At 64.4% G+C, this 113,049-nt stretch carries 108 protein-coding genes, 1 other RNA gene and 1 pseudogene (2 of these 110 only partly in view); 39 read left to right on the forward strand and 71 right to left on the reverse strand.

Going from position 1 to position 113,049, the window contains the following annotated elements; all coding sequences use genetic code 11:
* The 5 genes from fabG to HOP51_RS08085 form a co-directional block, all read right to left on the reverse strand.
* A protein-coding gene (gene fabG, locus HOP51_RS08065) for a 3-oxoacyl-ACP reductase FabG (RefSeq protein WP_234273430.1) crosses the window boundary here: on the reverse strand, nt 1-353 show its 5' portion. 391 nt of this gene lie to the left of the window's left edge; the window shows 353 of its 744 coding nt (coding positions 1-353); the start codon lies at nt 351-353; the stop codon falls past the left edge of the window.
* 81 nt (nt 354-434) lie between these two features.
* Nucleotides 435-1,385 (reverse strand): ACP S-malonyltransferase, encoded by a 951-nt coding sequence (gene fabD / locus HOP51_RS08070; RefSeq protein WP_234273431.1) that lies wholly within the window; start codon nt 1,383-1,385, stop codon nt 435-437.
* 11 nt (nt 1,386-1,396) lie between these two features.
* Nucleotides 1,397-2,428, reverse strand: a complete 1,032-nt coding sequence (gene plsX, locus HOP51_RS08075) for a phosphate acyltransferase PlsX (RefSeq protein ID WP_234273564.1) — start codon at nt 2,426-2,428, stop codon at nt 1,397-1,399.
* Nucleotides 2,429-2,463: 35 nt separating this feature from the next.
* Complete coding sequence (rpmF, locus tag HOP51_RS08080; protein WP_021820795.1) at nt 2,464-2,634, reverse strand: 50S ribosomal protein L32; 171 nt, start codon at nt 2,632-2,634, stop codon at nt 2,464-2,466.
* A gap of 31 nt (nt 2,635-2,665) precedes the next feature.
* Nucleotides 2,666-3,193, reverse strand: a complete 528-nt coding sequence (locus HOP51_RS08085) for a YceD family protein (RefSeq protein WP_159551149.1) — start codon at nt 3,191-3,193, stop codon at nt 2,666-2,668.
* 118 nt (nt 3,194-3,311) lie between these two features.
* Here HOP51_RS08085 and HOP51_RS08090 point away from each other — a divergent pair, with 118 nt between their 5' ends.
* Complete coding sequence (locus HOP51_RS08090; protein WP_234273432.1) at nt 3,312-3,905, forward strand: Maf family protein; 594 nt, start codon at nt 3,312-3,314, stop codon at nt 3,903-3,905.
* On the opposite strand, the gene sppA is transcribed toward HOP51_RS08090, so the two are convergent.
* The 3 genes from sppA to HOP51_RS08105 are packed head-to-tail and all read right to left on the reverse strand — an operon-like array spanning nt 3,893 to nt 6,678.
* On the reverse strand, nt 3,893-4,969 hold the full coding sequence (gene sppA / locus HOP51_RS08095; protein ID WP_234273433.1) for a signal peptide peptidase SppA: 1,077 nt from the start codon (nt 4,967-4,969) through the stop codon (nt 3,893-3,895). The genes HOP51_RS08090 and sppA overlap by 13 nt on opposite strands.
* A 58-nt stretch (nt 4,970-5,027) precedes the next feature.
* Complete coding sequence (locus HOP51_RS08100; protein WP_234273434.1) at nt 5,028-5,678, reverse strand: HAD family hydrolase; 651 nt, start codon at nt 5,676-5,678, stop codon at nt 5,028-5,030.
* Nucleotides 5,679-5,730: 52 nt separating this feature from the next.
* Entirely contained in the window at nt 5,731-6,678 is a 948-nt protein-coding gene (locus HOP51_RS08105; RefSeq protein ID WP_234273435.1) for an RluA family pseudouridine synthase, read from the reverse strand.
* 569 nt (nt 6,679-7,247) lie between these two features.
* On the opposite strand from HOP51_RS08105, the gene rne reads away from it, so the two are divergent.
* A complete protein-coding gene (rne, locus tag HOP51_RS08110; protein ID WP_234273436.1) occupies nt 7,248-10,235 on the forward strand; it encodes a ribonuclease E in 2,988 nt (995 codons plus the stop codon).
* 94 nt (nt 10,236-10,329) lie between these two features.
* On the opposite strand, the gene murB is transcribed toward rne, so the two are convergent.
* The 9 genes from murB to HOP51_RS08155 are packed head-to-tail and all read right to left on the reverse strand — an operon-like array spanning nt 10,330 to nt 19,004.
* Nucleotides 10,330-11,337, reverse strand: coding sequence for a UDP-N-acetylmuramate dehydrogenase (murB, locus tag HOP51_RS08115; RefSeq protein WP_234273437.1), 1,008 nt, complete (start codon nt 11,335-11,337; stop codon nt 10,330-10,332).
* Nucleotides 11,334-11,813 carry a low molecular weight protein-tyrosine-phosphatase gene (locus HOP51_RS08120; protein WP_234273438.1) on the reverse strand — a complete coding sequence of 160 codons (480 nt, stop codon included), beginning with the start codon at nt 11,811-11,813 and terminating at the stop codon, nt 11,334-11,336. Before HOP51_RS08120 ends, murB begins: the two co-directional genes overlap by 4 nt.
* 12 nt (nt 11,814-11,825) lie before the next feature.
* On the reverse strand, nt 11,826-12,602 hold the full coding sequence (gene kdsB / locus HOP51_RS08125) for a 3-deoxy-manno-octulosonate cytidylyltransferase (RefSeq protein ID WP_234273439.1): 777 nt from the start codon (nt 12,600-12,602) through the stop codon (nt 11,826-11,828).
* On the reverse strand, nt 12,599-12,808 hold the full coding sequence (locus HOP51_RS08130; protein WP_234273440.1) for a Trm112 family protein: 210 nt from the start codon (nt 12,806-12,808) through the stop codon (nt 12,599-12,601). Before HOP51_RS08130 ends, kdsB begins: the two co-directional genes overlap by 4 nt.
* Nucleotides 12,809-12,836: 28 nt before the next feature.
* Nucleotides 12,837-13,847 (reverse strand): tetraacyldisaccharide 4'-kinase, encoded by a 1,011-nt coding sequence (gene lpxK / locus HOP51_RS08135; protein WP_234273441.1) that lies wholly within the window; start codon nt 13,845-13,847, stop codon nt 12,837-12,839.
* Nucleotides 13,844-15,601: a lipid A export permease/ATP-binding protein MsbA gene (msbA, locus tag HOP51_RS08140; protein ID WP_234273442.1), complete on the reverse strand. Its 1,758-nt coding sequence runs from the start codon at nt 15,599-15,601 to the stop codon at nt 13,844-13,846. Before msbA ends, lpxK begins: the two co-directional genes overlap by 4 nt.
* The gene (locus tag HOP51_RS08145) at nt 15,598-16,026 is read right to left on the reverse strand and encodes an ExbD/TolR family protein (RefSeq protein WP_234273443.1); all 429 of its coding nucleotides are present in this window, start codon (nt 16,024-16,026) and stop codon (nt 15,598-15,600) included. The genes msbA and HOP51_RS08145 overlap by 4 nt, the downstream gene beginning before the upstream one ends.
* Nucleotides 16,023-16,691 carry a MotA/TolQ/ExbB proton channel family protein gene (locus tag HOP51_RS08150; protein ID WP_234273444.1) on the reverse strand — a complete coding sequence of 223 codons (669 nt, stop codon included), beginning with the start codon at nt 16,689-16,691 and terminating at the stop codon, nt 16,023-16,025. The genes HOP51_RS08145 and HOP51_RS08150 overlap by 4 nt, the downstream gene beginning before the upstream one ends.
* A gap of 33 nt (nt 16,692-16,724) precedes the next feature.
* The gene (locus HOP51_RS08155) at nt 16,725-19,004 is read right to left on the reverse strand and encodes a DNA internalization-related competence protein ComEC/Rec2 (RefSeq protein WP_234273445.1); all 2,280 of its coding nucleotides are present in this window, start codon (nt 19,002-19,004) and stop codon (nt 16,725-16,727) included.
* A 168-nt stretch (nt 19,005-19,172) separates the two neighbouring features.
* Here HOP51_RS08155 and HOP51_RS08160 point away from each other — a divergent pair, with 168 nt between their 5' ends.
* On the forward strand, nt 19,173-19,712 hold the full coding sequence (locus tag HOP51_RS08160; protein WP_234273446.1) for a DUF2062 domain-containing protein: 540 nt from the start codon (nt 19,173-19,175) through the stop codon (nt 19,710-19,712).
* A gap of 49 nt (nt 19,713-19,761) precedes the next feature.
* Here the strand turns inward: HOP51_RS08160 and HOP51_RS08165 are convergent, their stop codons facing one another.
* Together HOP51_RS08165 and HOP51_RS08170 are read right to left on the reverse strand one after the other, a co-directional pair.
* A complete protein-coding gene (locus HOP51_RS08165; RefSeq protein ID WP_234273447.1) occupies nt 19,762-20,496 on the reverse strand; it encodes an ABC transporter ATP-binding protein in 735 nt (244 codons plus the stop codon).
* The gene (locus HOP51_RS08170) at nt 20,489-21,730 is read right to left on the reverse strand and encodes a lipoprotein-releasing ABC transporter permease subunit (protein ID WP_234273565.1); all 1,242 of its coding nucleotides are present in this window, start codon (nt 21,728-21,730) and stop codon (nt 20,489-20,491) included. The genes HOP51_RS08165 and HOP51_RS08170 overlap by 8 nt, the downstream gene beginning before the upstream one ends.
* A gap of 163 nt (nt 21,731-21,893) precedes the next feature.
* On the opposite strand from HOP51_RS08170, the gene HOP51_RS08175 reads away from it, so the two are divergent.
* Together HOP51_RS08175 and HOP51_RS08180 are read left to right on the forward strand one after the other, a co-directional pair.
* A complete protein-coding gene (locus tag HOP51_RS08175; protein WP_234273448.1) occupies nt 21,894-22,955 on the forward strand; it encodes an agmatine deiminase family protein in 1,062 nt (353 codons plus the stop codon).
* Nucleotides 22,952-23,854: a carbon-nitrogen hydrolase gene (locus HOP51_RS08180; protein ID WP_234273449.1), complete on the forward strand. Its 903-nt coding sequence runs from the start codon at nt 22,952-22,954 to the stop codon at nt 23,852-23,854. The genes HOP51_RS08175 and HOP51_RS08180 overlap by 4 nt, the downstream gene beginning before the upstream one ends.
* A gap of 104 nt (nt 23,855-23,958) precedes the next feature.
* Here HOP51_RS08180 and HOP51_RS08185 read toward each other — a convergent pair whose 3' ends face one another.
* The 4 genes from HOP51_RS08185 to HOP51_RS08200 all read right to left on the reverse strand — a co-directional run bounded on the left by HOP51_RS08185 (nt 23,959) and on the right by HOP51_RS08200 (nt 29,540).
* On the reverse strand, nt 23,959-24,918 hold the full coding sequence (locus HOP51_RS08185; protein WP_234273450.1) for a Nudix family hydrolase: 960 nt from the start codon (nt 24,916-24,918) through the stop codon (nt 23,959-23,961).
* A gap of 93 nt (nt 24,919-25,011) precedes the next feature.
* On the reverse strand, nt 25,012-26,241 hold the full coding sequence (gene argJ, locus HOP51_RS08190) for a bifunctional glutamate N-acetyltransferase/amino-acid acetyltransferase ArgJ (RefSeq protein WP_234273451.1): 1,230 nt from the start codon (nt 26,239-26,241) through the stop codon (nt 25,012-25,014).
* 109 nt (nt 26,242-26,350) lie between these two features.
* A complete protein-coding gene (secA, locus tag HOP51_RS08195; protein ID WP_234273452.1) occupies nt 26,351-29,083 on the reverse strand; it encodes a preprotein translocase subunit SecA in 2,733 nt (910 codons plus the stop codon).
* A 64-nt stretch (nt 29,084-29,147) separates the two neighbouring features.
* Nucleotides 29,148-29,540, reverse strand: a complete 393-nt coding sequence (locus tag HOP51_RS08200; RefSeq protein ID WP_234273453.1) for a hypothetical protein — start codon at nt 29,538-29,540, stop codon at nt 29,148-29,150.
* A gap of 99 nt (nt 29,541-29,639) precedes the next feature.
* On the opposite strand from HOP51_RS08200, the gene HOP51_RS08205 reads away from it, so the two are divergent.
* On the forward strand, nt 29,640-30,071 hold the full coding sequence (locus HOP51_RS08205; RefSeq protein WP_234273454.1) for a DUF721 domain-containing protein: 432 nt from the start codon (nt 29,640-29,642) through the stop codon (nt 30,069-30,071).
* 15 nt (nt 30,072-30,086) lie between these two features.
* Here the strand turns inward: HOP51_RS08205 and HOP51_RS08210 are convergent, their stop codons facing one another.
* Nucleotides 30,087-30,347: a hypothetical protein gene (locus tag HOP51_RS08210; protein ID WP_234273455.1), complete on the reverse strand. Its 261-nt coding sequence runs from the start codon at nt 30,345-30,347 to the stop codon at nt 30,087-30,089.
* A 192-nt stretch (nt 30,348-30,539) separates the two neighbouring features.
* Here HOP51_RS08210 and HOP51_RS08215 point away from each other — a divergent pair, with 192 nt between their 5' ends.
* Both HOP51_RS08215 and HOP51_RS08220 read left to right on the forward strand, forming a co-directional pair.
* Nucleotides 30,540-30,842, forward strand: a complete 303-nt coding sequence (locus HOP51_RS08215; protein ID WP_234273456.1) for a winged helix-turn-helix domain-containing protein — start codon at nt 30,540-30,542, stop codon at nt 30,840-30,842.
* Nucleotides 30,839-31,840, forward strand: a complete 1,002-nt coding sequence (locus HOP51_RS08220) for an alpha/beta fold hydrolase (RefSeq protein ID WP_234273457.1) — start codon at nt 30,839-30,841, stop codon at nt 31,838-31,840. The genes HOP51_RS08215 and HOP51_RS08220 overlap by 4 nt, the downstream gene beginning before the upstream one ends.
* A gap of 112 nt (nt 31,841-31,952) precedes the next feature.
* Here HOP51_RS08220 and HOP51_RS08225 read toward each other — a convergent pair whose 3' ends face one another.
* From HOP51_RS08225 to HOP51_RS08245, 5 genes are all read right to left on the reverse strand, one after another.
* Nucleotides 31,953-33,764, reverse strand: a complete 1,812-nt coding sequence (locus HOP51_RS08225; protein ID WP_234273458.1) for an acyl-CoA dehydrogenase C-terminal domain-containing protein — start codon at nt 33,762-33,764, stop codon at nt 31,953-31,955.
* Between the two features lie 329 nt (nt 33,765-34,093).
* Nucleotides 34,094-34,546: a MarR family winged helix-turn-helix transcriptional regulator gene (locus tag HOP51_RS08230; RefSeq protein ID WP_234273459.1), complete on the reverse strand. Its 453-nt coding sequence runs from the start codon at nt 34,544-34,546 to the stop codon at nt 34,094-34,096.
* Between the two features lie 78 nt (nt 34,547-34,624).
* Nucleotides 34,625-35,392 carry an SDR family NAD(P)-dependent oxidoreductase gene (locus tag HOP51_RS08235; RefSeq protein WP_234273460.1) on the reverse strand — a complete coding sequence of 256 codons (768 nt, stop codon included), beginning with the start codon at nt 35,390-35,392 and terminating at the stop codon, nt 34,625-34,627.
* Between the two features lie 16 nt (nt 35,393-35,408).
* Nucleotides 35,409-37,073 carry an AMP-binding protein gene (locus HOP51_RS08240; protein ID WP_234273461.1) on the reverse strand — a complete coding sequence of 555 codons (1,665 nt, stop codon included), beginning with the start codon at nt 37,071-37,073 and terminating at the stop codon, nt 35,409-35,411.
* A 177-nt stretch (nt 37,074-37,250) separates the two neighbouring features.
* Complete coding sequence (locus tag HOP51_RS08245; protein WP_159551097.1) at nt 37,251-37,835, reverse strand: TetR/AcrR family transcriptional regulator; 585 nt, start codon at nt 37,833-37,835, stop codon at nt 37,251-37,253.
* 167 nt (nt 37,836-38,002) lie between these two features.
* On the opposite strand from HOP51_RS08245, the gene HOP51_RS08250 reads away from it, so the two are divergent.
* Nucleotides 38,003-39,190 (forward strand): acetyl-CoA C-acyltransferase, encoded by a 1,188-nt coding sequence (locus HOP51_RS08250; protein ID WP_234273462.1) that lies wholly within the window; start codon nt 38,003-38,005, stop codon nt 39,188-39,190.
* A gap of 48 nt (nt 39,191-39,238) precedes the next feature.
* On the opposite strand, the gene HOP51_RS08255 is transcribed toward HOP51_RS08250, so the two are convergent.
* Nucleotides 39,239-40,042 carry an ABC transporter permease gene (locus HOP51_RS08255; protein WP_234273463.1) on the reverse strand — a complete coding sequence of 268 codons (804 nt, stop codon included), beginning with the start codon at nt 40,040-40,042 and terminating at the stop codon, nt 39,239-39,241.
* The gene (locus tag HOP51_RS08260; RefSeq protein WP_234273464.1) at nt 40,033-40,653 is read right to left on the reverse strand and encodes an ABC transporter ATP-binding protein; all 621 of its coding nucleotides are present in this window, start codon (nt 40,651-40,653) and stop codon (nt 40,033-40,035) included. The genes HOP51_RS08255 and HOP51_RS08260 overlap by 10 nt, the downstream gene beginning before the upstream one ends.
* A gap of 131 nt (nt 40,654-40,784) precedes the next feature.
* Between HOP51_RS08260 and HOP51_RS21040 the strand changes: the two are divergent.
* The 3 genes and pseudogenes from HOP51_RS21040 to HOP51_RS08270 all read left to right on the forward strand — a co-directional run.
* Nucleotides 40,785-41,078, forward strand: a pseudogene (locus HOP51_RS21040) (arsenic resistance protein); the annotation flags it as partial.
* 19 nt (nt 41,079-41,097) lie between these two features.
* Nucleotides 41,098-41,250 carry a hypothetical protein gene (locus tag HOP51_RS21045; protein WP_407061787.1) on the forward strand — a complete coding sequence of 51 codons (153 nt, stop codon included), beginning with the start codon at nt 41,098-41,100 and terminating at the stop codon, nt 41,248-41,250.
* A gap of 40 nt (nt 41,251-41,290) precedes the next feature.
* A complete protein-coding gene (locus HOP51_RS08270) occupies nt 41,291-42,538 on the forward strand; it encodes an MFS transporter (RefSeq protein WP_234273465.1) in 1,248 nt (415 codons plus the stop codon).
* Here the strand turns inward: HOP51_RS08270 and HOP51_RS08275 are convergent.
* Complete coding sequence (locus HOP51_RS08275) at nt 42,489-42,863, reverse strand: rhodanese-like domain-containing protein (protein ID WP_234273466.1); 375 nt, start codon at nt 42,861-42,863, stop codon at nt 42,489-42,491. The genes HOP51_RS08270 and HOP51_RS08275 overlap by 50 nt on opposite strands.
* Before the next feature lie 115 nt (nt 42,864-42,978).
* Here HOP51_RS08275 and HOP51_RS08280 point away from each other — a divergent pair, with 115 nt between their 5' ends.
* Together HOP51_RS08280 and chrA are read left to right on the forward strand one after the other, a co-directional pair.
* Complete coding sequence (locus HOP51_RS08280; RefSeq protein WP_234273467.1) at nt 42,979-43,338, forward strand: PadR family transcriptional regulator; 360 nt, start codon at nt 42,979-42,981, stop codon at nt 43,336-43,338.
* A complete protein-coding gene (chrA, locus tag HOP51_RS08285; protein ID WP_234273468.1) occupies nt 43,335-44,531 on the forward strand; it encodes a chromate efflux transporter in 1,197 nt (398 codons plus the stop codon). Before HOP51_RS08280 ends, chrA begins: the two co-directional genes overlap by 4 nt.
* Before the next feature lie 66 nt (nt 44,532-44,597).
* Here chrA and HOP51_RS08290 read toward each other — a convergent pair whose 3' ends face one another.
* The 11 genes from HOP51_RS08290 to HOP51_RS08340 form a co-directional block, all read right to left on the reverse strand.
* Nucleotides 44,598-45,017: a hypothetical protein gene (locus HOP51_RS08290; protein WP_234273469.1), complete on the reverse strand. Its 420-nt coding sequence runs from the start codon at nt 45,015-45,017 to the stop codon at nt 44,598-44,600.
* 106 nt (nt 45,018-45,123) lie between these two features.
* Nucleotides 45,124-45,444: a cytochrome-c peroxidase gene (locus HOP51_RS08295; RefSeq protein WP_234273470.1), complete on the reverse strand. Its 321-nt coding sequence runs from the start codon at nt 45,442-45,444 to the stop codon at nt 45,124-45,126.
* Nucleotides 45,422-45,607 carry a hypothetical protein gene (locus HOP51_RS08300; protein WP_234273471.1) on the reverse strand — a complete coding sequence of 62 codons (186 nt, stop codon included), beginning with the start codon at nt 45,605-45,607 and terminating at the stop codon, nt 45,422-45,424. Before HOP51_RS08300 ends, HOP51_RS08295 begins: the two co-directional genes overlap by 23 nt.
* 268 nt (nt 45,608-45,875) lie before the next feature.
* On the reverse strand, nt 45,876-46,229 hold the full coding sequence (locus HOP51_RS08305) for a metalloregulator ArsR/SmtB family transcription factor (protein WP_407061788.1): 354 nt from the start codon (nt 46,227-46,229) through the stop codon (nt 45,876-45,878).
* 67 nt (nt 46,230-46,296) lie between these two features.
* A complete protein-coding gene (locus HOP51_RS08310; RefSeq protein ID WP_267957652.1) occupies nt 46,297-46,734 on the reverse strand; it encodes an arsenate reductase ArsC in 438 nt (145 codons plus the stop codon).
* A 2-nt stretch (nt 46,735-46,736) separates the two neighbouring features.
* Nucleotides 46,737-47,555, reverse strand: a complete 819-nt coding sequence (gene pstB / locus HOP51_RS08315) for a phosphate ABC transporter ATP-binding protein PstB (protein ID WP_234273472.1) — start codon at nt 47,553-47,555, stop codon at nt 46,737-46,739.
* Nucleotides 47,556-47,557: 2 nt separating this feature from the next.
* Nucleotides 47,558-48,928, reverse strand: a complete 1,371-nt coding sequence (gene pstA / locus HOP51_RS08320) for a phosphate ABC transporter permease PstA (protein ID WP_234273473.1) — start codon at nt 48,926-48,928, stop codon at nt 47,558-47,560.
* A gap of 6 nt (nt 48,929-48,934) precedes the next feature.
* Nucleotides 48,935-50,305, reverse strand: a complete 1,371-nt coding sequence (pstC, locus tag HOP51_RS08325; RefSeq protein WP_234273474.1) for a phosphate ABC transporter permease subunit PstC — start codon at nt 50,303-50,305, stop codon at nt 48,935-48,937.
* 72 nt (nt 50,306-50,377) lie between these two features.
* The gene (locus HOP51_RS08330; protein WP_234273475.1) at nt 50,378-51,394 is read right to left on the reverse strand and encodes a substrate-binding domain-containing protein; all 1,017 of its coding nucleotides are present in this window, start codon (nt 51,392-51,394) and stop codon (nt 50,378-50,380) included.
* A gap of 137 nt (nt 51,395-51,531) precedes the next feature.
* Nucleotides 51,532-52,266, reverse strand: a complete 735-nt coding sequence (locus HOP51_RS08335; protein WP_234273476.1) for a sulfite exporter TauE/SafE family protein — start codon at nt 52,264-52,266, stop codon at nt 51,532-51,534.
* Nucleotides 52,259-53,443, reverse strand: a complete 1,185-nt coding sequence (locus HOP51_RS08340; RefSeq protein ID WP_234273477.1) for a multidrug effflux MFS transporter — start codon at nt 53,441-53,443, stop codon at nt 52,259-52,261. The genes HOP51_RS08335 and HOP51_RS08340 overlap by 8 nt, the downstream gene beginning before the upstream one ends.
* A 136-nt stretch (nt 53,444-53,579) precedes the next feature.
* On the opposite strand from HOP51_RS08340, the gene HOP51_RS08345 reads away from it, so the two are divergent.
* Complete coding sequence (locus HOP51_RS08345) at nt 53,580-55,277, forward strand: methyl-accepting chemotaxis protein (protein WP_234273478.1); 1,698 nt, start codon at nt 53,580-53,582, stop codon at nt 55,275-55,277.
* Nucleotides 55,278-55,308: 31 nt separating this feature from the next.
* Nucleotides 55,309-56,247 carry a transaldolase gene (gene tal / locus HOP51_RS08350; protein ID WP_234273479.1) on the forward strand — a complete coding sequence of 313 codons (939 nt, stop codon included), beginning with the start codon at nt 55,309-55,311 and terminating at the stop codon, nt 56,245-56,247.
* A 93-nt stretch (nt 56,248-56,340) separates the two neighbouring features.
* Here the strand turns inward: tal and HOP51_RS08355 are convergent, their stop codons facing one another.
* The 9 genes from HOP51_RS08355 to HOP51_RS08395 form a co-directional block, all read right to left on the reverse strand.
* Nucleotides 56,341-56,853, reverse strand: a complete 513-nt coding sequence (locus HOP51_RS08355; protein ID WP_234273480.1) for an STAS domain-containing protein — start codon at nt 56,851-56,853, stop codon at nt 56,341-56,343.
* Nucleotides 56,840-58,045 (reverse strand): PP2C family protein-serine/threonine phosphatase, encoded by a 1,206-nt coding sequence (locus HOP51_RS08360; protein ID WP_234273481.1) that lies wholly within the window; start codon nt 58,043-58,045, stop codon nt 56,840-56,842. The genes HOP51_RS08355 and HOP51_RS08360 overlap by 14 nt, the downstream gene beginning before the upstream one ends.
* Nucleotides 58,046-58,056: 11 nt before the next feature.
* Entirely contained in the window at nt 58,057-58,848 is a 792-nt protein-coding gene (locus tag HOP51_RS08365; RefSeq protein ID WP_234273482.1) for an MlaA family lipoprotein, read from the reverse strand.
* Between the two features lie 38 nt (nt 58,849-58,886).
* Nucleotides 58,887-60,008 carry a beta-ketoacyl-ACP synthase III gene (locus HOP51_RS08370; protein ID WP_234273483.1) on the reverse strand — a complete coding sequence of 374 codons (1,122 nt, stop codon included), beginning with the start codon at nt 60,006-60,008 and terminating at the stop codon, nt 58,887-58,889.
* A gap of 84 nt (nt 60,009-60,092) precedes the next feature.
* Nucleotides 60,093-64,052 carry an ATP-dependent RNA helicase HrpA gene (gene hrpA / locus HOP51_RS08375; RefSeq protein ID WP_234273568.1) on the reverse strand — a complete coding sequence of 1,320 codons (3,960 nt, stop codon included), beginning with the start codon at nt 64,050-64,052 and terminating at the stop codon, nt 60,093-60,095.
* A 217-nt stretch (nt 64,053-64,269) separates the two neighbouring features.
* Nucleotides 64,270-65,937, reverse strand: a complete 1,668-nt coding sequence (locus HOP51_RS08380) for an AMP-binding protein (RefSeq protein ID WP_234273484.1) — start codon at nt 65,935-65,937, stop codon at nt 64,270-64,272.
* Between the two features lie 219 nt (nt 65,938-66,156).
* Complete coding sequence (locus tag HOP51_RS08385) at nt 66,157-66,987, reverse strand: class II glutamine amidotransferase (RefSeq protein WP_234273485.1); 831 nt, start codon at nt 66,985-66,987, stop codon at nt 66,157-66,159.
* A complete protein-coding gene (locus tag HOP51_RS08390) occupies nt 66,980-68,833 on the reverse strand; it encodes a vWA domain-containing protein (protein ID WP_234273486.1) in 1,854 nt (617 codons plus the stop codon). The genes HOP51_RS08385 and HOP51_RS08390 overlap by 8 nt, the downstream gene beginning before the upstream one ends.
* Before the next feature lie 9 nt (nt 68,834-68,842).
* A complete protein-coding gene (locus HOP51_RS08395) occupies nt 68,843-69,334 on the reverse strand; it encodes a hypothetical protein (protein WP_234273487.1) in 492 nt (163 codons plus the stop codon).
* A gap of 83 nt (nt 69,335-69,417) precedes the next feature.
* Here HOP51_RS08395 and HOP51_RS08400 point away from each other — a divergent pair, with 83 nt between their 5' ends.
* On the forward strand, nt 69,418-71,508 hold the full coding sequence (locus HOP51_RS08400; protein ID WP_234273488.1) for a S9 family peptidase: 2,091 nt from the start codon (nt 69,418-69,420) through the stop codon (nt 71,506-71,508).
* Between the two features lie 115 nt (nt 71,509-71,623).
* Here HOP51_RS08400 and HOP51_RS08405 read toward each other — a convergent pair whose 3' ends face one another.
* The 6 genes from HOP51_RS08405 to dnaX are packed head-to-tail and all read right to left on the reverse strand — an operon-like array spanning nt 71,624 to nt 76,636.
* A complete protein-coding gene (locus HOP51_RS08405) occupies nt 71,624-72,073 on the reverse strand; it encodes a YcgN family cysteine cluster protein (RefSeq protein ID WP_234273489.1) in 450 nt (149 codons plus the stop codon).
* 1 nt (nt 72,074) lies between these two features.
* Complete coding sequence (locus HOP51_RS08410) at nt 72,075-72,371, reverse strand: YcgL domain-containing protein (RefSeq protein WP_234273569.1); 297 nt, start codon at nt 72,369-72,371, stop codon at nt 72,075-72,077.
* Nucleotides 72,372-72,382: 11 nt separating this feature from the next.
* Nucleotides 72,383-73,513, reverse strand: coding sequence for a ribonuclease D (gene rnd / locus HOP51_RS08415; RefSeq protein ID WP_234273490.1), 1,131 nt, complete (start codon nt 73,511-73,513; stop codon nt 72,383-72,385).
* 33 nt (nt 73,514-73,546) lie between these two features.
* Entirely contained in the window at nt 73,547-74,152 is a 606-nt protein-coding gene (gene recR, locus HOP51_RS08420) for a recombination mediator RecR (protein WP_234273491.1), read from the reverse strand.
* Nucleotides 74,153-74,210: 58 nt separating this feature from the next.
* Nucleotides 74,211-74,537 (reverse strand): YbaB/EbfC family nucleoid-associated protein, encoded by a 327-nt coding sequence (locus tag HOP51_RS08425; RefSeq protein ID WP_234273492.1) that lies wholly within the window; start codon nt 74,535-74,537, stop codon nt 74,211-74,213.
* A 38-nt stretch (nt 74,538-74,575) separates the two neighbouring features.
* On the reverse strand, nt 74,576-76,636 hold the full coding sequence (gene dnaX, locus HOP51_RS08430) for a DNA polymerase III subunit gamma/tau (protein ID WP_234273493.1): 2,061 nt from the start codon (nt 76,634-76,636) through the stop codon (nt 74,576-74,578).
* Between the two features lie 276 nt (nt 76,637-76,912).
* Between dnaX and HOP51_RS08435 the strand changes: the two genes are divergently transcribed.
* Nucleotides 76,913-77,059, forward strand: a complete 147-nt coding sequence (locus tag HOP51_RS08435; protein ID WP_234273494.1) for a hypothetical protein — start codon at nt 76,913-76,915, stop codon at nt 77,057-77,059.
* A gap of 278 nt (nt 77,060-77,337) precedes the next feature.
* Here HOP51_RS08435 and HOP51_RS08440 read toward each other — a convergent pair whose 3' ends face one another.
* Nucleotides 77,338-78,276 carry a LysR family transcriptional regulator gene (locus HOP51_RS08440; RefSeq protein WP_234273495.1) on the reverse strand — a complete coding sequence of 313 codons (939 nt, stop codon included), beginning with the start codon at nt 78,274-78,276 and terminating at the stop codon, nt 77,338-77,340.
* Nucleotides 78,277-78,387: 111 nt separating this feature from the next.
* Between HOP51_RS08440 and HOP51_RS08445 the strand changes: the two genes are divergently transcribed.
* The 8 genes from HOP51_RS08445 (at nt 78,388) to HOP51_RS08480 (ending at nt 85,869) form a co-directional block, all read left to right on the forward strand.
* Entirely contained in the window at nt 78,388-79,740 is a 1,353-nt protein-coding gene (locus tag HOP51_RS08445; RefSeq protein WP_234273496.1) for an aminotransferase family protein, read from the forward strand.
* A gap of 24 nt (nt 79,741-79,764) precedes the next feature.
* The gene (locus HOP51_RS08450) at nt 79,765-80,466 is read left to right on the forward strand and encodes a CoA transferase subunit A (protein WP_234273497.1); all 702 of its coding nucleotides are present in this window, start codon (nt 79,765-79,767) and stop codon (nt 80,464-80,466) included.
* Nucleotides 80,456-81,109 (forward strand): 3-oxoacid CoA-transferase subunit B, encoded by a 654-nt coding sequence (locus tag HOP51_RS08455; RefSeq protein ID WP_234273498.1) that lies wholly within the window; start codon nt 80,456-80,458, stop codon nt 81,107-81,109. Before HOP51_RS08450 ends, HOP51_RS08455 begins: the two co-directional genes overlap by 11 nt.
* Nucleotides 81,109-82,392: an ArgE/DapE family deacylase gene (locus tag HOP51_RS08460; RefSeq protein WP_234273499.1), complete on the forward strand. Its 1,284-nt coding sequence runs from the start codon at nt 81,109-81,111 to the stop codon at nt 82,390-82,392. Before HOP51_RS08455 ends, HOP51_RS08460 begins: the two co-directional genes overlap by 1 nt.
* A complete protein-coding gene (locus tag HOP51_RS08465; protein WP_234273500.1) occupies nt 82,389-83,582 on the forward strand; it encodes an acetyl-CoA C-acyltransferase in 1,194 nt (397 codons plus the stop codon). Before HOP51_RS08460 ends, HOP51_RS08465 begins: the two co-directional genes overlap by 4 nt.
* Before the next feature lie 37 nt (nt 83,583-83,619).
* A complete protein-coding gene (locus HOP51_RS08470) occupies nt 83,620-84,273 on the forward strand; it encodes an amino acid ABC transporter permease (RefSeq protein ID WP_234273501.1) in 654 nt (217 codons plus the stop codon).
* Nucleotides 84,270-84,992, forward strand: coding sequence for an amino acid ABC transporter ATP-binding protein (locus HOP51_RS08475; protein ID WP_234273502.1), 723 nt, complete (start codon nt 84,270-84,272; stop codon nt 84,990-84,992). Before HOP51_RS08470 ends, HOP51_RS08475 begins: the two co-directional genes overlap by 4 nt.
* 82 nt (nt 84,993-85,074) lie before the next feature.
* A complete protein-coding gene (locus tag HOP51_RS08480) occupies nt 85,075-85,869 on the forward strand; it encodes a transporter substrate-binding domain-containing protein (protein WP_234273503.1) in 795 nt (264 codons plus the stop codon).
* A gap of 93 nt (nt 85,870-85,962) precedes the next feature.
* Here the strand turns inward: HOP51_RS08480 and HOP51_RS08485 are convergent, their stop codons facing one another.
* Both HOP51_RS08485 and ffs read right to left on the reverse strand, forming a co-directional pair.
* Entirely contained in the window at nt 85,963-86,268 is a 306-nt protein-coding gene (locus tag HOP51_RS08485; protein WP_234273504.1) for a hypothetical protein, read from the reverse strand.
* 258 nt (nt 86,269-86,526) lie between these two features.
* An RNA gene (ffs, locus tag HOP51_RS08490) (signal recognition particle sRNA small type) lies at nt 86,527-86,623 on the reverse strand.
* 190 nt (nt 86,624-86,813) lie between these two features.
* Between ffs and HOP51_RS20880 the strand changes: the two genes are divergently transcribed.
* Together HOP51_RS20880 and HOP51_RS08495 are read left to right on the forward strand one after the other, a co-directional pair.
* The gene (locus HOP51_RS20880) at nt 86,814-86,939 is read left to right on the forward strand and encodes a hypothetical protein (RefSeq protein WP_267957674.1); all 126 of its coding nucleotides are present in this window, start codon (nt 86,814-86,816) and stop codon (nt 86,937-86,939) included.
* 77 nt (nt 86,940-87,016) lie between these two features.
* Nucleotides 87,017-87,364 carry a P-II family nitrogen regulator gene (locus tag HOP51_RS08495; RefSeq protein WP_234273505.1) on the forward strand — a complete coding sequence of 116 codons (348 nt, stop codon included), beginning with the start codon at nt 87,017-87,019 and terminating at the stop codon, nt 87,362-87,364.
* 3 nt (nt 87,365-87,367) lie between these two features.
* On the opposite strand, the gene HOP51_RS08500 is transcribed toward HOP51_RS08495, so the two are convergent.
* Nucleotides 87,368-89,359, reverse strand: a complete 1,992-nt coding sequence (locus tag HOP51_RS08500; protein WP_234273506.1) for a monovalent cation:proton antiporter family protein — start codon at nt 89,357-89,359, stop codon at nt 87,368-87,370.
* Between the two features lie 74 nt (nt 89,360-89,433).
* Complete coding sequence (locus tag HOP51_RS08505) at nt 89,434-90,456, reverse strand: AbrB family transcriptional regulator (protein WP_234273507.1); 1,023 nt, start codon at nt 90,454-90,456, stop codon at nt 89,434-89,436.
* A gap of 77 nt (nt 90,457-90,533) precedes the next feature.
* Here HOP51_RS08505 and HOP51_RS08510 point away from each other — a divergent pair, with 77 nt between their 5' ends.
* On the forward strand, nt 90,534-91,295 hold the full coding sequence (locus HOP51_RS08510) for a TlyA family RNA methyltransferase (protein ID WP_234273508.1): 762 nt from the start codon (nt 90,534-90,536) through the stop codon (nt 91,293-91,295).
* A gap of 4 nt (nt 91,296-91,299) precedes the next feature.
* Here the strand turns inward: HOP51_RS08510 and mscK are convergent, their stop codons facing one another.
* Nucleotides 91,300-94,707 carry a mechanosensitive channel MscK gene (gene mscK, locus HOP51_RS08515; protein ID WP_234273509.1) on the reverse strand — a complete coding sequence of 1,136 codons (3,408 nt, stop codon included), beginning with the start codon at nt 94,705-94,707 and terminating at the stop codon, nt 91,300-91,302.
* 105 nt (nt 94,708-94,812) lie between these two features.
* Between mscK and HOP51_RS08520 the strand changes: the two genes are divergently transcribed.
* From HOP51_RS08520 to HOP51_RS08535, 4 genes are all read left to right on the forward strand, one after another.
* Nucleotides 94,813-95,859, forward strand: a complete 1,047-nt coding sequence (locus HOP51_RS08520; protein WP_234273510.1) for a phospholipase A — start codon at nt 94,813-94,815, stop codon at nt 95,857-95,859.
* Between the two features lie 99 nt (nt 95,860-95,958).
* Complete coding sequence (locus HOP51_RS08525; protein ID WP_234273511.1) at nt 95,959-96,291, forward strand: DUF883 family protein; 333 nt, start codon at nt 95,959-95,961, stop codon at nt 96,289-96,291.
* Entirely contained in the window at nt 96,291-96,692 is a 402-nt protein-coding gene (locus HOP51_RS08530) for a phage holin family protein (RefSeq protein ID WP_234273512.1), read from the forward strand. Before HOP51_RS08525 ends, HOP51_RS08530 begins: the two co-directional genes overlap by 1 nt.
* On the forward strand, nt 96,673-96,990 hold the full coding sequence (locus HOP51_RS08535; RefSeq protein WP_234273513.1) for a YqjK family protein: 318 nt from the start codon (nt 96,673-96,675) through the stop codon (nt 96,988-96,990). Before HOP51_RS08530 ends, HOP51_RS08535 begins: the two co-directional genes overlap by 20 nt.
* Nucleotides 96,991-97,007: 17 nt before the next feature.
* Here the strand turns inward: HOP51_RS08535 and HOP51_RS08540 are convergent, their stop codons facing one another.
* Together HOP51_RS08540 and HOP51_RS08545 are read right to left on the reverse strand one after the other, a co-directional pair.
* The gene (locus tag HOP51_RS08540; RefSeq protein WP_234273514.1) at nt 97,008-97,664 is read right to left on the reverse strand and encodes a TetR/AcrR family transcriptional regulator; all 657 of its coding nucleotides are present in this window, start codon (nt 97,662-97,664) and stop codon (nt 97,008-97,010) included.
* 112 nt (nt 97,665-97,776) lie between these two features.
* On the reverse strand, nt 97,777-98,982 hold the full coding sequence (locus HOP51_RS08545) for a BaiN/RdsA family NAD(P)/FAD-dependent oxidoreductase (protein ID WP_234273570.1): 1,206 nt from the start codon (nt 98,980-98,982) through the stop codon (nt 97,777-97,779).
* A 391-nt stretch (nt 98,983-99,373) separates the two neighbouring features.
* Between HOP51_RS08545 and HOP51_RS08550 the strand changes: the two genes are divergently transcribed.
* Nucleotides 99,374-100,513: an efflux RND transporter periplasmic adaptor subunit gene (locus tag HOP51_RS08550; RefSeq protein WP_234273515.1), complete on the forward strand. Its 1,140-nt coding sequence runs from the start codon at nt 99,374-99,376 to the stop codon at nt 100,511-100,513.
* Nucleotides 100,513-103,629, forward strand: a complete 3,117-nt coding sequence (locus tag HOP51_RS08555) for an efflux RND transporter permease subunit (protein ID WP_234273516.1) — start codon at nt 100,513-100,515, stop codon at nt 103,627-103,629. Before HOP51_RS08550 ends, HOP51_RS08555 begins: the two co-directional genes overlap by 1 nt.
* An 80-nt stretch (nt 103,630-103,709) precedes the next feature.
* Here HOP51_RS08555 and HOP51_RS08560 read toward each other — a convergent pair whose 3' ends face one another.
* The 3 genes from HOP51_RS08560 to HOP51_RS08570 form a co-directional block, all read right to left on the reverse strand.
* Nucleotides 103,710-104,135 (reverse strand): DUF3617 domain-containing protein, encoded by a 426-nt coding sequence (locus HOP51_RS08560; protein WP_234273517.1) that lies wholly within the window; start codon nt 104,133-104,135, stop codon nt 103,710-103,712.
* 713 nt (nt 104,136-104,848) lie between these two features.
* Nucleotides 104,849-105,901, reverse strand: coding sequence for a patatin-like phospholipase family protein (locus HOP51_RS08565; protein ID WP_267957669.1), 1,053 nt, complete (start codon nt 105,899-105,901; stop codon nt 104,849-104,851).
* A gap of 5 nt (nt 105,902-105,906) precedes the next feature.
* Complete coding sequence (locus HOP51_RS08570) at nt 105,907-106,719, reverse strand: NAD-dependent epimerase/dehydratase family protein (RefSeq protein WP_234273519.1); 813 nt, start codon at nt 106,717-106,719, stop codon at nt 105,907-105,909.
* Nucleotides 106,720-106,858: 139 nt separating this feature from the next.
* On the opposite strand from HOP51_RS08570, the gene HOP51_RS20985 reads away from it, so the two are divergent.
* Nucleotides 106,859-107,851, forward strand: a complete 993-nt coding sequence (locus tag HOP51_RS20985; protein ID WP_234273520.1) for an AraC family transcriptional regulator — start codon at nt 106,859-106,861, stop codon at nt 107,849-107,851.
* Nucleotides 107,852-108,074: 223 nt separating this feature from the next.
* On the opposite strand, the gene HOP51_RS08580 is transcribed toward HOP51_RS20985, so the two are convergent.
* Together HOP51_RS08580 and HOP51_RS08585 are read right to left on the reverse strand one after the other, a co-directional pair.
* Nucleotides 108,075-110,066 carry a DUF4139 domain-containing protein gene (locus tag HOP51_RS08580; protein WP_234273521.1) on the reverse strand — a complete coding sequence of 664 codons (1,992 nt, stop codon included), beginning with the start codon at nt 110,064-110,066 and terminating at the stop codon, nt 108,075-108,077.
* A gap of 74 nt (nt 110,067-110,140) precedes the next feature.
* On the reverse strand, nt 110,141-110,782 hold the full coding sequence (locus HOP51_RS08585) for a COG3650 family protein (RefSeq protein ID WP_234273522.1): 642 nt from the start codon (nt 110,780-110,782) through the stop codon (nt 110,141-110,143).
* A gap of 389 nt (nt 110,783-111,171) precedes the next feature.
* Between HOP51_RS08585 and HOP51_RS08590 the strand changes: the two genes are divergently transcribed.
* The 3 genes from HOP51_RS08590 to HOP51_RS08600 all read left to right on the forward strand — a co-directional run.
* The gene (locus HOP51_RS08590) at nt 111,172-111,351 is read left to right on the forward strand and encodes a hypothetical protein (RefSeq protein WP_234273523.1); all 180 of its coding nucleotides are present in this window, start codon (nt 111,172-111,174) and stop codon (nt 111,349-111,351) included.
* Nucleotides 111,352-111,470: 119 nt separating this feature from the next.
* The gene (locus HOP51_RS08595) at nt 111,471-112,715 is read left to right on the forward strand and encodes a tyrosine-type recombinase/integrase (RefSeq protein ID WP_234273524.1); all 1,245 of its coding nucleotides are present in this window, start codon (nt 111,471-111,473) and stop codon (nt 112,713-112,715) included.
* A 109-nt stretch (nt 112,716-112,824) separates the two neighbouring features.
* Nucleotides 112,825-113,049, forward strand: partial view of a hypothetical protein gene (locus tag HOP51_RS08600; RefSeq protein ID WP_234273525.1) — the beginning only. It continues 369 nt past the right edge of the window; only the first 225 of its 594 coding nucleotides appear in the window; the start codon lies at nt 112,825-112,827; the stop codon falls past the right edge of the window.

A 113,049-nucleotide genomic window follows, 5' to 3' on the forward strand; every position in this document is an offset into this window, starting at 1 on the left:
TACACCGACTTGAGGTTGGTGTCGAGTACCGAATCCCACTCGTCCTCCTTCATGCGCATCAGCAGGTTGTCACGCGTGATGCCGGCATTGTTGATCAGGATGGTGGGGGCACCGAACTCTTCGGTAACGGCCTTGACGAGCGACTCCACACTGGCCAGGTCGGTCACGTCGAGCGCCTTGCCGGCCCCCTCGATGCCGTTGGCACGCAGGTCTTCGTCGATCTTGGCCGCGCCCGACTCAGTGGTGGCCGTTCCGATCACCACGCGCCCCTGGCGGCCGAGTTCGTGGGCAATGGCCCGGCCGATGCCACGGCTGGCACCGGTCACCAGGGCAATTCTGCGTTCGCTGGACATAGCCTGTTCCCGCTCCGAATGCTGTTTGGTTCTGGGGCTCGAGCCCCTGCTTGTTGGTTATTCTGGCCGCGCCCCGCTCGGCTACTGGCCAGCCTCGTGCGCCAACGCGAGCGCCGCTTCGAGACTGTCGGGGTCGTTGACTGCCAATCCCTTGCTCCCCTTGGCGATACGCTTGCCAAGACCGGTGAGCACCTTGCCCGGCCCACACTCGATGAAGACCGACGCACCCGCCGCTTCCATCGCCTCGACACAGGCGGTCCAGCGTACCGGCTGGTAGAGTTGCTCGACCAGACGCGTACGCAGCGTCTCGACGTCGGCATGCGCCTGGGCGTCGACATTTTGATACACGGTGTAGCGCGGCGGGCGCATGTCGAGATTAGCCATGGCCGCTTTGAGCCGCTCGGCGGCCGGCCGCATCAGCGCACAGTGCGAAGGCACGGAAACCGGCAACGGCATGGCGCGCTTGGCACCCGCCTCCTGACACAGAACATTGGCCCGCTCCACGGCAGCCTTGTCGCCGGCGATCACTACCTGGCCAGGGGCGTTGTAGTTCACCGCCGCCACGACCTCATTCTGCGCCGCCTCGGCACAGGCCGTTTCAACGGTGGCATCGTCGAGACCCAGAATGGCTGCCATGGCGCCACGACCGACCGGCACCGCCTCCTGCATCGCCTCGCCGCGCATACGCACCAAGCGCACACCATCGGCAAAGCCCATGACGCCGGCACACACCATGGCGCTGTACTCGCCCAGGCTATGCCCCGCCATGGCCCCGGGGCGCGGACCTTCCAGCTCTTGCCATACCCGCCAGATGGCCACGCTGGCCGTCAGCAGCGCCGGCTGGGTACAGGCGGTGACATTAAGAGCCTCGTCGGGCCCCTCCTGGACCACCTTCCACAGGTCGTAGCCCAAGGCGTCGGCGGCTTCCTCGAAGGTCGTCCGCACGACGCTGTAGCGTTCCGCCAGCTCCCGCAGCATGCCCACCTGCTGGGAGCCTTGCCCGGGGAATACGAGGGCAAGGGGTTGAGTCATGTCGTTCACCATTACTCCTGTTGAGTGCTGTCACGCCCGACGCCCAGCTCCATGGCGAGCCGCTCCGGCAAGCCACGCCTGACCTCCTGCACGGCCCGCAACACAGCATAGGAAAAGCCAGTGGCATCGGCACTGCCGTGGCTCTTGATCACGATGCCGTCGAGTCCCAGCAGGCTGGCGCCATTGTAGCGCACCGGATCGAGCTCGCTCTTCAACCGACGCAGCGCCGGCCTCGCCAGCATGCCTACCAAGCGGCTGCTCCAGTGCGACTCGAAGGTCACCTGCACCCGCTCGATCAACATGCGCGCCAATCCCTCGCTGGCCTTGAGCACCGCGTTGCCAACGAAACCATCGCACACCACCACATCGGCGGAGCCGGCGAAGATACCATCTCCTTCGATGAAGCCGATATAGTTCAGCGAGCCCGTCTCGCCCAGCAGCGAGTCCGCCTGCCGCACCGCCTCGCTGCCCTTGGTACCTTCGCTGCCCACGTTGAGCAATGCCACCCTGGGAGCCGAAAGGCCGTCCACGTGGCGTGCCATGACCTCCCCCATGCGAGCAAAATCCACCAGCCGCCTCGCGGAGACGTCAACGTTGGCCCCCAGATCCAGCAGGTAGCAGCGGCCATCGTTGCGGGTAGGGATGGCAGTACAGATCGCCGGACGCGGAATATCCGCCACGGTACCAAGAGCGCGTCGAGCCAGGGCCATCAGCGCACCGGTATTGCCCGCACTGACACCAGCCACGGCATGGCGCTCGGCCACATGGGAAAGCATCAGCGCCATGCTGGTGTCGCCGCCACGTCTGAGCGCGTCGGACGGGCGCTGATTCTGCCGAATCAGACCCGGCGCATGATGGATGGACAGATGCGAACCCGCCGCGGCGAGATGCCGCGGCAGGTTCTCGAGCTCGGTCGCCAGTCGATCGCCGGGGCCGAACAGATCGACCTCCAACCCCGGACAGGCCTGCACCGCAGCTGCCGCGCCATGGATGGCAGCGGCAGGACCGACATCTCCACCCATCGCATCGATGGCAATCCGCACGCTCAAGTGCCGACGGTCATCGACAGCGGGTCGACTCAGGCGTCGACCACCTTGCGACCACGGTAGAAACCGTCAGGAGAGACGTGATGACGCAGGTGAGTGGTACCGGTTTCCTTGTCCTGGGACAGGGTCGGTGCGCTCAGGGCGTCGTGGCTACGACGCATGCCGCGCTTGGAACGGGTCTTACGATTCTGTTGAACTGCCATGGGTGTCACTCCGAAGTGAGACGATAAACAATCAGGATTTGCCCTTGAGGTGACGCAGCACCTCGAAAGGACTTGCGGGAGTCGGCTCGCTCGATTCGGCCTCCTCGCCGCTGCTCAGCTGGTCGCGCGAGACACGGCAATGCGCCTCGTCGTGGTAAACCACCTGGGGCAGGCTGAGGATCAACTCATCCTCGACCACCTCCAGCAGGTTCAGCTGTTCGTTTTCCACCAGCACCGGCTCGTGGGTGCTTGGCAGCTCTGCTGCCAGTGCATCGCTCGAGACCATGCCCAGCAGGAATTCGCTCTCGACATGCTGCGCCATAGGCTCGAGGCAGCGCCGGCAAGGCAGCTGCAGCTCGGCCTCGAGACGACCGCGAATTTCGCGGCGGCCCTGAGCATCGATACCGAAATCGAGCCACACCTGGCAATCGCCCGACTGTGCCCCGACCTGCGCGGCGAGGCGCTCGAACCGGTCAAGCGCCATCAGGCCGGAAAGGCTTTCGGCACGTGCAGCGAGCCGATAAGGCTCAACCCTTATGGGAAGTCGTGAGGTCAACATAGGCGCGCAATGATAGGCACTCCCCCTGCCCCTGTCAAAGACGCTATCTCAGCGAGTTACAATACCCGCTCGCTCGATCCCCCAGTAACCTCTCACCGCATGACGCAGGAGCGCATCCATGCCCCGACTCGTTCTCGCTTCCGGCTCCCGCTGGCGCCGCCAACTCCTCGATCGACTGGGGCTACCCTACGCCTGGACAAGCCCCGACATCGACGAGACACCGCGACCCGGCGAAGCTCCCGAGAGCCTGGTGCATCGTCTGGCACTGGCCAAGGCCAACCGGGTGGCAGCAGAGTATCCCGACCATCTGGTGATCGGCTCCGACCAGGTCGCCGTGTTCGATGGCGAGATACTGGGCAAGCCGGGAGACGCCGCCACGGCACGCGCCCAGCTCACACGCTTCTCAGGCCGCCAGGTGACCTTTCTCACCGGACTGGCACTGATCGACACCCGCGCCACACGTCACTGGGTCTGCCACGAACGATATGACGTTCACTTTCGCCGCCTCACACACGAAGAAATCGCCCACTACGTGGAACGCGAGCAACCGCTAGACAGCGCCGGCAGCTTTCGCATGGAAGGGCTGGGCATTGCCCTGTTCGAACGGCTCGAGGGAGACGACCCCAACACGCTGATCGGCCTGCCACTGATCCGGCTGTGCGCGCTGTTGCGCGAAGCAGGCCTCGATCCACTGGGAGATCAGGGCAACTGATAGCGCACCGGAGAGCGGCTGGCAGGCACCCCCACCCACTCCGCGGCGACCCGGCCGAACTGGCGGCTTAGCCGCTCGAACGGGTCCAGCCGCGGCGTGTAGTCGTGCAGCCGCACCTCCCCGAACAGCTCACGACTCAAGGCATCGAGACTGCTGATTCCATCGATCAGACCCAGCTCCAGCGCCTGCTGCCCGCTCCAGATCAAGCCGCTGAAGAGCCGCTCGTCCTCGACCAGACGCTCACCGCGCCCCTGACGCACCGCCTCGATGAACTGGCCATGGGTGGTATCCATGACCGTTTGCCAGAACTCACGCTCGTCGGGCGCTACCGGCGAGAAGGGGTCGAGGAACCCCTTGTTCTCGCCACTGACATAGATCCGCCGTTCGATACCGATACGGTCGATGGCCTCCTCGAAGCCAAAGCTGGCGAAGATGACGCCAATCGACCCCACCAGGCTGGCCGGAGCCGCCACGATCTCATCGGCTGCCGCCGCCATGTAGTAGGCGCCGCTGGCCCCGACATCCTCGATCACCGCGATGATGGGCTTGCCGCCTTCTTCACGCAGACGCATGATTTCATCATAGACACGCTGCGACTGCACCGGACTGCCTCCAGGGCTATCGATGTGCAGCACCACGACAGCGGCATTGGCTGCCTCCCAGGCGCGATTGAGCCCCTCGATGATACGCTCGGCACTGGCCGGCGATTCACTGTCGATTACCCCGTGCACTTCGACCACGCCCAGGTGGTGTCGCTCCGGCTCGCGGGCGGGATCACCGAACAGGCTATAAAAGGTAGCTGCCAGGGAGGCAAGGATCAGCACGGCGAAAAAGAAGCGGAAGAACAACTTCCAGCGCCGCGAGCGACGCTGCTCGACCAACACCCCGTCGATCCAGCGATCGAGCATCTCCTGCTGCGCCAGACGCTGACGCTCGCGCAGCGTCTCGGCGCTCTCCGGTGGCGGCACCGGCTTTTCCTGCTTTGCCTGTTGCGCTTCACGCGCCTGCTCGGGGGTCAGCTCCGGTCCTTCGGTCCAGCGGTCTTCACGCTTGTCGTCGCTCATGGACTCATCTTCCCTTGTATCGCCTGCCAACTTTCTCGTCCGCCAACTTGCTCGTCTGCTAGCTTGCCAACCAGTCGAATAGCGCCTCGACCGCCCCGGCAGTATAGACGGGGCGACTGGCCGCCAAGCGCTCCGGGGCATGCACGCCCCAGGTCACCGCGACCCGATCCATGCCCAGGGCCCGCGCCATCTCCAGATCGTACTCGGTATCGCCTACCATCACCGCCTCCTCGACCGGCACGTCGAGTTCGACCAGCAACTCTTCGAGCATCTGCGGGTGCGGCTTGGAACGGGTTTCGTCGGCAGTGCGACTGGCATGGAACCAGGCGCCACTACCACTCTCGCGAAAGACCCTGTCGAGGCCTCGCCGGCTCTTGCCGGTCGCCACGGCAAGGCGTCGTGCCGGGAATTCACGCAGCCTTGCGATGCCCGCCTCGACGCCGGCAAAGAATGGCATCGGCGTACGGCTACCCTCGACGAAATAATAGGCATAACGGCTGCGCAAGAGTTCGAAGCGCTCGGCATCGATACCCGGACACAGCCGATCGATGGCCTCGGGCAGCCCTAGACCGATGATATCACGCACCGCGGCCTCCTCGAGGCGCCCCCAGCCAGCATCGTGGGCCGCCGCCTGCATGCAGGTCACGATACGGGCGACGGAATCCATCAGGGTGCCGTCCCAGTCGAAGATGATCAGTCGATAGCGCATGCTGGCTCCGGTCGTCGATAGTGTCGATAGGCAGGCCCGGCGGGGCCGAAACTCAACGTGCGTTGCGCGCCTGGGCGAGCGCCGCCTCCAACTCGTCGGGCAGCGGTGCACGGATCTGTACCGGCCGCCCGCTACTGGGCTCGGGAAAGGTCAGCGACTCAGCGTGCAGGAACAGGCGCGACAGACCGAGATGCCGCGCTAGCGACTCGCCTTCGCGGGAACCATACTTGTCGTCTCCGAGCAACGGGTAGCCGGCATGAGCGGCATGCACGCGGATCTGGTGGGTGCGCCCGGTCACTGGCTCGGCTTCGATCAGCGTTGCCTTGGGCAGGGCTTCACGCACGGCGAAGCGGGTGCGCGCCACCTTGCCGGCAGCATCCACGCGTACCCGGCGCTCACCGTTGCCGGCGTCATAGCGATCGAGGCGGGCGCTGACGAATTCACGTCGCGCCGGCCAGCGGCCAGCCACCAGCGCCAAGTAGCGCTTGTCCATCCGATGCTGCTTGAGCGCCTCGTTGAGCGCCAGCAGCGCGGGACGCGACTTGGCCAGCAGCAGACAACCCGAGGTATCGCGATCGAGGCGGTGGACCAGCTCGAGAAACTCGAGGTCCTCGCGCACCTGTCGCAGTGCTTCGATCAGGCCGATCTTGACCCCGCTGCCACCGTGCACGGGAAGCCCGGCCGGTTTGTTGAGCACCAGCCAGCCCGGCCCTTCTACCAGCACACTGCCGGCGAGTAGGTTGCGCAGGCCTTCACTGACCTGCTTGACCGCCTCGCGCGGAGCGAGCTTGAGCGGCGGGATACGCACCAAGTCTCCCTCCTGAAGGCGATAGTCCGCCTTCACCCGCTTCTTGTTCACCCGCACCTCGCCCTTGCGCACGATGCGGTAGACCAGCGTTCGCGGCACGCCTTTCAGGCGCGTTATCAGGAAGTTGTCGACCCGCTGGCCCGACTGGCCCTCGCCCACTTCCACCCACTGTACGTTGCGCCCCTCGGCCATGACATTCCTGCAGAAAAACTGTTGTGAGCCAGCATTCTAACGCACTCGGCGGCGCACTGCGCCAATTGCTGTGCCTTGCCAATACTGCTATATTGCCAGCTCGCTCGGATGGATCCCTTCGGTCCCATGGCGCCTGCACGACAGACACGCAGGCCGGAGCGACGAAATCGGGCCGCGACGATCCCTGACAGAGATCCCGCCGCCGACGAGTGAATAGACGCAAGAATTGACAAGTAATGTAGTGACGCCACGCCCGGATCCCGGCTCGCCCTGTGACAGGCGAGCGGTGGCCACGGGAATCGTTCAACATCGTGCCGGTGGCCGGCGTTGGCGAATCGATGAATGCCAGGTGTCTGGCGGTGACCGCAGGGCCGGATGGGAGAAGCCCCACCGAGACATGTCCTGCCTCCGCCGCGTACTCAACATGATCATGTCGTGCTGGGCCCCTCTCGGGTGCCGGTACGATCGGGCGCCACTGCGCATCCGCGACATGCGCTGAGCACAAGCACGCAGCACCCAGAGGTTCGCCTTCTTCGATGCCCCCCGGCGCGTCCAGATTGCGAGACAACATGAAACGGATGCTCATCAATGCGACCCAGCCGGAAGAGCTGCGCGTCGCGCTGGTCGATGGACAACGCCTGTACGACCTGGACATCGAATCCGGTGCCAGGGAGCAAAAGAAAGCCAACATCTACCGTGGCAAGATCACCCGAGTCGAACCTTCCCTCGAAGCCGCCTTCGTCGACTTCGGCGCCGATCGCCACGGTTTTCTCCCCCTCAAGGAAATTTCCCGCGAGTACTTCCTGAAGGAATCTTCGGGCCGTCCCAGCATCAAGGAGGTGCTCAAGGAGGGTCAGGAAGTCATCGTTCAGGTCGACAAGGAGGAGCGCGGCAACAAGGGTGCGGCGCTGACCACCTTCATCAGTCTGGCTGGCCGCTTCCTCGTGCTGATGCCCAACAACCCCCGTGCCGGGGGCATCTCGCGGCGCATCGAGGGCGACGAGCGCACCCAGCTCAAGGAGGCCATGGGCCAGCTCACCGTGCCGGAGAAGATGGGCGTGATCGTTCGCACCGCCGGCATTGGTCGTAGCCCGGAGGAGCTGCAGTGGGACCTTGACTACCTGGTCCAGGTGTGGGAATCGATCACCGAGGAGGCCGGCAAGCGCCCCGCCCCGTTCCTGATCTATCGCGAATCGAACGTCATCATCCGCGCCATGCGCGACTACCTGCGCCAGGACATCGGCGAGGTGCTGATCGACAGCCCCGAGGTACACCAGGAAGCGCTGACGTTCATTCGTCAGGTCATGCCTTCATACCAGCAGAAGATCAAACTCTACGCCGACGAGGTTCCGCTGTTCTCGCGTTTCCAGATCGAATCGCAGATCGAGACCGCCTACGAACGCGAAGTGAAGCTGCCCTCCGGTGGCTCCATCGTCATCGACCATACCGAAGCCCTGGTTTCCATCGACATCAACTCGGCGCGCGCCACCCGTGGTAGCGACATTGAGGAGACCGCGCTGCAAACTAACCTCGAGGCGGCCGACGAGGTCGCCCGCCAGCTACGCCTGCGCGATATCGGCGGTCTGGTGGTGATCGACTTCATCGACATGAGTCCCGCGCGCAACCAGCGTGAGGTCGAGAACCGCATGCGCGATGCGCTCAAGCTCGATCGCGCCCGGGTGCAGATTGGCCGTATCTCCCGCTTCGGCCTGATGGAGATGTCGCGTCAGCGCCTGCGCCCGTCACTGGGCGAAACCAGCGGCGTGGTATGCCCGCGCTGCAACGGCCAAGGCACCATCCGCGACGTGCGCTCGCTGTCGCTTTCGATCATGCGCCTGATCGAAGAGGAGGCGATGAAGGAACGCAGCGCGCAGATTCGCGCCATCCTCCCGGTGCCGGTGGCCACCTACCTGCTCAACGAGAAGCGTGCGGTGCTTGCCGACATCGAGCAACGCCAGGGCGTGAAGGTGCTGGTCCTGCCCAAGCCCGACATGGACACGCCGCACTACGACGTGCAACGCCTGCGTGACGACCATATCGAGGAGGAAGGCGATCAGGACAAGTCCAGCTTCGAGCTGTCGGTCGAGACCGACATCGGCAAGGAGCCGGACATGAGCATCGCCAAACCGATGGCCCGTACCGAGGCTGCGGTCAAGACGGTGATCCACAACGAACCGGCTCCGGCCTCCTTGCAGCAGGAGCCGCCCCGTCAGGCACCTTCTCCTACTCCCGCCACTGCCGCAGCCCCCGCTGCCGGCGTGCTCGGCCGTCTGCTCAAGGGCGTCACCAAGTTGCTCGGCGGAACCGAGAGCGATACGACCACTGCGGTGGAGTCGCGCAAGCCGACCCCGCCACAGGCACCGCCCCGCGGCGAGGACGAACGCGGCGAGCGCAACGGTCGCGGACGGCGGCGTGCGCGTGGCGAATCCCAGGACGATGGCCGTAGCCAGCGCGGCCAGGCCCGCTCCCAGGAAAGTGCCCGTACCGAAGCACGTCAGGACTCTCGCCAGGAAGCGCGCCAGGACAGCGGCGGCGGCCGTGGCGGTCGCGGGCGCAATCACGCACGCGCCGACAAGCCCCAGGCCACCGAGGAGGCACGTCAGGCCAAGCCTCGTGGGCGTGACGAGACGCCGCGCCGCCAGAAAGCCGAGCCACAGGAAAAGCCTGTCGAACAGGTAACCGAGCCGGCCAAGAGCGACGACGGCAAGCCCAAGCGTACGCGCAACAATCCGCGCAACCGCTCGCGCCAGCACGCCATCAATCCGCAGGCCGAGGCTGAGCAGAAGCGCCTCCAGGCGGAAGCACCCGAGCAGAAGGGTGAAGCTGGTTCGGAGCAGGCCAAGGCCGAGGCGCCCAAGCCGACCGAGAAGCCCACCGAGGCGACCAAGGCCGAGCAGCCGAAACCGGAAGAAGCCAAGCCCGAGCAAGCCAAGGTCGAGGCGCCCAAGCCGACCGAGAAGCCCGCCGAGGCGGCCAAGGCCGAGCAGCCGAAACCGGAAGAAACCAAGCCCGAGCAGGCCAAGGTCGAGGCGCCCAAACCGGCCGAGCAGCCGAAACCGGAAGAAACCAAGCCCGAAGCCAAGCCGGAGCTAGCCAAGGTCGAGGCGCCCAAGCCGGCCGAGAAGCCCGCCGAGGCGGCCAAGACCGAGCAGCCGAAATCGGAAGAAGCCAAGCCCGAAGCCCAGCCGGAGCTAGCCAAGGTCGAGGCGCCCAAGTCGGCCGAGAAGCCCGCCGAGGCGACCAAGGCCGAGCAGCCGAAGTCGGAAGAAGCCAAGCCCGAGCAGGCCAAGGTCGAGGCGCCCAAGCCCGCCGAGGCGACCAAGGCCGAGCAGCCGAAGTCGGAAGAAGCCAAGCCCGAGCAGGCCAAGGTCGGGGCGCCCAAGCCCGCCGAGGCACCCAAGGCTGAGCAGCCGAAGTCGGAAGAAACCAAGCCCGAAGCCAAGGCTGAGCCATCCGAAGCCGAGCAGACCGCTGCCCGCCGCCGGCGTCGCGCGCACAATGACCCGCGCGAAATCCGTCGCCGTGAGCAGGAGGCTCAGAAAGGCAGCCAGGGCTGATACACCCTACTGCCTAATAGAGAACGGCCCGCGCTCAGCGCGGGCCGTTTTCATTCATGCTCGTTTGCCGTCTCGCCAGTGCCCTACGCAGCTTTCAGGCCAGCCTGGGTTCGCGTTCCAGCACGACACCGAAGCGAGCCTCCACCTCTGTCGCTACCTGCCGGGAAAACGCCAGCAGCTCTTCGGCACTGCCACCACCGAAATGCACCAGCACCAGCGCCTGACGCTCATGAATGCCGAAATGGCCCGATCGCCACCCCTTGAGCCCACAGCGGTCGATCAGCCAGCCGGCCGCCAGCTTGACGCGCCCATCGGCCAGCTCGAAATACGGCATGTCAGGCCATGACAGCAGCATTTCCTCCGCCTGCCGCCGTTCTACGATAGGGTTCTTGAAGAAGCTGCCGGCATTGCCCAGCTCGGCCGGATCGGGCAGCTTCTCGCGGCGAATGGTGCATACCGCCTCGGCCACATCGAGCGGGCCCGGCCGAGGGCCCAACCGCTGGGCCAGATCACCATAACCCAGCCGAGGATGCGGATCGCGAGTGAGCCGTAGGGCCAGCCCGGTGACGATCACCTTGTCCTCGAGTTCGCCCTTGAAGATGCTGTCGCGGTAGCCGAAGGCGCACTCTCCCACCGTCAGGCGCGCGCAACGACCATCCTCGATGAACATCACGTGAACCGCTTCGAGCACTTCGCACAGCTCGACACCGTAGGCCCCGATGTTCTGGATCGGTGCGGCACCGCAGGAGCCCGGGATCAACGCCAGATTCTCCGTTCCCCACAGGCCACGGCCGGCCAATGCCATGACCAGCGGGTGCCACTCGACTCCTGCCCCGACATGCACCAGTACGCTGCCCTCCCGGGGTTCCAGCCACCAATAACGCAGCGCCGGGCGCAGCACCAACCCGGGCAGTCGTTCGGGCAGGATCAAATTGCTGCCCCCACCCAACACGGTAAGAGGCCAGTTGAGGTCATCCGCCAAACGCAGCAGCCTACGCAGCGGCTCGATGGCTGCCGGTGAAGCGAAGCGCTCGGCACGACAGGGAAGCCCCAGGGTATTGGCTGCCGTCAGCTCCCGGTCGGCCAGCAGGGTATCGCTCAATGCCGCTGCCCCTCGAGCCGCAGGGCTATCTCCTCGACCAGGCCGCGGGAAGCGGCTTCGATCAGGTCGAGCACCTTCTCAAAGCCCTGCTCGCCACCGTAGTAGGGGTCGGGTACCGACCGGTCGACATGGCCGGCGAAGTCGAGAAAGAGACCGATGTGGGCGCCGCACCCCTCGGGGCACTGCGCACGTATCGCCGCCAGGTTGTCGTGGTCCATGGCCAGCAGGTAGTCGAAGCGCGAGAAGTCCTCGGCCGCGAGCTGGCGCGCGCGCAACTCGCTCAAGTCAACGCCACGTCGGCGTGCGGCGGCAGCGGAACGCGGATCGGGCGCTTTGCCTACGTGCCAGTCACCGATGCCGCAGGAATCGACTTCCACACGACGGGCCAGCCCTGCCGCCTCGAGCTCGCGACGGAACACGCCTTCGGCGGTGGGCGAGCGGCAGATGTTACCGAGACAGACGAACAGAACACGCATGGTTGTCCCTCCTTATGGGTTCCCGCTCAGCAGAGCCCTGACGCGCTCCAGGTCTGCCAAGGTATCGACCCCGGCCGGGTTGGGCTCGGCGGCCAGCGCCACCTGAATGGCATGACCGTAGTGCAGCGCTCGCAACTGCTCTAACTGCTCCAGCCGCTCCAGCGCCGATGGGCTCCAGTCGCGATACTCCGCCAGGAAGGCAGCACGGTAGGCATACAGTCCGATATGGCGCAGCCAGGCATCGGTCTCGAGCCACTCCGGACGCGCAGCGAACGACTCGCGGTCCCATGGGATAGGGGCACGGGAAAAATAGAGCGCACGCCCCGAGAGAGCGCGTACCACTTTGACCACATTGGGATTGAACAGCGTTTCCACATCACCGATCGGTTCCGCCAAGGTCGCAATGGAGGCCCCCGGGTCGTCATAAAGCCGAATCGCGACCTGGTCGATCAGCCGCGGTGGAATCAGCGGTTCGTCACCTTGGACGTTCACCAGCACGGCGTCGGCGGTGAGCCCCAACGTCTCGGCGACCTCGGCCAGCCGGTCGGTGCCGGAAGGATGGTCGGCGCGAGTCATCACCACCTCGGCGCCTAACGGCAACATGGCGTCGCGTATCCGCGCATCGTCGGTGGCGACCACCACACGGCTGGCAGCACTCGCGCAGGCCTGGCGCCAGACATGCGCCACCATGGGCTCACCGGCAATGTCGAGCAGTGGCTTGCCCGGCAGTCGCGAGGAGCCGTAGCGTGCCGGTATCACCGCAATGAAGGCGTTATCCTGCGCCATCATCCCTCTCCGTTGCGGCCAGGGGAAGGCGGCAGCTTCTCGTCGATCTCAAGCTGACGCGCTTCTTCGGGCAGCATGACCGGAATGCCGTCGCGCACCGGATAGGCGAGGCCATCGTAGTGGCACAGCAGTTCCTGGGCCTCGCGGTCGTACTTGAGCTTGCCCTTGCACAGCGGGCAGACCAGCATGGCCAGCAGTTCCTTGTCCATTGTTACACCTCTATCGTTCGAACTAAGGTTATCGCAACCCTGACAGTCGCGTGTCCAGCCAGGCCGCAAAGTCTGCCGACGGCTCGGCTTCGACCTCCAGCACCCAGCCCCGCTCGAGGGTCACGGCATCCAGCTTCTCGGCATCCTTGGCCGTCATCACTACCGGCAGGTCGTCGCCGAAGGTCAACTCCTGCCCCGTGAATCGATGATGATCGGGAAAGGCATGCGGCCTGGCTTCGACTCCCATCTCGGCCAGGGTCGTGAAGAAACGCTGGGGATTCCCGATCCCCGCGACGGCATGTACCGGGCCGTGGAACGGCAACGGCGCCAGAGTATGGGACGTCCCATCCTCCAGCGAACGCCAGCGGACCGGTACCAGGCGAAAGGTCCAGGCGCCCGCTGGCGGCACGAAGGCCGGTTCTCCATTGATCAGTACCGCACTCACCTCGTCCAGGCGTGACAGAGGCTCACGCAGGGGGCCCGCAGGCAGGCAACGTCCGTTGCCGAACCCGCGGCGGCCATCCACCACCACCAGTTCCAGATCGCGCCCCAGCGCCAGGTGTTGCAGACCGTCGTCGCTAAGCAGGATGTCGCACCCCCTCTCGAGCAGCGCCCTGGCACCGCGCGGGCGGTCGGGGTCGACCACCACCGGCAGGCCGGTCTGACGCGCCAGCATGCGTGGCTCGTCGCCGCTGTGGGCACTGGGCGTGTCCAGGGTGACATGCAACGGGTAGCCTGCACCCTGCTCCGCCTTGCCGCCATAGCCGCGCGAGACGATACCCGGCCGCCACCCCTGCTCGGACAGGTGGCGAGCCAACCAGGCCACCAGAGGGGACTTGCCGGTTCCTCCCAGGGTCACGTTGCCCACCACGATCACCGGCACGGTAGCTCGCCATACCCGACGACGACCGTCCCGATAGCGCGCAGTACGACGCTCGACGACCCAGCGATACAGGGCTTCTAGCGGCCTCAGCGCCCTGAGCCAGGCGGCGTCGCCGTAGGCTGCTTGGAGCCAGCGTTCGCCCAGGCCACGGCTCATGACACCGAAGCTTCCTGGAACTGCAACCGGTGCAGCGCCGCATAGGCACCGTCGCGCGCCAACAGCTCGGCATGGGCGCCCTGCTCGACGATCTGCCCCTGCTCCATTACTAGGATGCGATCGGCTCGCTCGATGGTGGAAAGCCGGTGGGCGATGACCAGCGTCGTACGACCGCGGCAAACCACCTCGAGCGCCTGCTGGATGTAACGCTCCGACTCGGTGTCCAGCGCCGAGGTCGCCTCGTCGAGAATCAGCAGTGGGGAGTCCTTGAAGATCGCCCGGGCAATGGCGAGGCGCTGACGCTGACCACCGGAGAGCATCACGCCATTGTCGCCGACGATGGTATCGTAGCCGTCGGGCAGCCGCTCGATGAACTCATGAGCATAGGCCGCCTGTGCGGCCGCCTCGATGGTGTCGCGATCCGCTTGGGGCACACCGTAGGCAATGTTGTCGGCAATGCTGGCGTTGAACAGCGTCACCTGCTGCGACACCAGGGCGAGCTGACGACGCAAGGGCGCCAGACGATACTCGTCGATGGGCACGCCGTCGATCAGCACCTGACCGGCGGTGGGGCGGTAGAAGCGCGGCAACAGTCCCGCCAGGGTCGACTTGCCGCTCCCCGAGCGTCCCACGATAGCGACCATCTCCCCAGGCTCGATGACGATATCAATGCCCTTGAGCACTTCGGGCTGATCCTCGCCGTAGCGGAAATGCACCCCACGCAGTTCCACCTTGCCTTCGAGGCGCTCGGGCTCACGGGTGCCCTCGTCGGGCTCGAGCGGCACCTGCATCAGACCGAACAGCTCGGCGGCGGCGGCGATCCCTTTCTGGATCTCGCTGTTGATCTCGGTGAGCTGGCGCACTGGCTTGGCCATCAGCGATGCGGCGGTAATGAAGGCAACGAATTCACCGGGGGTCATGTCGGCCAGCAGCGCCGGCGACATGGCCAGCCACACCAGTACCGCCAGCGATACGGCGATCAACAACTGGATGACCGGCGTACTGATGGCCTTGGTCAGCGCCTCCTTCATTTTCTGCTGGCGGTTGTAGTCGCTGGCCCGGGCGAAACGCTCCTTCTCGTAGGCTTCGGCACCGTGAGTTCGCACCACGCGGTATCCGGTCAAGGCCTCGGAGGCCACATGGGTCACGTCGCCCATGGAATCCTGAATGCGCAGGGAGATGCGCCGGAAGCGCTTGCTGGCATAGCTCACCACACCACCGATCAGCGGCGTCACGGCCAGGAACAGCAGGGTCAGCATCCAGTTGGTCCACAGCAGGTAGCCCAACAGACCAATCACGAACAGCCCCTCGCGCAGCAGGATGGTGATGGCATTGGTCGCCGCCCCGGTGACCTGCTCCACATGGTAGGTAACCCGTGAGATCAGATGACCGCTGGAATGCGAATCGAAGAAGCGACCGGGCAGGTGCAGCATGTGATTGAACACGTTGCAGCGCAGCGCATGCACCACGTTGCGCGCCACGTTGCTCATGAAATAAGTGCCGAGGAAGGTGCCCAGCCCCCTGGCGGCGAACATGAACACCACGAACAGCGGCAAGAACAGGCGGAAGGCGGCGTCTGGGTCCTGGATACCATCGATCAAGCGCTTCATCATCTCGGCCAGGGCCGTACTGGAGGCCGCATAAAGCGCATAGCCGACGATCGCCAGGGCGAATGAGATCCAGTGCGGCTTGACGTAGGCCAGCAATTGCTTGTAGAGGGTCCAGCCCGAATGTTGGGTCCGGTCTTGAGTCACGGTATCTCCGCTTGCGTGGATGTAGCCTGAGTTTCGCTCGTGGCGATGCGAACTTGACGTATGCCGTGCACACTCGCCTGGTCCAGTGCCCGCACCACGTCGGCATGCATCGCGCGGGCATCGGCCTCGACGACCAGACCATGAACCCTGGCCCGGTCGGCCTCGGCAGACAGCGCCTGGCCCAGCTCGGCGGCGGCGAACTCACGCCCGCCCAGCCGGTAACGCCCCTGCGCGGTCACCGCCAGCGTGGTCGGCGAGGCGTCGAGTCCGGCCCCGGATACACTCTCGGGAAGCGTGAGTTCGAGCGCCTGACGAGTCTCGAAGGTGGTCGATACCATGAAGAAGATCAGCAGCAGAAAGACCACGTCGATCAGCGGCGTGAGATTGACCTCCACCGGATCGCGACGACGGCGCACGAACCTCACGAGCCCCTCGCCTCCGAGGCGGAGAAATCGCCCTCATGCTGATCGCTGAAGCCCAACTCGCCCTGGTAATGGGCGAGAAATTCAACCACCTGGCCAGCCTGCTCCTCCATGCGCACGGTGATGTCCTCGACCCGGCGCAGGAAGTAACGATGGAACATCAGCGCCGGAATCGCCACGGTGAGGCCCGCCGCGGTCGTCACCAGGGCGCGCGAGATACCGCCGGCAAGCTCGGCGGTACGCCCGACGCCATCGGCGGAGACGATCACCGCGAAAACTTCGATCATGCCTACCACGGTACCCAGTAGACCGATCAATGGCGTGATGGCCGCGATGGTGCCCAGCGGGCTGAGGAAGCGCTCCATGTCATGGATCACCGCGGTGGCAGCCTCCTGCAGCCGGGCGCGGACCTGCTCGTGGCCCAAGCGGGCATTGCGCAGCCCGGCCGCCAGCACGCCGCCCAGCGGCGAATGGCTCTCGAGCCAGTAGAGATCGACCTGGCCACGTGCCACCAGCGAGCAGACCTCCTGCCCCAGGCCATAGGGGGCGATACGCTTGGCACGCAGGGTCCAGAGGCGCTCGATGATGATCACCGTCGCCAACAGCGAGCATCCCAGCAAGGGGATCATCAGCCAGCCGCCGGCGATGAGCGCATCCATCATGTCCATCGTCTTCCCCTCTTCACGCAACGACCGTCGCGATCAATGGCGCGATTCTACCGCATGGCATCTACCTTCGACACCGCCACGGCGCCAGGGCATGTCCCGCGCGGCGTACAACGCAAGTCCCTCGGCACGGCCCAACCATAAGGTCACGGCACCGTCCAGCGCGGTACTCCACTGACAGCTGCCGGCACGACGAAAACGTCGTACCACCTCGTCATGGGGATGGCCGAAGGCGCTGTGCCGGGCAGTACTGTAGACTACGGTTTGTGGGGCCAGCACCTGCACCAGCTGCGGCCCCGAACTGCTGCGGCTGCCGTGATGCCCCGCCACCAGCAGGGTGACCGGCAACTCCACGTCGAGCAGGAACAAACGCTCGATCTCGCGCCCGACGTCCCCGGTGAGCAGCAGCCGGTCATCGCCAGCTGTCACCTCCAGAACACAGGAGCGGTCGTTGCTCGAGAGCTCCGCCGTCTCCTCGGGCGGCCACAACACACGATAGGAGACGCCGTCCCGCTGCCATGCCTGCCCGCGCAGGCAGTTGTCGAAAGGTACGCCTATCGACTCACCGGGTGGCGCCAAGAACCGCCCCACCGAATGCCGCTCGTCCAGCACGGCGACGCCGCCGGCATGGTCGAGATCGTCATGACTGACCATGACATCGTCGAAATACTGGCCTGCCGGCCACAGCGAACTCAGCGGAGCGAAGCCGGATGCAAAGCGCGGCCCGGTATCATAGAGCAGCCGATAGCTGGCACTGCGCAATTCGATCAGCTGCCCCTGGCCGACGTCCTGAATCCTGATCCGCAGCGTACCGGGCTCGGGCACAGGCGTGGACAGACCCAACATGGCAGGTATCAGCAGCAACGTAGCTCCCACCCGCAGCGTCCTGACCAGGCCAGGTAGCGACCACAGCAGCGCCACGAGACCGAGCATCAGCGCCAGCGGCACGACCTGCTCCGGCGAAGGCCACCACAGCGGCAAATTGTCGACGGCCAATTCGAGCAACCCCACCAGCAACTGCGTGCTACGCTCGAACAGCCACCAGCACAACGTACCGAGCAGCGGCACGGGAGCCAGTAGCCAGCCAAGCAATCCCAAGGGCACCAGCACCGTGCTGACCAGCGGCACCGCCACCAGATTGACCAGCGGCGCCGCCGGGGCCAGCCGAGCGAACGCCAGCAGCACGGCAGCGGCCATCAAGGGTGCGAGCAATACTTGGGTACGCAGCAGCCCCCATCCCCAGCCGAGCATGCCGCGTGGCCGAACCCGCCCCTGCCAGATGAGGATCAGCAGCGCCACGGCCAGGAACGACAGCCACAACCCGGGGCGCCACGCCGACAGCGGATCGACCAGCACCACCACCCCCAAGGCCAGCCACCATGCCTGCCACGGGCCGGGGGCATGCCGCCCGCTGGCCACCCACAGACCTACCAGGGTCATGATCATGGCACGCATGGCCGGAGGCTGCAGGCCCGCCAGCCAGGCATAGCCAATGGCAGCGGCACCGGCCAGCCACCACGGCCATACCGTCATGCGCCATCGGCGCGGCATGACCAGCCGAGCCAGCCCACGCCCCATCAACAGCGCAAAGGCCGCCACCAGCCCCACGTGCAACCCTGAAATCACCACCAGATGAGTCGTACCGCTGGCATTGAGCAGATCCCAGTCATCGCGCGCAAGCCGGTCCCCCGCTCCCAGGGTCAAGGCAGCCAGCCAGCGTCGGGTCCGCGGGGAAAGTTCCTGTTCGTCGAGATAGCCAAGTGCACGTTGGCGCAGTGATATCGGCGCCCTCTCCAGCCGCTCGGCAGCGGGCTCGCTGCGCACATAGCCGGTCGCCTGGATCCCCTCGCGCCATAGCCAGGCGCCGTAGTCGAAGGTGCCGGGGTTGGCGAAACCCGCCGGTGGCCGCAATCGTACGGTCATGGCCCAGCGCTCGCCCGCGCGTATCTCGGGGGCCTGGTAGAAGCTGAGCCGTACCCGGCGCAGTGCATCGCACGGCAGCCTTGCGAGATCCAACGGCCTGCACGACTCCACGCGCACCATCAACCGGCTGAGCCGCTCCTCATCCTCGACCGACTCGATACGCCCGGTCAGGGAAAGATCGGCCCTGAGCAGCCCATCGGGCAACACGGCTCCCTTGGCCAGCAGCACCTGGCTTGAGGTAAAGAAGATCGCCACGACCAGGCCAGCGGCGCGCCATTGCCCGCGACCAAGCAGAAACAGCAGGCACAGGGCCCACCCCTCGAATAGCGCGGCAGGAGCCCAGTGGCCCAACCCCACACCAACCAGCGCCGCCAGCGCCAGCGGCATCGCCATGCCCAGTCGCACTCCCTTGCCCCCTTATCCACCCCGCCCTGGCCCCTGGCAGCCGGTCGCCCAAATCCGGCAGGCTGCTAGCGTTGGCCCGTATCCTGCGCCCAGCATGGCGGGCCAGCTCCCATCCATGGATAATACCCGGGTCACGAAGCAGCGAGCCAATCCGACATGCCGCGCAGATTCCTGCAGCGCTACATGCCCAACCCCGAGACGCTCAGGCGCCAGCGCTCGCTGCGCTTCATGAGCCATTTGATTGGCGATCCCGGACTTTGGGTACTTTCTCGACGCACCGTGGCGAATGCCTTCTCGGTGGGGCTGTTCAGCGCCATGCTGCCGATTCCCTTCCAGATGGTGATCGCGGCTTTCGGCGCCTGGGTGCTGCGCTGCAACCTACCGCTGTCCGTGGGCCTGGTGTGGATCACCAATCCCCTGACCATGCCGCTGATCTTCTATGGCAACTACCGTATCGGCGCCTGGTTGATGGACACCCCGGCTCGCGAGGCTCCCACCCGCGTCTCCACCCGCTGGGTCGCCGAGCGCATGGCCGACATCCTGCCCGCCCTGGCACTGGGCTCGGTGGTTTCAGCCATCGTCTTTGCCGTGCTGGGCAACCTGCTGGTACGCCTGCTATGGCGTTGGCACATTTCGCGCAGCTGGAAGCAGCGGGCCATGAGGCGCCGCTTGCGACGCCTCGACATGGACGACTAAGCCTCCGGAGCGGGGGCTTGGAGAAATGTCGAACGCCTCGTGACGAGCCTCAGGGTTGCTCGGTGAGGCGCCCCCCATCCAACCTCATTACCCGGTCTTGATGCGCGGCAAGCGAAGCATCGTGAGTCACCACCACGAAGGCGCAGTCAGTGGTGCGGGCCAGTTCGTCCATCAACGCGAGGATGCTGGCCGCAGTAGCCTGATCCAGGTTACCGGTCGGCTCGTCCATCAGCACCAGACTGGGGTCGGTGACCAGCGCCCGGGCGATGGCCACGCGCTGACGTTCACCCCCGGAGAGTTCGCCCGGCTTGTGGTCGGCCCGGTGCTCGATGCCCACCTTGACCAGCAGCTCGCGTGCCCTGGCCTCGGCGGCTTTCTTGCGCTGGCCACGCACGACCAGCGGCAGCGCAGCGTTCTCCAATGCGGTGAACTCCGCCAGTAAATGGTGGAACTGATAGACGAAGCCGATGTGGCGATTGCGGAATTTCCCCAGCGCCGCCTCGCCCAGATCCAACAACGATTCACCAGCGATGCTCACCTCGCCATGCGTGGGACGATCGAGCCCTCCCAGCAGGTTGAGCAGCGTGGTCTTGCCCGAACCCGAACTGCCCACCACGGCGACACGCTCTCCCGCCCGTACCTCGAGCGACAGACCATCTAGCACGGTGACGTCCTGCGGCCCCTCGCGATAGACGCGGGTCAGGTCGCGGCAGGCCAGCATCACCTTGCCGCTGGCGGTACGCTGTACGGGGCTTTGCTGGTTTTCGATAGCCGAATCACTCATAGCGCAGAACCTCCGCGGGTTGTACGCGCGAAGCGCGCCAGGCCGGATAAAGCGTGGACAGGAAGGTCAAGCCGAAGGCGGCGGCCACGATATTGCGTACGTCATCCCAATGCAGGCGTGACGGCAAGTCGCTGATGAAATAGACCCCGGCATCGAGGAACTGGATGCCCAGCGCCGACTCCACCCAACCGATCAGGTCGGAGACGGTCAGCGCCAGCAGGATGCCCAGCCCCACGCCGATGGCAATGCCGATCACCCCGATCGCCAGGCCCTGTACCACGAAGATCCCCATGATCGAACGCGGCGTGGCACCGATGGTGCGCAGGATGGCGATGTCGGCATGCTTGTCGGTGACCACCATCACCAGGGTCGAAACAATGTTGAAAGCGGCCACGGCAATGATCACCGTCAGCAGCAGCGCGATCATGCGCTTCTCCATCTGGATGGCCTGGAACAGGTTGCCATGGGAGAAGGTCCAGTCGATACCGCGGTAGCCGGTGCCCAGTTCGTTGATGATGGCGCGGGTTTCCGAGCCGGCGACGAACAGATCGTTCAGCTCGAGACGCAACCCACCCACGGCATCGCCGAGGCGCGCGAGGGTCTGCATGTCCTCGATGTTGGCATAGGCCAGATTGGCATCGAGATCGGCGCCGACGCTGAAGATGCCGCTCACCGTGAAGCGCTTCAACCGCGGGAAGACCCCGGCCGGGGTAATCGAGGCCTCGGGCACCAGCAGCGTGACCCGGTCACCCACCCCCACGCCGAGGTGGCGCGCCAGCAGCGAGCCCAGCACGATGTTCCACTCGCCTGGCTGCAAGTCGTCTAGGCTGCCGCGCTGCATGTGACGGCCGATGATCGAGACGCGATCCTCCCATTCAGGGTGGATACCGTTGACCATGGCCCCCTCGTTATGCCCAGCCACGGAGAACATGCCCTGCTGCTGCACGTAGGGCGCGGCACCGATCACCCGCTCGCGCTGCATCAACCGCTCGGCAAGCGCCTCCCATTCGACCAAGCCACTGCGCGACTCGATCTTGGTATGCGGCACCATACCGAGAATGCGCGTGCGCAGCTCGTGATCGAAGCCGTTCATCACCGAGAGCACCAGGATCAGTACCGCCACGCCCAGCATCAGGCCCAGCATGGAGGTCAGAGATATGAAGGAAATGAAGTGGTTGCGGCGCTTGGCGCGCACATAGCGCAACCCGATCAACAGTGGCAGGCGGTCGAGCATCATCGCGTTCCTTGTCAGAGGGGGCCATGGTACGGTTTTTTGCGCCGCGCTGCATCGGGTGCGCAATCATTCCACGAAGCTTGCATCATCAGTTGCACCGTCCTACATTGCGCCGACTCGCTACCCGGCACCGTCTTAAGACGCGACTCAAGAGGCTTCGTTCATGGCCAACCGCCTGCTTCCCGAATGGCACCTTCAGGATGCCGTCCAGCTCACCTGGCCCAGCCCCACCAGCGACTGGGCACCTTTGCTCGAGCGCATCGAGGCCACCATGGAAGCGATGGTGGTCGCCATCGCACGCTATCAGAGCGTACTGGTGGCGGTGCCCAACAGCGCCACCCGGACCCACCTCAAGCAGCGCTTCGCCAACTTGGGGGTCGATGCTACGCGTCTGCACCTCATGGTGGCCGAGGCCGACGATACCTGGGCCCGGGACCACGGCCCCATCGCCATCGAGCGCGACGGCAGCCCCGTGCTGCTCGACTACGTCTTCACCGGCTGGGGCGGCAAGTTCGAGGCCGGGCGCGACAACCGGCTGACCGGGAAGCTCACCGAGGCCGGCGCTTACGCCTGCCCGGTGGAGAACCGCGATATCGTGCTCGAAGGCGGCGCCATCGATACTGACGGCGAGGGCACCCTGCTCACCACCGAGGCCTGCCTGCTCAACCCCAACCGCAACCCTCAGCTCGACCGCGAGGCGGTGGAAGCCTTGCTCAAGGCCGATTTCGGCGTCGAGCGGGTGCTGTGGTTGGCCAACGGCCACCTGGAAGGCGACGATACCGACAGCCACGTGGACACCCTGGCACGCTTCTGCGACCCGGCCACCATCGCCTACGTGCGCTGCGACGACGAAGCCGACCCACACTACCCGGCCCTGGCCGCCATGGAGGCCGAGCTCAAGGCGTTTCGCCGCGCCGATGGCGAGCCCTATCGCCTGGTGCCGCTGCCGTGGCCGCGTCCCTGCTTCGATCCGGTGGACGGCCACCGGCTGCCGGCCACCTACGCCAATTTCCTGATCGTGAACTCCGCGGTGCTGGTGCCTGTCTATGGTGACGCCGCCGACAGCCAGGCGCTCGCCGCCCTGGCCACCGCCTTCCCCGACCGCGACATCGTGCCGATCGATTGCCTGAGCGTGATCCGCCAGCACGGCAGCCTGCATTGCCTCACCATGCAGCTCCCTCGAGGCAGCCTGAACGCCGCAACACAGCAAGGAGAAACCTCATGACCCGCACTCTCAAGGTTGGCCTGGTCCAGCAACAAGCCTGGCCCGACAAGAGCAAGAGCCTGGCCGAGAGCGAGGCCGGCGTACGCGAGCTGGCTGCCGCGGGCGCCGAGCTGGTGCTGCTTCAGGAGCTGCATGCCACGCACTATTTCTGCCAGTATGAGGCCACCGAGCTGTTCGACCTGGCCGAGCCGCTGGACGGCCCCACCGGCCAGCGCCTGGCAGCGCTCGCGGCCGAACTCGGCATCGTCCTGGTGGGCTCGCTGTTCGAACGCCGCGCCCCGGGTCTCTACCACAATACCGCCGTGGTCTACGACCGCGACCGCGGCCAGGTAGGCGTTTATCGCAAGATGCACATCCCCGACGATCCGGGCTTCTACGAGAAGTTCTACTTCGCCCCGGGTGATCATGACGACAGCCGCAAGCAGGGCTTCCAGCCCATCGACACCTCGGTGGGCCGGCTGGGGCTTTTGGTGTGCTGGGACCAGTGGTATCCGGAAGCGGCGCGCCTGATGGCACTGGCCGGTGCGGAAGTGCTGCTCTACCCCACCGCCATCGGCTGGAGCCCCGCCGACGACGACGGCGAGAAGTCACGCCAGAAGGAGGCCTGGACACTGATCCAGCGCAGCCATGCGGTGGCCAACGGGCTGCCGGTGATCGTCGCCAACCGCGTCGGCCACGAACCGGATCACTCCGGCGTCGGCGGCGGTATCGACTTCTGGGGCGGCAGCTTCGTTGCTGGCCCTCAGGGCGAGCTGCTGGCCCACGCCGGCACCGAGGCCCAGCGCCTGCTGGTCACCCTGGACATGAGCCGCGGCGAGGACGTACGGCGCATCTGGCCCTACCTGCGCGACCGCCGTATCGACGCCTATGACGATCTGACCCGGCGCTACCGGGATTGAAGTGAGCCGTGAGCCACGTACCAGCATAAGCGGCTCTGGGGTAAGCCCATAAAAAACCCACCGCTGCTAAAGCATGCGGTGGGTTTTTTCGTTTACCGCCGGGTTCAGGCGTCCGGCGCTTTCCAGAAATCGCGGATCGAGGCGATCCCCTGGGCGCCTACGGCGCGGGCGTGGTTGGCGTCGTAGCGGGTCATGCCCCCCAGCGCGAACACCGGCATGGCAGCACGCTCCACCAACTGCTGGAAGTCGTGCCAGCCCATCGGCGCCACTTCGGGATGCGACGGCGTGGTGCGCAGCGGCGACAAAGTGACGAAGTCGCAGCCGATACGAGCAGCCTGACCGAGCTGCTTGTGATCGTGGGTCGAGGCTGCCAGCCATTTGCTCTCGGCAATGGGCCGCCGCTCCAGGCTCATCAGCCGCTCACTGGTCAGGTGGATGCCATCGGCATCCACCCCGTTCAACAGTTCCGGCTCGGCGTTTAGCAACAGGCGCGCCCCATGCCGGCGACACAGCGCCAGGGCGCGCTCGGCACGCGCCAGGTAAGCGGCTTCATCCAGGGTCTTGGCCCGCAACTGGACCAGACGCACACCATCCTCCACCAGCGCCCGCTCGAGACAGGCATCGAACACCGACTCGTCGGACTCTTCAGCAGTGATCAGGTATTCGGTCGGCAGCATCACCGCCTGCAGGATCGGCAGGTTGGCCGCCGGGAACGGGTAGTTGACCAGTTCATCGAGTGGCACCCAGCGCACCGCCTGCCCCTCTCGCCCGAACGGCTCGCCGCTGAACTCATGTACCTGCCAGACATCGAGCAGGATGTGCTTGTCCGGGTACTCGTGGTGCACGCGGATCAGCGGCTGCGCGCGCCGGATCTCCACCCCAAGCTCCTCGTGGAGTTCACGCTTGAGACCTTCCAGGCCAGTCTCGTAGGGCGCCAGCTTGCCGCCGGGAAACTCCCACAAGCCGCCATGATCGACATTGGAGGGGCGGCGGGCGATGAGCGCCTTCTGGCCATCGCTGCTGATGATGGCGGCAGCCGCCACGTGCACCCTTCTCTTCACCATTACGTTCATTGACTCCTACCCACTGGTCCCGCATCGGCATACGCGCTGCGGGGCTGATATTCTTGCGTTACGGCCCTGTCCAGTAGCGCTGGTCTAGCTGCGATAGTCCGCGTTGATGCTCACGTAGTCGTGGGAAAGGTCGGTGGTCCACACCGTGGCGCTTTCTGCGCCCCGTCCCAGCGCAATTCGAATGACGATCTCCGCTTCACGCATCACTCGGCTACCCTGCTCCTCGGTATAGCCGGCGGCCCTGCCGCCATTTTCCACCAGCCTCACGTCGCCCAGGTCGATGGTCACCTGCTCGACGTCGAAGTCGCGCACCGGAGCACGTCCAACCGCCGCCAGGATGCGCCCCCAGTTGGCATCGGAAGCGAACAGCGCCGTCTTGACCAGCGGCGAATGCGCCACGGTGAAGGCCACCTCCCGCGCCTCCTCGCGGCTTGCCGCCTCCTGGACCTGCAGGGTGACGAACTTGGTGGCCCCCTCGCCGTCACGCACGATCGCCTGGGCCAGTTCGGTCATTACCCGCTGCAGCCCATTGCGGAACACGGCAACCTCTTCGTCGCTGGCGACCGTGGCACCACGGCCGGTGGCGATCAACATGCAGGCATCGTTGGTCGAGGTGTCGCCATCGACGGTGATGCAGTTGAACGAGCGATCCACCGTCTCGCGCAGCAGCGAATCGAGCAGCTTCTGCTCGATGGCGGCATCGGTGGCGACGAAAGCCAGCATGGTCGCCATGTTGGGCTTGATCATGCCCGAGCCCTTGCTGATACCGTTGATGGTGACCGTGCGCCCATCCAGTTCCAGGGTAACGCTGGCTCCCTTGGGCCGCGTATCGGTGGTAAGGATACCCTCGCCAGCCTGCCGCCACGCTTCGTCGCCGGCGCCAAGCGCATCCAATGCCGGCGACAGGCCACCCAGCAGCCTCTCCATGGGCAGCGGCTCGCCGATTACCCCGGTAGAGAACGGCAGTACGCTATCCTCGGGCACACCGGCGAGCCTGGCCAGCTCGGCGCAGGTCGCCCGGGCATCGCGGAGTCCGATCTGGCCGGTGCCGGCGTTGGCGTTGCCAGTGTTGATCACCAGCAGACGAGCCCCCTCGCCACGCGCCTGACAGGCTGCCAAGTGCTCCTTGGCTACGGTGACGGGAGCGGCGCAGAAGGCATTGAGGGTAAAGCTGCCCGCCACCCGCGCTCCCTCGGCAATCTCGATCACCACCAGGTCGCGCCGGCCAGGCTTCTTGATGCCGGCCATGGCAGTACCCAGGCGCAGTCCTTCGATGACCGGCATGGCCGGAAAACGTGTCTCACCCACCGCCATGGAAAGTTCACTCCTCAGTTAACAGGTCGGCCTAAGCACCACGTACAAGTGCCGTACGCACCCGACGCCTCAGATGAGTCGTCAGGCACACGGTGCGGAGGCATTCGGCTCAGCTCAGTTGGCCGCAGCACTGCTTGTATTTCTTCCCCGACCCACAGGGGCAGGGATCGTTGCGTCCCACCTTGGGCCCTTCACGGCGCACGGGGCGCCCATCGGCTGCCGCCGGAGCGGTCTGCGCTTCGCCCTCGGCGAGCTCCGGGGCATCGTGGCGACTCGCAGCCGCAGCCTTCTCGCGCTCCAACGCTTCACGTCGCTGGCGCTCCAGCTCGTCGACCTCCTCCGGCCGACGCACCTGCACATGGCTGGTGATCCGCGTGATATCGGCCTTGATATTGGTCAGCAGCGTCTGGAACAGCTCGAAGGACTCGCGCTTGTACTCCTGCTTGGGATTCTTCTGAGCATAGCCACGCAGATGGATCCCGCGGCGCAGGTGGTCCATCGACTGCAGATGCTCCTTCCAGCGCGTATCGAGCACCTGCAGCATGATCTGCTTCTCGAAGCGGCGCATCAGCTCGGCACCCGCCGTATCGATTTTCTCCTGATAGATCCCGCGATGCATCTCATGCAGGCGCTCGCGCAGCTGCTCTTCGTGGAAGCGCTCGTCCTGTTCGGACCACTCCACTACCGGTGCCTCGAGGTTGAACTCGGTCTTGAGGTGCTCCTGCAGACCAGCCAGGTCCCACTGCTCAGGCAGGCTCTGCGGCGGCACGAACTCACTGATGGCGAGATCGAGCACTTCGTCGCGTATGCCCAGCACGTTTTCGGAGACATCCTCAGCGGCCAGGATCTCGTTACGCTGCTCGTAGATCACACGACGCTGGTCATTGGCCACGTCGTCGTACTCGAGCAGCTGCTTGCGGATGTCGAAGTTGCGACTCTCGACTTTCTTCTGCGCCCGCTCCACGGCGTTGGTGACCATCTTGTGTTCGATGGCCTCGCCGCGCTCTAGGCCCAGCGCTTTCATCATGCGCTGCACGCGATCGGAGCCGAACAGCCGCATCAGGCTGTCTTCCATGGAGAGGAAGAAGCGCGTCGAGCCCGGGTCCCCCTGACGCCCGGCACGTCCGCGCAGTTGGTTGTCGATACGCCGCGACTCGTGGCGCTCGGAGCCGATCACGTGCAGGCCGCCAGCCTCCAGCACCGCCTCGTGACGAATCCGCCATTCCTCGCGCAGCTTTTCGACCTGCTCCTCGGTGGGGTTCTCGAGCTTGGCTGCCTCGGCCTCCCAGTTGCCGCCCAGCACGATGTCGGTACCGCGACCGGCCATGTTGGTGGCAATGGTGATGGCACCGGGGCGCCCCGCCTGGGCGATGATCTCGGCCTCGCTCTGGTGCTGCTTGGCGTTGAGCACGTTGAAGCTCAGCCCTTCCTGCTTCATCAGCCCGGCCAGGTATTCGGAGGTTTCGATCGATGCGGTACCCACCAGCACCGGCCGCCCGGCCTCGGTTTCGGCCTTGACGTCCTTGATGATCGCTTCGAACTTCTCCTCTGCCGAGAGGTAGACCAGGTCGTTGAGATCGCGACGAACCAGCGGCCGGTTGGTAGGAATCACCACTACGTCCAGGCCGTAGATCTGGCGGAATTCGAAGGCCTCGGTATCGGCGGTGCCGGTCATACCGGCCAGCTTGTCGTAGAGGCGGAAGTAGTTCTGGAAGGTGGTCGAAGCCAGCGTCTGGCTTTCGCGCTGTACCGGTACCCCCTCCTTGGCCTCGACCGCCTGGTGCAAGCCCTCGGACCAGCGCCGACCCGGCATGGTGCGACCGGTATGCTCGTCGACGATCACCACCTGGTTATTGGCAACGATATAGTCGACGTCTCGATGGTAGAGATGGCGGGCACGCAGCGCGGAATGCATGTGGTGCAGCAGGTTGAGGTTCTGGGCGGCGTAGAGCGAGTCCTCTTCCCCCAGCAGCCCCTCGGCACGCATCAGCTCCTCGACCTTGCTGTGGCCGGCCTCGGTGATCTCGACCTGCTTGTGCTTCTCCTCGAGCATGAAGTCGCCACTGACGGGAGCATCGGCGTCTTCGGAGACCTCGCCCTTCTCCAGTTGGGCAGCCAGGCGGTCGACCACCTTGTAGAGTTCGGTGTTCTCGTCCACCGCGCCGGAGATGATCAACGGCGTGCGCGCCTCGTCGATCAGGATCGAGTCCACCTCGTCGACGATGGCGAAGCTCAGGCCACGCTGGACCTTGTCCTCCAGCGAAAAGGCCATGTTGTCGCGCAGATAGTCGAAGCCGTACTCGTTGTTGGTGCCATAGGTGATGTCGCTGGCATAGGCGGCGCGCTTCTCCTCGGCGGTCTGGCCGGCATAGATGACACCGACGGAAAGGCCGAGGAATTCGTACAGCGGCCGCATCCACTCGGCATCACGCCGGGCTAGGTAGTCGTTCACGGTTACCACGTGGACGCCGTTGCCCGGCAGCGCGTTGAGATAGACCGCCAGGGTGGCCACGAGCGTCTTGCCCTCACCGGTCTTCATTTCGGCGATGCGCCCGCGGTGCAACGTCATGCCGCCGATCATCTGCACGTCGAAGTGGCGCATGTTCATGACGCGCTTACTGGCCTCGCGTACCGTGGCGAACGCTTCGGGCAACAGCGTATCGAGGTTCTCGCCTGCGGTCAGGCGCTGGCGGAACTCCTCGGTGCGCGCCTGGAGCGCGGCGTCATCGAGCGCTTCGAACTGCGGTTCCAGCGTATTGATCTGCGCTACCTGGCGTTGCATGCGCTTGACTTCGCGGTCGTTCTTGGAGCCGACGACCTTACGTAACAATGTATTGATCATGAAATGTCCATGTCTGCGTGTCGCGGTCAGCCGGCACCATGCAAGGCTGGCAGGAAGCCAGCCGCTACCGGCCGCATTCGATGGGAACTGGAACGCGATGCACGCGTGGCGGACCACGACGCGTCAGGACGTCATGGGCGGCTGCCCAGCGGCACGGTAGCGGGGCCGTGCGCGGCGGCACGATACGCCTTGTCGGAGCCCTCCGGCGACGCGGCCAGTGGGGCAAGGCCCGTCGGCGCGCCACGTAGCGGCAACGCGCACGCATCAACGTCGGGGCGAGAATACAGGTCTGCACCACCCGCTCGGCCAGACGCAGCGTTTCCGCCTGGGTCAGGCCGGCGGGCAGCAGGCAGCTCACCAGCAGGCCCGCCAGCCACCAGCGCGACCGCTGGCGATAGCGCGACGTCACAGCCGGCGGGCTGGCGACGCTACGATCCTGTGGCTGGGCGGCGGTCATGCTGTCGCTGATCTCCGAGCGTGCTAGGCTTGGCGTGTGTTGAAATGGCCGAGAAACAAGCCCATGAGTATAAAGGTTAAGCGCTCACGAGCACAGCCCATGTCTCGCCTGCTGGGCGGCAATGGCGAGCTGGCACCGCTGATGCGCACGGCAAGGCTGATCGGCCAGGCGCAACAGCACCTGCGCGAGCACCTTCCGGCAGAGGTGCGCGAGCACCTGTTCGTGGGGGGGTACCGTGACGGCAAGCTGACCCTGCTCACCGACCGCGCCGTATGGCTGACCTGGCTGCGCTACGAACAGCCGAGACTGCTCGAGCTGCTGCACCAGTTGCCGGAATTCAGCGCTGTCAGCGGCTTTGCCCTCAAGGTGCGCCCCGTGCGGCCGCTCAAGGTACCGCCACGCCAGGTGCGCTCACTGCCGGTGCCGGCTGCCGACGAGATTTCCGCCTGCGCGGCGGACGTCGAGGACCCTCGGCTCAAGGGCGCCCTCGAACGGCTCGCCTCCCATGCCGAGCGCAACGACCAACGCTAGCTGCCGGTGGCAGACTCACGCCAGGCGATAGGTGATGCCATCCACTTCCACTTCGCGAATGTCACCATAAGAGACGGTGACACCGTTGAGATCGCCGGGCTCTCCCTCGTGCTCCATTAGCGTCGTTTCAGGCACGACCTTCACCCCGGTGGCTCCCACATGCTGGATACGTGCCGAGAAGCGCTTACCTTCGCGTTCGATCACGACTCGCTCGCCGAACATGCAGCGCCCCACCTGAGCCAGCAGCTCTGCCTCGTCTACCTGTTTGACCGCCATGCGTCCTCCTTGAATGGCGCCGGCCGGCTACCGGCGCGGTCTTGAGTCAATGCCCTTCTCCCTCACTTTAGGAGATGACCGCTCACCACGACACCCGCTCTGTGCCGGGCTGGAGCAGAGCCTTCCTCCAACGCTATGCTGAGAACGCTGCGGATCGATGGCAGCCACTTCTCACCCGCCCGCGGAGACTTCATGGCGCTCAGTAAAACCCAGTCCAGCTTCTACCGTCGCCTTTACCTTGCCCATCTGATCGAATGTGGGGTTGCCAGCGTGCCGGCGATCATCGCAGCCACCGGCATGCCCCGGCGCACCGCCCAAGATACGCTCAAGGCACTCGAGGAACTGGACATTCGCTGCGAGTTCAAGCCGACCCCGGGGGAACGCCATAACAGCGGGCAGTACGAGATCGCCGACTGGGGGCCCATCGATCGCGCCTGGGTGGCACAGCACGCCGAACGGCTCCGTCACGCCCTGGGCTATCCTGCGCTGGCATGAATCGGATCGGTCTCATTGCCCTGGCGTTTCTCCCCCTGCTGGCCGGCTGTGCCGGTCCGGTGTTGCAAACTCCGGGCCCTGTTCAGAGTACACCTCAACTGACGCCCTACCAGGTCATTGCCGACGACGGCTATCGCCTGCGGCTGCGTCATTGGCCCGCAGCGGGCGAGACACGAGCGATGGTGTTGGCGGTACACGGCTTCAATGACCATGCCGGAAGCTTCGAGCTCCTGGCCAGCGCCCTTACCCCGCATGGCATCGAGGTCTTTGCTCACGACCAGCGCGGCTTCGGCACCACGCATCAGCGCCGCCTGTGGGCCGGCCACGAACGCTTGAGCGATGACGTGGTCATGCTCGCCAGGCTACTGAGTGAGCACCACCCTGATACCCCGCTCTACCTCGTCGGCAAGAGCATGGGTGCGGCCGTGGCGCTACTTGCCATGGCCGCCGACGAGGCGCCTCCAGTCGACGGCAGCGTGTTGATTTCCCCCGCGGTGTGGGGCAAGCAGACCATGCCCTGGTACCAGCGGCTTGGATTATGGCTGGGCGTGCGTCTGATGCCCCAGGCTACCTTCTCGGTACGCACCACCCAGCGCCTGGGCATCGAGCCGACCGACGACGAAGAGATCAAACGGCTGCTGGCCAGCGACCCGCTGATTCTGCGCAGCGCCCGCATCGATACTCTCGATGGCCTGACCCTCACCATGAGCCTGGCCCTCGAAGCATCCGAACGGCTTCCCTCGCCCGCGCTGGTGCTCTATGGCAACGAGGATCAGGTCATCCCCGCCGAAGCCTACTGCGCCCTGCTGGCACGCCTGCCGAACGACGAAGCGATACGCCTGGCGTTCTATCCCGACGGCTATCACATGCTCACACGCTACAGCCAGCGTGAACGCACCGAGCAGGACCTCGCGGCCTGGCTGCTCGACCCGACTGCCGAGCTGCCCTCGGGTTTCGAGGTGGCAAGCGAGATTGTGCTGGCCATGTGGTGTGACTGAGCCCCGCCCTCGGCAAGGCACGCGGCGTCACGAGGACGAAAAAAAGCGGCGGGCACAACCCGCCGCGAAACACCGATCAGTCGCACTGACCAAGAGAGATGCCCGGTATCGCTCAGATCTCGAAGCCGAGACCGAACTCCTCCGCCGACAGCGCCATCAGCGGCTCGGCACCAGCCTGAATACACTGGACGTGGGCGCGGGTGCGCGGCAGCAAACGCTGGAAGTAGAAGCGCGCCGTCTTGACTTTGGCCTCGTAGAAGGCCGCTTCGCCGCTGCCCGCCGCCAGTGCTTCCCGGGCCTGCTTGGCAGCACGAGCGAAAAGGTAGGCTAGCGTCACGTAGCCGGAGTACATCAGGTAGTCGACGCTGGCCGCTCCGACTTCCTCGCGGTCGCTCATGGCCTTCATGCCGATGCCCATGGTCAACTCGCCCCACTCGGCGTTGAGCTTGGCCAGCGGCGCGACGAATTCGGCCAGCTCGGCATTGCCCTCTTCGGCCTTGCAGAACTTGTGGATCTCCTTGGTGAAGACCTTGAGGCTCTCGCCCTGGCTCATCAGCACCTTGCGGCCCAGCAGGTCGAGGGCCTGGATGCCGGTGGTGCCTTCATAAAGGCGCGTGATACGCGAATCGCGCACCAGTTGCTCCATGCCCCACTCCTGGATGAAGCCGTGGCCACCGAAGACCTGCACGCCCTCGTTGGTGGCCTCGAAACCCACCTCGGTGAGAAACGCCTTGACGATCGGCGTCAGCAGCCCCAGTAGGGTTTCGGCGCGCTCGCGCTCGGCGGCATCCTGGCCATGCTCGACGATATCGAGCAATTGGGCGGTATACAGCACCAGCATCCGGCCACCCTCGGCAAAGGCCTTCTGGGTCAGCAGCATGCGCCGCACGTCAGGGTGCACGATGATCGGGTCGGCGGGCTTCTCGGGTGCCTGCGGGCCGGAGAGAGCACGCATCTGCAGGCGATCGCGGGCATAGGCCAGCGCGTTCTGGAAGCTCGCCTCTGTCAGGCCCAGCCCCTGGATGCCCACGCCCAGGCGCGCGGCATTCATCATGGTGAACATGCAGGCCAGTCCCTTGTTGGGCGGACCAACGAGGAAACCGCGCGCGGCATCGAAGTTCATCACGCAGGTGGCATTGCCGTGGATGCCCATCTTGTGCTCCAGCGAGCCACAGCTCACCCCGTTACGCTCGCCGGGGTTACCCTCAGCGTCGGGCAGAAACTTGGGCACCACGAACAGCGAGATGCCCTTGGAACCCTCGGGCGCATCGGGAAGCTTGGCCAGCACCAAGTGGACGATGTTCTCGGCCAGGTCGTGCTCACCGGCGGAGATGAAGATCTTGGTGCCGCTGATTTCGTAGGCGCCATCGGCGGTGGGCACGGCACGGGTCTTGATCAATCCCAGATCGGTGCCGCAATGCGGCTCGGTGAGACACATGGTGCCGGTCCACACGCCTTCCACCAGCTTGGTGAGGTAGGTGGCTTGCTGCTCTTCGGTGCCATGATGGCGCAGCGCGTCGGCAGCGCCATGGGACAGACCGGGATACATGCCCCAGGCCAGGTTGGTGGAACACACCATCTCGTTCAGCACCATGGCCAGCGAGTGCGGCAGCCCCTGGCCACCGTGAGCGGGCTCCGCCGCCAGGCTCGGCCAACCGCCTTCGACGTACTGCTGGTAGGCCTCCTTGAAGCCCTTGGGCGCCTTTACCTCGCCTCCTTCCAGCAAGCAACCTTCCTGATCGCCACTCTGGTTCAGCGGCAGCAGCACCTCGCGGGCAAAGCGAGCGCCCTCCTCGAGAATGGCGGCTACCACGTCTGGTGTCGCCTCTTCACCGCCCGGCAGGCGGGCGTAATGAGCCGGATAGTCCAGCATTTCGTCCATCACGAAACGAAGATCGCGCAGGGGGGCCTGATAATCGGGCATCTCTACTCTCCAGAAAGGTCGCCGAAAAGGTCGCCTGAAGCCGGGCGTGGGAAAGCAGCAGCCGCCGCTTTCAAACATGTGTTTGAAACTAGCTCGCAAGAGGCGCTGAGTCAAGCGCTCGTTTTAATCTTTTCCCTTACCCTGTCAGCCCAGCGACTTCGCCACGACAATCCTGAAGACTTTTATATAGTGGCGCATGAAATACATGTGCAAAATAATCTTGCACACATAGCAATTGGCATAATAGTGCATGGGTGTGGGCAGGGAGAATTTCCCTTACGGGATGGAGCCAGCCTGGCTTCAGCCTCCCCTGAAGAAGACGACGCAGGTCAGGGCATGGACTCCAGTAACCGCTCACGCAGCGCTTCCAGTCGCGCCTTGAGCTCGGCAATCTCTTCGGGCGGTTGGCCGCTGGCCATGATCACGCAGTCAGGGATCTCCTGGGCACGTGTTTGCAATGCCCGCCCCTGCTCGGTGAGGAACAGCTCGACGACCCGTTCGTCGCGGCGGCTGCGCACCCGCCGGAGCAGACCATCGGCCTCGAGACGCTTGAACACGGGGGTGAGCGAGCCGGTATCGGTCATCAGGCAGCGGCTGATGGCACCGGCACTCTGACCGTCCTGCTGCCACAGGGCGAGCAATACCAGATACTGCGGATAGGTGAGGCCAAGCCCCTGCAGCAGGGGCTTGTAGAACTTGGTCATCAGCAGCGACGTCGTGTACAGCGTGAAACAGAGCTGATTGTCGAGCCGAAGATCGGAGCCGGACTCCTGGCTGGCCATGTGGCGCTCCCCTGTAATATTTCATGCGCCCTACGCTAGCGCGCCAGCCAGTACCTGCCAAGGCGCCCCTACCAACGCTCACTGCATGCGAATACCGCCATCGAGACGAATCACTTCACCGTTGAGCATGGTGTTGGTGATGATCTGTTCGGCCAGGCGAGCGAATTCGTCGGGCTCCCCCAAGCGCTTGGGAAACGGCACCGAGGCGGCCAGGGCCTTGGCGGCCTCGTCGGGAATCTCGCTCATCATTGGCGTCTGGAACACGCCGGGGGCGATTGCCATCACCCGGATACCATGGCGCGACAGCTCCCGTGCCGCCGGCAAGCTCATGCCCACCACCCCGGCCTTGGAGGCGCTGTAGGCACATTGGCCCACCTGACCGTCGAAGGCGGCGATGGAGGCGGTATTGACGATGATGCCGCGCTCGCCGTCGTCGCTCGGCACATTCTTCGCCATGGCTGCGGCAGCCAGCCGCATCACGTTGAAGGTGCCCACCAAGTTGATCTGCACGGTACGCGCGTAGGCATCGAGATCGGCAGGATTACCTTCCCGATCGACCAGCTTGGCCACGCTGACCACCCCGGCGCAGTGCACCACGCCGGCCAGCCCCCCTTCCCCACCCAAGGCGACGGCGGCGTCCACTGCCGCCTGCATGTCGGCCGCCGAGGTGACATCGCCACGTACCGCGCGGGCGGCCTCTCCGAGTTTTTCGGCGTAGACCTCGGCGGCCTCGCTCAGGTCGCAGAGCACCACCCGGCCACCGCCGGCAACGAGCCGCTCGGCCGTGGCCGCTCCCAACCCGGAGGCGGCGCCGGTGATCAGAAAGGTACGGTCCTTCACTTGCATGGGGTTGTCTCCCGGTTCATTTGGCTGCCTCAGCCTTCTCGGCGGCATCGGCGCGCAGCTTGAAGCGCTGTATCTTGCCGCTGGGTGTCTTGGGCAGGGCGTCGACGAACTCGATCACCCGAGGAAAGGCGTGAGTGGAGAGCCGTTCGCGTACCCGCTGTCGAATCTCCTCGGCCAGCTCGTCGCTCGCCTCGAAGCCCTCGCGCAGCACCACATAGGACTTGATGATCTCGCCACGGATCTCGTCGGGCTGACCTACCGCGGCGGACTCCGCCACAGCCGGATGGGTCAGCACGGTGTTCTCCACGTCGGTGGGCCCCACGCGGTAACCGGCGGTGGTAATGATGTCGTCGTCGCGGCCGGCAAATTGGAAGGTGCCGTCCTCGTTGCGAATCACCACGTCGCCGGTCAGGTAGTAACCCTTGGCGAAGGGATGCTTCTCCTGCCAGGTATAGCCTTGGAAGAAGTGCGCCGGTGAGCGCTCGATGTCCACCGCCAGCACGCCGGGCTCGCCCGGGGGCAACTCGTTGTACTCGGCGTCAAGAATGGCCAGGCGGTAGCCGGGCATCGGCACGCCCATGGCGCCAACGTGCTTGGGATGCTCCAGGGCATGATGGTTGCAGCAGGTCATGCCGGTCTCGGTCTGGCCGTAGTGATCCATCACCGGACAGCCCAGCGAGCGTTCGACCCAGGTCACCACTTCAGTGTTGAGCGGCTCGCCGGCGGAGCTGGCCACGCGTAGCTCGAGGCTCTCGTGGGCGCTATCGAACAGGCCCGAGGCCTTCATCAGGCGGTAAGCGGTGGGTGCGGCGGCGAAGTTGGTGATACGGTGACGCTGCATGAACGCAAGCGCGCCCTCGGCGCTGAAGCCCGCCTCGCAGAAATGCGTGGTCACACCCAGCAGCAGCGGTCCGGCAATGGCGTAGTAGAGCCCGTAGGCCCAACCGGGGTCGGCCATGTTCCAGAAGCGGTCGCTCTCGCGCAGATCAATGGCGAGCTCCATGTAGAGCGCGAAGGCCGGCATGCCGGAGAGCGGCACCGCCACGCCCTTGGGCTTGCCCACGGTGCCCGAGGTGAACATCTGCAGGAACGGTGCCTCCGGCGAGAGCCGCGGCGGAGTGGCCTGAATCGGCGCGTGTGCCAGCGCCTCGCTCCAGTCGAGGTCAGCGGCGTGCCCTTCACTCGGGCCGCCCACGGCCAGCACCGGTGGGCACTGCGACAGTCCGTCGAACTTGAAGCGGTTGGCATGGTCGGTGATCACCAGTTTGGTGTCGGCGCGGCCCAGTCGGTAGTCGACGGCATCGGGGCCAAAGGCGGTGAACAAGGGCTGATAGACCGCCCCAATACGCCAGGTAGCCAGCACCGCAACCAGCAACTCGGGCGAGCGTGGCAGCATGCAGGCGATGCGGTCACCGACGCCGAGGCCACGCTCGGCGAACCAGCCGGCCAGCCGAGCGCTCTTCACCTCGAGCTCGGCGTAGGTGAGCCGGCTCACGTTGCCTTGGGCATCCTCGTGGACCAACGCTGATACTTCACCCCGGCCTGCACGCAGATGGCGGCCGCAGCAGGACTCGTAGGCATTGAACTTGCCGTCGCCGTGATCATCGAGGCGACCAATGACCTCATCGATGGAGAAACGCTCGTAGTATGTGGAATACGCAGGAAGGATTGGCGTGCTCATTGACTGCCCTCGTGTGCCGGATTGTGCTTGTTGTTGGACTCTTACTGCTTAGATGCCGTTGACGTAAGCGTCAACCTAGCAAACGCTAGGTACAAACTAGAAGCAAAGCCAGGGCGGGGCAACCCCCGCGGTAGCGGTCGTGAGCTAGACCTTGGTCGAGGGTCAGGAAACCAAGGGTTAGGAAGCGCGAGAGGATGAGGTGATCATGGCCACCAGCTCATGGGCCAGGTCGTCCGGCTTGCGCGCGCCTTCGGGGTCGTACCAGCGCACCGTCCAATTCAACGCCCCCATGACGAAGCGCGACACCAGGAAGCGATCGCCATGAATGAGCCCGGCGGCCAGGGCTTCGTCGATGACCCGCTCCCAGAGTTCCTCATAGGCGTCACGCAAATGGCTAAGGTGCGCTCGCGCCGCCGCATCCAGCCGTCGCCACTCGTAGAGCGCGACGACATGCGCGTTACGGTCGGTCAGCAGCGTCTGCAGGTGAGCCCGGGCCATGGCGTGGAGACGCTCGTCAGCGGAATCGCCGCACTCCTCCAGGGCCTGATGCGCCAGCGTCAGGGCATTCTGGGTGCCCTCCTCGATGACGGCCGCGAGGATCTCCTGCTTATCGCGAAAATGGTGGAACAGGCTACCGGACTTGATGCCCATCTCCTGGGCGAGCATGCGTACCGTGGTGCGATCGAAGCCCTCCTGGACGAACAACTGGGCGGCCAGGCGGGTCAGTTCCTTGCGGCGTGGGGACTCGTTAACGACATTCATCGGGTTTACACTAGCGCTTGCTTGGTTGATCTTGAGAAAAGCACAGCGGCGCTGGCAGGTCAACGCGACATGCTGCAGAGCACGCCCAACGATACGCTCGAGAGCCCTGTCGAGGACGGCTCTCGAGGACGACAATCATAACGGATGATTCGACAGGAGACCGCACCATGAGCAGCCCCAGCGACATCGTATTCCTTTCCGCCGCCCGCACACCAATGGGCGGAATGTTGGGCAGCCTGGCAAGCCTCACCGCCCCAGAGCTCGCCGCCACGGCCATTCGCGCCGCCATCGAGCGCGCCGGCATCGAGTCCAGTGCCATCGACGAGGGCATCATGGGCTGCGTTCTGCCCGCCGGGGTCAAGCAGGGGCCGGCCCGCCAGGCCATGCGCCAGGCCGGCATTCCCGATGGTATCGGCGCCACCACCATCAACAAGCTATGCGGCTCGGGTATGAAGGCCACCATGCTGGCCCATGACCTGATCCGCGCCGGCAGCGGCGAGGTGATGCTCGCCGGCGGCATGGAGTCGATGTCCAACGCCCCCCATGTATTGACCAAGGCACGCACCGGCTACCGCCTGGGCCATGGCGAGCTCAAGGACCACATGTTCCTTGACGGCCTCGAAGACGCCGAAACCGGCAAGCTGATGGGCGTGTTCGCCCAGGAAGTCGCCGATTCGCGCAGCTACTCCCGCGAGCGCCTGGACGACTTCGCCATTGCCTCGCTCGAGCGTGCCATGGAGGCCACCAATGCCGGACACCTGAAGGCCGAGATGGCCCCGGTGACCGTCACCTGCCGCAAGGGCGAGAGCGTGGTCGAGCATGACGAGCAGCCGTTCCAGGCCAAGCTCGACAAGATTCGCGAGCTGCGCCCCGCCTTCGCCAAAGACGGAACCATCACCGCCGCCAACTCCAGCTCGATCTCCGATGGTGCCTCGGCGCTGATCCTGGCCAGCCAGGCCGCTGCCGACCGGCTCGGCGCCAAGCCGATCGCTCGCATGCTGGGCCACAGCACTCACTCCCAGCACCCCAGCGAGTTCACCATCGCCCCGGTAGGCGCCATCGACAAGCTGCTGAAGAAGCTGGGCTGGGGTGTGGCCGACGTCGACCTGTTCGAGATCAACGAGGCCTTCGCCGTGGTCACTCTGCTGGCCATGGATGGACTCGACATCCCCCACGCCAAGGTCAACGTCTACGGCGGTGCCTGCGCCCAGGGCCACCCCATTGGCTCCACCGGCTCGCGCATCATTGCCACGCTGATCCACGCCCTGCGCACCAAGGGTGGCAAACGCGGCATCGCCAGCCTATGCATCGGCGGCGGTGAGGCCACGGCGGTGGCGGTAGAGCTGATCGATTGAGCGCAGCGTCATGACGACCCTGCCCGTTTCCGGTGGCAGCGGGCAGGGTCATGCGCGGGGTCTGGCGAGTCGATCGAGGCGTAGCCGCTCGCGTCCATCGAACAAGCGGCGGCTGCCCGCTGCCACCGCGGCCAGCGTACCGAATCCCGTGCCCAGGGTGATCGCGAACATGACCAGGATCTGATACTTCACCGCCAGCCCCGGCGCCGTGCCGGCGAGTATCTGGCCGGTCATCATGCCCGGCAGGCTGACCACTCCCGCAGCAGCCATGGCATTGATCATCGGCATCAGCCCGCTGCGTATCGCTTCCCCGCGTATGTCGCCGATCGCCACCTGCCAAGGCTGACCCAGCATCAACCGATTCTCGATCACACCACGCTGACGCCAGGCGGTATCGGTCAGGCGATCCAGCGCCAAGGCCACGCCGGTCATGGTATTGCCGAGCATCATGCCCAGCAGTGGGATGGCATACTGGGGCCGGTACCACGGTTCGGGGCCAATGATGACCGTCAGCGTCAGCACGGCCAAGGTGAAGGAGGAGAGAAACATCGACAGCGTGCCGATGCCGAACCCCCAGCCACCCAGCAGGCGCCGCTTCTGGCGCGCCATCACTTCGCGCCCGGCGATCAGCAGCATGACCAGCGCCATCAGTGCCACCCAAACCAGCCGTTCGGCGGCAAACAGCGCCTCCAGCACCAGGCCCACCAATGCCAGTTGAATGACGGTTCGCAGCGCAGCGATCAACAGACTGCGACTCATGCCCAACCGCATCGCAGCGGTACAGCCGGCAAGAACCACCACCATCAGGGCTGCCAGCGCCAGCTGCCACCAAGCAAGTGCGATCACTTCCATGCGTGAGCCACCTCCGCCAGGCGCCCATCCGCGATTCGCCAGTGACGGCGCCCCACCCGGGCGATCTGCCCCTGATCGTGAGCCACCCACAGGGTGGGCCAGCCACGCGTACGAATACACTCCGTGAGCCAGGCTTCCACGCGCTGGCTGCTGGCATCATCCAGGTTGGCGGTCGGTTCATCGAGCAGCAGCGCTCTGGGCTCACGGCTCACGGCCCGCAGCAATCCCAAGCGCTGCTTCTCACCGGTCGAGAGGCGTCCTATCTGCCAGGTCAGTGCCTCGGGTTCCAGCCCCAGCGCGGCCAGCGCCCCGTCTTCGGGCTGTACCTCGAAGTGCTCGCCTACCGTCTCCGCCCACCAGTGGCTCTCGGCGGGCACCAGCATTACCTGACGCCGCCAGGCATGGCCGGGCGTTTGCGATTGGGCTTGGCTGCCCAGCCAGACCTCGCCGGCATGCGGTTCGAGGTCGGCCACGGCGCGCAGCAACCGGCTCTTGCCTGAGCCGCTGGCCCCGGAGAGACAAACGATCTCGCCGGGCGAGACCTCGAGATCGATGCCGTTCAGCGCGCCGATACCGACGCCGGCGAGCCGCAGAGGTTCAGTTGAGCCCAAGTCGCTTCCCTATCATCAGTGTTGGCTGAATCATAGCAGCGCAGGCTCTGGATTCGACACGCCTGGTGGCGTTGCTCATATATGGAAAACCATATATCTTTCGCCAAGCCCTTCTCGCGCAGGAGCCACATATGTCCAACGACACTCTCACCCAGGCGCCCTCCACTGCCGGAGGCATGGGACGCTTCGAGCGCTTTCTCTCCGTGTGGGTGGCACTGGCCATCGTCGCGGGCGTACTGCTTGGCCAGTTCGCCCCGGCCGTACCCGAGACGTTGGCGCAATTCGAGGTCGCCCAGGTATCGATTCCTGTGGCCATTCTGATCTGGGCCATGATCTTTCCGATGATGGCCCAGATCGATTTCGCGGCGGTGCTCGGCGTTCGCCGCCAGCCCAAGGGGCTGGTCATCACCACCACGGTGAATTGGTAACTTCTTCGAGCTGGCGGTGGCCGTGGCCATTGCGCTGTTCGGCCTGCAATCCGGCGCCGCACTGGCCACCGTGGTGGGCGTGCTGGTGGAGGTTCCGCTAATGCTCGCCCTGGTGCGCATCGCCAACAGAACCCGACACCGTTTCTCCCGGCCTGAAGCCGACGAATGACGGCTTGCCTCACTGCGTGAGCGCGGTGAGGATGAGGGGCATGAACATAACTTTCTGGCAGCGCCACCCGTTGGCCGTCATCGTTCTCGCCCAGTTGTGCGGCACCTCGCTGTGGTTCTCCGTCAATGGTGTGGGACTCTCGCTCTCGCGCGATCTCGGTTTCTCCGAGGTCGATCTCGGCCGCCTAACATTGGCGGTGCAGGCGGGCTTCATCTGCGGCACCCTGTTCATCGCCACTACGGGCCTGGCCGACCGTTTCCGCGCCAGCCGCATCTTCGCGCTATCGTGCCTGGCGGGAGCGCTGGTCAATGCCGGTTTCGTGCTGGCAGCCCAGCACATGCCACTGGCCATGCTGCTGCGCTTCTGCACCGGGTTGTGCCTGGCGGGCATCTATCCGCTGGGAATGAAGCTGGTGATCGGCTGGACGCCCCGGCATACCGGTGCCGCACTCGCCTGGCTGGTAGGCATGCTGACCCTGGGCACCGCCCTGCCCCACCTGCTGCGTGGCAGCACGCTGGGCATGCCGTGGGAGTGGCCGCTGCTGGGCGCTTCGCTGCTTGCCCTGCTGGGCGGAGCGGCCATCCATCGACTTGGCGACGGACCGCAGCTGCCGCCGCCTAGCGGCAAGGCCCGCCTCACCGACGGCCTGGCGGCCTTGGGCGAAGGACGTTTCCGCGCCGTGGCCGGCGGCTACTTCGGTCACTGCTGGGAACTCTACGCCTTCTGGATGCTGACGCCCTTCCTGGTGTATCGCGAGATCGAGCGGCTGGCGGCCTCCACCGACCTGGTGGCCTGGCTCTCGTTCGGGGTCATTGCTCTGGGTCTGGCGGGCTGCGTGGGAGGCGGCCTGGTCAGCCGCCACTTGGGCAGCCTGTGGGTGTCACGCTGGGCGCTCGCTGCCTCCGGCACGATCTGCCTGGCCTACCCCCTGCTCGCCTGGGCGCCCCCGGGCCTGCTGCTGGTGCTACTGTTCCTGTGGGGACTCACGGTGATTGCCGACTCGCCCCAGTTCTCCGCCCTGGCTGCCGCCACGGCTCCACGAGAGCGCATCGGCTCGACCCTGGCGGTGATGAACGCGGTCGGCTTCGCGCTGACCATTCCCGCCATTGCGCTGACCACGACGCTATGGGCGCTGCAGGATGTCTGGGTGTTGTGGTGGCTGCTGCCGGGACCGATTCTCGGCCTGTGGGCGTTGAGGCGAGCGTCGGCCCAAGAGCTTGTGTACCACCCGTGCCTCGTTAGGAGTCACTACCAGAAACAGGATCGTCATCCGCCTGATAGGCTTTGAGACCACCTTCGATGCTGACTACCTGAGTGTAGCCCATCTTCTGCAAGGCATCGGCCGCCAAGGCTCCTCGATTGCCATCGCCACAGTGGCAAACAATGGGGGCCTGCTTGTCGGGTGCTATCTCGCCGATGCGCATCTCCAGGGTGCCACGGCTGATATTCATCGCCCCCTCGATGTGGCCTGCTTCGAACTCCTCCTTGTCCCGAACATCCAGCAAGACTGCGCCTTCGGCAACGCGCTTACAGGCCTCGGCGGGTGAGACTTCGGTAATGCGCTGCCTGGCGTCATTGGCCAGTCGTAAAAATTCGTCAGAATGTTTAGCCATTGCAGAAACTCCTTGTGCATGTGCGGAAAATGACGACTTGTCTTGGGGAGAGTGGCTTAATAAAAACGAATTTCGATATCGGTTTCCGTTTTATGGTAATGCAGGTGTCTTTTCCATGAAGCATCATGACCTTCTCGCCGGCTTGGTAAGGCTACATGTTCTGCACCACGCCATTGAGCATGAGATATACGGTCAGTGGATGATCGACGAGCTGGCACACCACGGCTATCGACTGAGCCCCGGGACTCTCTACCCCATGCTGCATTCAATGGAGCGTAAGGGGTATCTGATCTCCCGTGAAGAGTCCCAGGGAAGCACACGGCGCAGGTTCTACCGCGCAACCGACCTCGGTCGTGAAGGACTGGCGGTAGCCAAACGACAGTTGAGGGAGCTTGCCGGAGAAGCCATGAAGAACGAGATCGGCACTTCAAGTATTTGTATTTCAAGCAAAGGTGACAAGGAATCCGAGCAATGAGCGATACACCACGTCCTGTCGGGCGCACCAGAGAAGTGTTTGGTGCCTTTCTGCTGCTGGGACTGACCTCCTTCGGTGGCCCCATCGCTCACCTCGGCTACTTCCGCACCGAATTCGTGGGACGCCGCCGCTGGCTCACGGAACAGGCCTATGCCGACCTAGTGGCGTTGTGCCAGTTCTTGCCCGGCCCCGCCAGTAGCCAGGTGGGCTTCGCTCTGGGACTGATGCGCGGCGGCCCTTGGGGAGCGGCAGCAGCCTGGGCAGCCTTCACCCTTCCCTCGGCTATCGTGCTTGTGCTCTTTGCGCTGGGAGCCGCAGTGCTAGATGGTCCGATCAGCCAGGGCATCATCCACGGACTCAAGGTCACCGCCGTAGCCATCGTCGCACACGCCGTGTGGGGCATGGCCCGCAGCCTCTGTCCCGATTCTCAGCGCGCCGGTATTGCACTGGCTGCCGTGTTCACCGTGGTGTTGGTTAGCGGCCCGCTGGGTCAGGTGAGCGCCATCGTGGTTGGTGCCCTGGCTGGCATGGCACTGTGTCGGGCCCACGCCGAGGCCGACGTTCACGACCTTCCGTTGCCTATCTCGACACGTGCCGGCCATCTGGCGGGGCTGGTCTTCGTTATGCTGCTGCTCGGCCTGCCGCCACTTGCTTGGGCCACTCCCAACGCCACCTTGGCAGTCATGGACGCCTTCTACCGCGCCGGAGCTTTGGTATTCGGCGGCGGGCATGTCGTGCTGCCGCTGCTGGAAGCCGAAGTGGTGCAGTCCGGCTGGGTCAGTGCGGACGAGTTCCTGACGGGCTATGGTGCCACCCAGGCCGTCCCAGGACCGCTGTTCACCTTTACCGCCTATTTGGGTGCAGTGATGGCACCGCTCGGCGGCAGCTTATTCGGTGCTGCTCTAGCGCTGGTGATGATCTTCCTGCCCGGGATGCTGCTGCTGGTGGCTGTACTGCCCCATTGGAACCGGTTCCGTCGCTGGGATAGCGCTCAAGCACTGATGCGTGGTGCCAATGCGGCAGTCGTGGGTATTCTGGGCGCTGCTCTTTACCAGCCGGTATGGACCAGCGCTATTCTTGGCCCTTATGAGTTTGCGCTTGCGTTGACCGGCTTCCTCCTGCTCAGCGTTTGGAAACTGCCCGCCTGGTCGGTGGTGCTCATCCTGGCTGGTGGCGGGATACTCATCACCTGAATGCTTGTCCAAACACAGCGGGGTCGACCTCTGACAACCGACCCCGCTTGTGTCCAGGCTCAATATCTAAATCGGCTTTAACACTTCCGGAAGCTCGAAGGGAACACCTTCCGGGGCATGGAAGTTGACCGGGATTTCACCTGTCAGTGCCTCCTGGAAAGCCACCAGTTCATCCAACGCTTCACTATCCAGGTCCTGACCGAGCTGCACCCTCGCCATGATTGCAGTGGCGCGACGCAGGTTATCGACGGAACCATCATGGAAATAGGGGCCGGCCTTAGCCACGTTACGCAGCAGCGGAACGCGGAAGAAGAAGCGGTCGCGCTCCTCACCGGTCACCATCATCAGGCCTGACATGATCTCCGGTGAACCGGTGTGCTCCCAGTAGTTCTCCATCACGCCAAAGAGCTGCAGCATGGTACCACCCACCAAATTGCCGCTGTGACAGCCCACGCAACCGACGTTCATGAAGCGGAGCCCCCTCACTTCAAGCTCATTCAAGGCATCATCGTCGCCTTCTAGCCAGGCATCGAAGGGTGCCCCGGCGTGCGTCGTGTGGTTTGGTAGAACTCCAACGCTTGCCCATAGTTTTCTATCGAGACAGGCTCGGGGTCATTCGGGAAAGCTCTTGGAAGAGTCCCTCGTAACCGTGCTCCTTGAGCACCGGCAGGATGTTGCTACGCTGATCGAAGCCCATCGACCCGGTAATCGAACCAATGGCCTGTGCCGCTCCGCTTTCACGGTCTGCCAGCCAGCGCAGCCCTGGTGTCTCCATGGAGTGGAAGACAGTCTGGGATTGCATGGTGCGCCCGCCACGTGGTGCATTGATCGAACGCTCGCGGCTATCAGATCCCCAGTTCTCCTGGAAGTGGCAGTTCGCACAGGCAACTTCACCGCTCGAAGAGAGACGCATGTCCGAGCTTGGCGACCGGGTTCTCGATGTCCTCTTCGGGAGTAGACTGAACGCTGCCCATGACGCGATTGGCCCGAGCACGTAGCTCGTCGTAATCCAACGCCCAGGCACTGCTAGCCAACGAGGCGGCAGTCACGGCTGCCACCAGAGCGCTCATTTTCATTTTTTATCCCCTCTCATTTCCAGCCAGATACCGCTAAGAAAACTCTTCCCAAGGCATCCAGCCGGCAGGGGCACAACAATCGAAACACCCGTTATCGAGGCATTTCTTGACCACAGTCAAACCTAGGGCTATCAGTCTTGACACGCGCCCAGCCAGGTCTGGAGAACTTCGAGGGTGACGGGAATACTGATCTACAGGCCCTGAACTCAAAGGAGCTGGACTACCAGCCGATCCGCTGGTGGGGTCGAAGTGATAGCCTTGAAGTGGTCTAGCACATAATCATTCGCCGCTCGGGCCGATTGCCCATGCCCTGCAGGCGCCGCTGCAGCTCAACCAGGCTCGGCGCCTCTCCTTTCTCCGCCGCAGCCAGCACCTGGGCTACCCAGCCCGGCAGCTCATCGGACATGCGGTAGTAGACCCACTGGCCTTCACGGCGATCGCTGAGCAGCCCGCAGGTACGCAACTGCGCCAGGTGCCGCGAAACCTTGGGCTGAGACTCTTGCAGAGCATGGGTCATTTCGCAGACGCACAGCTCCCCTTCTTCCCGAATTAAGAGGGTCAGCGTCAAACGGGTCTCGTCGGCGAGGCATTTGAAGAGGCGAATGGGATCCAGCTCGGGCACCGGCAGTCTCCAGCGGCAAGGACGGATCCCCATTCTAACCAAGTGAAGCCCCTTCCGTGCAGGCGAATCAATCCAACTTGCGCAGCTTGGCATCCACCCATAACTGAAGCCGGCCACGGATCTCGCGCAGTGCCTTGCGGTAGGCATTTGGGTCTTCACTCAAGCGTGGATCGGGAATGTCCCAGTAGACCACTTCTCCGGCCGCACCCTCCCAGTCGCGACAATGCTGCTTCGCCTTGTCGCACAGGATGATGACCGCATCGAAATACTGTCCGGCATAATGCTCCAGCGGCTCGCTCGCCAGGCCTTCGGTATCGATACCCAAGTGGTGCAGGGCTTCGAGAGTTCGCTCATGGGGCCGGTCAGGCTCGACACCGGCACTGAAGGCAGCGATGCGATTGCCCTCGATATGGTTGAGCAACGCTTCGGCCATCAGCGACCGGGCGGAATTGGCATTACAGAGAAAGAGAACCCGATACTGGTTCACCTGGCTCACCTCACTCATGATTAGCCGAAACGTCCGGTAATGTAATCGTGGGTGCGCTGCTCTTGCGGGTTGGTGAAGATGTCGTCGGTATCTCCCATCTCGACCAGTTCCCCCAGGTGGAAGAAAGCCGTCTTGTGGGCCACCCGAGCCGCCTGCTGCATGTTGTGGGTCACCATGACGATGGTATAGCTCTCGCTCAACTCGTCGATGAGCTGCTCGATCTTGCCCGTCGCAATCGGATCGAGAGCCGAACACGGCTCGTCCATCAAGATCACCTCAGGACTCACCGCAATGGTGCGGGCGATGCACAGGCGCTGCTGCTGTCCGCCCGACAGCCCCGTGCCGGGCTGATCCAGGCGATCCTTCACTTCGTCCCACAGACCCGCCCGTCGAAGGCTGCTTTCGACGATATCGTCGAGTTCGGCGCGCCGCCGTGCCAGGCCATGCAGCCGCGGGCCGTAGGCGATGTTCTCGTAGATCGACTTGGGGAAGGGGTTGGGCTTCTGGAATACGATGCCGACCTGGGCACGCAGCAGCACCACGTCGAGCGACGGATCGTAGATGTCGTTGCCGTCGAGGGTCACCTGGCCCTCGACGCGGCTCCCCGCGATGGTGTCGTTCATGCGGTTCAGGCAGCGCAGGAAGGTCGACTTGCCGCAGCCTGAGGGCCCGATGAAGGCAACCACCTCATTTTCCATGATATCGAGATCGATACCATGCAGCGCCTCGTTCTCGCCGTAGAAGACCTTGACGCCACGGGCGCTCATCTTGATGTTGGTTGCCTGGGCAGTACGCGTACGCTTGTTCATGGTCGTGGGTACGGTGACGGATACAGTCATGGTTACCACCTCGTCTCGAATTTCTTGCGCAGCCAGATGGCCGTCGCATTGAGGCTCAGCATCAGGCCCAGCAGCACGATGATGGCCGCCGAGGTGCGCGCCTCGAAGAAGTTGCGTAGTTCATTGCCTTGCCACAGGTAGATCTGCACCGGCAGCGCCGTGGCCTGGTCCACGGGCGAGCTGGGCACGTTGGCAACGAAGGCGTTCATGCCGATCAGCAGCAGCGGCGCCGTCTCGCCCAAGGCCTGGGCTACACCCAGGATCGAGCCGGTGAGAATGCCCGGCAATGCCAGGGGCAGCACATGGTGGAACACCGTCTGCACCCGCGATGCACCGATGCCAAGTGCCGCCTGACGAATCGATGGCGGGATCGAGCGCAGCGCCGAACGCGTGGCGATGATGATGGTTGGGAGTGTCATCAGCGTCAGCACCAGGCCACCCACCAACGGTGCGGAAAGCGGCAAACGCAGATAGCCGACGAATATCGCCGCCCCCAGCAAGCCGAAGATGATCGAAGGCACCGCCGCCAGGTTGTTGATGTTGATCTCGATGAGATCGGTCAGGCGATTCTTGGGAGCGAACTCCTCAAGGTAGATGGCACTGGCCACCCCCAATGGTATCGACAATGCGATGACGATCAGCATCATGAACAGCGACCCCATGAAAGCACCGGCCAGACCTGCTGACGCCGGGGAACTGCGTGAGTCAGTGTTGATGAACAGTGCCGTGCTGAAGGCATTGCGAATGGTGCCCTGCTCCTTGAGATAGTCCGCCCACTCTCGGGTCTGAGCACTTAATTGCTGCTGATGGTCGGGCAGGCTACGGTCGATATTGCCCTTCAGCCAGACATCCACGTTGGCACCGGCAAGCATCTTGACGGTAACGGTCTGACCGATCAGCTCAGGCTTCTCGATGACACGATTGCGCAGGGCGAAACGCTCGCCGGAGGCCACCAGTGCACGCAGGTCGCGAGTCTGACGCGACTCGATCTCACCAGGCAACTGGTCTTTCAGCGCCTCGTCGATCAGAGCGTTCCAGTTGACCATACCAAGCTGGCTCAGCCAGGCGAGTTCGCGCTCCCGGTACTGTGCAGGGCTCTCGCCTCGCTCACGCACCGGTCGCTCGTCGACCTGGATCACCTCCGGATCGAGGTAAATGTCGAGAGTGAGCGTGGCCTGCCAGAAGGCCGGCACACCACGTATCAGGATGCTGGCGAACAGGATCGCTACCAAAACCATGGCAGTGATGACAGCGCCCAGGCCCAGCAAGCGGAAGCGGCGCTCTCGAGCATGGCGTGCATTCAGTGACCGCTGGATGGCATTGAGGCGCTGGCGACGCCGGCTATCGGCAATTTCTAGGTTCGTAACAGTCACGAGGCGTCACTCATATTGCTGACGGTATTTGCGTACCACCACCAGGGCAATGATATTGAGCCCGAGGGTGATGACGAACAGCGTAAGACCGAGTGCGAACGCCACCAGCGACTGCGGGCTGGAGAAGTCCATGTCGCCGGTCAACTGGTTGACGATGGTCACGGTGATGGTGGAGATCGCCTCGAAAGGATTGGCATGCAGCACCGGGTTGTTGCCGGCGGCCAGCACCACGATCATGGTCTCGCCGATGGCCCGGCTGGCGGCCAGCAGAAAGGCACCGACGATACCCGGCAGCGCGGCGGGGAGCACGACCTGGCGAATCATCTCCGACCTGGTGGCACCGAGCCCCAAGGCGCCGTCGCGCAATGACTTCGGCACCTGGGTGATGATGTCGTCGGAGAGCGAAGAGACGAAGGGAATGATCATGATCCCCATCACCAGGCCCGCCGTCAGCGCGCTGGTGGCGCGAATGCCGATTCCCAGCATGTCGCCCAGCCCTGACAGGAACGGACCGATCACGATCAAGGCGAAGAAGCCGTAGACAATGGTGGGGATACCGGCCAGCACCTCGATGACCGGCTTGGCCACGTTACGCAGCCACGGCGGTGCGTACTCCGCCATGTAGATGGCTGTCATCAGCCCCAATGGTATCGCCACCAGCAGCGCAATGGCGCTGACCATGAGCGTACCCCACAGCAGCGGCAAGAGCCCGAACTCGCCCTGCTGGCCTGCCCCGGAGGTGCTGAAGCGGGGGTTCCAGACAGTGCCGAAGAAGAACTCCGCGGGGCTGATGTAGCGGAAGAAGTGGAGCGCCTCGCCCACCAACGACAGCACGATTCCCACCGTGGTCAGGATGGCGACGCCGGAACTCAGCGCCAGCAGTGCCGTTATCACCCGTTCGACTTGGTTGCGTGCACGCAGCTGCGGAGAGACACGCCGCTGCGCCGTGACCAGGCCGACGACGGCCAGCACGGCCATGGCCGCGATCATGGCGAGTCGCCCCATGCTTTCGAGACGAGCCATCTGCTGAGCGGCGGCAACCTCGTAGGCCTGTACCTCACCACTCAAGCCCTGCCCCGAGGCCAGCGCACTGACGCGACGCATCAGCACCTGCATCTCACGCTCACTCAATGCGGCAAGCTCAGCCGGCAGTTGCTGAACGACCAGCACCTCGACGATGGCGTCCTGCAACAGCAGCCAGACGCCAAAAAGCAGCAGTGCCGGCAGCCCACACCAGAGGGCGACCAGCACGCCGTAATATCCGGGGCGGGAATGCAGGCGCACCCCACCGTCTGCTACCGCCCTGCTGCGGGACAGCCCGACCTGATAGGCCACGGCCATCACGATCAACACGGTAGCAATCAAGACAAGATTCATCGTCTCTCCATCTCACGCGCTTGCGTCCGAGTCGGGGAGCGGTGGCTACCGCTCCCCGTTACCACACCTCTCTTACTCGGCAGAGACCACGGTGCGCGCCTGGAACTGCTCCAGCGCCTGGGCACGCTCGTCGTCGTCCATCGGAATCAGACCGGCGTCTTCCAGCGGGCTGCCGTAACCAGAGATGGCATCGCTGAGGAAGAACTCGGTGTACTCGGCCAGGCCGGGAACCATATCCAGATGCTCACCCTTGACGTAGAAGAACAGCGGACGCGATACCGGGTACTCACCGGAGCCGATGGTTTCGAGGCTCGGGGTGACGCCATCGACGGTAGCCACCTGCAGACGATCACGGTTCTGGTCGTAGAAGCTCAGACCGAACACGCCCACCGCATCGGACTGGGCGTCCAGACGCGCCAGGGTCTCGGTGTAGTCGCCAGCGATCTCGATGATGCGACCGTCGCCACGCAGGTTGTTACAGGCATCGCCCTCGATCTCGGCGTAGCTGTCGCAGCCGGCGTGCAGCACTCTCTCTTCGAAAACCTCACGCGTGCCGTGGTTGGAGGCCGGAATGACCAACACGATCTCCTGGTCAGGCAGGTCACTGTCGATCTCGGACCAGCGGGTATAGGGGTTGTCGACCAGTTGGCCGTCCTGAGGAATTTGTGCAGCTGCAGCAGCGAAAACATGCTGCGGGGTCAGAGCGAACTCACCGCGGTCGGCGCGCGAGGCGAAGACGATGCCGTCATAGCCGAACATGACCTCGAGCACGTCGTTGACGCCGTTGGCAGCGCAGTTCTCGAGCTCGCCAGAACGGATGGCCCTGGAAGCGTTGGCGATGTCGATGGTGTTCTCGCCGACGCCCTGGCAGAACTGGCGCAGACCGCCGCCGGAGCCTCCGGAACCGACCACCGGGGTGTTGAACTGCGGGAAGGAGCCACCGAACTCCTCGGCAACGATGCTGGCAAAGGGCAGCACGGTGGAGGAACCGGCAATCTGGATGGTGTCGCGGGCCTGAGCGGCGGTCGACAGACCGGCGGCAAGGGAAGCGGCGATCGCCATGCTCAGCGTGCTCTTCTTGAAGCTCATCTTCACTATCCTCTCTGCGTTTTGATCCGACAGACCCCACGGCCTGGCAGTGTCGTCTTGGCCCGTGGGCCATTCGCAAGAGAGATTCTGGAGACGTTTGATTGCAGAAAGATGACACGTGAACGGAACGTAACAAATTACAGAAGAAGCCCCACTGCCGCCAGCGTACACAATGCGAGTGAAGCGCCCTGCAGGCGACGCCGGTCTAGCTTGTGGGCGATACGATCGGCCAGGGCGTTGCCGGCCAGCACTGCCGGCAGGAAGGTGAACGCCAACCCCAGATGCCATAGGCGTACCTGACCGGCCAGCGCCAGAGTCACCAGTGTCAAGCTGGAGGTGAGGATGAAGAATGCCGCCAGATTGCCACGCAGCCGATCCGGCGCCAGCCCGTGCATCAGCAGCACCATGGGCGGCCCGCCGATGGCGGCCACGGTGCCGAAGATGCCCGACACCACGCCGGCACCAAACAGGCTCACGCGGTTGACCGGCAGGCGGAAACGAAACAACGTCACCGCCACGGCGAACAGTACGCTTGCGGCGATCAACTTTTCCAGCAGCACCATGGGAGCGGCGAGCAGCAGCCACAAGCCCAGGGCATTGCCGGGAAGACGCCCGATCAGCGCCATGCCGATCTCACCGATCTGCACCTCGTGACGGTAGTGACGCACCGTCATCAACGACACGGTGAAGCCGAACAGCACCAGGATCACCGGTACCAGGCGTGGCTCGAGCATCAGCAGCAGCGGCGCGCCGACCACCGCCAGACCGAAGCCGGTGGCGCGCTGCACGAAGGCACCCAAGGCCAGCACCAGCGCGCATCCGCCCCAAATCGTCGGCGTCATGTCTAGCCAGTGCAGGAAGATCTCAGGCATGCACGGGTCGCCCGGCCAGCCGTGACAGCATGACGTTGCCAAACAGCGTGGCTGCCAGCATGGTCAGTACCATGGGCCACAGATTCTCGATCTCGAAGGCACTCACCATGATGCCCGCCAAGGCCGCGGCGCCGAACTTGGCCGCACCCATCAGCGCCGTGGCGGTGGCGCTCATGTGACCGAAGCGATCCAGCAGCAACGCCATGGCATTGGGCGAAACCAGGCCGATCATTCCCGAATAGAGCATGACCAGCAGCACCACCACCGGCAGCGAGGCCAGCCCGGCCATGACCATCGCCACCAGGCACACCACCGCTACCAGTTGCAGGGCAAGCCCCAGATAGAGATTCTGCAACGGGGTTCGCGTCTGCAGCAGGTGAATGTTGATCCGGTTGGAAAGCGCAATGAAGATGACGTTGGCGCCCAGGACGAAAGGATAGGTAGCTGGCGTAAGGCCGAAATGATCCATGTAGACATAGGGCGAGGCGGTAACGAAGGCAAACAACCCGCCGAAGGAAGCTGCCACCGCACAGATATAGCCCAGTCCCTCGCGATGGCGCAGCACGCTCATGTAATTGACCAACACCTGGCCCAGCGAGGCCGCGGGCAGGTGCGGATCGCGGGTTTCGGGCAGCCGGGTCGACATCAGCCACAGCAGGAACGCTGCATAGCCGGCCAGGAAGATGAAGATCAACTGCCAATCGGCCAGGTAGAGCAGCCCACTGCCGACCAGCGGCGCCACCAGCGGTGCCAGCATCATGATCATGGCCATCGTAGAAATGACACGTGCCGCCTGTCTGCCGCTGAAGCAGTCGCGCACGATGGCCGTCGAGTTGACCACGCAGGCCCCTCCCCCCAGCGCCTGCACGAAACGCCAGACCAACAGTTCCGTGAGCGAACCGACCGTGGCCAGCATGAGGCTGGCGAGCAGGAACACCACCAGCCCCGAGAGCAAGACCGGCTTTCGCCCCAGCCGGTCGGATACCGGACCGAACAGCAGCTGACCGATGGCGAAACCGGCCATGAACACGCTGATGGAGAGTTCGGCATGGTGAATGCTGGCACCGACGCTGTTGGCCAGCGATGCCATGGCTGGCAGGTAGGCATCGATGGCGAAAGGGGCCAGTGCGGTATTGATGGCAACCAATGTCGCCAAGCGTCGAGGGGAGAGACTCAAGGCGGCTCCATGATCGGAAAGCTAGGCAGCTAATCATAACCACCAGGGGCCGCCCTGTCTCGTGCCACTTCATTCAATTGCAATATGTTCCGGCCATCATCGAAGGCCATCTAAGACCTTGATCGCCGAGGAAACAGTGAAAAGAGCGCAGAATATCTCGCTTCGCCACGCCGGCCTTGCCATGCTGGTGCTGGCCACTCTGCTGATACTCGCCTTCGCCCTGCTGGCCTGGAACGTCATGCAGCAGAGCCGCCGCGACCTGGGCGCGCTGGAGCGCCTCAACGTCCATCAGGCCTCCTCCCTCAACCGCCTGCAGGTCGCCAGTCTCGAAGGCCTCAACCGCATGGATCGCGCTCTGGAGCGCCAGTTGCGCCCCTCCCTCGGCGACCCCATCCAGGCACTGCAGGACGTCGAGGACGAGCTCGCCGAACTCCGCGATGCCCATGCCAGCTTCGTCGCCGCCAGCGCCGACGACGCGACCCACGCCGACCTGCGCGACGAGATCGACCATCATGCCAGTGAGCTGACCCAGCGAATGGAGGAACAGCTCGCCGCCATCCAGGCCGGCAATCGCGCCGGCTACCGCGAGATCACCCTGGAAGCGATGGTGCACAGCCGCGCCCTGACCGAGGCCGCCCGCGGCTTCCACCAGGCCGCCGACATCCAGGGCGTGGCACTGCTGGCCCACGCCGAGCGCCAGGCGCAGCGCTTCGGCATCCTGCTGGCAGCGGGCCTGCCCGCCGCGCTCGCCTTCCTGGCCTGGATGGCCTGGTTCGGCCAGCGCCAGCTCCTGGTGCCGCTGCGCCACCTCGGCGAACATTTCCGACGCCTGGCCGACGGCGACCTCACCGCCACCATCGAGCGCCGCGGTCGCAACGAGATCGGCCAGCTCTTCGTCGAATTGGGCGGCATGCAGGGCGCCCTGGTGGCCTCCGTCGAGCAGCTCCACGACAACAGCCGCCATGTGTTCGACAGCGCCCAGCGGCTCAGCCGGGGCAACGGAGAGCTTGCCGCACGCACCCACCAACAGAGCGCCGCCCTGGACCAGACCTCCGCCAGCCTCGAGGCGCTCACGGAGAGCGTCGGCCACACCAGCGAGCATGCCGCCCACGCCGCCCAGCTCACCGCCGACGCCGTGGCCCAGGCGCAGCAAGGCGAGCGGGTGCTCGGCGATTTCGTCGCCACCATGGGCGAGATCCACAGCCGCTCGCAGCGGGTCGACGAGGTCGTCGGCCTGATCGACAGCATCGCCTTTCAAACCAACATCCTGGCACTCAACGCCTCGGTGGAGGCGGCGCGGGCCGGCGAGCAGGGGCGCGGCTTCGCCGTGGTCGCCAGCGAAGTGCGCACCCTCGCCTCGCGCAGCGCGGAAGCCGCACGCCAGATCCAGACGCTGCTCGCCGACTCGCGCGGCAGCGTGCAGCGCGGCCACGACCTGTCGGACAGCGCCAGCCAGGGCATGCACGCCATCGTCGCAGCGATCGGTGAAATCGATACGCTGATGTCCCGCATCGACACCGCCGCCCACACCCAACGCGACGGCCTCGACCAGCTCAGCCACGCCATGCGCGAACTGGAGAGCGTGGCCCAGGCCAACGCCCGCCAGGTAGACGCCGCCACTCGCGACGCCACGACGCTGGAGAGCGCCGCCGAACGCATGCGCGAGCAGGCCGCGCGCTTCCGAACCGCCGAAGTTCCAGCGGCACTCCCCGTGGCGGATGCCACGCCGGCCGAGCCCCCCGGAGAGGAGCTGCCCCCCGAGGCGTACTGGGAACCCCGCGAGGTGGCGCTGCCCAGCGAGCATACACAGCACTCCGTCAGCTTGGTAAAGTGATGCTTTTCAGCGACCGCAAGGAATGCCCGCCATGCCCCAGGACAAGCTGTCACAACTCAAGGCCATGACCACCGTGGTGGCGGATACCGGCGATCTTGAGGCGATTCGCCGTTTCCAGCCCACCGATGCGACCACCAACCCTTCACTCATCCTGCAAGCTGCCCAGCACGAGGGGCGTCGCGAGCGGCTGGCCGAGATCGCCCGCCAGGCCACCGACATCGACGATGCCCTGGATGCCGTGGCGGTCGAGATCGGTAGCGAGATCAGCGGCCTGGTGCCCGGCTACGTGTCCACCGAGGTCAGCGCACGCCTCTCTTTCGATACCGAGGCGACCCTGGTCCGGGCACGCTCGCTTATCGAACGCTACGACCGTCACGGCATCGGTCCCGAGCGGATTCTGATCAAGATCGCCTCGACCTGGGAGGGCATCCGTGCTGCTCGTCAACTGGAGCGCGAAGGCATCCACTGCAACCTCACCCTGCTGTTCAGCTTTGCCCAGGCCCAGGCCTGCGCCGATGCCGGCGTTACGCTGGTGTCGCCGTTCGTCGGACGTATCCTCGACTGGAACCGGGCCAAGTGGCCGGATGCCGACTTCAGCGGCGACAACGACCCCGGAGTGAAGTCGGTCAAGCGTATCTACGAGCACTACAAGGGGCATGGCTACAAGACCATCGTGATGGGTGCCAGCTTCCGCAATACCGGTGAGATCCTGGCCCTTGCCGGCTGCGACCGCCTGACCATCTCCCCTGCCCTGCTCAGCGAGCTGGCAGAGAGCCAAGACCGACTGGAACGCCGGCTGACCCCAGTCGACGCCGAAACGTCGCCGCCCGAACCTCAGGACGAAGCCGAGTTCCGCTGGGCGATGAATGAAGACGCCATGGCCACGGAGAAGCTGGCCGAGGGGATTCGTAAGTTCGCCGACGATCAGCGCAAGCTGGAGAAACTGCTGGGAGAGCTGCGTCAGGGCTGAGAAGCGACTTGACGACGATGGGTGCGGTTGGCATGGCAGCGACGCCATGCCGGCCACAAGCGGGTTTGGCCCCTGTCTGGGCGGCCCCTGGGCTTAATCCTTGTGGGAGTTTGAGGTTTCCTGCGCCTCCAGCATTTCCACCAGCGGCTGGAACTCTTCCCGGTTGTGCTCGTTCATGCGCATCAGGATGCGGTGCGCCTCGAGGATGCGCTGGCGCATCTCTTCCATGTCGGCGGGAATTTCAGGCAGGTCGCACAGCTCGCAGGTCTCGGTCAGAGGCGCTTTCACCATGGCGAAGAACTGGGCAAAGCCCATCACTTCGAGCATGCGCTGCACGTCGGGGTTGTCCACCACGATGGTGGGCTTGTAGGAAATACGATCCTTCACCGCCATGGCCACCTTGGCCAGAAACCCCAGGGCGGTGGAATCCACATTGGTGGCTTCGCGCAGATCGATTATCAGCGATTGCAGGCCCGGTATGCGCGCCAGCTGCTGGGCCTGGGTGTCCAGTGTCGCGCACAGGGTCAGGCGGACGTCGCCGCACAGCTTGAGCACGAAGACGCCGGAGTCGAACGCCGCCTTGACGCGGCCCTCATTGGTGATCATCGCAAAATCCGCTCAACATCATGATCGTCAGGTCATCGGGCAGTTCCTGTCCGCCGCCATCCCCTTCGGCATCGATGTCGGGGGGGATATCCAGCATCAGGCTGTCACGAAGTCGTTCCAACGTCGTACAGTTCAGAACACGTCGCTCGAGTTCCCTGAGCCGCATGTCGAGCGTGTCGCCCGGCAGGCACTCCAGTATTCCATCCGAACACAACCATAACCGGAAGTTCGACGGTAACCTATGCCTCAAACGTGGATACTCCACGTTGGGAAACAGGCCTACCGGCATCCCTTCTCCCGGCAGCTCGACCACCTTGCCATCGGCCACCAGCAGGGGTTTCGGCAACTGGGCGCCGAGCGAATAGTGAAGCTCATGCAGTTGTTGGTCAATGACCCCGACGAACAGGGTGGCATGCTTGCCGATGCCGGTATCGAGCAACTCCCGGTTGAGGGCGGAGAGCCAGCGTGTCGGCAGCTCTTCCGGCTGCTTGGCGTCCCATTCGCCAAGCCAGCGATTGAACAGGTACTTGAGCAGTACCGTGACGAAGGCGGACGAGGCTCCATGGCCGGACACATCGGCAAAGTAAAACAGCGTATAGCGCTCGTCAAAACGCTGGAAGTCGAGGAAATCCCCCGACAGGTAAAGCGAGGGGATCAGCCAGTAATCGCAAGACACGCCGCCGGTGGTCTGGGGATGCGGCGGCAACAGCTTGCGCTGGATATGACCGCCGGCCTGCTGGTCGAGCCGCAACAGCGCCAAGTGCGTCTCCAGGCTCTCGTTGAGTTCCTCCAGATGCGTGTTGAGCTGTGCCAGACGCTCGCGGTCATGATTGCGCTCGTCTTCCAACTGCCGCAATTCGATCGCCTTGCGGATCATGCGACGCAGGAGCTGGCCATGACGCATCGGCTCGACGACGTAATCCACCAGCCCCACGTCGACCGCCGTCAGCAAATCGGCGTCGAGACGTGAGTCGCTGACCACGACGGTAGGTAGGCGTTCCGTCAGGCTTGCCCACTCCAGGCTGGGAATGGCCTGGGCATGGGCCACGACCAGCACGGTGTCTGCGGGCAGATCCTCCAGGCGCTCCGCGGCGAACACCGCCAGACCGTCGCGCGCGATGGTCTCGGCCAGGGCGTCGCGGTAGGCGCCGGGCTCGTCGAGTAGGCCGATCAACGGCTTGGCTGCATCCATCGGCTCAGGCCTCAATCGGCGGGTTCGGCATTGTCGAAGGCGTCGTCAAAATCGGCGTCGTCAAAATCGAAATCGAAATCATCGTTGGCGAAGGGGTCGTCACCCAGTTCGCCGTCGCTGACCTCGAAGCGCCGACGCTGCAGGTAAGCATCGCGAATGAAGACATAGCGGTCTCCGCGAATCAACTCTTCCTGGTCGAGAAAGCCGGCCCGCACGTCGACGATGCGTAGCGCGGTCAGGCCATAGCGCACCTTCTCATCCTCGACATAGGTCAGCGGATAGGTATACATGTCCAGCGGCAAGCCGGAGGCGTCCCTCACCGTGCTGGGCCCCAGTAGCGGCAGTACCAGATAGGGTCCTTCGCCCACCCCCCAGACGCCGAGGGTCTGGCCGAAGTCCTCCCTCTCGGCGGTGATGCCCATATGGGTAGCAAAGTCCCACAGCCCGGCGATCCCCACGGTGGAGTTGATCAGGAAACGCGACGTGGACAGCCCGGCATTGGCCGGTTTGCCTTGCAGCAGGCTGTTGAGCGTGGTGCGAATCTCGCCCAGGTTGGAGAAAAAGTTGCCGACCCCGGTCTGCACCGGTTGAGGCGTCACGGCGCGATAGCCGCGCGCAACCGGCTTGAGTACAGCCCGGTCGATTGCCTCGTTGAAGGTGAATACCCGGCGGTTGAAGCCTTCCCAGGGGTCATCGGGATGACGGTCCTCCACCGCTACCCGGCCAGCGCAGCCCGCCAACATGGCCAGAGCCGCCAGGGCGACCAGGAAGCGAGTGATAAAGCCGGTCTGCTTCACGACCATCGAATAGGTCTCCTCATGTTTTATCGTGAGGTGTCGCGTCACAGGCGACGCAGCACCACGCAGCCGGCACTGTACCCGGCGCCGAACGAGCAGACCACCCCCAGCGCACCTGACGGCAGGTCGGCGCGATGGAGGTGGAAGGCGATGATCGAGCCTGCCGAGCTGGTATTGGCGTAACGATCGAGAATGATCGGCGCCTGGCCCGGCTCGGGATCGTGCCCCAGCACACGGCGTGCGATCAGGTCGTTCATATGGTGGTTGGCCTGGTGCAGCCAGAGCCGCAAAAGCGCTTCGCCGGAGAGTCCGAGGCTGGCCAGATGCTCGTTGATCAGGGCCGCCACCATCGGACAAACCTCCTTGAACACACGCCGCCCTTCCTGGACGAACAGCTTGTCGCTGGCCAGCGGGTCGCTGTCGGTGACCCGATTGAGGAAACCGGCATTGTTGCGAATGGCATTGGAGAATTTCGTGATCAGGCGCGTACCCAGAATCTCGAAGCGCTCCTCGGCGGTGGCAAGTGCGGCATCCTCGATCACGATGGCGGTGCAAGCATCGCCGAAGATGAAATGGCTGTCGCGGTCGCGAAAATTGAGGTGGGCCGAGCAGATCTCGGGGCTGACCACCAGGGCGCGCTTGACATTGCCGCCGCGAATGGCGCCTGCCGCCAGGTCGATGGCAAAGGTCGCCGAACTGCAGGCCACGTTCATGTCGAAGGCGTGTCCCTGGGTGCCCAAAGCCGCCTGTAACTCCACCGCCACCGCCGGGTAGGGACGCTCCAGATTGGAGCAGGCAACGATCACCATGTCGATGTCGCCAGCGGTGACACCGGCGGCCTCGAGTGCCTGCCGTGCCGCCTTGAGGCCCATTTCACACTGGATCGAGGGCTCGTCGTTGCCGCGCTGCGGCAGCCGTGGGCGCATGCGCTCGGGATCGAGGATACCCGCGGCATCCAGGACGAAGCGGCTATGGATGCCCGAAGCCTTGACGATGAACTCGCTGCTGGAATGCAACAGCGGCTCGTGCTCGCCGGCCTCGATGGCGGCCGCGTGACGTGTATTCTCGGCATCTACCCAGGCGTTGAACGAGGCTACCAGGGCATCGTTGTCGATGGCGTGCTCCGGCGTGAAGAGCCCCGTACCGGTAATCACGACGTCTGTCATATCATCTCCCTCGTGCGGCCTGTTCGCCGCTGGTCGTGCATCGGTAAACCGATGCCTCATGTCTCGTTTATCGGCACGCCAAGTTCAGCCTTGACCATGCCCCACCAGTTCCGCCCAACGCCGCTCGAGACGTTTGACCGAAACCGGCATGCGGGTGCCGAGCTGCTGGGCGAACAGCGACACGCGCAGTTCTTCTAGCCACCAGCCAAACTCCACCAGTTCAGGATCCTCGTGGCCACCGCGGCGCTGGCTCTCCCGCCGTGCGGCCAGACGCGCCTCGAAGTCCTGTACGTCCTGCATGTGCATCTGGTCGCGCATGCGCTCACGTGGCGCCTTCTCCAGCCGGATCCGTGCCGCTTCCATGTAGCGCGGATACTCCTCCAGCCACGCCCCTGCCTCGCTGACGAAGCCGGGATGCACCAGCCGCTGCATCTGGGCCTTGAGATCACTGTATACCAAGGCCAGGGCCAGGTTGAGGTTGCCCTTCAATGCTTTGGTCACGACCAGATGGCCTTCGAGCGCTCGCTTCAGCGTCGCGGCCAGCGCTTCGGCAGCAGGCACCAGCTCGGCTCGGGTCGCCTCGAGCCGTGTCTCGAGTTCGGCGGCCGAGCGCGGCAGCGGCGCCTGGGCCACGGTTCGGGCGAAAACCGCCTCGACCACATCGTCGATCAGCTCGCGCTTGCTGCCCACCTTGGCAAACAGCAAGGCACATGTCTCGAGCCCCTTGAGACGCTGGATGGTACGCACCTGATCCGGCAGACGGGCCATGGCCAGCCTGACCACGCCCCGGCGATGGGCCTGCTCGGCCTTGCCCGGGTGATCGAACAGCTCGACGCGGAAGGCGTCACCCTCCGGCACCAGCGCCGGGTACGCCTCGACCCGAATTCCCGCCTGGGTCGTCACGCGTGACTCGGGCAGCGGCGCTTCGGGCAGGCCGTCCACTTCCGGCGCTTCGCTGACCTCGGCAGCCAGAGCCCGGGCGCCCTCGCCTGCCGCGGCTTCAAAGCGACGCTCGAGCTCACGCACGTTGCGCCCCTGGCCCAGCAGCCTGCCTTCATGGTCGACGACCCGCACGTTCATGATCAGATGCGGCTCGAGCTGATCGGTGCGCCAGTCATCGGGGTGCAGCCGCACTCCGGTACGCCGGCGCAGGAACTCGCCCAGCGCCTCGGTGAGCGGCACGTCGTCGGGCGTCAGCGTCTCCAACGCAGCATCGACCCAGTCGGGAATCGGCACCACCTGGCGACGAATTGACTTCGGCAATGACTTGAGCAGGGCAATGCACTTCTCCCGCAGCAGCCCCGGCACCAACCACTCGAGGCGTGCGCTTGGCAACTGGGGCAGCATGGCCGCCGGGACCGTCAGCGTCACACCGTCGTCCGGTGCATCGGGTTCGAAGCGATACTCGAGCGGATAACTCACCCCGCCGAGCATCAACTCATCCGGATATTGCGCCTGGGTGACCTCCTTGGCCTCCCGCGCCAGCAGGACAGCACGATCGAACTTGAGAACATTCGGATCCTGAGCCTCGGCTTTCCTGCGCCATGCCTCGAAGCCCTTGCCGTTGACGATGTCGCCGGGAATCCGCTCGTCGTAGAAAGCGAACAGGGTTTCCTCGTCGACCAGGATGTCGCGCCTGCGAGCCCGGTCCTCAAGATCCTCGACCTCCGCTACCAGAGCGCGATTGTAGTCGAAGAACTCCCCCTTGGTGCGAAATTCGCCCTCCACCAGCGCACGGCGGATGAACAGCTCGCGCGCCTCGCGTGGTGCGATAGGCCCATAATGCACGCTGCGGCCGGCCACGATGGGCAAACCGAACAGGGTGACTTGCTCCTTGGCTACCACCTGGGCGCGTTTCATCTCCCAGTGCGGCTCGCTGTAGCTGCGCTTGACCAGATGCCCGGCCACGGACTCTATCCATTGCGGCTCGATCTTCGCCACGGTACGCGCAAACAGCCGGGTGGTCTCCACCAGTTCGAAAGCCATCAGCCACTTGGGCGACTTCTTGGCCAAGCCAGAGCCGGGGTGGATGACGAACTTGCGGTTGCGCGCGCCCAGGTATTCGCGATTCTCGGTCAGCATGCCCAAGTGCGACAGCAGTCCCGGCAGCAATGCCTTGTGCAGTTGCACGGCACTCTGGCGGCGCGCCTGCCGACGAGCCTGGTCATGCCCTTCCCCGTCTTGCCCAGGCTCGGGCAGCGGGGCGGGGGGCGGCACCTCGATCTCCATCTCGCGCAGCAGCTGGCGCAGTTGGCGGAAAGTGTCGTGCCATTCGCGCAAGCGTAGATAGTTGAGGTAGTGCTCCTTGCACCAGCGCCGCAGGCGGTTACCCGAGAGCTCCTCGCGAGCTGCCTCGAAGCCCTGCCACAGGTTGAGCAAAGCGACGAAATCGGAGTCCGGGTCCTGCCAGCGACGATGGGCCTGGTCGGCGGCCTCGCGCTTCTCCGCCGGGCGATCGCGCGGGTCCTGCACCGCCAGCGCCGACACCACGATCAGCACCTCACGCAGGCCGCCCTGCTCATCCCCGGCCAGCACCATGCGCGCCAGGCGCGGATCGATAGGCAGGCGGGCGAGCTTGCGCCCCACATCGGTCAAACGGTTGCCCTCGTCCACCGCTCCCAGCTCGAACAGCAGGCGGAAGCCGTCCTTGATGAAGCGTGGATCGGGCGGGTCGACGAAGGGGAACTGCTCGATATCATCGGGTTTCAACGATAGCAGCGACAGCATCGACAGGATGACCGAGGCCAGGTTGGTGCGCCGGATCTCGGGGTCGGTGAATTCGGGACGGGAGAGGAAATCCTCCTCGTCGTAGAGGCGAATGCAGACGCCTTCGGCCACGCGACCGCAGCGTCCCTTGCGCTGGTCGGCGCTGGCCTGACTGACCGGCTCAACCGGCAGGCGCTGGATCTTGGATCGGTAACTGTAGCGGCTGATGCGCACCAGGCCCGGATCGATCACGTAGCGAATGCCAGGCACGGTGAGCGAGGTTTCGGCGACGTTGGTCGCCAGCACGATACGCCGCCCCGCGTGAGGCGCGAACACACGATTCTGCTCGGCGTTGGAGAGCCGCGCATAGAGCGGCAGGATCTCGGTGCCCTTGAGATCGGCGCGGCGTAAGGTATCGGCGGTTTCGCGAATCTCGCGTTCGCCGGGCAAGAACACCAGGATGTCACGGGGCCCGTGAAACCAGCGCCTGTCGCGCTCGACCTGCTCGATCTCCTCCACCGCGTGGAGAATGCCCTCCTGCAGAGTGCGGTCGGCTTCGTCCTCGGCCTCGCGCACCAGTGGCCGATAGCGCACCTCCACCGGGTAGGTACGTCCCGAGACTTCCACCACCGGGGCCGGCCACGGCTCGCCATCGCCCCCGGGCAGGGCGAAGTGCTCGGCGAAGCGTGCCACGTCGATGGTGGCCGAGGTGATGATGACCTTGAGGTCAGGCCGGCGCGGCAGCAGCCGCTTGAGGTAGCCAAGCAGGAAGTCGATATTGAGGCTGCGCTCGTGGGCCTCATCGATGATGATCGCCTCGTAGCGGGTCAGGTCCGGGTCATGCCGGGTCTCGGCCAGCAGGATGCCGTCGGTCATCAACTTGACCAGAGTGGCGTCACCGCTCTGGTCGGTGAAACGCACCTGGTAGCCCACCTGCTCCCCCAGGGGCACCTCGAGTTCCTCGGCCAGGCGCGCCGCCACCGAGCGTGCGGCCAGGCGCCGAGGCTGGGTGTGTCCGATCAAGCCGCGCCGCCCCAGGCCCAGCTCCAGGCACAGCTTGGGTAGTTGGGTGGTCTTGCCGGAGCCGGTCTCGCCAGCCACCACTACCACCTGGTGATCGCGCAGGGCAGCGAGGATCTCGTCGCGGCGCTCGGCTACCGGCAGTTCGGGCGGGTAGTGCAAAGTGACCGGCTGGGCCGCTCGACTTGTCGCAAGCTCATGGGAGCGCGCTACGCTGCGTGCCACCTCGGCCAGGCCACGGTCGACCGGCTTGCCTTCCCGCAGACGCCGCGCCAGACCGCTCAGCCTGCGCGCCAACGCCCCACGGTCACGCAGCATGACCTCGTCCAGGGTGCGCTCCAGGCGCTCCAGCTCGGCTCTGTCAGCGGTATTGGCGGAACCAGTACGGGTTGCGGTACTCACGACTCTCCTCTTGCCAAGAAAGACCTGCCCGCTCCGGGACCGGAGCGGGCAGGTCATTGTAACGCCACGGGCTGAAGGTCGGCCAATCTCAGGCGGATTCCGATCTCGAGCGGCTCCCAGCCATTACTGGGCGCTACTTCTCGCTCTGTTCGTCACGCAACTGGCGTCGCAGCACCTTGCCGACGTTGGTCTTGGGCAACTCGTCGCGGAACTCGACGAAGCGAGGCACCTTATAGCCGGCCAGTTCCTTCTTGCACCACTCGCGCAAGCTCTGCTCGTCGAGACTGTCGTCCCGCTTGACCACGAACAGCTTGACCGCCTCACCGCTGCTCTCGTCCGGCACACCAACCGCAGCCGACTCGACGACCCCCGGATGCGCAGCAACCACGTCCTCGATCTCGTTGGGATAGACGTTGAAACCCGACACTAGGATCATGTCCTTCTTGCGATCGACGATCCTGATATAGCCATCCTCCTGCAGCACGGCGATGTCGCCGGTGTGGAACCAGCCATCGTCGGTCAGCACCTTGGCGGTTTCTTCGTCGAGGTTCCAGTAACCCTTCATCACTTGGGGCCCCTTCACGCACAGCTCACCCGGCTCGCCCAACGGCAGAGTATTGTCGTCGGTATCCACCACCTTGACGGTGGTACCCGCCACCGGCTTGCCGATGGTGCCGAGCTGTATGGCGTCGATGGGATTGAAGCTGACCACCGGCGCGGTTTCGGTGAGCCCGTAGCCCTCGGCGATGTCGCATCCGGTGACCTCTTTCCAGCGTTCCGCCGAGGCCTTGGTCAGCGCCATGCCGCCGGAAATGGTCAGGTGCAGTTGCGAGAAGTCGAGCTTGCGGAAGTCATCACGGTTGCACAGCGCATTGAACAGCGTGTTCAAACCGATGAAGGCGGTGAACTTGATCTTCTGCAGCTCTTTGACGAAGTTGTCCAGGTCGCGCGGGTTGGGGATCAGGATGGAGTGGTTACCGGTCTTCATCAGGAACAGGCAGTTCACGGTAAAGGTATAGATGTGATAGACCGGCAGCGGTGCGATCACCACCTCCTTGCCCTCGTCCAGGCCGGGGCCGATGGCCGCATCCGCTTGCAGCATGTTGGCCACCAGGTTGCAGTGGGTGAGCATGGTGCCTTTGGGCAGGCCGGTGGTGCCGCCGGTGTACTGCAGCGCGGCAATATCGTCGAGGCTACGCTCGACTTCGCGATGCTGCTGCGAGGCACCGTCCTTGAGCGCTTTGCGGAACGACACCGCCATCGGCAGCGAATAGGAGGGCACCATCTTCTTGACGTGCTTGACCACGGCATTGATCAGCAAGCGTTTGGGAAAGCCGTGCATATCGCCGAGTTCGGTGACGAGAACGTGCTCGATATCGGTGCGGTCGAGAATTTTCTCGAGCTTGCTGGCCATGTTGGCCAGGATCAGGATCGCCCTAGCGCCGGAGTCCTTGAACTGGTGTGCCATCTCGCGCTCGGTGTAGAGCGGGTTGGTATTGACTACCACCAGACCGGCACGCAACGCACCGAAGACTGCAATCGGGAACTGCAGCACGTTGGGCAACTGAATGGCGATCCGATCGCCCGGCTGCAGTCCGGTTTCATGCTGCAGCCAGGCGGCAAAATCCGCCGAAAGCCGATCGAGTTCGGCAAAGGTCAGCGTCTGCCCCATGCAGGTGAAAGCGGGGTTCTCGGAAAAGCGTTTCACCGCTTCATGGAAGACATCCATCAGCGATCGATACCGATCCATGCCCTTCAGCTCGGGGCCGTTGAGAATCCCGGCGTTGGCTTGTTCACTCATTGGCGCTATCTCCACAGCAGCGTCGATACGGTCGGCCACTCCTGACCTCGACGATTCTTGTTGTGACAAAAGGCCTACGATATACCAGGCATCACGCAGCTGTAAAACAAACGATTGAAACAGTCGTTCACTCTCTGTCCGATGCCTGACAGTCGAGAATATTAGCCATAAAGCTGGGCAATGAAGCCCAGAAAGGCAAGTCGTGCGGCATAAGAAACCTCATGCCGAGCTGCAATGCGAGTCGGTATGAAAACGAGACACGATACGGCCATGGCGCCACACCAACAGCTCGCCGGGCTGCATGCGAACCCAGGCTTCGTTGCAGGTCAACGGCTCGGTAGTGATTACCGAAACGATGTCGTCAGGGGTCGTGTGTTCGGCAAAATTGACCGTCAGCTCGGCATCGGAGAGTTCCGCGCTGCCGAACGGTGCCCGACGGGTGATGTGGGCCAGCTTGGTGGAGCAATAGGTATAGAGGAACTCGCCATCGGCCAGGAGCAGGTTAAAGACGCCCTTGGCGCGTAGCGTTTCGCACAACTCATGCAGCAGTTGCCAGAGCGCCTGGTGCCGCTCGACCAGCGCCGTATTGCAGGGGTCGAGTACCGGCGCCTCGGGGTAGTGCTCGCGCAGGGTGGCCAGCAGCCAGCAGAAGGCATGTTCGCTGTCGGTATCGCCGATCGGCCGGTAGAAGCGCAGCGGCAATGTCTGCCACTCCTGCAACTGCCCATTATGGGCATAGCACCAGGTTCGCCCCCACATCTCACGCGTGAAGGGATGAGTGTTGGCCAGCCGCACTTCGCCTACGTTGGCCTGCCGGATATGGCTGATGACGATATGCGACTTGATCGGATAATCGGAGATCAACCGCGCAATGGGCGAGCGCACCGAGGGGTGAGGATCGCGAAAGTCACGGTAGCCGCCCGCCTCGTAGAAGGCGATGCCCCAGCCATCGCGGTGGGGTCCGGTACCACCACCGCGATGCAGGAAGCCGGTAAAGCTAAAGCAGATATCGGTGGGCACGTTGGCGCTCATGCCCAACAGCTCACACATGGGGCTCCTCCCGGACTCCGCCGCGCCGACGCCTCAGCGCGATTCGCCATAGCGCCAACAGCACCAGCCCCACTGCCAGAATGCCGGCAGCCAGCAGCAGCCAGCTCTGGCGCGGATCGCGCGCAGCGTCCTCAAGGGGCTTGGCCAGCATGGGGCGCCATTCCCGCCAGCGCTCCTGCGCCGCTCCAGGCAGTTCCTGCACGCGTCTCACGATACGCTCGACCGGCTCCGGCAATGGCGTCCGCTGGGTCGCACGTGGCTCACGCACCGGCGCCAGTTCCTCGTGGAAGCGCACCACGTCCAGGGCTGGGCTGGCATCCACCTGATCGATCGCAGTGGCCACCGACGGGAATAGCAGCAGTCGCGGCAGGATCAGCTCGCGGGTCTCTCCTTCCAGAGTCACTTCGGCACGCAGGATCAACGGCACGCTGAGCGCCGTGTCCAGCTCGGGCAAGGCCATGCTCCAGCGCCGCTCCGCCACTGCCTCGGCTTCGAGATGAGCCCCCTGCAACTGGCCATGGAGGCGGGTATTGTCACGGTCGAGCAACGGATGTTCGGCGCTCAGCAGTACTTGCTGATTGGCTTCGTCATGGCGTGCACTTACCGCCGGCAGCACGTTGACGGGCTGAACCCGCTGGCGCCGGAATCCCTGCCCTTCGGCGCGTACGACGAACTGGGCGGTGCCGCCCAGAGCCGGCGCCGGCAGCCGGCCGACGAAGCGCTCCTCCTGCTGTCGGAGCACCACGGCCGACTGGACCGAACCCGATTCGTCATGCAACTCCGCCGTCAGCCGCAGATGCGCAGGCAGGGCCTCTGTTCCCACCGGCTCTCCCTCACGGGCGAGCCAGGCCTCTACCGGCACATCGAACCCTAGGTAGAACGCATCCGGTACCCCCGCTAACTGTAAGCTGAGCGGGGATTCAACAGTGATCCGGCTATCCTGTCCCGGCGCACCTTCCACCCGCCATTGACCCGGCTGTGGGTTGGGCACATGTACGAGGTCGTAACGGGACTCGCTACGCCACTCGGCACCTTCGGGGGGTGCCTCGGCGGAATAGCGGCTGCCATCCGGCGCCACCAGCTCGGGGGCCTCCTCGCCACGGAACAGCAGCGCCGTGAAGCCACGCAGGCCCGGTTCGATGACAAAGCGTTGGTCGGTGATGGGAGCCCGGTCGGTGGGGAAGATGCGATCGACGATAGCGAGAAAGGCACCCAGTAGCGCTTCGGGATCCGCCACCTTGGACGAAAGCCCCCCAGTCAATTGCGAAAGGCGCTCCACCAGTTCCAGGTCAGCTTCGTCAGAGAAGGCAATGGCATGCACTACCACTCCCTCCTCGGCCAGCCAGGGGCCATGCTCTTCGAGCAGCGCTGCGCGCGATGCCTGATCGATGTTCGGCTTGCGACCGCGCCAGGCGGGCAGGTCGATCTTGCCATCGGTGAACAACAGCAGATGTCGCTGGCGTTCGACCGGTTCGGCCACGGCAGCCTCGTAGAGAGCGGACTCAATGTCGGTGTACTGTTGATAGTCGACCAGTCGCGGAGTCAGCGCCCGGGCACGATCTCGCCACTCCATGTTGACCGGCCCCAGCGGCAGCGGGTTGGCCACCCGCTCGCCAAAAGTCCACACGCCGGCCCTGGCCCCGCTGGGCATCAGTGCCACCAACAGCTCGAGCGCCTCAGCGGCGAGCTGATCGGGATCGTTGTGACGCATGCTGCCGGAAACGTCGACGATAACCCGCACCTCTGGCGTCGCTTCGATCGGCGCCGCCATCAAATGACTCGAGACGATCAGGCTACCGGCCAGCCCAGCCAGCCAGTGCCATACCTTGTTCCACTCCCTCCCCATCGGGGCTCCCTAGCCGATCTTCGGCTCCCGGCGCTTGCTCGGCGACGGCGGCTGCCTGCTACCGTGGCGTTGGCGCCTGCTGTTATCGTTCTGCTTCTGGTTGTCCTGGTTTTGCTTGCCTTGCGGCTTCCTCTGCCCGGTCGTAGTGGACGTGGCGCTTCCCTGGAACCACCACGCCTGCAAGATGCCTATGGCGACCCCGAGCATGGCGCCCGCCGCCACCAGCAGTCCCGATGAAACCAGCCCCGAAGCATTGCGCTCGAGGAACGCAACGGCCGCCACCACCACCGCCGGCGCCATGCCAGTGTAGAATTCCCCCTCTTCCACCAGCGGCAGACGAAAGCGAGTCGGCATCCACAGGATGCCTGCTACCGCCCAGGTGATCGGCAAGCGAAACATGCGCGGCAGGAAGGCCAAGCCCAGGTAGCCGGTCACCAGCACGACCAGCGACAAACCTAGATAGGTCAGCCATAGTAGGGACATCGAATCGGATGTCAGCATCGATACCTCATTCTCGCATTACGGCCCGCAATGACGGATCGTACAGTATGGAAAGTCACCTTGAGTATGGTACACGCGCCCCAATGAAAGCACAGCCGCCACATCACTCCTCTCCCACTGCGTCCCACTCCGAGCCCTCGCCTTCGCCGGTCGAACGGTTCCGTCGCGCCGACGACCCCGAGTGGCACTGGCTGGAAGATCGCGATGACGCTCAGGTCCAGGCCTTTCTCGAGGCGGCCAACGACGAGTCCCAACTCTGGATGCGGCCTCTCGAGAGCCTGGTCGAGCGGCTCTATCATGGCCACCTCGCGCGGCGCGAGCTGGCAGTCCACGGGCTGCGTACCGCGCTCGATCGCTTCACCTACTGGAGCGAAACCGCAGCCGACGCCGACTATCCGGTGTGGTGGCGTCACCCCAATGGCAGCACGGAGGAAACGAGCGTCTTCCTCGATCTTCAGGCACGCGCGGCGGCGGAGCACTACCTCGAGCTGGGTGACATGGCGCTATCGCCGGACGAGCGTTGGCTGGCCTGGACCGAAGATACCAGTGGGAACGAGCGTTTTGCACTCTATCTCAAGTCGCTGCCGGACGGTGAGCCACGCCGGCTGCTCGATGAGATCGGCCCGGAACTGACCTGGGCGGAAGACAACACGACGCTGTTGTTCACCCGATACGATGCCACCCAGCGCCCCGACAGCATCTGGCGCCTGTCGCTCGACGACGGCCAGGCTGGCGAATCCGTGCTGGTGCTGAGCGAGGACGACCCCGAGTTCTGGCTGGGCCTGGGCAAGACCCGCTCGCGCCAGTGGCTGGTACTGGAGAGTGCTTCGAAGGATACCAGTGAGTGTTACCTGCTGCCGGCGATGGCGCCGGAACAGCCACCGCGCTGCTTTCGCCCCAGGGAAAAGGGCATGGAATACGGCCTGGAGCATCGTCCCGGCCACTACTATGTCTTGCACAACCACGGCGCACCGCACTTTTGTCTGGACGTGGTCGACGAAGATGATCTCAATGCCCCATGGGAGCCATTGATCGCGCATCGTGACGACACCACACTCGAGGACGTCGAGGCCTTCGACTGGGGGCTGGCCATTACCGAGCGTGATCATCACGAGGCCCAGGTGCGGATACGCATCGTCGAGCTCGACGATCGCCATGGCACCAGCCGCGACGAGCGACTGCCATTGCCGGAGTCGCCCTGCAGCGTCATGCTCGGCGACGTGCCCCATTTCCACAGTCGCCGCCTGCGTCTGCGCGAGGAGTCCTTCGTGATGCCGGCCCGCTGGCTCGAGCACGATCTCAATAACGGCGAACGCCAGGTGCTGAAGTCGCAGCCGATCCACGGCAACTTGCAGCCGGAGCATCTGTGCTGCGAACGACTCTGGGCGCGCGCCCACGATGGTGAACGAATCCCGGTTTCGGTGGTAATGCGTGCCGACCTGGCCGGCCATCCATTGCCCACCCTGCTCTATGGTTACGGCGCCTATGGGGAGGTACTGGACCCGTGGTTCTCGGTCGCCAGGCTCGAGCTGCTCGCACGCGGCGTCGCCTTCGCCGTCGCCCATGTACGCGGCGGGGGCGATCGGGGCGAGCCGTGGTACCTGGCCGGCAAGCTCGAACACAAGGAAAACAGCTTTCGCGACTTTCTCGCCGCGCGCAATACGCTCGTCGAGCAGGGTTTCAGCGATGGAGAGCGCATCGCCGCCTATGGCGCCAGCGCGGGTGGACTACTGGTTGGCGCCAGCCTCAACCTGGCGCCGAAAGCCTTCTGTGCCGCCGTGCTCGACGTGCCTTTCGTCGACGTACTGCGCACCATGGAGAATCCCGACCTACCGTTGACCACGGCCGAGTACACAGAGTGGGGCAACCCCGACGAGCCGGACACACGCAAACGCATCCGTGCCTACTCGCCGCTGGATAACCTGGCCCCCCAGCCTTATCCCACCCTATTTCTCCAGGGCAGCTGGCACGACTCACGGGTTCCCTATTGGGAGCCGGCCAAGCTCTATGCGCGGCTGACCGAGATGGGGACTGCGCGCGGCCCGATTCTGCTGCGTACCGACATGGCAGCCGGGCACGGTGGCGCTTCTGGCCGCTTCAAGGCCTGGTACGACAATGCCCGCCAGGACGCCTTCATCCTGTGGTCGCTAGGACTCGCCGACAAGGAGCCTTGAACACGACATGAGGCAGCCAGGGTGAAATCGCGCATCAGGCCGCTGATGCAAGAGCGAAAGCCAACGGCTCAAGCCGAGGCTGAGCCGCATCAGGCTCGCTCAAACCTTGGAGGGATCAACCATCAATAGGCAGAATGGCAATGATGTAGTCTTCGAGTTCTTCCTCGGGCACGTCCCGCTGGGAGACAGCGAAGCTCCGCACACTGATGCCCTTTCGATGAACGCGCTCGGAGTCGCCGCAGATCAGCGGATGCCAGCCGGCCAATCGGCGCCCCTCCGCTACGCGGCGATAGGCGCAGGATTTCGGTAGCCAGCGGAACTCCTCGATGCGTTGCGGGGTGAGCTGGGCGCAGTCGGGCACCCGAGCCTGGCGATTGGGATAGTCGCTGCAGCGGCAGCTACCGATGTCCAACAGCTCGCAGGCCACGCCAAGCACGGCGAGATCGCCACTGTCGTCGTCCTGGAACTTGAGCAGACAACACTGGCCGCAGCCGTCGCACAGCGCTTCCCACTCCGCGGTGGTAAGCTCCTCGAGATCGAAGCGCTCCCAGAAACGTTCACGCATATCAGTAACGCGATTCCGTAGGCGTCCGGTAAAGGTCGAGCAAATACTCCTCTTTGACCGGAGGCAACTGGAGATAGAATCCCTTCTCGCGGATGGCGGTCAATACGTCGCTCGCCTTGGCCCGGGCCAGTGTTTTTTCCGGCGAGAGGATCAGGGTCATGACCGAAACCGGCTTGCCAAAACGCTCGAGCAGCACCGCAGGCACCTCGACAAGTCCTTGGCGCTTGTCCACGTAGAGGTACATCTCCTCCTTGCGCGAGCTCCTGAATATCTCACACAGCATCTTGTCACCTTGCATTCGATCGTCCGTCACTGGGCCACCTCCTCTTCCAATGCCTGCCTGAGCGGGACCGCGAGGCATTCGCCGCGCCATCCCTGCGGCAGCGGAAGCGGCTCGCCAGCCAGGTCGGCAACGATCAGCGCTTCCAGGTCGCGTCGGCGCATCAGCACTTCCGGCGCCAGCCCCAAGCGTTCGGCGAATTCGTTCACCACTCGCTTGAGCGCCTTCATGCGCCGCTTGTAATCCGCTCCCATGGGCGACGGCAGCGCCGGCGGCAGTTCCGCGTCGTCGCACTGCCGGGCCCGCTTGACCAGCGCCAGAAGGGTGTCGCCATCCCGCTTGATCAGGCTGGGCTTGATCTCTTCGACTTCGGCGAGCTGATAGCGATTCTCCGGCATGCGCTCGGCAACGCCGTACAGCACCCGATCATTGACCAACCAGCCCCGCGGCAGGTTGCGTCGGCGGGCTTCGCCCTCGCGCCAGGTGGTCAGCAATCGGTAGGCCTCGACCTGACGAGGTGCGAGCCGCCATAGCTGGCGGTGGCGGCGGTACCACTGACCGTCCGCCTCGTCGCTGCGCAGCGCCTGGGCCATCAATTCGCGGCAGTCGGCCTCGAGCCATTCCCGCCGCCCATATCGATCCAACGCATCGCACTGGTGCTCCCAGACCTTGAGCAGAAACACCACGTCGAGTGCCGCGTAGAGGCACTGGGCCTCGCTCAGCGGACGCTGCAACCAGTCGGAGCGGGTCTCGTCCTTGGGCAGCGTCTCCCCGGTCCAGTGCTCCACCAGGCGCTGGTAGCCCATGGCAGGATCCTCGCCCAGCAGCGCCTGGGCCACTTGCGTATCCACCAGCGGGGCGACCGACACGCCGGCCCAATGGGCCAGCACTTCGAGATCCTCGCTGCTGGCGTGCAGCAGCTTGAGCGCCCCTCCGGCGAGCAGCCGACGGAAGGCCTCGGTACAATCGACCGCCTGGGGATCGACCAGCCAGGCCGGGCCGCCGGCCGAGAACTGGATCAGGGCCGGAACCGGATGGAAGGTCTTCTCGCGAAAGAACTCGGTGTCCAGCGCGATCACCTCGGCCTGGGCCACTTCGTTACAGGCGGCATCCAGCGCCTCGGGCGTATCGATCCAGCGTATCTCGGGGGTCAGGGTCATGCATTCATCCAGCAGGTAGGGTAAGCCGCGGCATCAATCGCCACGAAACGGCAACCGCCCATTGAAGGCTCGGCTGAGGGTGCCGCCGTCGACGTATTCGAGTTCGCCACCCATGGGCACGCCATAGGCCAGCCGTGAAAGCGTCACGCCGTGGGGCGACAGTTGGGCGGCTATATAGTGCGCCGTGGCTTCTCCCTCCACGGTGGGGTTGGTGGCCAGGATCACCTCGCTGATGCCCCCCTCGGCGATGCGCGCCTCGAGCTGATCGAGGCCGATATCCTCGGGACCGATACCGTCCAGGGGCGACAGGTGGCCGTGCAGCACGAAATAACGGCCTTGGTATCCGCCCGCCTCCTCGATGGCCAGTTGATCGGCCGGCGACTCTACCACGCACAGCAGGCTGTCGTCGCGCCGGGCGCTGGTGCACAAGACACAGACCTCCTCCTCGGTGAGAGTGCGGCAACGCCGGCAATAACCGACCTGGTCGATGGCCTGCTCGAGCACGGCGGCCAGGCGACGACCACCGTCGCGGTCACGCTCGAGCAGGTGCATGGCCATGCGCTGCGCGGTCTTCGGGCCCACACCCGGCAGGACCCGCAGCGATTCCATCAGTCTCTCGACGAGGGGGGAAAAGCTCATTCGATACCTCTAGAGGAGGGTTGATGCCGCATGGCCGAGCGCAGCCGGTTCGGGCGAATCAGAAGGGCATCTTGAAACCGGGCGGCAAGTTGAGCCCCGCCGTAGCCTCCTCCATCTTCTCGCGCGAGCTGGCCTCGACCTTGCGCACGGCATCGTTGACCGCCGCAGCCAGCAGGTCCTCGAGCAGTTCCTTGTCCTCTTCCATGACGCTGGGGTCGATATCGACCTTGCTCACGTCGTGGCGGCCGTTCATGGTGACCTTGATCATGCCGGCGCCAGCCTCGCCGACCACTTCGGCCTTAGCGATCTCCTCCTGGACGCGCTGCATCTTCTGCTGCATTTCCTGGGCCTGCTTCATCAGGTTGCCCATTCCACCTTTCATCATGGTCGTTCCTCTCACTTGGCAGTGTAAGACTATCGGTGTCAGGCCCTTGGCGCGAGGTCAGCCGGCTTGACGGTCGATTCGATCAGGCGCGCCCCAAAGGTTTCCTGCAACTGCTTGACGTGGGGGTCGCGCTGCAGGGCGGCCACCGCCTCGGCATGCCGCTCCGCGGCAATTCGATCGGCCCGCTGGCGGGGTGTCTCCACCTGCGTGGGCAACGCCCCCGGCTCGATGACGAGCTGCCGCGCAATGCCGATGCCCGCCAGTGCCTCCTGTATGCGGCGCACGTGGATCTCGGCGTTCATGGCCTCCTGCGATGGGTCCAGGCGCAGTATCAGTCGGTTGCCGTCATCGGCTTCGACCACGCAGTGTGCCGCGAGGTTGCGTGTCAGCCCCCCCAGGCCCAGCGCATCGAAGCTGTCCAGCCAGCGGTCGTGGCTGAAGCGCTCACCGGCCGCCTCGGCTGCGACAGCCTGCGCCTCGGCCTTCACCGCTGGAGACTCGCTCGGCCGCTCGGGCACCTCAAGAACCGCGGTGTCGCCCCCTTCCGCCGCCACCGCCAGTTCCTGCATGGAGGCGTGTCGGGGAGCGTCATGCGGCGCGGGAGCCGGCTCGTCGGCAGGCGGCTGGGGAAAACGCTCCTCCATGAGTGGAGGAGCCGCTTCCGGCTGGGGCTCAGGCTGGGCCTGGGGCTCGGCCGGTGCTGGCGAGGCCTCGCCCAGCGGCGGCTCCGTCTCGACTGGCAACTCTTCCCAAGGCGGAGGCGGCTCCGGCAATGCGTCGGCCTCGACCCGGGCTTGCGGCGCGCTCGCTACGGGAGCCGGCTCGGCAGGGGGACCAGGCTCAGGTTCGGGCGGCTGACTCGAAGCGGTGGATGCCGGGTTGTCGTCGGGGCTTGCATCGGCCGGCGGTGTGCCCTCCCCGCCCGCAGGTGCGGCAGGCGAACCACCGCTGCCCGCTCCACGCAGCGGCAGGGGCGTCCTAGCCGGCTGAGGCACCCCCTGAGGGCGGAAGGCCAGCATACGCAGCAGTGTCATTTCCAGTGCCGTGCGCAGGTCGGGCGCGTGGGTCATGTCGCCTCGCCCCTGGATGCCGATCTGATAGTAGAGCTGCACGTCCTCGGCGGTGAAGCGCGAGGCCAATGCCAGTATCGTCTCGCGATCGCCATGAGCGTTGTCCACGGCATCCGGCACCACCTGGGCCACCGCCAGCCGATGCAGTACGGCGGTCATGTCGTCGAGCACGGCGGCGAAATCCGGCCCCTGCTCGGCCAGCTGAGCGATCTCGGCCAGCAGCCGGGGGGCGTCGATATCGGCCAGGGCCTCGACCAGCGCCAGCACATGGCGGTGGTCGAGGGTACCGAGCATGGCAGCGACGTCGGCATGGCGGACCTGCCCCTGGCCGAAGGCAATCGCCTGGTCGGTCAGGCTCATGGCATCGCGCATGGAGCCATCGGCAGCCCGTCCCAGCAGCCACAGCGCACTCTCCTCGAAACCGATGCCCTCGGCTTCGAGCACCTTGGCCAGATGAGTGACGATACGCTCCGGCGGCATGTTCTTGAGCGTGAACTGCAGGCAGCGCGACAGCACCGTGGCGGGAAGCTTCTGCGGGTCGGTAGTGGCAAGCAGGAACTTCACATGCGGCGGCGGCTCTTCCAGCGTCTTGAGCAGCGCGTTGAAGCTGCTGGTGGAGAGCATGTGCACCTCGTCGATGAGGTACACCTTGTAGCGCCCCTGGGTGGGGGCGTACTGCACGTTGTCGAGCAGCTCGCGAGTATCCTCCACCTTGGTACGCGAAGCGGCGTCGACCTCGATGAGATCGACGAAGCGTCCCTCGTCGATGGCACGGCAGCTGTCGCATTGACCGCAGGGCGTGGAGGTGACGCCATCATCGCCATGGCTCTTGGCGGTACAATTGAGGCACTTGGCAAGTATTCTTGCCAGCGTGGTCTTCCCGACGCCACGTGTACCGGTAAACAGGTAGGCATGGTGCAAACGCCCCTGGTCAAGGGCGTTCACCAGCGCACGCTGAACGTGTTCCTGACCGACCAGTTCGTGAAACGTACGCGGCCGCCACTTGCGGGCCAGAACCTGATAGCTCATTGCAGCAGAATTCCTTGCAGCGGGGCTGGCGGGCAGCCGGTCGGAGCAGGGCCTGCTTCGCCCCGGCGAGAAGTCCGGTAACGAGCCGAACGCGAAAACCCTCATTCTACCGGCTGAGGCCGGAGGCGCAAAGTTCACCCTTCGCGGAAATCTCCGCAGCGCGGCTGAGGCGCCGCATCGGCGCATGCCCTGCGGCGAGGCTGTGCTAGCATGTGTTGAGTATTTTCGACGAGTCTCGGAGTCACCATGGCCAAGCCGCGCTGCGCTTCCTAATTCATGGCCAAGGCGATCGCCGGCCACATGGAGGAGTTCGACACTTTCGCCGCCTGTCGCCACCTCAAGGTGCCGTTCGGCGACGCTCTCGGCAATCCGTTGCTGGCCGCGGGGATGTGGTATTACCAGCTTCTCGAGCGCTGGCGCTAGGGAAACACTGAACAAAATGCCTGCGCGAGCGAATCACTGCGTTGCCCGGTGCTGGTGCGCCAGCCCGGGCAAAATCCTCACCCCTATACCCCATATGCTCCGGTTGACTCGAAACCCTTCGTTTCTCGCCCCTTCGGGGCCAGCCTACGGCTGTTTGTTGCTTCGCTCGGTCCTGTGCTCCGTACGCCTTGCGACCCACAGGGATGTGGGAGGTGCATTGGTTCATCGGGAACGAACCTAGCCGCTTCATCCCGCTCACCAATTTGCTCAGTGCCTCCTTAGCTCTCGCCGGCCGGGGAATGCGCCGTGGCGGGATAGTGCGACAACAGCGCCCGCCCCTCCTCGCGCAGGAAGCCGAGCACCTTGGCCTGTTTCCAGTTGTCACGGTAGATCAGGCCGAAGCTGAAGGTCATGGCCGGCGAGAAGTGGCGCATCACCACGCCGTCTCGGGGAGCGAGCTGATCCTGGGCGGTGATCGGGTTCATTACCGTGATACCGACATGGCTGGCCACCAGGGCGGTGATGGTACCGATGTTGGCCTCCGTCTTGCCGGCGATCCGTACGTGGTGCTGGCTGGCCAGCTCGAGCAGTGGGTTGGCGCTGATGCTCGGCTGGTTGCTGATGACCAGATGCTGATCACGCAAGTCTTGCACGTCGATGCGCTCGAGCGCCGCCAGGCCATGTCCCTGCGGTACCAGGCACACCGCCTCGGTGGTGAACCAGGGCTCCACTCGCAGCACTCGCGAAGTGATCGGCAGGGTGACGAAACCGATGTCGGCGTGACTCGACTCCACCGCAAGCTGCACCTCATGACTCGACATCATGTCGAGGCTGACGCTGAAATTGCGGTTGCATTCCAACAGCGCAGCCACCAGCCGCGGCACGAACCCGAACGACAGTCCGGGTATCGCGGCAATGCGCAGCCGCGAGGTACCGAACTCCTTTAGCGCCAGCACGCTGTGGCGCAGCTCCTCGATGTTGCCCATCAGGCGCAGGATCTCATCGTAGAGTTCTCGTGCCTCGGGCGTCGCCACCAGGCGGTTTTTCTCGCGCAGGAACAGTTGTATTCCCAGATTCTCCTCGAGCTGAGCCAGCGAGCGGCTCACCCCCGACTGGGTGATGCCCAGAGTGCGCGCCGCCTGAGAGGCGGTACCGGCCTCGAACAGGGTCTTGAAGATCGCCAGCGCCTTGAGCGAATGAATAGTAACGTCAGCCATGATTAAAACTCATCGAATTCAATAAAAAGATCATATATTGAAATACTTGGCGTTCGCTACATAGACTGCTGAACAACCGTTCACCGACGCACAACGATAATGAGCGAGCCAATGGAACCATCCCCTCTCTTTTATCAAGCAGGGCCTGCCCTGCCCGAGGTCAGCCACGCCAAGGGCGTCTACCTGTGGGACGATACCGGCAAGCAGTACCTGGATGGCTGCTCCGGCGCCATCGCCTGCAATCTGGGTCACGGCCGCGACGACATCCGCGACGCCATGCTCGCCCAGCTCGACCGCGTGGCCTTCACCTACCGCACCCAGTTCGAGAATGCCCCGGCGGTCGCCCTGGCCGAGACCCTAGTCGCCCTCACCCACCGGCAATTGGAGAAGGTATTCTTCGTCTCCAGCGGTTCGGAGGCGGTGGAGTCGGCGCTCAAGCTGGCGCGCCAGTACTTCGTCGCCCGGGGCGAGCCCCAGCGTCGACGCTTCGTCTCACTGCGCCCCTCCTACCACGGCAGCACCCTGGGGGCGCTGGGCGTGACCGGCTACGAGCCGCTGGAAGTCCCCTTCACCGACATCATCACCGCTTCGCTCAAGGTGCCTGGTCCCGACTTCTATCGTCATGGCGAAGCCGACGATGCCCGGCACGTGGCACGGGTGCTGGAGGAAACCCGCGCCACCATCGAGGCCGCCGGCCCCGAGACGATTATCGCCTTCGTGCTCGAACCAGTGGGCGGTGCCAGCACTGGCGCACGCCTGCTCGACCGGCACTACCTGGAAGGCGTTCGCACGCTGTGCGACGAGTTCGGCTGCCTGTTGATCCTCGACGAAGTGCTGACCGGCGTCGGCCGTACCGGCGCCTGGTTCGCCTACCAGCACTACGGCGTGACACCCGACCTGCTGGCCACCGCCAAGGGGCTCGGTGCTGGCTACTACCCGGTGGGGGCAATGCTCTCGCGTGCCGACATCGTCGAGACGGTCATGGCCGCGGGCGGCTTCCAGCACGGCCATACCTATGCCGGCAACCCGCTGGCCTGCGCTACCGGACTGGCAGTTATCGATGCCATGCAGCGCGAGCACGTGCTCGACAACGTGGCGGCCCGCGGCCGCGAATTGAAGGAGGGACTGCAGGCGCTCAAGGCTCTCTTTCCCTGGGTCGGCGACGTGCGCGGCCTGGGGCTGCTATGGGGCGTGGAGCTGGTCGCCGATGCCGATACCAAGACGCCCTTCCCCGCCGAGCAGAACCGCTTCGCCCGCCTCACGGCGCTGGCCAGGGAGGAAGGACTGCTGATCTATCCGCGGCGCACGCTGAATGGCATAGCCGGCGATCACTTCCTAGCCACCCCGCCGCTGACCATCGACGCCGCCGACACCGCCGAGCTGCTCACCCGGCTCGAGCGCGCCATGCAGCGCTTCGACCGCGAGGTGGACGCCGCGACGCCGATGAACGCAACGACCCTCTGACCGCCGGATGGAAAAGACACCCACATGACGCTTCTCAATCGCAAACATCGCACCATCGACGAGGCCATCGCGGCTATTCCGCACGGCGCCTCGATCATGGTCGGCGGCTTCGGCTCGCCGGGCACGCCCTTCGCCCTGATCGACGAGCTGCTGGCCCAGGGCCAGCGCGACCTCACCCTGATCAAGAACGACGCCAATGAGCCGGGCATCGGCGTCGGCAAGCTGATCGCGGCCGGTCGGGTGCACCGGCTGATTACCTCGCACATCGGCCTCAACCGCGACGCCATCGCGGCGATGAACCGCGGTGAGCTGGAAGTCGAGCTCTTCCCCCAGGGGCTTCTCGCCGAGAAGATCCGCAGCGCCGGCGCCGGCCACCACGCCTTCATCACCGATATCGGCCAGGGCACCGAGATCGCCGGCAAGCGCCGCGAAATCGAGCTGGATGGCCGCACCTGGGGCATCGAGCCGGCGTTGTATTCCGACTTCGCGCTGGTCCACGCCGAGCGCGCCGACCGCTACGGCAACCTGATTTATCGCGCCACGGCCAGCAACTTCAACCCGTTGATGGCCATGGCCGCCAATACCGTCATCGCCCAGACCTACCGGGTCGATGAGCCCGGCAGCCTGCCGCCCGAAGCGATCCACACACCCTGCGCCTTCGTCAGCCAGGTGGTGGAGGTCGCCCGCGATACCAGCGAACAGGGGAGGCGCGCCCATGTCGGCTGACCAGCAACGCATTCTCGCCCGCGCCGCCCGGGAAGTGACGGCAGGCCAGATCGTCAACCTCGGCATCGGCCTGCCCACGCAGCTGTTCCACTACTTACCCGACGAGATGGAGGTACTGGTGCACTCCGAGAACGGCGTGCTGGGCTGTCGCCCGCGCCACGCCGATGAAGCGCCGGATTGGGACCTGATCGACTCCGGCGGTGCCTACATCGCCACCCGCCCCGGCGCCAGCGTATTCGACAGCGCCATGTCCTTCGCCATGATCCGCCGCAGCCGCGTGGACGTCACCTTCATGGGCGCCTTCGAGGTGGATGAACTAGGCAACCTGGCCAACTGGAAGATCCCCGGCAAGTTCTCGCCGGGCATCGGCGGCGCCATGGAGCTGGCGCAGAAGGTCAAGCGCCTAGTGATCCTCTGCTCGCACAACGACAAGCACGGCAACCCCAAGATACTCGAGCGCTGCCGCCTGCCGCTCACCGCCGAGCGCTGCGTGTCACGCATCGTCACCGACAAGGCGGTGATGGACGTCACGCCGCAGGGGCTCGCCGTGGTGGACATCGCCGAAGGGCTGAGCGTGAGTGAGCTGCGCGAAGCCACCGAAGCCGAACTGATCGTCGACAAGCGTCGACTGGGGAGATTCTGATGCTGAGCGCCATCGAGAAACGCATCGTCGCGCGCTGCGAAGCACTGATGGACGACACCCTGGCGCTGACCTGCGACCTGGTGCGCGGCTACAGCGTGCTGGGCGAGGAACACGACGCACTCAAGACCATGGAAGGCTGGTTCGAACGCCTCGAGCTGCCGGTCACCCGGGTACCGCTGGATGCCCTGGGCTTTGCCGACCACCCCCATCGAGCTCCCGTCGGATGGGACTGCACGGGACGCTACAACCTGGTGGCCCAGCTCAACGCCGACACCCCGGGACCGCACCTGGTGTTCAACGGCCACCTCGACGTGGTGCCGGCCGAGCCCCACGACATGTGGACCCGCCCACCCTGGGAGCCCTGGGAGAAGGACGGCTGGCTCTATGGTCGCGGCGCCGGCGACATGAAGGCAGGTATCGCCGCCATGACCCTGGCCGTACAGGCGGTGCGCGAGGCCGGGGTCACCATCGACTTCCCGCTGACCCTGCAGACAGTGATCGAGGAGGAGTGCACCGGCAACGGCACCCTGGCCTGCCTGCACCAGGGCTACAGCGGCGACTTCGTGCTGATCCCCGAGCCCTTCGGCGCCCAGATCTATGCCGGCCAGGTCGGTGTGCTGTGGTTCCGCATGCGCCTGGACGGCGTGCCGGCCCACGTGCTCGACACCCGTGCCGGGCGCAACGCCATCGAGACCCTGGTCGAGTATCTGCCCACCTTCAAGGCGCTGGAGGCCGAGATTAACGGCCTGCCGCGCCAGGCACCCTACGACGCCCTCGACAGTCCCTTCAACCTCAGCATCGGCAAGATCGAGGGGGGCAACTGGGCCTCCAGCGTGCCCGCCCATGCCATCCTCGAGGGGCGCGTGGGCTTCCCGCCGGGCATGACGCCCGACGAGGTAATGGAGCGCGTGCGGCAGTGCATCGCGGCGCACCACGCCGAGCTTGCCGATGGCAGCCCCGCGCCCCGGGTGGAATTCCACGGTTTCCGCTCCGAAGGCCACTTGGTCGACCTCGAGGCACCGGGCATCGCCCTGCTCTCGCGCTGCCATCAGGATCTGCTCGGCGAGCCGCCAGCCACCTACCTCTCTACCTGCACCACCGACCTGCGCGCCTTCCATGTCAGCGGGCGAATCAACGGCACCTGCTACGGGCCGGTCGCCCAGCGCATCCATGGTGTCGACGAGTGCGTGGAGATCGACTCGATTCGTCACGTGCTGACAACCTACGCGCTGTTCATCCATCGCTGGGCGGAGATGGCCAGACACGCAGGAGAACGTTCATGAAGGAAGCGTATCTCATCGACTATGCCCGCAGTGCCTTCACCCGCGCTCACCCGCGCAAGCCGGAGGTGGACGGCTGGGCCGACACCCGTGGCGACGTCCTGCTAGCCGAGGTGATCGACGCCCTGCTAGAGCGCACCAGCCTCGACCCACAGGCGGTAGAGGATCTCAGCATCGGCTGTGCGCTGCCGGTCAAGGAGCAGTGGAGCTTCGGCGGCCGCTACCCACTGTGGCTGTCACAGCGGCTCGGCCCACATGGCCGCGCGTGTGCCAGCCGACAGATCGACCAGCAGTGCGGCTCGGGGCTGGCCGCCCTGCGCTGCGCCGTTCGTGAAATCCAGGCCGGCGCAGCGGAAGTGGCCGTGGCGGGCGGCTTCGAGAACATGACCCGCGTGCCAATGGGGCCCGTGCTGTTCAAGGAAGGCGTACTGACCACCCCCGGTACCCTGCAGAACGCTCCCTGGCTCGAACTCGGCGTGGCGCTGAACATGGGGCTCACCGCCGAGCGCCTGGCGGAGTCGGCCGACATCGCACGTAACGAGATGGATGAGTTCGCCCTCGAATCCCACCAACGCGCGGCCCGCGCCGACGCCGAGGGCTACTTCGAAAGCGAGCGCCTGGCACTGGCCAACCCCGCCGGTGAAACGATGGCGCGCGACGCCAATATTCGGGCCGACACCAGCGCGGAACGGCTCGCCGGGCTCGACCCGGTGTTTCTCGAAGGCGGCCGGGTCACCGCCGGCAACAGCTCGCCGCTGACCTCGGGCGCCGCCGCCACGCTGCTGATGTCGGCCGCTGCTATCGAGCGTCATGGTGCCAAGCCGTTGGCCCGCATCGTGGCATTCGCCGACGTGGGCGTGGCCCCGGAATACATGGGCGCCGGAGCCGCTGCGGCCGCCCAGCAGGCACTGGCCCAGGCCGGCCTGCGCCCGGAGCAGATCGACGCCTGGGAGATCAACGAGGCGTTCGCCGCCGTGCCGCTGCACGCCATGCATCAGCTCGGGCTCGATCCCGTCAAGGTCAACGTCTGGGGCGGCGCCCTGGCACTGGGCCACCCGCTGGGCGCCACCGGCATACGCCTGGCCGGCACTCTCGCCCGGGTGCTCGCCTTCCGCGGCGGCCGCTACGGCTGCGCCACCGCCTGTGTGGGCGGCGGGCAGGGTATCGCCGTGGTGATCGAAAGCTGCCTATGAAGCGCTGCGCCGAAACGAACAACAACGGGATTCGACCATGACCTCCTTTCTTCACGACCTGATCGCCACCTTTCCCGCCTTCACGCGAGCAGCGTGGATGACCCTGCAGATCACCGGCATTTCGCTCGGTCTGGCCCTCGTCATCGGGCTCATCTTCGCCCTGATGAAGGTCTCGGGACTGAAGTCGCTGGGCATCGTCTACAACGGCTATGTCGGCATCATTCGCGGCACACCGCTGATCGTGCAGATCATGTGGCTCTATTTCGGCATCACCCACTTCGTGGTGCTCTCCGCCTTCTGGGCCGGTACCATCGCGCTGGCCATTCACAGCGGCGCCTACATCGCCGAGATCTTCCGCGGCTGCATCCAGTCGGTGGACCGCGGCCAGATGGAAGCCGCGCAGTCTCTGGGTATGAAACGCGGTCTGGCGATGCGCCGGATCATCCTGCCCCAGGCCTTCAAGCGCGCCATCCCGCCCATGGGCAACCAGTTCATCATCGGCCTCAAGGACTCCTCGCTGGTGGCCTTCATCGGCATCACCGAGATCTTCAGCCTCTCCATGGACAACGCGGCGGTGACCTTCAAGCAGCTCGAGTTCTACACCATCGCCGGCCTCTACTACCTGGCCATGGTGGCACTGTTCACCTACGTCCTCAGCCGCCTCGAACATCGCATGGATACCGCCAAATGATCACCGTCAGCAACCTGCACAAGTATTTCGGCGAGCTCCACGTCCTCAAGGGCGTCGACCTCGAAGTCCGCCCTCAGGAGGTCGTGGTGCTGATCGGGGCCAGCGGCTCGGGCAAGAGCACGCTGCTGCGCTGCCTCAATTTTCTGGAGCTGAAGGACGAGGGCAGCATCGTCATCGACGGTCAGGAGATCGACCCCGCCACCACGCCGCTGAACAAGGTGCGCGAGAACGTCGGCATGGTGTTCCAGCACTTTAATCTTTTCCCGCACATGACGGTGCTGGAAAACGTCATCGAGGCGCCGGTGCACGTCAAGCACATTCCCAAGGCCGAGGCCATCGAACAGGCCCGTCAGCTACTGGACAAGGTCGGGCTCAGCAACAAGGGCGACGTCTATCCGGAGAAGCTCTCCGGGGGGCAGAAACAGCGCGTGGCCATCGCCCGGGCATTGGCCATGGAGCCCTCGGCGATGTTGTTCGACGAGCCCACCTCAGCACTCGACCCGGAGCTGGTCGGCGAGGTGCTGGAGGTGATGAAGGGACTCGCCGCCGACGGCATGACCATGGTGGTCGTCACTCACGAGATGGGCTTCGCCCGCGAAGTGGCCGACCGGGTGGTGTTCCTCGACGGCGGCACCATCGCCGAACAGGGCCCGCCCGGAACCTTCTTCAGTAACCCGCAGCACCCCAAAGCCAGGCAGTTTCTCAGCCGGGTGCTGTAACAGCCGGCGGCGCCGGTATTCGATGTCGTAACGCCGGCGGCACCACCCCAACGCAACCTGCACCGGAACAAGAGGCAAGACAATGAACAAGACACTGCGCTCTCTTTTCGCCACGACTTTCTCCACTGCGCTCGCCACGACCGCCACCCTGGCCGTGGTCGCTACCGCCACGCTGCTGCCGGTGAGCGAGGCCCGCGCCGAGCAGGAGACTCTCACCTACGCAATGACCGGGCTCTATCCGCCCTTCAGCTACCGCGAGAACGGTGAACTGACCGGCTTCGACGTGGATATCGGCAGAGCCCTGGCCGAGGAGATGGGCATGACAGCCGAACCGGTGGCCAACCCCTGGCAAACTCTAATCGCCGCGCTGCGCTCCAACCGCTTCGATGCCATCATCGGCAGCATGGCAATCACCGAAGCGCGCCAGGAGCAGGTCGATTTCACCGACCCTTACTACAGCTCCGGGGCTCAGGTCTTCATCAGCGCCAACAACGGCGAATTGCACGAGGTCGAGGACATTCGCGGCAAGACCCTCGGCGTGCTGGTGGCCAGCAGCTTCGCCGATGCCGCCCGCGAGCACAGCGATGACCTGACCACCTACACCGATGACGTCACCGCCCTGCGCGACCTTACCGTTCGCGGCCGGGTGGACGCGGTGATCACCGACCAACTGATCGGCGAGAACGCCATCCACAACGCCGATCTGCCGGTGCAGCCACTGGGCGAGCCGATCTACGTCGACGACATTGGCATCGCCGTGAACAAGGGCAACGAGGAACTGCTGGAGCGCTTGAACGAAGCGCTGGCGGCGATCAAGGCCAACGGCCGCTACGCTGAGATCAGCGAGCGATACTTCGGTCGCGATATCTCGCAGTAAGCCCTCGGCTCGAAGCCCAGGCGCTCAAACGCAGCGGGGAGGCCATTGGCCTCCCCACTCGTTCGTTCGTGGCATTGCTCGTTGCAGTCGGACTCAGGCGCAGTCCGCCGCGCCCTGACCGAACATATCGAACAGCAGTTCGCGACCCATGGCGGTCAGCACGAAGCGACCCTCCTCGTTATAGACAGCGGCCTCGCTGCTCTCCAGCACACGCTGGCAGGCACGCCACTCCTGGGAGGCTTCGCGCAGCTGACGCAGGGCGCGGTTATCGAGCCCGCGGAAAGGAATGGTGATGGTTTCCAACACATGGCCCTGCTGGTAGAGCAGGAAAGCGGCGTTCGACAGGCACTGGCGCAGGCTACGCTGGATGCCGGCATTGGGCGTGGTGTCGATCTGCATGTGCGCCTCCTCTCTCACGAGTTTTGCTGCGCTGCATATTAACACCAAAGTCGGTATCGACCAAGGTCTAACACGAGAAGCAAATAACCCAGCGAAGACGCCGGCAAACGCAATCCGCATGGCTAGGTCAGATGGGACCGGCGATACCGCTGAAGCCAAGCAAGACGGTGGCGGCAACTGTGAAGTCACGTTGAAGTACGACGACAAGGAGCCGTCGAAGAGGAGGGAAGAAGATACGCTGGGTAGAAATGGAGGCGGCCCCGACAGCCACATCCCGGCACACGCGGCCACCACTACCGTTGCTCCCTTCCGGGCCTGGCGGGGTTTGCGGTTTAGCGTTGCGGGAGGACCGACGAGGCCACCACGACACGAAGCCTTGCGGCTTCGAACCCGGCGTTGCATCAATGGCTTGCCGAGTGCGGGTGCACTATACCAGCGGCACCGGAGGGCGGCAAGGGGCGCCAGCCCTGTGGGGAGGCAGCATATCGACTAGGGTAGGAAGAGAACGGGAAGGCAAGGAGATCGGCCCGCCCAAGAAGGCCCTCATGAACAAGAATCCCGACCAAGGCTATATCGCGCTGCTCGGCTGGAGCCTCAACCCCATCGAGGCCGCCGAGAATTTCGATTGCCATTATGTCGTAGTGACAACTCACCCGCCCCCAGGTACTTGACTCGCATCAGGACAATGACGCGGGGCTCTGCCAGAATGGCAGTATCTCAATGTGAGGCTCGCTTCGAGGGAGTTCGAATGGATTTCAAGTTATTGATGGTTTTCGTCGACCAGGACAGGACCGATACCGTTCTGACTGCCGCACGGGAAGCAGGCGCCACCGGGGCTACCATCATCAACAACGCCCAAGGCCAGGGACTCAAGCCACAGCTGACCTTCTTCGGCCTGGAATTCATGGCGTCTCGCAGCGTGATTCTCATTCTGGTGGAAGCCCGCCGTTCAGAGGGTGTACTGAACGCCGTGAGCACGGCGGGCAAGCTCGATGAGAGCCTCGATACGGGCATTGCGCTGGAAATCGAGGTGTCCAAGGCGCTGGGGCTGACGGAACACATCAAGGCCCTGAGCAAGGAGCACCCGCTCGACTGAGCGCTATTCGGGTGGCTGGCCAGAGCCGGTGAGGCGCCGTTCCACCCGCTCGAGATTGTCCTGCGAGCCCAACAGTACCAGCACGTCGTTGGTCTGGACTTCGGTGGCAGCGCCTGGATAGCGCGCACGCTTGTCATCACGAACCAGCGCCGTGACGGAGACATCGTCCCGCTCGGTATCCAGCTCCGAAAGGCTCTGGCCAATTGCCGGTGAGCCCTCGGACATCAGCACCGAATGCAATCGCTCCTGCTCCGATGCCTCCGGTTTGATACTGTCCAGCGTACCGCGAAACAGCTCTCTGAGCATTCGGTAGTGGCTGCTGCGCTGCTCCTGCAGCCGCAGTGCCACCCGGTACAGAGGCACGCCCAGCGACTGCAGCGCGTGGGAAGTCAGCAGCATGCTTGCTTCCAGTGTCTCGGGTATGACCTCGGTGGCACCTGCCTTGCGCAGCTCCTCCACATGCTGCTGGTCCCGCGTACGAACCACTGCCGCCAGCTCGGGATTCAGGCGCTTGGCATTGCGCAGCGTCGCCAGCGCAGCCGGCCTGTCGTCATGGCTGATGACCAGTAGCGCCGCCCGCTCCACACCGACGTTTTCCAGCACCGTCAGGTCCGATGAATCGCCATAGAACACCTGCTGCCCTGCCAGCCGCGCCTCCCTCACGATGGCCGGATCCATATCCAGCGCCAGGTAGTCGAAGCCTTCGCTTTCGAGAAAACGGCTCACCGTCTGGCCGGTACGGCCAAAGCCGCAAATCACCACGTGTCCCTGGCTCTCGGTAGGCTCGGACGGCGTCGGTACGTCGCCAGCCGGTTTCGCTCCGCCTCGTGAGCGGCCGAATGCCCATAGCGCCAAAGGTTGATTGAAGCGAATCAGCAGTGGCGCCAGGATCATCGAGAACAGCACGGCGTTGAGCACGACCTGCGCCGGCCGGCTAGCGATGACGTTGCCATCCAGGCCAATGGCCAACAGAGCGAAGCCGAACTCGCCGCCGACGGCCAGCACCAGCCCGGTACGAAACGCCGTCTGAGGATCGACCCCCGAAAAACGTACGATCAGCGTGACCAGTACCACCTTTATACCCAGCAGCCCCACCGCTCCCAGCAGCGCTTCGAGCCAGATATCGGGTAACAGTGCGGGCTCGACCAGCATGCCGATACTGACGAAGAAGAGCCCAAGCAATACGTCGCGGAACGGACGAATGGTGGACTCGACCTGGTGGCGAAACTCCGTGTCGCCAAGCACCATGCCGGCAAGAAAGGCGCCGAACGCCATGGACAGCCCAAGCGTTTTAGTGGTCCAGGCGGATACCAGAGAGACGAATAATACCGTGAGGGTGAACAGCTCCGCCGAGCGCCGTTCGGCTACCAGGTGAAACAGAGGACGTAGCAGATATCTTCCCGACAGCAGCACGATAACGAACGCGAGGAAGGCCTTGGCCAGAGCCATCCCTAGCGCCCCTGCCACCTCATGCATGGCAGCCACACCCAACACCGGGATGATCACCACGAAAGGAACGGCAGTAATATCCTGGAAGACCGACATGGTAGTGCCGAGCCGTCCATGCCGCGCCTGGCTTTCACCCTGCTCCAGCAGTTGCTTGGTGATGATGGAGGTCGATGACTGGGCAAACACCGCTCCGACAGCGAACGCCGCTGGTCCGGGCAACCCCAGCCACCAGGCGATCATTGCCACTACCAGAGTCGTCAACGCTACCTGTGCCGTCCCCAACCCGAGAATGGTATGGCGCAGCGCATAGATCTGCGGCAGGGAAAAGCTGAGGCCGATGGTGAAGAGCAGAAACACGATGCCGAACTCGGCGATGACGTCGATGTAGTCGTTGTCAATTACCGGACCGGCCGTGTGGGCGCCCAGCATCACGCCGACGAGCAAATATCCCAGGCTAGGAGGGATCCTGAAGCGCTGAAAGACCAGCACGACCAATACCGTTGCGCCAAGCAGCAGCAGCATCTGTACCAATGCCTGTTCAAGCATTTATTCGTTCCCGTGCCGTACCGTGGACTCATCCAAGTCGTGCCTCACTTGAATGGGTATCATAACAGCGGAGTTCAACCGACACGCCTCAGCCAACCTGCCCAGAAGGGAGCGAACAACATCAGCGCCACCATGCGCAACAAGTGGTGAAAGGCAACGAAAACCGGATCGAGATCCAGCGCCACGGCAAGGATTGCCATCTCACCGATACCACCGGGAGCCAGCGCCAGCAGCGCCACATCGCGCGGTACCCCTACCAGCCGATGGATCAGCTCGGCGAAGCAGGCCAGCACCACCAATGCCAGCAGCGTGGCAACGAAGGCCTCGAACAGGTAGCGCCCCAGGCGGGCCGAGGAAAGCCCACGGAAACGCGACCCAATGGCGCAACCAAGCACCCATAGCATCACGTTCATGCCCCCGTCCGGCAGGCTGAAGCTGGCCATGCCGAAGCCGGAGAGCAGGCCGGCGAAAAGCAGCGGGGCAAGCAGGGTGTGGCTGGGCAAGCGCAGCCAGCGTCCCAACGGGATCAGCAACGGCAGGGCCAATAGCATCCAGGCAGCTTCGAAGCCATTCTCCGCCGCCCCCGCTCGCACTGCCGCACCGCCCTCGTAGGCCCAGAACAGGGGCGGCAGGATCATGATGACCAGAATGATTCGCAGCGATTGGGCAATGGCGATACGCCGCGGATCGCCACCGCTCTGTTCCCCCATCAGGATCATCGCCGTCATGGCCCCAGGCGCCGAGGCAAACCAGGCGCTTACAGAATCGAAGCCGCAGCGGCGGTACCAGGCCGCCGCCACTGCAGTGGAAACTGCCACGCCGAGCAACAGCAGCACGGCCGAAACCGGCCAGTCCAGCACCCGCTCGGCCAGTTGTGGCGTCACCTGACTGCCCAGCACCAGGCCTAGCACACCAAGAAAGGCCTCGCGCAACGGCTCGGGAATGCGCACATCGACACCCCGGGCGGACACAATCAGGTTGGCCGTCAGTGGCCCCAGCATCCAGGCCAGCGGCATGCCGATAAGTTGGAAGACGAGCCCACCCACGGCGCCGATTGCCAGCGACTTGACCAGTGCCGTCCCTTCACCTCGATCCACGCGGTTCCCTTCTGTTAACTGGCTAACGAAATGATTATGCCATAATGCCCGCTTTGCTGCCGGTTACGGAGCCCCGCGTGCCCCGCCTCGATCAATTGCTCGTTACCCAGGGCCTGGCCCGCTCGCGTACCCGCGCCCAGCGGCTGATTCGCCACGGCCGAGTCAGCCTGGCGGAGACCGGTCGCGTGCTGGGCAAGCCGGGGGAGAAACTGCCGGAGGACGTGCGCTTGGTGGTCGCCGAGGAGCCCGAGGAGCGCTATGTCTCGCGGGCGGGACTGAAGCTGGAAGCGCTGATCGAAAAGCTGGGGTTCGACCTGAAGGAGAGACTGGTGCTCGACGTGGGTCAGTCCACCGGTGGTTTCACCGATTGTGCCCTGGCCTTCGGAGCGCGCCATGTGATCGGAGTGGAGGTTGGCCATGGCCAGCTCGATCCCGAGCTGCGTGGAGATCCCCGCGTGACCTGCCTGGAAGGCCTCAACGCCCGTCACATGGCGGACAGCGCCGCCCTGCGCGACGCCATCGCCTCCCAGGGAGGCGGGCCGGAACTGGCGGTGATGGACGTTTCCTTCATCTCGCAGACCCTGATTCTGCCCCAACTTGCCCGGCTGCTGCCTCCTGGCGGCGAACTGCTCTCGCTGGCCAAGCCACAATTCGAAGTCGGCCCCGACAAGGTCAACGCGCGGGGCATCGTCACCGACCCGGCCCGCTATGCGGAAGTGGAAGCCAGGCTACGCGGCGTCTGTGCCGAGCTGGGGCTGGCGATCCAGCACTGGCAGGAGAGTCCGATCGCCGGCGGTGACGGCAACCGGGAGTTCCTGCTGTACGCCGTAAAGCGCTGACGCATCAGCGTCCGCCATCTCCGGCATCGCTGCCGGTGTCGCCGATCTCGATATCGCCTGGATCGCCAGCCGCCCCAGGCGGCGGATGATCAAGCCTGCATTCGCCATCACCTGACGTGACGCTCTGGACCTTCTTTACCGGCCCACCGCTACGGTGCAGCCACACGTCGAGCTGGTTGAAGGCGATGTCGATGCCGTGCTCGTGGAACAGCTCACCCACTCGGCAGTTGATCTCGTCGGTAGCGAAGAGACGATCACCCAGCGAGTTGACGAACACGCGTAGCTCGAAGGTGAGCGTGCTCTCGCCGTAGTTCATGAAGAACACCTGCGGCTCCGGATCGCCCAGCACACGCGGATTCTCCTCGGCGACCTGGCGCAGCAGCCGGTGCACCAGGCGCTGATCCGAGCCGTAAGCGACACCGAAGGTGAGCACCACCCGGGTGATGGTATCCGACAGCGACCAGTTGATCAGTTGGTCCGTGACGAAGGTCTTGTTGGGGATGATGATCTCCTTGCGGTCGAAGTCGGTCACCGTGGTGGCGCGAATGCGGATGCGGCTCACCGTGCCGGTGAGGTTGCCCAGGGTCACGGTGTCGCCGATGCGCACTGGCTTCTCGAACAGGATGATCAGCCCCGAGACGAAGTTGGCGAATATCTCCTGCAGGCCGAAGCCGAGCCCCACGCCCAGCGCCGCCACCAGCCATTGCAGCTTGTCCCAGGAGACGCCTAGGGTAGCCAGCGAGGCCACCAGGCCGGTGCCGACGATGGTGTAGGAAAGCAGCGAGGTGAAAGCGTAGGCGCTGCCGGGTTGTAGCGCGAGCCGCGAAAGCACCGTGACCTCCAGCAGGCCCGGCAGGTTGCGCGCCAGGATCAGCGTGAGGGTGACGATGGCCAGCGCGGTGACGATGTCCGCCACGCTCAGCGCCCCGGTGACCAACCCATTCTCGCCAGCCGATCCCTCTAGCAAGGTCACCCGGTCGAGATAGCCAAGCACGGTCAACTGGTCCGCCCATACCAGGTAGAGCACCACGCCGAAGCCGATCAACAGGATCAGCTTGGAGAGGCGCAGAGACTGCTGGTTGACCTGCTCCATGTCCAGCGGCGGCTCCTCCACCACCTCCAGGCCGCTTTCCCCCTCTTCGTGGCGCTGGGCACGCCGCCGCATCAGGGCTCGGCGGTAGGCCAGCCGCCGCGCCGCCACCGCCAGCGCCCGCACCACCGTGGCCTCCAGCAGCACCCACAAGCCGAGGATGTAGAGCGTCACCGCGAAGCGTCCGATCAGGCTCAAGGCGGTGTACTCATAGCCCATGCCGATCAGCAGCAGCAGGCCCAGCGGCACCAGCGCCAGCGACAGGCCCAGCACCAACCGGAACAGCTTGACGCCGAAGAAAGGGATGTGCGCCAGGATCAGGCGCGCCAGTGTCACGCTCATTCCCAGCAACCCGGCGAACACCAGGGCCAGCGCCACCGGTCGCGCGGCCAGATGCACCTCCACCCCACGGATCACGCTGCCGATCAGCAAGACCGGGACCAGCGCCAGGCCAAGACCGAACATCAATTTGCGTAGCCGTGCCACATAACGGGAGGGCCAGCAGAAGTGCTTGATCGCCACGCCGTCAGTCACCAGCAGACGCCGCGCCCAAGCGATCACGCCCCAGCCCAGGGCAAGGTGCCAGAGGGCCTCGCCGAAGTGCACCACGGCCTCCTCGCCGCCGAAGCGCAGCACCGTGCCCAGCGCCGCCAGCACCAGCGGCCCCGGTATCGCCAACAGGGCGTTGAGCAGCACCGCTTGCGGGGTGTGGCCCTGGGTGTCGCGGCTCAGGCGGCCGATCTGTTCGTGGAGTACGGCGAGCCGCGCACGGATACGCTTGCGCACGGCCACCAGCCCCACCGCCAACAACAGAAAGGGCACCCCCAGCAGTGCGCCGGGTCCCAGCCCCTGCCAGTGGGTCGGCAGCATCTCCCGCCATTCGCCGTCGCGCCATTCATCGCGCAGGTTGGTGGGCAGGTTGCGCAGCCAGTTGACATCCAACGGACGGCTGTTGGCGATCCAGAACAGTTGTTCGTCCAGAGTGGCGCGCAGCGCCCGCGATATCTCCAGCAATTGCTGCTGATTGAGCTGCAGTTCGATCGCTGCGCTCAGCAGGCTGCCGTATGTCTGTTCCAACTGGTCCACCAGTTGCCGGCGCGACTGGTACAGCCCCTGCAACGACGCCACCAGCGCCGGGCTCACCTCGACCCCCGCCTCCTCCAGGCGCTGGTTGGCCAGACGCTCGCTCTGACGCAAGACATCACGCTGGCGGACCAGGTCAAACTGGCGCAGACGCAGATCGGCGATCTCGTCCTGCAGGTTGGCCCGCGCGTCGACCTGGGGCAGGGAACTGCGCTGCTCGCGCAGAATGCGCGACAGCAGCAGGCTGCCCCGGGTGGTCTCGATCTGTTCGTTGAGATTGCGCTGCAATTGGCGTACATGGTCGAGCTGGCTGCGCACGGTCAGGCCTTCGCGCACCAGACCATTGTGGCGATCGTTGGCGCGCAGCAGCTCGAGGCCGAGTTCACGGTTGGCCTGCTGGGCCCGCTCCAGTACCGGATGACCGGCCTCGAGCAGTGGGTCGTCGCGCACGGCGTCGGCGATAGCCTGTTCCGAGGCCAGGCGCCGCCGACGATCGACGACACCCTGCAGCAGCACCAGTTCGGCCTCCTGACGGGCAATCTGCTGGGTCAGCAGGTCGCGGCGCTGCTGGGCCAGCTCGCGCAGGCGGGTGTTGCTGCCCAGTTCGCGCTGATACAGCTGCAGCGTGCGCTCGGCCAAGCGGCGCTCGCTGCGCAGTTGCCACAAGCGGGGAGCCTCCTCCGGGACGCCTTGCCCTTCCAGGGTTTCGAGTTCGCGCCGCGCGCTCTCGGCAGTACGCATGGCCTCGGCGATGGATTGCTGGGCGCGCTCGGGAAGCGTCTGGGCGGCAAGCAACTGGGCGTTGACGTCGGCCAGGCGGTCCTGCAGTTGCTCCAGCTCGATCAGCGCCTGCTGCTGGCGGTACTCCAGTTCCTCCAGCGACAGTTCATCCAGTTCCGCCATGGAGCGTTCGAAGCTCGCGGCCTCTTCCTCCCGCAACAGCTCCCGCTCGAGTTCCAACAGCTCACCGGGCGCCTCCTCCAGCCGCTGCTCCAGCGCTGCGATGCGCTCCTCCACGCCATCCAACTGGTCGAGCGCGGCCAGGGCACCTTCCAGCGCGTCGATGTTGCGCTGCTCGGCCTCGCTCGAGGTCGCGCCCTCCGCCGGACGCAGTTCGGCCAGACGCGTCTCCAGCGCCTCGCGCTCAGGAGGCTCGGCCCACACGGATGCCGCCAGCACCAGGGCCAGCAGGGCCACGATCAGCCGCCACCCGGGACGACTCCCCGCCAGTACGCTCATTTCATACCCTATTACTGAGTTGACTTGCCCCCGAGACGTGATAGAAACGGGGCTCCGCGTTACACTGACCGCTCCGCTTCCCCATTCGACAGCTTCGGTACCCTCATGATCTCACACCGCCGCGCCGCTGGCTTACTTGCCCTCATCGCTTCGCTTTCGATCCCCCATGTCCACGCCGAAAGCAGTGCGGAGCTCGAAGCGCGCATCGAAGCCTTGAACCAGGAACTGGAAGCTCTGCAGCGGCAGCTCGACCAGCAGCGCCGGGCAGAGGGCGTGACCTCCCCCGCCGAAAGCGTCATCCACACCCGCGACCGGCCGGTGGTCCAGCGGGAAGAGGCAAAGAAGCCGGAGCCCCTCGAAGAGAGCCTGGCGGAGCGCCGCGAGCTAGAGCGCGAATCCGTCGACAACCCTTTCACCATCGCCACTCACCGGCTCAACTACGTGCTGCCGGTGAGTCATACCACATCGCCCAACGCTAGCCAGTTCGACCTCATCGACAGCGAGGCAGGAGTGGATGATATGGAGATGAAGTTCCAGTTCAGCGCTAAGGTCAACCTCTGGGAGGGGCTGTTCGGCGACACCGGCGATCTCTACTTCGCTTACACCCAGCGTAGCTGGTGGCAGGCATACAACACCGATGCCTCATCGCCCTTCCGCGAAACCAACTACGAGCCGGAGCTGTTCGTCGATTTCGCCAACGACCACAGCTTCCTGGGCTGGACCAACAGCCTCAACCGGGTGTCGTTCAACCACCAGTCCAACGGCCGCTCGCACCGTCTTTCTCGCAGTTGGAACCGGTTGATCCTGGAAAGCGTCTTCGTGCGCGACGACTGGGCGCTGACCCTGGCGCCCTACTGGCGCCTACCGGAGTCCGACGGTGACGATGAGAATCCCGATATCGAGCGCTACATGGGCTACGGTGACATCACCCTGGCCCGGCGCTTCGCCCACGACCAGGAGGCGAGCCTGATGGTGCGCGGCAACCCTAGCGCCGGCAATATGGGCGCCCAGCTCGACTACTCCTGGCCGCTGTTCGGCAACCTGCGCGGTTATTTCCAGTTCTACCACGGCTATGGCGAGAGCATGATCGACTACGATCACCGCCAGAACCGTTTCAGCCTCGGGGTCAGCTTCAACCCACTGCTGCACTGAGGCGTCAGCCACGCACTGCCGCACGACGCCGCGGTGCGTTGAAGTCGCCCGGCCAACTGCTATGCTGAGCGTGTCATTCACCGTCAGAGGAAGACTTCCATGGCATCTCGCACCCCGCATACCGACGATACTGATCGGCAGTTGAAGGAAGACCTGCACCAGCTCACCCGAACCATCGAAGAGCTGGTCAGTGCCACCGCCGACGATTCCCGCAGCAACATCAAGGCGCTTCGCGAGCGTGCCGAGAAGCGACTGAAGGAGACCCGCGAGCGGCTCGAGGCCCGCGGTGAGCGACTCTACGGTGAAGCTCGTGACTCCCTGCACCACCAGGCCGATGCCTGCGACCGCTACGTCCACGAGAACCCCTGGACCAGCATTGGCATCGGTGCTGCCGTGGGCGTGGTCATCGGCATGCTCATCGGGCGTCGCTGATGGCGTCCGGCGAAGGCCCGGTACAACGACTGTTCGGTATCACCAAGCGCCTGCTGGCCAGCCTGTTAGCCACCGGCGAGACGCGCTTGCGTCTCGTCGTGGTGGAACTCGAAGAAGAACGGGCTCGACTGGTCACACTGCTATTGCTGCTGGGCTTGAGCCTGGTCATGCTGCTGCTGGGTCTGGGCATGCTGGCCCTGCTGGTGGTGGTGCTATTCTGGGAGACTCATCGCCTGGCGGCCATCATCATCAGTGCTGCGGTCCTGCTTGGCGGCGGTATCGTCATCGCCCTGCTCAGCCTGCGCCTGGCCCGGCGTCATACCTTGCTGAAAGATACCCTGGCTCAGCTTGCGCTGGATCGTCAGTTGATCGAGGATCACCGTGAATCGCCGCGCCACTGACCGTGACCGCCGCGCGGGGCAGTCCCGCACCCAGCGCAAGGCCGAACTCATCGCCGCCATCGAGCAGCAGCGTATCGACATCCTGGTCGCAGCAGAGCGTTGGCAGCATGCCTCCGCATCGTTAGATGCGGGCTGGCAGCAGCTCAGACGCTATCGGGGGTTGATCTACCTGGGCGGCGGCGCCTTACTACTGGGCAGTCTGCGCCGCCCTGGGTCACTGCTGCACATCGCCAAGCAAGCCGCCGCTGGCGGCCTGCTGCTCAACCGGGCACGGCGGATCCTCCAACAGCTGCGCTGAATCTTCGACTGCATAGCCTAAAGCTGCGCTTCGTCGCGATGACGCTCTCGCCGGCGTCCCATGCCCGGCACCCACTTCATGCAACTCTCGCCATGCTTGAGGCGCTTCTCGATAAAGCGTCGGGTGCGTCGCTGGCCTTCGCTGGTATCCGCCGACCATACCGCCAACGCCGCCAGGAACAGGCTGGTCAGGGCCATCTCCTCGATCTGGGCACGACGCGTGCCATAGCGGGCCTCGAGCCGGGCCGCCTCACGCAGCCACTGTACGGTGCGCGAAAGGTCGAAGACCAGCGGTACCCAAGTATGCAGATGTGGCAGATGGGCCTTGGTACACAGCATCTGCACGGTGACGCGTCGGTGGGGCGCAAAGGTATCGAACCAGGCCTGCAGACAGTGCTCGATACGCACTCGCTCGGGCCAGTCGTCGAAGGTATCGGGCTTCTCGGCCAGCATCGCGCGCCAGCCGCGCTCGAACCAGGCATTGGCCACGGCATCCATGTCGCGAAAGCGCTCCAGCACCACGGACATGGGCAGTCCCAGGCTGCGGGCCACCTCGGAGAGGCGCACCGCCTGCCAGCCTCGCTCCTCGGCCTGACGCACGGCCTCGTCGACGACACGGTCGGCGAACGCGCTACCCTGAGATTCGGAGGAATCCTGAATCGCGATCATGGTCATGGCGAGCCCTCTGATTGCGGCTGGTTCTGTCATGCAGCATAGACCGGATTCCCGTCCTGGCCATCAGGCCGCTCGGAGGCCTGGGTGAGGTTTCATCCTCAGCGCAACGCCGTCAGAGAGAACTTCCACAGGCCACACCGGAGGCCCATGCCCATTGGAAGTTGTAGCCGCCGAGTTCGCCGGTAACGTCGAGCACCTCGCCGATGAAGCGCAGTTGGGGCAGCCCTTCGACGCTGAAATCCCGTGATGAGATCGAGCGGGTGTCAACGCCGCCCAGGGTAACCTCGGCGGTACGCCAGCCTTCGGTGCCAGCGGGTTTCAGGCGCCAAGCGCCTAGCCGTTCCCGCCACGCCGCAATACGGGCATTGGAGCACTCCGCCAGGATGGGGTCTTCCCCGTGCCACTCCACCAGCGCCTGGGCCAGGCGCCGGGGCAGGCGCTCCGCGAGCCAGGTCGAAAGCTGGCGGCGTGGTGTCGCCTGACGAGCCTCAGCGAGCGCAGCGAACAGGTCCAGCCCGGGAAACAGGTCGATCTCGAGTTCGTCGCCGGGCTGCCAGTAGCTCGAGATCTGCAGCATACCGGGGCCGGAGAGGCCACGATGGGTGAACAGCATCGGCTCACGATAGCATCGTGCGCGCCCCGGCCCCAGCCGCTGGCCGTCGCGCACCGCGCTCACCGCCACCTCGCAGGCCACCCCAGCCAGATCGGCCGCCCGCACCTTCCACTGCGAGGTCAGGGTAAAAGGCACCAGGGCTGGGCGCGTTACGGTCACCTCCAAGCCGAACTGGCGGGCAACATCATAGCCGAAACCGGTAGCTCCCATGGTGGGAATCGAGAGTCCGCCGGTGGCGATCACTACCGCCCCCGCCTCGATGCGCCCGGCGGACGTCTCGAGCCGCATGCCCTCGCCTGCCCTCTCGATGCGTTCCACGACACTCTTCAGGCGCAGTTCCACCCCGGCCCACTCGCATTCGGTGAGCAGCACGTCGAGCAATTCCTTGGCGGAGTGCGCACAGAACAACTGCCCCGGTGCCTTCTCCACGTAATCGAGGCCATGACGCTCCACCAGCTCGACGAAGTGCTCGGGGCGGTAGCGTTTCAGGGCCGAGATGCAGAAGTGAGGGTTGGCGGAGAAGAAATTGGCGGGTCCGGTGGCCAGATTGGTGAAGTTGCAGCGCCCGCCCCCGGACATCAGGATTTTCTTGCCCGGCTTGTTGGCATGATCGAGAACCAGCACCCGCCGCCCGGCATAACCCGCCGTGAGGGCACACATCAGTCCGGCAGCACCCGCGCCAATCACCACCACATCCGCTTGCATGCTCACTTGCGTCGCCCATCGGGTTGCCACTTCGAGGCTGCGCATTCTAGCAGTTGTCAGCGGGCAAACCCACGGCGGGAGAACGTGTCGCCTCGGTGCCTTTGCTGATGCTCACCCCAGCCCATTCGGAGAATCTCGCGGTATGAGACGTCGTGGTCGTTACACTGCAGTTACGCTTGGAGAACCTGTGAGTGCGCGACATGGTACAGGAAGGTAAAGCTATGCAAAAACTGTACAATCAAAGCCACGAAGTAAATAGCATATTGCGAATTTGTTGTCACATTGGTTGGTGGAAGCATGAGTAGCCTGTTAAGGAAAGGAAGATCCTGCTTCCTGGAACGCCAAAGGAGCTGGCGTCCGTCGCGCCCCGAAAACCACGACAAGAGCCCCCATGAACACATCGCGCTGTTTCCTTCTCACTTCGGTCCGGCGACTGGCACCGCTGGCCGGTCGGATATGCCTGGCTGCTTCCCTTACCCTCTTTACCCTTGCCTTGGCCACCAGCCCACCCGTGGCGGCCCAGGAGCGCACCGCAGTGATCGGCGCCCGCGCCGACATCCGCCCCTGGTCCGACCCGCTGGAGGCGCTTGGCACCCTGCGCGCCGACGAAAGCGTGACGCTCTCGGCCACGGTGACCGAAATCATCGCCGAGCTGAACTTTCGCGACGGTGAAGCCGTGGAGGCCGGCCAACTACTGATCCGCCTGGAGGACAGCGAGGAGCGCGCCCAGCTGCGTGTCGCCCAGGCGCTGCGCGATGAACGCCGCAGCGCCGTGGACCGCCTCTCCCAGTTGCAAAGCCGCAACATGGCGCCACGCGCCGACGTGGAAGACAGCCAGGCACGCCTGCGCCAGGTGGAGGCCGAAATTCAGGGGCTGGAGGCGCGACTGACCAACTACCGCCTGCGCGCCCCCTTCGATGGCGTAGTGGGGTTTCGCAATATCAGCGTGGGCAGCCTGGTCACGCCAGGCACCGAGCTGGTCACACTGGACAAGCTCGACGTGATGAAGCTCGATTTCAGCGTGCCGGAAGTCTACCTGGCGCTCCTTTCCCCCGGGCTGAAACTGTCGGCACGCAGCGTGGCCTTTCCCGAAGAGATCTTTGAAGGGGAAGTGGCCAGCATCGGCTCCCGCGTCGACCCGGTGAGCCGCAGTATCACGGTACGTGCCGAGATCGACAATCCCGAGCTGCGGCTGCGACCGGGCATGCTGATGGAAGTCGTGTTGCAGCGCAGTCCACGGCAGGCCGTGGTGGTACCCGAATCGGCGTTGATCCCCAGTGGCGACCGCCAGTACGTGCTAGTGATCGACGAGGCCGACGAGAACCGCCTGGAGCGCCGTGAAGTGCGTGTCGGCGAGCGTCGCACCGGCCAGGCCGAGATCATCGATGGGCTCATGCCCGACGAACTAGTGGTCTCCCATGGCGTACAGCGAGCCCGTGAAGGGGACCGCGTACGGCTGCTGGGAATCGCCAGCGAGGAGAATTCCATTCGCGAGATTCTCGAGGCGCACCGTGAGGAGGGTGAAGCCTGATGCGCCTGTCCGACGTTTCCGTCCAGCGGCCGGTACTGGCGACGGTACTGGCGCTGCTGATCGTGGCCTTCGGCCTGCTCTCGCTACAACGGCTGTCGCTGCAGGAGTATCCCTCCATTGACCCGCCGGTGGTCAGCATCGACACCCGCTACCCCGGCGCCGCCGCCAGCGTGGTCGAATCGCGCATCACCCAGGTGCTGGAAGATCGCATTGCCGGGATCGAGGGGATCGAGGTGGTGACCTCCTCGAGCGAGGACGGCCGCTCGCGGATCGACATCGAGTTCAATCTCGCCATGGATATCGATGCAGCGGCCAACGATGTGCGCGACCGTATCTCCGGTGCTCAGCGCAACCTGCCCGACGACGCCGATCCGCCCGAAGTGCAGAAGGCCGATTCCAGCGAGGAAGTCGTGGTGTGGCTGAGCCTCTCCGGCGAGGGTTATTCAATGCCGGAGCTGACCGACTACGCCAACCGCTATCTGGTCGACCGTCTCTCCGTGCAGCCCGGCGTGGCCCGGGTACGCGTGGGCGGCGGACGCGACTATGCCATGCGCGTGTGGATCGACCGCAACGCCCTGGCGGCGCGTAACCTCACCGTCGGCGACGTGGAGAATGCGCTGCGCGCGGAGAACGTCGAACTGCCCGCCGGCTCGCTGGAGTCCCGCGAGCGCCAATTCATCGTGCGCCTGCCGCGCGCCTTCGCTGCAGCGGCGGACTTCCAGCGCTTGGCTATTGGCCAGGGCAGCGACGGCTACCTGATCCGCCTGGGCGATGTTGCCCGGGTCGAGGTCGGCTCGGTGGACGACCGCTCGATCTTCCGCGCCAACGGCGTACCCATGGTGGGGCTCGGCCTGATGATGCAGTCCACCGCCAACGTGCTGGAGCTGTCCCAGGGCGTCCAGGCGGAGATGGAGCGGCTGCAGGCGACCCTGCCCGAGGGCATGGATCTGAGCCTGAACTTCGATGCCTCGGTGTTCGTCGCCGGCGCCATCGAGCAAGTAGTGCTGACGCTGTTCATCGCCATGGGCCTGGTGGTGGTGGTGATCTTCATGTTCCTCGGCAACGTGCGCACCACGCTGGTGCCCGCGGTTACCGTCCCCATCGCCATCATCGGCTCGTTCATCGCGCTGGCCGTGATGGGCTTTTCGATCAACCTGCTCACACTGCTGGCCCTGGTGCTGGCCATCGGCCTGATCGTCGACGATGCCATTGTGGTGCTCGAGAACATCAACCGGCGCATGCATGACTATGGCGAAACGCCACTGGTGGCGGCGTTTCGCGGCACCCGCCAGATCGCCTTTGCCGTCATCGCCACCACCTTGGTGCTGGTCGCAGTATTCGTGCCGTTGAGTTTCCTGCAGGGCAACGTGGGTCGCCTGTTCTCCGAGTTCGCCCTGACCATGGCGGCGGCGGTCGCCATCTCCAGCCTATTGGCACTCACGCTCACGCCCATGATGGCGTCGAAGATTCTCAAGCCCAGCATGGGCGACAGCGCCGCAGCGCGCGCCGTCCAGTGGCTGCTCGAACGGTCGCAGCGCATCTACCGCACGCTGCTGGAGGCGGTGCTCAAGGCTCGCCTGGCGGTGCTGGCCGCATTCATCGGAGTGATCGCCGCGACCGCCTGGATGGCCGACCGGCTGCCCAACGAGTACACCCCGCAGGAGGATCGCGGCAACTTCATCATCCTGGTCAGCGGCCCCGAAGGCGCCACCTTCGACTACATGATGGACTACATGGACGAGATCGAACTGCGCCTGCAGCCGCTGGTGGACTCGGGCGAGCTGGACCGGGTGGTGATCCGCGCCCCGCGGGGATTCGGCAATATCGAAAACTTCAACGGTGGCTTCGCCATCATCAACATGGCCGACTGGGGAGCACGCCGCAGCGCTTGGGAGATCATGGACGACGTGCGCGAACGCCTGGCCGACCTGCCCGGCGTGGAGGCCAGCCCGGTGATGCGCCAGGGCTTCGGCCAGCGCATTCGCAAGCCCGTGCAGTTCGTGCTCGGCGGCGGTACCTACGAGCAGTTGGCCGAATGGCGCGACCTGATGCTCGATCACATTCGCGAGCACAACCCGCGCCTGGCGGGCCTGGAAAGCGATTACCGCGAAACCCAGCCGCAGCTGCGCGTGGATATCGACTACGAGCGCGCGGCCTCCCTTGGTGTCACCGTCACCGAGATCGGACGTACGCTCGAGGTGTTACTGGGCGGGCGCAACGTGACCCGCTACGTGGACGACGGCGAAGAATACGACGTCATCGTCGAGGGCGACCGGGCCCGGCAGAACAGCCCGCGCGCACTGGACAACATTCAGGTGCGCTCGGCCCGTTCGGGCGAGCTGATCCCGCTGGCCAGCCTGGTGACGCTAACCGATTTCGCCGGTGCCAGTACGCTCAACCGCTTCAACCGGATCCGCTCCATCACCATCGAGGCCAACCTGATAGACGGCTATCCACTCGGCGAAGCCCTCGAATACCTGGAGCAGACGGCCGCCGACATTCTCCCACCTGAAGCCCAGACCAACGTGGCCGGTCCCTCGCGGGACTACCGCGAAGCCAGCGGCGCCACCACTTTCCTGCTAGTACTGGGCGCGCTAGTGGTGTTCCTGGTACTGGCGGCGCAGTTCGAGAGCTTCGTGCACCCCTTCGTGATCATGCTCACCGTGCCCCTGGCCATGAGCGGCGCCCTGCTCGGCCTGCTGCTCACCGGCCAGTCGCTCAATATCTACAGCCAGGTGGGCCTGGTCATGCTGATCGGACTGGCGGCCAAGAACGGCATTTTGATCGTGGAGTTCGCCAACCAGCTACGCGACCAAGGCCTGGCCTTCCGCGACGCCCTGCTCGAGGCTTCGGTGACCCGCCTGCGCCCCATCCTGATGACGGCGGTCACCACCATGGCCGGCTCCATCCCGCTGATCGTCTCCACCGGCGCGGGTTCCGAGTCGCGCATGGTGATCGGCACCGTGATCATGGCCGGGGTTGCCGCCGCCACGTTCTTCACGCTATTCGTGGTGCCGGTGGCCTACGACCTCCTGGCCCGCCGCACCGGCTCGCCCGGAGAAGTCAGGCGTCGCCTGGAAACGGAGATGGCCGAGGCGCCCGCTGACCACTACTGAGTACGGCGTGGGCGCCCCTTATCCCCCCATAACGACACAGGCCACCCAAGGGTGGCCTGTGTCGTTATGGGGGGAAGCTATCAACAGTCGCCGAGCCGCTCACCCTCGATGGTGGTTTCCAGCTGCATCTGGCCCATCGGCGATTCGGTATCGATGCTCACGTTGCCTTCGACACTCTCGCCCAGGAAGGTCATGCTGCCGTCGATGTTGGCCTCGCCACCCTCGGCGTGGCAGACCATGCGATAGTCGATGCCATCGGCGGAGACGTTGTGCTCCAGCAGCTCACAGCCTTCCTCCACTTCCAGGAACTGGAAGTCGGCATCGTCGAGGTCGCCCTGCACGATGCACTCCTGGTGGCTTTCTGTCTGATCGGGAATCGGCACGTCACCCCTGACCGAGGTGGTGCTGGTGAACTGCCACTGGCCAGGCACGATGTTGGGCGTTTCGGCCAGGGCCGACAGCGGAAGCGCCAGCACGGCAGCGGCAAGCAAGGGTCGGAAGGGCATGCAGTTCTCCATTTTTTGAATAGACATGGCAGGAAGGGGAACTCCTTTCCCGCGACACGATTCGTTCAGCTTACCTCAGCAGCGGCATCGAACGCGACACGCCCCCCACGGAATCAGGAGAGAATGGTGTCCGTTTCGTCCAGCCCCAGCTCTTCCATGGCCAACGGGCGCCCGAACAGGTAGCCCTGGAACGCCTGGCACATCTGCTCTCGACGCCGCCCCTTCGTTTCCATGGCAGCCAACCTTTCATCACCTTGAAAGCAAAGCAGCAAAAGCAAAGACTTCGCCCCAAGGCAACGGCTTTTCCAAGCATGAAATATCTAGCGGTGGGAACAAATAAGGAGGAAAAGGATGAGGTACCTGGTTACCAGGAACTAGAATGTAAGAGCCCGGCCTTACGGCCGGGCAAACTCCGGCGTCCTTGCTATCATCGCGATCATCCTGACCGCGCATCCTTGGTCATTGCATCGTCCTGATCCGGCATCCTTGCAGAGCTTCCTTGCTCTTGATGGCATCATGGCAGCCTTTCGGCAACGCACCGTTAACCTGGGATAAGCTTTCTTGTAGGAAATAACTGACAAATCATGTAGGAAATATTCCTACACCGAGAGGAGGTCCTGTGCCACTGCGCCAGGCGGGGTCAAGTGCGATGAGACACGATATTTTGGCGAACCCGCCAGAGACCGCGTGACCAAGCATCTCGCGCTCGGGCATTACCGTCTCGAAGCAATCGAAACGACAAGGGCTGGCATACCACGAGAGCCACCCGCCATGAGACGGGCCGCCCGCTCCTGACGCAGATGATTGAGCACGGTCGGCATTGCGACCCTTGCCGCAAGGTATCCAGCCAAGATCGCTTCTTCGCGCTGCGCAGCACTTTTCACGTCAGTGATTTCGACTCTCGGTGCAATGAGCACGTCCGCCTCTGCACTCTCAACACCGCTGATAAGACAGGTTTGTGTCCGGCTGGCCCTGGCAATAGTCGTGAGGAAGGTGCTACCGCTTCGATGAGGACTGTTGCAATAGATATCCACCCCAATAACCACTTCAGCACCCATCGCGCGAGCAAATCGCACTGGCACCAGGCTGGATATGCCACCGTCCACCAGCAGTCCCAGTGTGGATTCGACTGGCTGCATGCTACCGGGGATTGCCGCCGACGCCCGAATAGCCATGCCGACATCCCCCTTGTCGATGAGAACCGCTTCCCCGGTGTCGAGAATGGCCGCCACTGCACCAAACCTGCGCGGCATTTTCTCGATCGGCATGTTCTGCGCCATATCGGACGCCCATTTCGCCAGAGCGTCCCCACGTAAAAGTGAGGTGGTACTAAGTCTCCAATCGGTGAGGCTCGACACATCGAGATTTCCCGCCGCCTGCCTAATCTCCTCAATGGTTCTGCCACTTGAATACGCGGCGCCAATGATTGAACCGGCAGATGTGCCTGCCACCACTTCGACGTTTATTCCGAACTCCTCCAACGCCTGGAGAACACCTATATGCGCGTAGCCCCGCAACCCGCCTCCGCCCAGAGCAAGCCCGATGACGGGTGCCGAGGGTCCCGCCTTATGTGGCAGTGATCCTGCGCTTCGTATGTCATCGAGCGTGCTCGGCGATGGCTGCTCTCCAATGGATGTCTTGTGGAAGATGCTGCATCCAGTGAGAATCGCGGCTACAACTGCGATGGCAAGGCCAGCTCCAAACCACCGGGACCGCCATTGGCCTTCGCGAACAAAGCCGCAGTGCCCCTTTCCTCGCGCTTTCATCACTGTCACATCAGCATCTCTTGAACGGCCTGATAGACAGTTCTAATGCTGGGCTTGAAACCAAGACGGCGAGCCAACGACCCATCGGCATGGAGATGCCAGGGGTTTTCCAGTGGCTCTGACGAGGGGGCGACCGGCTCACCCACCAGCTTCGCCAGTTCGTATATCGATGTGGGCGCTTCATCGCAAATGTTGACAACGCGGCCGTCGAACGTGCCATCCAAAGCAAGGTTGATGGCGGCGGCAATGTCACGATGGTGAATCGTGCTGAGCCTGGTCGCCGGGTGCAGCTTGTGCGCGCTTGCCAACTTGGGCAGCCCCTCAAGATGGCCGTCCCCGTCGCCATAGACGAACGGAAAGCGGAGTACAGCCCAATTGAGCCCGCTCTCACGTACCTCCTTCTCGGCTGCAACTTTGCTAGCCGGATAAGCATGTTTTGGCTCCACTGAGTCATCCTCACATCCAGGATGCGAGCCGCTTTCATAGACGGTGCTGGTGCTCGCGAGAACGAATCGGGCCTTTGGTGCATGCGCTTCCACTGCGGATAGCAGGTTCTGAGTCCCTTCCAGATTACTCTTCCAGATAAGGTCGGTATCCTGGGTGCGAAACACCGCGGCAAGATGGATGATGTCGGATACGCCATCCACTGCCTGAGCCAGCGTCGAGGAATCAAAGAGATCGCCCTCCACACCCCTCACTCCAGCAGGCACCTCCTTGCCAGCACGCACGAGCGCACGGCAATCCAGGCCTGCTTCCACAAGACGCGGCAGAAGCCGCGCACCTACAAGTCCGGTGGCACCGGTTACCAGAATCGTCATACATCATCCCCTTCTTCTGAATACACCAGCCGCCCGGTTATGAGCGCACCCTGACAGCGGCACTACCCCGACAGTATGGCGTCCCATAGCAGGACCAACTACAATAGAAAGTCCATATTTCTTTCGCATACGTCCGGAAGTGTCCGACCCGCTCGCTCAAGTAGTCACACTCCTTCAACCCACCGCCCCTTTTTCGAAAAGGGGCACCGGCTCTGGCCGTTGGCGCATTCGTCGCACGGAGGTCGGACGCCCTTTTTATTGCGCCATTCTCGAAGGGACGTGTCGTCTCGAAGCCGACGGACACGACGAGATAGTCCTGCGGGAGGGAGATTTCGTGTTGATCCCTTCGGCGCATAACTTCACGATGTCGAGCCACATGCCCACGGGAACTGAGGACATCGTTCATAAACCCATCGCGCTTCCCAACGGCGAGTACAGACTCGGCAGTCCAGATGGCCCTCCGGATGTTCGCCTGCTGGTAGGCTACTGTGTCTTCCGTTCCATGGACGCCACCTTGCTCGCTTCGCTGTTGCCGCAGCTCGTATACGTCCAGGGAGAGAACCGGCTGACCACACTTGTGCAACTCGTTAGCGAGGAATCGCGCGCTCAACGACCAGCTCGCGAAGTTATCCTCGAACGCCTGCTGGAAGTGTTGCTCATTGAAGCCCTTCGTTCTGGTGGAGAGACAAATGCTTCACCAGGTCTATTGCGCGGACTTACCGACAGGCGGATCGCGATTGCTATCCGCCGGATACATGGAAGTCCTGACCTGCCTTGGACGGTAGCTCAACTGGCAAATGAGGCGACGCTTTCCCGCTCGGCGTTTTACGAGCGGTTTGGTCGCTCTGTAGGTATTGCTCCAATGGAGTATCTGCTGGCTTGGCGCATGGCGCTGGCCAAGGATTTGCTACGTAGAAAGGAAACAGGTATCGCTGAAATCGCCGAGCGGGTCGGCTACAGCTCCGCAAGCACATTCAGCGTCGCCTTCACCCGCCATGTCGGACTTCCGCCTGCCCGCTATGCTCGGGACACTTCGTTCGACAGAGTGCCACAGCTCGAAGCCGGCAGCTCAATGGAGTCCGACTTCATCGCGCCGAGCGCCAGGGTGCCAAACCGAGCTGCAGACTGGTGACTGCGGCGGTCGTGGCACCGACCGCGGCAATCGCCGTGAAGCCGCTTGATTCGCTGGTGATGAGTGTTGCCGCTTTCATTACACCATGCCGCCATTGGTACGCAACGTCTGCCCATTGGTCCAACCGCCATCAGGACCGGCCAGAAAGGACACCGTGTTGGCGATGTCGTCAGGCATTGCGAGACGTTCGCCTTGGAGATGGCGGTGGGCCGCAGCCGGATGTCTACAACTCACGCACAGAGGTAGCAAAACCCTCACGCAGTTCCGCCAGCCTTTGTTCCGCTTGCTGGTGGCGCCCATCCAGTTCGGTGATACGGTCCTCTTCCTCCTCCAGCATGGAGACGTAGCGCTGGCTGAGTGTGCTGTCCTCCGGTACGGCGGCAAGGTTCTCGCGGATGCGAGCCTGATTCTGCGACGTTCGCGCCAACTCGCGCCCGATCACCTCGACTTGCGTCTCCGCCCGAGCGATCTCGCGGCGGCGCTCGACGAGATCAGCGAGCATATCGGCGGTACGCGAATCATCGATCCGGCCCGACCAATAGACAAGCGTATCCGTATCCGCCTCGACCAGCGCAATGCTCTCCGTCTCGGTACGTTCGTGGCTTGCCGCGACCTCGGCCGAGCTGCCTGCCTCGACCTCCACGCGCAGACGGTGATAGGTCGGTGTATGCTCCTCCAGCACGTCAGAGGAGAAATGCCAGCCCTGGCGGCGCGGATGCTCGATCACGATCGTGCGTGGCGCGTCTTTCGCGCCCTGGATACGGTAGATCGTGGTGGCCCGGGTGATACGCGTCGCCCTAAGCACCCCCTCGCCGAGACTCGCGCGATAGACGCTCTCGTCCCGGCCCGCCTCGGTCATTACCTCGACCTTGCGGTCGGCGGCGAAACTCACCATCCGGCTTTCGCCTGTCGGCAAGCCCGACAATTGCGCGTCGCCTGCATAGCCTTCCTCATCCGGTGCATAGATGGTGACAATGCCGGGCGGCAGGCTCACACCGGTGGTGTTCTCGATCCTGAGCGCCGAAACCGGATGGACGTCGTCGCGCTCTGGCTGGAAGAGCGAAATGCGCTCTGCGGTCAGTTCGGTGTCAATGAAGGGTACGGACAAGGTGCGCCCGACCGGCAGGTCGACGGGAGCGGGCAGGCGATAGATGGCGGCCGCCTCGCCTTCGGCCGCAGTGGCCAGCGCCACCGGGGCGGAGGGCCCAGGAGCAGGTGCCGCAGCCTGTCCAACGGCCATCCGCTGGACGTTGGGCAAAGCGGCCTGATCCGCCGTATTCTGGGCTTTCTCGGCCGCGACTCCCCTGAAGCGGTCGGGCTGCGGCGGCACGGCGGTCTGTGCCATCACCGGGATTTCCGGCCGCACGTGCCAATAGCGCTGATGAAGGCGCTGGGTAAGCGTGACCGGCGCGCCGGAGGAAAGTGTGACGGCAACACTGCGCCAGTCCTCGCCGGTCGCGTTCTCTATCACTGCCCATGCCTGAAGCCGGGTCTCGTCGCCATCGTCGAGCAATAGCCGATAGGCCGTTTTCCAGACGGGCGCGGGCACCACGTAGTCTAGGAGCAAGTCGCGCGTGCCGTCGCCCTCCAGCGCAATCGCAATGGTACGCATGTCATCCATGCGACCCCTTCCGCTGACGACGGCTGCCTCGCGTAAGTTCTCACGCATCTCGGTATCGAGAATGTCGAGCTCGGTGTCTGGCCGCAGCCGCAGAACCGCGATCCGGTCTTCTTCCGTCATGACGGACAGCAGGGCCTCGGCCCCGGCTCCCCCTTCCTCGCTCCGTTGCGTCGTCTCGACGCCCAGTACCGTGCCTTCCACGGTGCGCCCGCCAGAGGAGGCGCGAACGGTGATGCCCTGCAGCGCGTCGAGGAGGCGGGGCAGCGCGTTCAAATCGTCCGGCGAGAATGGCAGGTGGCGGAAAGTCTCCTCCACGGGCGACAGCCCGTCCAAGGTCACCGAGGCGACACCACCGGCCGGATCGCGCACGACGAGGCTCTTGAGGACGTCGTCCACCTGATCAAGCGGAACGTCGAAGCCGAACTCGGCCGCGCCGTCAACCCGCACGCTGCGGCGGATTTCAGCGAGCCCGCCCGACGACAGCGTGACAGCCTCGATCCGGTGCTGTGTGTCGTCCTGGGCGAACGCGAGGCCGGCCGGCATTGCAACAACGACGCATGCGCGGATAAGCGTCTTGTTCAACACCGCAAGCATGCCTGCTTCGTTCGACCTCATAGACGGCCTCCCATCGTTCGTATCCGATTGTTTCGCCGCAGCCAGGACCGACTTTACTCGCCAGCCCTCAGACAACAGCCGGCATGGACGGTGCCATTCGGCGTGACGACGATTCCTTCATAGGGAAACCCGATGTCGCTCATCCCGTCGGAACAGAAGCCGTGATTGCGCCATGCCGTCAGATGGCCGACTCCGCCCTCATTCTCCAGCCTGATCGCATAGCGCCCGATGAGCCCCATAGCGCGAGTCATAGGACCGGCCTGCCAAGTCTCGTCCTCGTCCATCGGCGTCTCGAATCGCGCCTCGTCATCGGCCACCTTCAAACTCCAGAAAGGCTCCGTGCCGGTGCAGCGCAATGGAAAGACCTCGCCGGAGGGTGGCGCTTCGTCCACGGGCGCGAGATAGCGGGCATTGATCCAGCCGAGACCGTCTCCACCGACCACCTGCCACCAGACGGCCCCGTTCCTCTCGATCCGTGTACCGGAGACTACGACGTCGCTGGCATCCGGCTCCAGCGTGCTGACGATCTCGGCCGACGGCTCGGGCTGGGACCGGACATTGAGCCCCCCGGTAGCAGCCACGCCAGTCACACGGTAGCGCTGGATGGGCTCGGGCGCCTGCTTCTCAATCGCCAGCACAAGCAGGGAAAGAGACATCAACATTATAGCGAGCGCGGCAATTCCAAATCGACGCATGGCAAGTCTCCCCATTGCAACATTATCTCGGTGAGCGGCGAGTCGTCTAGAGAGCGCCACGCAAGCGCAAGTTCGCGACCGACATGGCCCTTCGGTCCCGGAAGCTAAAGGCGGTCTTCGACTGAAGCATACCGGGAGACTCCGGCGCCCTTTGCATGGCGGGGCTGAGACGGCCTAGTGATGACGGTGGATACGGCCGCCGTTCCTCCCCCGACCATCCGTGCGAACCCCACGGTCACGAGTAGGCCATCGTAGAAGTTGCACGAGTCTGAGACTTCAGGGGAGATCTCGAAACGCTTGCCAATCTCGCAACAAAAAACGGGCTCGATCAGAACCCAGTTTGGAGTCAGTGTCACTCGCCGACAAGTTTCGCCCCTCGATCCAGTTAAATGGTACCTGCCATCGCAAGAATGGCCCCTGAATCAATTGGCATTGTTCAACGCGATCAAGAACATTCAGAAAAACAAAAAGCCGCTGTAGTCAGCGGCTTTTTCGATATTCGTGTGGCGGAGGGGGAGACCGCCAACCTGGGGTTGATTCATGGCGTGCCACCCCTTGTCATGAAGTAGCAATAACCTATTTAAATACAGTAGCATAACTCACCACAACGTCCTTCCCTTCCTTTGCGCTTGTATTACCTCGTGCTACAAATTATCATCCCATAACGCCCATTTTGTGGGGTAGATTGTTGGAGTGGCAGGCCATGCCAAAGAAAGCACGAGAACTCTCCGCCGTAGAGGTGAAGCGACTGACCGAGCCGGGCTTGTACGCCGTAGGCGGCGTGGCTGGCCTACAGCTCCAGGTTTCCAAGACTGGCGCGCGCTCATGGGTGCTGCGCATCACCGTAGGCGCCAAGCGCCGCGACATTGGCTTGGGTGGCTATCCTGACACCCCACTCGCCAGCGCCCGCGAGAAAGCCAGGGAGGCGCGAGAGAAGATTCAACAAGGCATCGACCCGGTTGCCGAGCGCCGCACTCTGAGGAGCGCTCTGCTGGCTCAACAGGTACGCGACATCACCTTTGAGCAATGCGCCGCCCAGGTCATCAAGAAGAAGCAGGCCGAATCTCGCAGCGCCAAGCATGCCCAGCAGTGGGAGAACACGCTCAAGACCTACGCCTATCCCGTCTTGGGCAAGATGGCCATTACAGACGTGGATCTCGCCCATGTGCTGAAGGTACTTAAGCCTGAGTGGGAAACCAAAACCGAAACCATGACCAGGCTGCGCCAGCGCATCGAGGCGGTCATAGCGTGGGCGACTGCGCATGGCCATCGCTCCGGCGACAACCCGGCACGCTGGAAAGGCAACCTTGACGCCATCCTGCCGAAGCCGTCGAGGGTCACCAAGGTTAAGCACCACAAGGCGCTCCCCATCGATGATATGGGCGAGTTCATGGCCAGCCTGCGCAAGCAGAAAGGCACGGCCGCTCTCTGCTTGGAGTTCGTCATCCTGACAGCAACCCGCTCCAACGAAGCCAGAGGCGCCACGTGGGACGAAATCGATCTGGCTAACCGCGTGTGGGTAATCCCTGCCAACCGCATGAAGGCTGAGAAAGAGCATCGTGTGCCGCTAACTGATAAAGCGGTTGCGCTGCTCGAAGCCCTGCCGCGAGTAAGCGACGCCGTATTCTCATCACGCCGAGGGCGCCCGCTGAGTGAGAACTCAATGTCTGGCGTGCTGAAGCGTATAGGCGTGGACGCCACCGTCCACGGTTTCCGCTCGACGTTCCGCGATTGGGCAGCTGAGCGTACCAGCTACCCTCACCACGTCTGTGAGATGGCCCTGGCCCACACGATCAAGAATGCTGCCGAGGCGGCCTATCGTCGTGGCGACCTGATGGAGAAGCGGGCGAAGCTGATGCAGGATTGGGCGAAGTTCTGCGGCACGATCCAGCCCAAGGGCGAAGTCGTCCCGCTGCGTAAGGCGGAGATGTAGTCCGCAACAAATGAAGCGAATGCAACGACTTATGAGCAGGTGGCGAGCGTACCCAACGAACGCCCCATCATAATCAACCAGAATACAGGCGGCTCGGCGAGAGATGTCCATGAACGATAGGCTAAGGCTACGTGAGTTTACTCAGGAGTTGCTGCGTAAAATCGCTGCCGGCACGGATGGATTGCCGAGCGAGGATCGTGCGTGTGCAATTTTGGAGATTATCTTATGGGACAACGAAACCCCGCCAGATACCTACAAGTACGCTGAATACTTGCTACAGCTTTTTGAAAAGCTGACCAAAGCCACCGGCTCCGCTCGTGAAGAAGTTTTGTAC

The organism is Billgrantia zhangzhouensis, from assembly GCF_021404465.1.
GTDB lineage: Bacteria > Pseudomonadota > Gammaproteobacteria > Pseudomonadales > Halomonadaceae > Halomonas > Halomonas zhangzhouensis.

Coding starts and splice junctions, on each gene's coding strand:
- HOP51_RS08100 (WP_234273434.1), bottom strand. CDS start 5,678: ATGCGCTATCGACTGATCATCTTCGACTGGGACGGCACCCTGATGGAT.
- HOP51_RS08475 (WP_234273502.1), top strand. CDS start 84,270: ATGATCACCGTCAGCAACCTGCACAAGTATTTCGGCGAGCTCCACGTC.
- pstB (WP_234273472.1), bottom strand. CDS start 47,555: ATGACTGTATCCGTCACCGTACCCACGACCATGAACAAGCGTACGCGT.
- HOP51_RS08225 (WP_234273458.1), bottom strand. CDS start 33,764: ATGCCCGATTATCAGGCCCCCCTGCGCGATCTTCGTTTCGTGATGGAC.
- HOP51_RS08485 (WP_234273504.1), bottom strand. CDS start 86,268: ATGCAGATCGACACCACGCCCAATGCCGGCATCCAGCGTAGCCTGCGC.
- HOP51_RS08205 (WP_234273454.1), top strand. CDS start 29,640: ATGTCTCGCCTGCTGGGCGGCAATGGCGAGCTGGCACCGCTGATGCGC.
- HOP51_RS08500 (WP_234273506.1), bottom strand. CDS start 89,359: ATGCTTGAACAGGCATTGGTACAGATGCTGCTGCTGCTTGGCGCAACG.
- HOP51_RS08210 (WP_234273455.1), bottom strand. CDS start 30,347: ATGGCGGTCAAACAGGTAGACGAGGCAGAGCTGCTGGCTCAGGTGGGG.
- HOP51_RS08495 (WP_234273505.1), top strand. CDS start 87,017: ATGGATTTCAAGTTATTGATGGTTTTCGTCGACCAGGACAGGACCGAT.
- HOP51_RS08555 (WP_234273516.1), top strand. CDS start 100,513: ATGCGCCTGTCCGACGTTTCCGTCCAGCGGCCGGTACTGGCGACGGTA.
- HOP51_RS08180 (WP_234273449.1), top strand. CDS start 22,952: ATGACCCGCACTCTCAAGGTTGGCCTGGTCCAGCAACAAGCCTGGCCC.
- HOP51_RS08240 (WP_234273461.1), bottom strand. CDS start 37,073: ATGAGCACGCCAATCCTTCCTGCGTATTCCACATACTACGAGCGTTTC.
- HOP51_RS08520 (WP_234273510.1), top strand. CDS start 94,813: ATGATCTCACACCGCCGCGCCGCTGGCTTACTTGCCCTCATCGCTTCG.
- HOP51_RS08550 (WP_234273515.1), top strand. CDS start 99,374: ATGAACACATCGCGCTGTTTCCTTCTCACTTCGGTCCGGCGACTGGCA.
- pstC (WP_234273474.1), bottom strand. CDS start 50,305: ATGAATCTTGTCTTGATTGCTACCGTGTTGATCGTGATGGCCGTGGCC.
- HOP51_RS08230 (WP_234273459.1), bottom strand. CDS start 34,546: ATGGCCAGCCAGGAGTCCGGCTCCGATCTTCGGCTCGACAATCAGCTC.
- HOP51_RS20880 (WP_267957674.1), top strand. CDS start 86,814: ATGAACAAGAATCCCGACCAAGGCTATATCGCGCTGCTCGGCTGGAGC.
- HOP51_RS08355 (WP_234273480.1), bottom strand. CDS start 56,853: ATGATCACCAATGAGGGCCGCGTCAAGGCGGCGTTCGACTCCGGCGTC.
- HOP51_RS08300 (WP_234273471.1), bottom strand. CDS start 45,607: ATGAAAATGAGCGCTCTGGTGGCAGCCGTGACTGCCGCCTCGTTGGCT.
- HOP51_RS08540 (WP_234273514.1), bottom strand. CDS start 97,664: ATGACCATGATCGCGATTCAGGATTCCTCCGAATCTCAGGGTAGCGCG.
- HOP51_RS08380 (WP_234273484.1), bottom strand. CDS start 65,937: ATGAGTGAACAAGCCAACGCCGGGATTCTCAACGGCCCCGAGCTGAAG.
- HOP51_RS08580 (WP_234273521.1), bottom strand. CDS start 110,066: ATGCTTGCGGTGTTGAACAAGACGCTTATCCGCGCATGCGTCGTTGTT.
- HOP51_RS08215 (WP_234273456.1), top strand. CDS start 30,540: ATGGCGCTCAGTAAAACCCAGTCCAGCTTCTACCGTCGCCTTTACCTT.
- HOP51_RS08565 (WP_267957669.1), bottom strand. CDS start 105,901: ATGAAAGCGCGAGGAAAGGGGCACTGCGGCTTTGTTCGCGAAGGCCAA.
- HOP51_RS08330 (WP_234273475.1), bottom strand. CDS start 51,394: ATGAGCTTCAAGAAGAGCACGCTGAGCATGGCGATCGCCGCTTCCCTT.
- HOP51_RS08185 (WP_234273450.1), bottom strand. CDS start 24,918: ATGGTGAAGAGAAGGGTGCACGTGGCGGCTGCCGCCATCATCAGCAGC.
- HOP51_RS08155 (WP_234273445.1), bottom strand. CDS start 19,004: ATGGCGATGCCGCTGGCGCTGGCGGCGCTGGTTGGTGTGGGGTTGGGC.
- HOP51_RS08170 (WP_234273565.1), bottom strand. CDS start 21,730: ATGCTCGACCGCCTGCCACTGTTGATCGGGTTGCGCTATGTGCGCGCC.
- rnd (WP_234273490.1), bottom strand. CDS start 73,513: ATGACCCTGACCCCCGAGATACGCTGGATCGATACGCCCGAGGCGCTG.
- HOP51_RS08255 (WP_234273463.1), bottom strand. CDS start 40,042: ATGGAAGTGATCGCACTTGCTTGGTGGCAGCTGGCGCTGGCAGCCCTG.
- HOP51_RS08090 (WP_234273432.1), top strand. CDS start 3,312: ATGCCCCGACTCGTTCTCGCTTCCGGCTCCCGCTGGCGCCGCCAACTC.
- HOP51_RS08335 (WP_234273476.1), bottom strand. CDS start 52,266: ATGCCTGAGATCTTCCTGCACTGGCTAGACATGACGCCGACGATTTGG.
- HOP51_RS08250 (WP_234273462.1), top strand. CDS start 38,003: ATGAGCAGCCCCAGCGACATCGTATTCCTTTCCGCCGCCCGCACACCA.
- HOP51_RS08370 (WP_234273483.1), bottom strand. CDS start 60,008: ATGACAGACGTCGTGATTACCGGTACGGGGCTCTTCACGCCGGAGCAC.
- lpxK (WP_234273441.1), bottom strand. CDS start 13,847: ATGAGCCGTGGCCTGGGCGAACGCTGGCTCCAAGCAGCCTACGGCGAC.
- HOP51_RS08245 (WP_159551097.1), bottom strand. CDS start 37,835: ATGAATGTCGTTAACGAGTCCCCACGCCGCAAGGAACTGACCCGCCTG.
- HOP51_RS08365 (WP_234273482.1), bottom strand. CDS start 58,848: ATGGTCGTGAAGCAGACCGGCTTTATCACTCGCTTCCTGGTCGCCCTG.
- HOP51_RS08275 (WP_234273466.1), bottom strand. CDS start 42,863: ATGGCTAAACATTCTGACGAATTTTTACGACTGGCCAATGACGCCAGG.
- HOP51_RS08560 (WP_234273517.1), bottom strand. CDS start 104,135: ATGCCCTTCCGACCCTTGCTTGCCGCTGCCGTGCTGGCGCTTCCGCTG.
- HOP51_RS08570 (WP_234273519.1), bottom strand. CDS start 106,719: ATGACGATTCTGGTAACCGGTGCCACCGGACTTGTAGGTGCGCGGCTT.
- rne (WP_234273436.1), top strand. CDS start 7,248: ATGAAACGGATGCTCATCAATGCGACCCAGCCGGAAGAGCTGCGCGTC.
- HOP51_RS08085 (WP_159551149.1), bottom strand. CDS start 3,193: ATGTTGACCTCACGACTTCCCATAAGGGTTGAGCCTTATCGGCTCGCT.
- HOP51_RS08460 (WP_234273499.1), top strand. CDS start 81,109: ATGCTGAGCGCCATCGAGAAACGCATCGTCGCGCGCTGCGAAGCACTG.
- HOP51_RS08165 (WP_234273447.1), bottom strand. CDS start 20,496: ATGAGTGATTCGGCTATCGAAAACCAGCAAAGCCCCGTACAGCGTACC.
- HOP51_RS08450 (WP_234273497.1), top strand. CDS start 79,765: ATGACGCTTCTCAATCGCAAACATCGCACCATCGACGAGGCCATCGCG.
- HOP51_RS08480 (WP_234273503.1), top strand. CDS start 85,075: ATGAACAAGACACTGCGCTCTCTTTTCGCCACGACTTTCTCCACTGCG.
- HOP51_RS08175 (WP_234273448.1), top strand. CDS start 21,894: ATGGCCAACCGCCTGCTTCCCGAATGGCACCTTCAGGATGCCGTCCAG.
- fabD (WP_234273431.1), bottom strand. CDS start 1,385: ATGACTCAACCCCTTGCCCTCGTATTCCCCGGGCAAGGCTCCCAGCAG.
- HOP51_RS08425 (WP_234273492.1), bottom strand. CDS start 74,537: ATGATGAAAGGTGGAATGGGCAACCTGATGAAGCAGGCCCAGGAAATG.
- HOP51_RS08410 (WP_234273569.1), bottom strand. CDS start 72,371: ATGCAAGGTGACAAGATGCTGTGTGAGATATTCAGGAGCTCGCGCAAG.
- HOP51_RS08445 (WP_234273496.1), top strand. CDS start 78,388: ATGGAACCATCCCCTCTCTTTTATCAAGCAGGGCCTGCCCTGCCCGAG.
- HOP51_RS08395 (WP_234273487.1), bottom strand. CDS start 69,334: ATGCTGACATCCGATTCGATGTCCCTACTATGGCTGACCTATCTAGGT.
- HOP51_RS08235 (WP_234273460.1), bottom strand. CDS start 35,392: ATGCAAGTGAAGGACCGTACCTTTCTGATCACCGGCGCCGCCTCCGGG.
- HOP51_RS08385 (WP_234273485.1), bottom strand. CDS start 66,987: ATGTGTGAGCTGTTGGGCATGAGCGCCAACGTGCCCACCGATATCTGC.
- HOP51_RS08295 (WP_234273470.1), bottom strand. CDS start 45,444: ATGCGTCTCTCTTCGAGCGGTGAAGTTGCCTGTGCGAACTGCCACTTC.
- HOP51_RS08130 (WP_234273440.1), bottom strand. CDS start 12,808: ATGGACAAGGAACTGCTGGCCATGCTGGTCTGCCCGCTGTGCAAGGGC.
- HOP51_RS08590 (WP_234273523.1), top strand. CDS start 111,172: ATGGTACCTGCCATCGCAAGAATGGCCCCTGAATCAATTGGCATTGTT.
- kdsB (WP_234273439.1), bottom strand. CDS start 12,602: ATGATGGCGCAGGATAACGCCTTCATTGCGGTGATACCGGCACGCTAC.
- HOP51_RS08105 (WP_234273435.1), bottom strand. CDS start 6,678: ATGGCCGAGGGGCGCAACGTACAGTGGGTGGAAGTGGGCGAGGGCCAG.
- HOP51_RS08150 (WP_234273444.1), bottom strand. CDS start 16,691: ATGGACATGATGGATGCGCTCATCGCCGGCGGCTGGCTGATGATCCCC.
- HOP51_RS08585 (WP_234273522.1), bottom strand. CDS start 110,782: ATGCGTCGATTTGGAATTGCCGCGCTCGCTATAATGTTGATGTCTCTT.
- HOP51_RS08440 (WP_234273495.1), bottom strand. CDS start 78,276: ATGGCTGACGTTACTATTCATTCGCTCAAGGCGCTGGCGATCTTCAAG.
- argJ (WP_234273451.1), bottom strand. CDS start 26,241: ATGGCGGTGGGTGAGACACGTTTTCCGGCCATGCCGGTCATCGAAGGA.
- secA (WP_234273452.1), bottom strand. CDS start 29,083: ATGATCAATACATTGTTACGTAAGGTCGTCGGCTCCAAGAACGACCGC.
- HOP51_RS08455 (WP_234273498.1), top strand. CDS start 80,456: ATGTCGGCTGACCAGCAACGCATTCTCGCCCGCGCCGCCCGGGAAGTG.
- HOP51_RS08360 (WP_234273481.1), bottom strand. CDS start 58,045: ATGGATGCAGCCAAGCCGTTGATCGGCCTACTCGACGAGCCCGGCGCC.
- rpmF (WP_021820795.1), bottom strand. CDS start 2,634: ATGGCAGTTCAACAGAATCGTAAGACCCGTTCCAAGCGCGGCATGCGT.
- dnaX (WP_234273493.1), bottom strand. CDS start 76,636: ATGAGCTATCAGGTTCTGGCCCGCAAGTGGCGGCCGCGTACGTTTCAC.
- sppA (WP_234273433.1), bottom strand. CDS start 4,969: ATGAGCGACGACAAGCGTGAAGACCGCTGGACCGAAGGACCGGAGCTG.
- HOP51_RS08160 (WP_234273446.1), top strand. CDS start 19,173: ATGCCGCGCAGATTCCTGCAGCGCTACATGCCCAACCCCGAGACGCTC.
- HOP51_RS08220 (WP_234273457.1), top strand. CDS start 30,839: ATGAATCGGATCGGTCTCATTGCCCTGGCGTTTCTCCCCCTGCTGGCC.
- hrpA (WP_234273568.1), bottom strand. CDS start 64,052: ATGCTGCGTGACCGTGGGGCGTTGGCGCGCAGGCTGAGCGGTCTGGCG.
- tal (WP_234273479.1), top strand. CDS start 55,309: ATGCCCCAGGACAAGCTGTCACAACTCAAGGCCATGACCACCGTGGTG.
- HOP51_RS08435 (WP_234273494.1), top strand. CDS start 76,913: ATGGCCAAGGCGATCGCCGGCCACATGGAGGAGTTCGACACTTTCGCC.
- HOP51_RS08470 (WP_234273501.1), top strand. CDS start 83,620: ATGACCTCCTTTCTTCACGACCTGATCGCCACCTTTCCCGCCTTCACG.
- HOP51_RS08270 (WP_234273465.1), top strand. CDS start 41,291: ATGAACATAACTTTCTGGCAGCGCCACCCGTTGGCCGTCATCGTTCTC.
- chrA (WP_234273468.1), top strand. CDS start 43,335: ATGAGCGATACACCACGTCCTGTCGGGCGCACCAGAGAAGTGTTTGGT.
- HOP51_RS08525 (WP_234273511.1), top strand. CDS start 95,959: ATGGCATCTCGCACCCCGCATACCGACGATACTGATCGGCAGTTGAAG.
- HOP51_RS08530 (WP_234273512.1), top strand. CDS start 96,291: ATGGCGTCCGGCGAAGGCCCGGTACAACGACTGTTCGGTATCACCAAG.
- recR (WP_234273491.1), bottom strand. CDS start 74,152: ATGAGCTTTTCCCCCCTCGTCGAGAGACTGATGGAATCGCTGCGGGTC.
- HOP51_RS08400 (WP_234273488.1), top strand. CDS start 69,418: ATGAAAGCACAGCCGCCACATCACTCCTCTCCCACTGCGTCCCACTCC.
- HOP51_RS08310 (WP_267957652.1), bottom strand. CDS start 46,734: ATGAGTGAGGTGAGCCAGGTGAACCAGTATCGGGTTCTCTTTCTCTGT.
- HOP51_RS08120 (WP_234273438.1), bottom strand. CDS start 11,813: ATGCGTGTTCTGTTCGTCTGTCTCGGTAACATCTGCCGCTCGCCCACC.
- HOP51_RS08200 (WP_234273453.1), bottom strand. CDS start 29,540: ATGACCGCCGCCCAGCCACAGGATCGTAGCGTCGCCAGCCCGCCGGCT.
- HOP51_RS08465 (WP_234273500.1), top strand. CDS start 82,389: ATGAAGGAAGCGTATCTCATCGACTATGCCCGCAGTGCCTTCACCCGC.
- mscK (WP_234273509.1), bottom strand. CDS start 94,707: ATGAGCGTACTGGCGGGGAGTCGTCCCGGGTGGCGGCTGATCGTGGCC.
- HOP51_RS08545 (WP_234273570.1), bottom strand. CDS start 98,982: ATGCAAGCGGATGTGGTGGTGATTGGCGCGGGTGCTGCCGGACTGATG.
- HOP51_RS08390 (WP_234273486.1), bottom strand. CDS start 68,833: ATGGGGAGGGAGTGGAACAAGGTATGGCACTGGCTGGCTGGGCTGGCC.
- HOP51_RS08405 (WP_234273489.1), bottom strand. CDS start 72,073: ATGCGTGAACGTTTCTGGGAGCGCTTCGATCTCGAGGAGCTTACCACC.
- HOP51_RS08280 (WP_234273467.1), top strand. CDS start 42,979: ATGAAGCATCATGACCTTCTCGCCGGCTTGGTAAGGCTACATGTTCTG.